Below are 115,343 nucleotides of genomic sequence, written 5' to 3'. Positions count from 1 at the left end.
AAATGTTATAAGACACAAATATAGTAAAATAACCCTTTTGGAATGGTATCTAATGGGAGTTTGTTAACACATTATCCTCGGTTTATTTTATTGTACTTAGCTCTGAACATTTTAGGTGAGGTATATTTGAAATATTGCAGTTGTGCACCTATGTCTGGTAAGTAAACGGTTGTTTTTTTGCTAAAGTACTACAACAGAGAGGTAGCTATGTGTTTATTCCTGTTTTTTCTTAAGTAAAGACTGTTTTTAGTTTGTTAGATAGATCAATCACGTAAGATTAAATATTGATTCATCACGGGGATTTTTGGATAGGTTTTCTCTGTTTTTTGCAAAGTTTCCTGTAATCTTTGTGTTATAGTACAAGTGGTTTTAGTTTTCTGTCAAGCATCCTTTTATTTTTCTATTTTTGAATAAACAGCGAATATTAAAAACCTAAAAGTGCCTTTCTCTACTTAGTAGAGAAAGGCACTTTTAGGTTTATTTCTTCAAGTTATTTTACTGGTTTTAATCCTGTCATTTTTTCTAACGTAGTGAAGAACTGTGTTCTCATCTCTGGAGTCATATTCTTCACACGTGCTTGCCCATGATCCTTCTTAGGAAGTACGTAAGATTTAGAATTGACCTTAGCACTTGGTACTACCATAGAAGCACTCCATGTATCTGTCTCACCATATACATAGATAATGTTATTCGCATCGTTCTCTAACCATGTTTTCACTTTTTGGATTAGTGCATCGTTAAAGTTATTATATGTAGTTCCTTCAGGCATAAAGGTAGCTAATGGGTTAGATGTAAAGCTCACGTATTTCTTGAATGGAGTGATGTCATAGCCATAATAGCCTAATTGCGTTCCAGACTGATAATAGTGAGATTCGTATCGCTTAATCGTTTGATCACTAAAGAAGTCTATATTACTCACACTAAGGAAGTGTTCTGTCAACTCATCAATGTTTTTTGTATTAGGGAATGTAGCACAGGAGTGACCACTTTGCCAGAATCCGAAGCTGTATTCTAATACTGCGTATTCAAAAGCTTTTTCTAAAGAACCTAAATAGCTAAAAGTCAGTTTAGCTCCTTTAGCATACCATTTAAGCTTTTCTATAATCTGTGTTTTATTTTCAAATAGTTTTACCTGGATATTGTAGATTTTGTCTCTGCATGATTTGTCTCCCACATTTGCTAAAAATGGATAGATACGAGGCTCTTCTAATGCTTGGTTAAAAGGAGCTACATAAGGAATCGCTACGTCTACATCATTAGGATAAAAGTATTTATAGTAGATGCTAGTCTGTCCACCTTTGCTAATACCTGTACTGATCCATTTATTGTTTGTATAGATTTCTTTAAACAGTTGGTTGATCTCATGTAAGTCAGCTGTTACTTGTTCCATAGTAAGATACTGCCATGGTTTGCCTTCAGGGATAGACTCTCCGAAGAATCTGTGTTCTATATTTAGATAGTTACTTTCTAAGTAACCTACCATTTCGCTAGCTCTAACGTATAGGTCATAACCGTTAGTCTCCATAATCATAGGGTGGTCAAAATCCCTATGATAAAAGTGTACTTTCTGATCAAAGTATCCTTTAGAGGGATCTGTGTGATCTACTTGTTGTCTTACTCTAAGTTCATACAATAGATAAGAGTCATCTTTAGATTCCAGTTGTTTAAAGGTTACATTCTTTAAATTGTAGAGTGCTTGCTCTATTTTCTTTTGGTCTGGATGAGCTACTGCTACCATTGTAATAAGTAGCAACAATAGTGTAATTAATTTTTTAAACATCATAAATGGTTTGGTTGATTCCTCAAATATATCATTGTTAATCAATAGGTGAAAATATAGAGGAATAAAAGATTCGAATTAAGCTTGACAAGAGTGATATTTAGACGAAGAAAGGCAATATAAAAGTATAGTAATAAGTGCTTGGTTAAGGTTCGTGTCGTTTTTTAATACTATTGTCTAAGGTAGAGTTTTATGAAAGTGAGTTTCTATTAGAGCATAATACCACAATTAACTTGAGGAGTAGACAAGGAAAGTGGTTAATAAAATATATAACAATTTCAGTTGATAGGAAAATGCAGTAGCGTATATCGAATTTCGAATCGTCCAGATAACTGCTCTTTACAAGGGATTATGAAAGGGATTAGACAGCTGTAACTACTTTGTTTTTGTAAAAATTGTACCGTTGATAAGACTGTGGTAAATAAAATAAAATTAGCTGTTTGATTTTTCAAATTAATTTGTACATTTGCAATCTGAAATAAAAATAATTTTTTACAAACAGTTATAGTACGTTTATATCTTTCTTGAAAAATAGAAAGCCGCAAAATAGTAGGTAACTCACAATTTTAAAATCGATTTATCATGAAAAAAGGTATTCACCCAGAAAATTACAGATTAGTAGCGTTTAAAGATATGTCTAACGAAGACGTATTCATCACGAAATCAACAGTAGAAACAAAAGAAACTATTGAAGTTGATGGAGTAGAATACCCAGTGTTCAAAATGGAGATTTCTCGTACATCTCACCCATTCTACACAGGTAAATCTAAACTTATCGATACTGCAGGACGTATTGATAAATTCAAAACTAAATACGCTAAATTCAAAAAATAATTTGAATTTATATTATACTATAAAAGGGGCTTTTGCTATTGCAGAAGCCTCTTTTTTTTGTCCTTGTCACAATTGTAAAGGGGGCTAAAACTTCAGTTTAACCATTCTACTCTCTCTTTGACCTTTGCAATATTCCATTTTAGAGCCCTTCTATTGGTGTTAGGAGAATCTCTATTTGATGTAAAAATTAGAAATCTTCACAATAAGTTTAGCTAATTAGGAAGAGAAAAACCTTCTTACCTCTATCATACTTACTTGTTTAAAGTTGTTGTATTTAAAGATTCAGTAGCAACATTTGCGCTTCTGTGTATAAGGGTAGGAAAAATATTGTTATAGTTTACCTTGAAGATTATTAGAGAGGTATGAAAGTGTATCGATGATTTTTTATCAAGACCCTTGCTTTGATGTGTAAGTTTAGGTACGTCTATCTCGTTGTTAATCTTTTGTTTGTGTATCTATTTGTAAATGGGACAGTCTGTAGGCGTGTGTTCAATATACAGATCTTCCTTAAATAGGGGTTTATTTCTTTCATGTTGATTGTACAAATTTTGAACTGCCCATATGTTTGAAATAGTCATGCTTTTTTGGGACTTTCTTGCGGTTTTCTTCGACTATCCTTGGGGTTTTGCTCGCAAAAAGGGGTGTTTCTCGAAGAAAACCCCTAGCATCCCCCAAGAAACCCCTAAGAAAGTAGCAACAATAATTCATTGATTAAAAAAAATAGAGCATAGCAAAATCTCTTTGCTCTTGTTGTTTAAACTGTAGATCGGATTGTCTTAATTTGCTTAGGAGGTAGTTGAGTATATTTTCTTACATTTTAGATCTAACTTTATTATTGACCTGCTATCTTTTGTAGTACAGTCTTTTCTTTTACTTTTCCATTCTTCTTTTTCATTTGAATTTTACCGAGAATCTAATGCTTGTGATTCTTGCTGCATTTTAGGTTGATTTGTTAAAATATTTTCAAGTTTAACTTGTTTTGAGTGTTTGTTAGTTGTTTTTGTTGTGTAAATTGGTGTTTTTTAAGTCAAATTGTGATTATTATTTTTATAATAGCCTTAATTATTCTCATAATACATGGCTAAGGCCGAATATATTTTGCGTAAGAATGATTATAAATGATTTTTTTGGTTAATTTTAAGCTTTGGTGCGGTGATTGAATGTTGTTTTTTTATAATTAAAGTAAGTTTACTTTAAAAATTAGTAAATTTAATGTGATATAATTAAGTGTGACCCCTTGTCTATACAGGGTTTTGTAGCTTTTTAGCGCAGTAGTTAACAGATGAAATTTTTGACTAATGATAATTTATAAACTGGTAGTAATAGTAAAAAAGTGATAGTATGAAAAAAAAGTGGATTGTATTAGGTGCATTGTTAATCGCCAATGGCGGGTTTGCTCAAGTAGGAATAGGAACGCTTAAACCACATAAATCTGCAATTTTACATTTAGAAGTAATGGATGGAAAGAGTCAAGGGTTATTGATTCCGAGAGTTGCTTTGAAAGGGAGTAAGGATTCCTCTATTATTAACAATGGGGATATTGCTGAGAGCTTATTGGTTTATAATACTACGAATGCAACTGATTTAAGTGCGGGATTTTACTATTGGACTGGTAAGCAGTGGGATAGAATTATTAGTAAAGTTGACTTTGATGCAAATAAAGATCTTATTCCGAAGAATAAGAAGTTAGCTGTAGATCAAGTTAAAGAGAAATTGTATCTCGAGGATTCTAATCAACATACTGTAAGTGTCGCATTAAGTGATATTAATATAGTTACTTCAATTATAGATAACAAAGACGGTACATATACCTATACGAACGAGGCTGGAGTTACCCAGACTATCGATATAAGTGGAAGTGTGATAAATAATATCACAACTATTCTTCAAGACGAAACTGTCATCAATGAAATTTACAATAACGTTGCTGCAAAAGGTAAAGAGCTAAAAACAGCTGATAGTTCTATCTTAGTAGAAGGTGGATTAAAGGCCGTTTTAAATGAAACGAAGATATCGGTAGCTAATAAGGGAATTACAACAGCTAAGCTGTCACCTGGTGGTAATAAACAATTACTTATAACTGATGCAACAGGACAAGTGAAATGGGTAAGTGCATCAGATGAGGTAATTAAAGAAGCGATTAAGCTAAATGAAAAAGTTACCATTTTACAAAATAATCAGGATGGTACATTTGTGTACTATAACGAGATTGGAATAGATGAAAATGGTGGTTTAATAGAGGATAAGGGAGTATTCTTCGATGCTAATACACTGAGAATAGAGGAGAGAAAAGGGCAAAAAGGTAAAGGAATCTATGATTTCTACGATGGTAAAACAACCAAGGACAATCCTTTAATGACAATTAGCACACGTGCAAATGCTATTTTCTTTGAGAATAACTCGACGATTATTGAAGGGGATAATCTACAAGACGTTATCGATAATATCTTTAAGAAAATTGAAGAAGCGAAAGGTAAGGCTGCAGATTTAAAAGGGAAAGGGATTTTAGTTAACGGAGGTTCTGTATTATCAGGAGCGGTATTAAAAGAAGTTTTATTGACTATTGCTGATGGTGCTGTATCCGAATCTAAACTTGTCGATGGTGCTGTTACCTCTTATAAGTTAAGAGATGGTGCTGTTATACCTGAAAAAATTGCGCCAGGAAAGGATAAGTATATCTTAGTAACTAAAAATAAAAAGGTAGAGTGGGTACCTGCTACTGATCAAATTATTCAAGATGTTGTTAAACAGAATGAAACGGTTACGGTATTAAATGTTAACACTGATGGGACATTTACTTACCAAAATGAAGATGATATTAAAAAGGGTAACCCAGGAGTAGAATTTGATGCAAATACACTTTCTATCAGTGATGATGGTAAAGGAAAGTATGTGTTTACTGATGGTAAAGGTCCCTTAGCTACCATAGATATTAAGGGAACGGTGATTACTAATATTGATGAGATACTCAATAATACAACGGTTCAAAACACAATTTTTAAAACGGTAGCAGCTAATGGTCAAAAATTAGAGGCAGAAGATACTTCTATCCAGATTACTGGTGGAGATAAGGCTGTCTTGGCAAACACAAAGATTTCGGTTGCTCCAAAGGGGATTAGTACAGATAAAATAGAACCAGGTACTGATAAGTATTTATTGGTTACTAAAGACGGAGAGGTAGAGTGGGTACCTGCTACTGATTCAATTATTCAAGATGTTGTCAAACAGAATGAAACGGTTACGGTATTAGATGTTAACCTTGATGGGACATTTACTTATCGAAATGAAGATGATATTAAAAATGGGGGTGCTGGCGTAGTGTTTAACGCGAATACACTAAAAATAGAGGAACAGAATGGAAAGAAAGGAGTTTATGTTTTCTATGATGGACAGACTTCTCTGACTGCACCTTTGATGACTATTGATGTCGCTGGAACAGTAATCGAGAATATCAATGAGATATTAAATGACACTACGGTACAGAATAATATTTATAATACAGTAGCTGCTAAGGGAAAAGCAGTGACTTCACCAAGTACCTCGATAGCTATAGGGAAACAGGGAGATAAAGCTGTACTCAATGAGATGACCTTAGATATCGCTGTAGATGGGGTAAGTACTGAAATGATTCAGAATAAAGCAGTGACTCCTGCCAAACTACAAGGGGGTACTGTAGGACAGCTTTTGGTAACGAATGTAAACAATGAGGCTAAGTGGGTTGATGCGACAGATGAAGTAATCAAAGAATTCTTGAAAGGGAATCAAGCGATTACAGAATTAGTCGACTTGGGTACTGGTCAGTTTACTTATTTTAATGAAGCTGACTACGATGCAGATGGCAATCGAAAACCAGGAGCTACGGGAATTACCTTTGATGCGAATACACTGAGAATTGAGGAAATTCCGGGGACTAATGGAAAGGGAAATGGGGTTTATAACTTCTACGATAAATCAAAAGATACGCCTATAGGAACGGTCAATGTAACGCAAAACGTTATTGATAATATCACTACTATTTTTAATAGTAATGAGGTTAAAAATGAAGTAATCGCAACGATTAATTCAAGTGCTAAAAGTGTTACAAGTACCGATCAGTCGATTGCGGTAACGGGAGGAGACAAAGCTACTCTGCAAAATGTAATTGTTACTATCGCTGAAAAAGGAGTGAAAACAAAGCATATCGCAGATGGACAAGTAACAAGTGCTAAGATCAGTTCGGAAGGAGCTGTAAAAGGAACAGTCTTGACTGCTGATGGATTAGGAAAGGCGAGCTTTGCAACGGCTACAGAAACTGTAGCGCCAGCTATGAGAGGAAATTTAGTAGGTGAGGAAGAAGTAATCAAGGTAGAAGGCGGAAACAAAGTCTTATATGGTGATGACAACAAAAATGTAAAGGTTTCTATTGTTGCTGGAGGAATTACAAGTGCGCATATCAAGAATGAGACGATAGAAAATAATGATATCAAAAATAAAACGATTCAGGCTGGTAAATTAGACGCTACAGGAGCAACACAAGGAGCTGTGGCAACTGTAAATGCGGATGGCACAGTGTCTTATTTACCTGTTACGTCAGCTACTATTTCGAATAAAGGTGATATAGCTACTACTGATGGTATTAGTGTAGACGATGGAACTGGAAAGGTTTTAGGTAATGTGACTATAGGATTGGCTGATGGGCAGGTGGCACCGACTAAATTAACCCCTGGGAAAGACAATAGTCTATTGGTGACCAAAGCGGGAAAAGCACACTGGGTAGAAGCTACTGACGATATCATCAAAGATATAGTGAATAGTAAGGAGACTATAACAGTCTTGAAAAATGAAGGGAAGGGGATTTATACTTATTTTAATGAGGAGGCTGTAAAGAATAATACGGCAGGTGTAACTATTGATGTAAATTCACTTTCTATCGATAGTAGTAATCCGGGCGTATATGTCTTTAAAGATCTGTCTTCAGATAACCCTTTAGCTACTATAAATATTGCTACAGATGTTATTAATTCAATTGTAACTATTCTTGGTGACACTAATGTAAAGACTGAGGTTTACAATATAATAGCAGCACAAGGAAAAGCGATAACTTCTACAGATGGTTCATTGGCTATTCCAGTTGGTAATAAAGCTGGTTTAGAAGGACTAAATATTGGAATTGCCACTGATGGAGTTAAAACAACTCATATTGCTGATAAACAAATAACAGCTGCTAAATTAGTAGCTGATGGAACTAATCAAGAAGGATTTGTGGCAACAGTGAATGGGGATGGCACAGTAAGTTATAAATCAGTAATAGATACCGATGTATCGAGTAAAGCCGCTGCACTTAAAACGGATAATATCATTTGAATCTGGTGGAGAGGATTTGTATGTAGGTGATGCATTAGAATTTACTGTTGGTGACGGATTGAATACAGTATTAGTTGAAACAAAGATTGATGTAAAAGAGGGTGGTATTCACACCGAAAAGTTAGCAGAAGGAGCTGTTACGGTAACGAAAATATCTTCTAAGGGAGCTGATAACAATACAGTTTTAACCGCGGATGGAGAAGGGAATGTAGCGTATAAAAAACTTACAGATAGTGCCTTTGAAGGAAAAGGAAAAGACTTGAAAGGAGATAATTCAATTACTGTTACTGCAAATAATAAAGCCCTTTTGAACGATGCTACAATTAGTATTGCAGAGTCTGGAGTACAGAATGAACATATTGCAGGAAGAGCAGTTACAGCAGATAAGATAGGTGCAGAAGGAACAAGTAATGGTTTGGTATTGGTAACTAAAGATGGAGGTGCGGAATTTTCTCCTATATCGGATGCAATTGTTGAAGCTGGAAAAGAAATTAAAGGAGGCAGTGCTATTGAGGTAACAAAAGGAAATAAAGCTGCATTACAAGATGTAAGTATTGATGTTGCTAATCTTGGGATTACGAATGCAAAAATAGCAGAGCGAACAATTGAAGCCTCTAAATTTAATGCAAAAGGTTTTGATAAAGGAACAGTATTGACTTCTTTAGGAGATGGAGAGGCCAAATATGTAGAAATGAATGAATATGGTAAAGAATTAAAAAGTGATTCTTCTATTGAAGTATCTTCTAATAAAGCCTTACTTGAAGGGGTAACTATTAAAGTAAAGGATCTAGGGATAGGTACCGATCACTTAGGAGCTAAAGTCGTAACAGCAAATAAGATAGGAGCTGATAAAGATAAAGCAGGATATGTATTAACTGCTAATAGTGATGGAGGTGCTACCTGGGAGGCAGTATCTGGAGGTAGTGAAGTAAATAAGGCTAATATTAAAGAAAGTAGTACAATTACCGCAACTGAAGGTAGTATAGGATCAGTTTTACAAGATGTTGCATTGGAAGTGAAGGGGTTGTCTATAGAAGGTCAGCACATTAAAGATAATGCTATTTCTCCTGCTAAGATTAATGCAAAGGCTGTAACAACAGAGAAGATAGATGTAAATGCTGTAACAACAGAGAAGATAGCTAATAAGTCAGTAACAATCGCAAAGATTGATTCAGAATCAGCGAAGAAAGGACAAGTGCTTACTGCCCAGGGAGATGGTACTGTTAAGTATACTAAAATGTCTGATAATGGTAGTTACTTAAAAACAGACCAAGATGGGCCGATATCAATTAAGGCACCAGATCATGGACGCATACTTTTAGCTGAAGCAACAATTGATATTAAAGAGAAATCTATTAATACTAAATATATAGCAAATGATGCTGTTGGTTATACCCAATTACAAAAAAATGCTGTTTACGGATCTGTTATTAAAGAAAAAGCAATAACACAAGATAAAATAGCAGATAAAGCAGTAGATTATGAACAAATCGAGGATTTAGCTGTTGCAATTGATAAGATTTATTCAGGACCTAATGTACCTCAAGGTTATGTATTGACAGCTGGTGCTGATGACGGAGCAAGCTGGGAGAAGTTGTCTGTAGATAGTGGTTCTGGAGATTTTGAAGAGAGCGATACAATTGAAATAGAAGGAGAAGGAGATGGAGCATTCTTTAAAGATTTAAAGTTTAATGTTAAAGAGGGATCTATTAAAAACATACATATAGCAGATAATGCTGTTGGTTATTTAGAATTACAGAATGGATCTGTAAAAGAAAGTATTATAGATGAAAAAGCAGTAACAAAAGAGAAAATTAGTTCTCACGGAGCTAATAAATACAAAGTTTTAATGTCTGATGGAGTAGGGGGAGCAAGCTGGGAATATGTGTCTGAAGATAGTGGTTCTGGAGATTTTGAAGAAAGTGATACAATTGAAATAGATGGAGAAGAAGATGGAAAAGGAGCATTCTTTAAAGATTTAAAGTTTAATGTTAAAGAGGAATCTATTGAAAACAAACATATTGTAAATGAGTCAATCAGAGTAGAGAAGATTAGTTCTCACGGAGCAAATGAATTCGAAGTTTTAATGTCTGATGGTGATGGAGGAGCTCGTTGGGAATATGTGTCTGTAGATAGTGGTTCTGGAGATTTTGAAGAAAGTGATACAATTGAAATAGATGGAGATGAAGATGGAGAAGGAGCATTCTTTAAAGATTTAAAGTTTAATGTTAAAGAGGAATCTATTGAAAATAAACATATTGTAAATGAGTCAATCAGAGTAGAGAAAATAAGTTCTCATGGAGCAAATGAATTCGAAGTTTTAATGTCTGATGGTGATGGAGGAGCTCGTTGGGAGAAAGTATCTGGAGGTGGAAGTAATATTGCATCACCGAAGTTCTTTTACTTACCAGCTATTTATGTGGAAATGGTATCTGGTCAAAGTAATTCTATAGAGTTATACAATGTATATGAAGAACAATTTGGTTCACCAATGTTATCAAGTAATGGGAATTCTACTTTACCAGTATACGATAAGTATGAGTTAAACTATTATGTAACTTACTATGACAAAAATGTGTTTGAGGATGTGAATTTAGATAGTAATGGAAAGTTGAGTTATACAGTAAAACAAGGAGCTAAACCAACAGGTAGAACCTTCTTTAATATTGTGTTAGAAGTGAAATAATAATCTATATCCCAAAGAAGAAGTAATCTTCTTTGGGGTTTAAAAAATGACGTATGAAAAAGTATTATTATTTATTGATAGCGTTTTTAACTCTGCTGACTGTAAAGGCACAGACTACACATGAGTATCCTTTAACTGACCTTGACTATAATAATTTACCTTCTTGGATAGCAAATGATTTTGGGAAAGGAAGTTTGTCAGGACCTACTGAGCAGTCAAGATATACTTCTGAAGGAATTGTATTAACCATAAAAAGAGCAACAACAAGTGCTTTTGCTATTACTGATTTAAATCTTGATTTGCGCAAAGGAGCAAAGTTTGAGTTTGAGTATGCCATGGCTATAGTAAATCCAAATGATGCTCAAGGTGTTGGGTTTGGAGGAGGAGGTATGACCTTTTTTATTTATGAGGCAGGTCAATCACTTAGTATGGGATATCTTGGAAGTGCCTTAGGATATTCTTTTAATGGATCAACAGCAAGTGGGTCAACAGCAATCAAAACAGGACTTAATGGTGCTTATTTAGGTATAGGTTTTGATTTAGATGGGAACAACAAAGAGAGAAGAGGTTTCGAAATGGGAAGTTACGAAACCCGTGAAGGACTTACTGCTCAACGATATGTAGATGCAGGGTTTGATATTAATGATGTAAAGTATGACTATGGCCGTAATGTTTTTGGAAGCTATTACAAAAATCACATTACATTAAGAGGAGCGGGACAAGGTAACAGTTATAAAGGAAATCCTTTGTTGTTGACCAAATATTTTGGAGGTCAAAATGCAGCAAATGAAGTTGCGATGGCAACTCTGGATTACAATACTGGTGATTATAATTTTAGTGGAAGTTATGAAGGAGATGACTTTAATATAGCTGATGGAGGATTCGATTATAGCCCTAAATTTCAAAAGATTGAAGTGGAAGTAAGACCAGATGGAGAAGACGGAATATATGTGACAATAAAAGGTAATGGCAATGTGTTAATCGATAATTTTTACTACAAACATTCGTTTAAAACCTATGGAGATGGTAAAGTAGTAAACAATGAATATGAAGATTATCAATACAATTATAATTCAAGTATTCCAGATAGAGTTAATATTGGTTTTGCTGCTACTACAATGAATAATCATACTCAAAAAACCATTATTAGAAATGTAAAAGTATCGCCTATAGATGATAAGGAAGATGGAGATGAAGAATTTACATTGCAAGAGAGTAATGAGGAGATGTGTGTGAGTGATTCTGAAAACAGTGATGGAGCAAGAATAGAATTTGAATTGGCAGATAGTAAAGATTATGATTTAGAGAACGATACTTTTGAATTTACAGACGAGTCTGGTAATTATTTAGGAGATTCATCTTATCATCAGTCAGATGTCGGTAAATGGGAATACAATTCTTATTATAACGAAGTTACTTTAACTATATCTAACAAGTATTTCAAACCAGGAGAGGAGGCTAAAGTGTACTATACCGTAGAAGGGGATAATAAAAGCAATGGAAAGAGAGGAAAGTCCCGTCCTACAGCTATCACAGTAAGCGGTATAGCTTGTGGAGCAATAGCTAATCCGCATATTAGAGCGAAGAATGAAAATGAAGAGTATTTGCCTTAAATGACAATGGAGTAAGATAGAAAGGAAGCTTTTAAGCTTCCTTTTTTTATATAGTTATGCTTGCTGATATAGAAAATGTATTGATTTTACTAGGTTATAATCTACTTTTATTTGGCTTGAAATATTGTTTTTACAAGAGAATACTTAACTTTGGAATCAACTTGAAATTTTAAAGAATAGGTATTATGAATTATATATTATTTGATGGCGAAGTAAGAGGGAATTTATTGCCTTTTACATATACTCGTCCAGTAGCTGATATCCGAGTTGGTATTTTGACAATTCGCGAAAAATGGGAGAAGTTCTTAGGATATACCACTACAACTATTACAGAGGATTATTTAGCTGATAAATATCCTATGGTTGAGGTTGAGAATAATATAATGATTAATGCAGCATACCTACCTAATGAGGTAATCGTTGAAATGATTAAGAATCTCGAGCCCAAACAAGCGATTGTTTTAGAGGAGGATATTATTGCTTTCTATACACAAGATTCTCAAGAAGATGTAGATTTTGATGAATATGAGATTATTCCTTTTGAATCTGACCTACTGAAGATAGAGCATAAGTGGGATATCTTTTTAAAGAATGACGAGGCTATACGTGCTGATTTTGAGTTGTTGACGGAAGATAGAATATCAGAGGTAATTCCTAAATCTGTAAATGTAATTGCTCCTGAAAATATTTTCATAGAAGAAGGTGCGAAATTGGAGTTTGTAACTTTGAATGCATCCACTGGTCCTATTTATATCGGAAAAGATACGGAGATTATGGAAGGGTCTATTATTCGAGGACCTTTTGCATTGTGTGAAGGAGCACAGGTAAAGATGGGAGCAAAGATATATGGAGCTACTACGGTTGGACCACAATGTAGAGTAGGGGGAGAAGTAAGTAATTCTGTGATGTTCGGTTATTCTAATAAAGGGCATGACGGTTTCCTTGGTAACTCTGTTTTAGGAGAATGGTGTAATTTAGGTGCAGATACGAATAACTCAAATCTAAAGAATAACTACGCTCCTGTAAAATTGTGGAATATCGAAGAAGGAGCTTATGAGAATACAGGGCTTCAGTTTTGTGGTCTAATGATGGGAGATCACAGCAAAAGTGGAATTAACACCATGTTTAATACCGGTACAGTAGTAGGTGTTTCAAGTAGTATTTTTGGCGGAGGATTTCCAAAAACGTACTTGCCAAACTTTACTTGGGGAGGTGTTGAACACAGTGAACTTTACGATGTAGACAAAGCGATTGGCACCATGAAAATAGTTATGGAAAGAAGACATATTGAGTTAACAGCAGTGGATGAAGAAATAATTAGACATATTTTTAATGAAACTCAATTAGACAGGTTTGAGCATCATTTAAAAAAGTAATACTATCTAAAAGCTAATCTTTACCGGTTAGCTTTTTTTTGTCCTTCTTAACTGTTATTCAGGGCGGTAGTAATATAGAAGTATTGAGATAGAAATTGCCTTAACCAAGAGAATTAGAAGGAAGGCATTTCTAACGATCGCAACTTAAACTATTGATACTTTTTCTAAAGTAGATATGAAAAAACGCAATTTAAATATAAGCTTTAATTAATAGTAAGAGACAGGTCTTGGTCTGTCGTAATTAAAGTTTGGCAAATCTAAGTTGTACTGTCTCGAATTAGCAAAGAATACTGGTTTACCAGAATCAGGCATCGTAGGGTAATAAACTAACGAAAGGGCAATACTACTGAATACCAAATAGTCGTTATTGGCAACTAAACCAATACTAATACGCGAATAAAATTTAGGATCTAAGAATCTCTCTTTTTCATACCCCATAAAAGCACCTTCGAAATTTAAGAAAGGGTTTATACGAAATCCCTTCCATTCATAAGGAGCATAAGATTGCCATTGATATCCGAGAGATAGCCTTCTCGTTCCCAGTATTTTTTGAGCCCTGATACCTTGAATGACATCTTCAAGTTTTAATCGATCTCCTGTGTGATCTATACGGTGATATCCCATGACAAATTGAGGCATGATAAAATGCCTAAAACGCCAATTGCCCCACACAAATAATTTAGTGAAATAGGAAGCGTCAATACGTAAAGCTCCTTGTTCTCCCCGACTACCATGGAAGTAACTACCCCATTCTAAATTTGTGGCAAAATACCCTAAGTTGGTATATCCTCCAATTGCAAATTTAGCACCGAAATAGGATCGTCTCTTTTGGTACTGATCTTTCATCCCTGCGGTTAAAGCAAATGTTTTCCCTACTTGAACGTCTTCAATCCGGTCATAGCTAAAGATAAACCTATCTTGTACGTAATTAATTGAACTCAAACTTATGGAAGCCAAATAGGTGCGCTGATCTCCATAAAAACCTAAGGGATCATAGACGTAATCTGGTGTTTTCAGAAAGTGTTGTTGGATAAATCGAACAGATGTTCGTAAATTCGTAATTACAGGCTTGTCTTTGTAGCTTTTGAAAAGCGGAATCGAATAACCTGCCCAATAGTCAAATGTATTGGACTTGACAGATTCAAGCTTGTATTTCATATCCATGTCTGGTAGAGAATCTCTCCTAAATATTTGAGAGACAGTTACCCCTCCTGCCCATTTCGTATAAGGCGAATAAAATGGTCGATCTACAGCAAGTACTTTTACATAATTTCCCCATAAATCGGAATCATATAAAATATTTGCTCTTACGAATGTATTCTGAATATTGTTAACTCTATAATTAAAATAGAAAGCGTCTTTATCTTCTTTTAGTCTTGTTTTATACTGTAAACTTACATCGTGACCAAAACCTCCAAAGTTTCGATCTGTTACCTTAAATCTTGCGGTAGAAGTAGATATAGAACCAGAAGGGTAAATACTCCAAGAATCTAATTCCCTTACTAATACATCAACAGAATCAGGAGAACTTGTTGGGATTGGATAAATTGTCACTGCCCTTACAAATCGCTGCGTACGAAGTAAACGCTCACTCTCGCGAACTTTTAGAGAATCGAATACCTCGCCCTCTTTAAACATCAGGAAGTTGTTAATGGTAAAGCGCTTTGTTTTTAAGTGCATTTTATTTCCAAAGTGCTCTAAGTTTGAGGTTGGTTTCTTTGCTGTATCAGTTGTAGAATAGCCAAAAGGATCTAATGATGTAATTCGGATGTTTCGAATGACTTTTCCATGCCCGAGTTCCAAGTGTTGGTTTGTCTTAATTTCGGGTGCTCTTGAGGTCAGTCTTTTGTTGTTTTTATAGATTAACTTATTGATAAACCTTCCAAATTTTGTCTTTTTATTATTTGTCTCAAGATTTGGAAATATTCGAGTTGTATCTGGAACAAAGGCATGACTATCTAATTCTTTAGGATAGAATATCTTAATTGACTTAATACTATCTTTTTCTGCTATACTCTTTTCTTGGGCAAAAGAGGTAACAGTCAGTGATAGTAAAAAAAATATAATTAGATAGTTGCGCATTTATACTAATAGTAAAATCAAGGTTAATACATAAACGTTAAAATTAAGTGTTTATTTCCAAATCTTTGATATAATCTTCGTGTTCATAAAAGAAGATTTCAAATTGAGTCATATTATTTGAAAAGAAATCAAAGATTTGATCCCAAGTATTCTTATTGTTAATTGACACCCCGTGCAATTCAACCCAAATGCGGCTAATTAGTTTGCCATTTTCCAAATAAAAGTTTCTTTCAAAAATAGCTTCTGGAAGGTAGTCTTCTAATAGAATAGTCTTCAAAGACTCTATTTTTTCATAGTATATTTTGCGTTTTTCTTCATCTTTATTTTCTATATCCAGTAGAACAAATGCTTTTTTGTTGTCACAGTAGAACTTAAAAGAAAAGTCTTTAATCTTCGTGTTGTGCAATAGCCATTTTCTCGGATAAGTTTCTGCAAATTGTATCCAGAATTCTCTTTTGATTCTTTGTGCTTCTTCTTTACTAAACATAAATAAAAATTGTAATTTTAAATATTGAAATATTGTTAGGAGCAAACTTATGACATTTGATTCTTTTTTGCATAAAATACAGGAAATTAAAAACACTTTACCTTTAGGTGTAGAAGCACAAGCACTAATGGTACCCAAAGAAAGGATACCTTATCTGTATGCTGAAGACTTTTTAGAACATCATCCTAAGCGTTCAGCAGTGATGATGTTGTTGTTTCCTAAAGGGGAAGAGATTTCTCTTTTGTTAATTGAACGTGCAACATATAAAGGGGTTCACTCTGGTCAAGTTGCTTTTCCTGGAGGTAAATATGAGGACAGCGATTTAAACCTTGAGCGTACAGCTCTTAGGGAAACGATGGAAGAGGTGGGGATTTTACCTAAAGATATTGAAGTCATCAAGCCTTTTACAACTGTCTATATCCCTCCAAGTAATTTTATTGTTCAACCCTATCTGGGGATTGTCAAGGATACTCCAAGAATTATTCCTTCTGTCGATGAGGTAGCCAATACTATAGCTATACCTTTGCACGCACTATTAGATGATACTCTGATCCAACAAGTACCGATGACTACCAGTTATGCTCAATCTATTTCAGTACCTGCTTATGTGTATGAAGGATATCAAATTTGGGGTGCTACAGCTATGATGATTAGTGAGCTAAAGGAAACGCTTAAATTGGTGTTTTAGCCATTTATTACTTATTTAAGAAAAGAAAGTGAAAGTTTTTAGTATTTATGTGGTAAATTTGTCACTTGCTTTAATGAGAGTGTAATATGGGATTATTTAAAAGAAATCCATTTGGACATATATTGTTCTTAAAGAAATGGATTATTAGAGTTTTTGGTTTTGCAACACATCAGCGTTTTAGAGGATTTAATGATTTGCAAATCGAAGGGTCTGAAATATTGCGAAACTTACCTAATCGTCAGGTTTTATTTATATCTAATCACCAAACGTATTTTGCGGATGTAGTAGCAATGTTTCACGTATTCAATGCCAGCTTAAAAGGTAGAGAGAACTCGATTAAGAATATCATGTATATCTGGAAGCCCAAGTTAAACTTGTATTATGTAGCGGCATCAGAGACGATGAAGGCGGGTCTTCTACCTCGTATAATGGCTTATGTAGGGGCAATTACGGTAGATAGAACTTGGAGAAGTCAAGGAGTAGAATTAGAAGAGAAAAGAGCGGTTAATCAAGATCAAGTTGAAAATATTAAAGTAGCGTTAGACGATGGATGGGTAATTACCTTTCCACAAGGGACTACCAAATCTTTTAAACCTATTCGCAAAGGAACTGCTCATATTATTAAGAATTATAAGCCCATTGTAGTACCTATTGTCATAGACGGTTTTAGACGTTCTTTTGACAAAAAGGGATTACACCTTAAGAAAAAAGGTATTCTTCAATCTATGGTGATTAAAGAACCTCTTGAGGTGGATTACGAAAACGATTCAATTGAGGATATCGTTGAAAAAATCGAAATGGCAATTGAACAACACCCGTCTTTTCTTAAAGTTATTCCAGAGGAGTTTATTGAAGCTGAAAGGGAACTAAACAAAAAGCGTACTTACGATTATTATAACAAAAAGGATGAACAGTAGTTCATCCTTTTTTTTGTTTATCTGCATTATAATTTGATAACTGCTTTCATGAATTTTTCAACTTCTTCGGAGTCATAATCTACTCCGCCAACTATGCGTTGTACTAAGTTTCCTTTTTTGTCGAAAATTAATGTCGTTGGTACTGAATTGCCCAAATAGTTTGGCGAAACAGCTCCTCCTGGGATGTAAACGGGTAAGTTATACTGTTTTCTATCCATAAAGGACTGTGCTTTATTGTGGTCCCCATCTACGTCAATCATGATAAAAGCAATGTCTTCTTTTTTGAATTTCTCTTTTAATGATTGTATAGAAGGCATTTCTTTGATGCATGGAGGGCACCAAGTCGCCCAAAAATTTACAAATAATACTTTGCCCTTAAGTGAGCTCAACTTGATTTTATTCCCATCAGCATCTACAATTGTAATGTCTGTTGTTGCAGTATTTAAAGGTGTTGTGTCTTTTGGATTGTTGGCAATTGCAAGAGTTGATAGCAATAAAAATGCTGTTGCAATGGCTAATTTACTTGTGTTTTTTAAGAACTCTTTCATGAGATTTTACTTTATATTTTAGTTTGTAATGGATGCTTTGGCATTCTACCAAAGTAATTTTTGCTTAAAATAAAGTGAAATCAAAGTCTGAAATTCTGTAGTCGTATGTATATCGAAGTTTTATACTTAGTTGTATTTCGGTTTAGGTATTTGCTGGTAAATGCCTTGAAGAACTTGAAAGGAAGTGTACTACTAAAGTAATCATTCTCGTTGTCTAAAATCGCAACGGGAATAGCAATCTTTAGTTTTGCTATAGAAATGATGTTCTTCTCTACGCTTTGGTTTTGGCATTCCTGCCCCAGGGTCGTTTTACAATTGCTATTTAACTTGTGTTTATTTGGTTTAGCCGTTTGTTCAATATTTGAGTTATGCTTGTCAAATATTGAATTTATAGTGGCTTGAATGCTGCATGAAGACAATAGCGTTAACAATAGGATAAGCGTAGTTATACTATTTTTCCAAAATGAAGGGATACTATTTTTTTTCTTTGCCATCATAACAGAACAAACTTAATAGTTTTTGTGGTAGGTTCAAATCTTGTTGTGAAAATTATTAGAAACTAATTCTATTGGATAGTCCTGTTTTGTTAGGATGTTTCTTTACATCATATAAGATTAGCCATGTGAAGTTTGTTAATCAAAAAGAGAGACAGATATTGACATATAAAAGAAAAATAATATCTTTATAAAGTTAAAGTAAAGGTTATTAATAATTAGTTTTTTGAAAGTGGAATAGATTTTGAGAATTTATATAAACAATTAAAACAAAACTAATTATGCGAAAAGGTTTTTTATTAGCTATCAGTATCGTAGGGTTGCTTACCTTACAAAGCTGTAACAATGACGATGTGAATGTAGAACCTATTCCTGTAGGTATATTAACTACAGTAAATGGCTATACGGATTCTAATAACGTGAAGTTTCACGTTGATGGAAGGTATATACAAGATATTTATAATCCGGTATTGGAATATAAGATGTTTAGTTATGCGAACTTGTTCCCAGGGGATAGAAAAATTGGCGTAAGCGAGGCTAAAGGTGAAATAGCAAGTGAAACTCACTTGATTGAAAAGTTTAGATTCTATACCTCGTTTGTTGGAGGAACGAAAGAACAACCTGTATTCTTTACAGCCAATGACCGTATAGATGGACTTACTGAGGCTGATGTGGAAGGAAAGAGTGGTGTGCGCTTTTTTAATTTAAGTGCTGATGATTTGACTATCTCTTTACAATTTGACGATAACGCGATTGCAGATGAATTTAAAGATAGAAAAACGGATTCAAAGGAAACTGTTGGAACCTATCAAAAATTCAGTTTGGTAGAGGCAAAAAAATACTCATTAAAAGTACTTAATAAGTCTAATGAGGTTTTGGCTCAAAGAGATAATATTACTTTAAACAATAAAGGTTTCTATTCAATAGTTTTTATTGGAAATGAAGCAAACACTGCTAAACCTTACTATATTGGAGTAGTAAGTCAGAATGTAAATTAAGCAATAACAGTAATTGTAAATAAAACAAAGGAGAAACTTCGAGAGGAGTTTCTCCTTTGTTTTATAGCAATTTTAAAAGATTGAATTTTTATAATTGTAGTATCTTTAGCCCTATAATTAATTTAGAAAAAGTTACTTAGTTTTTTATGGGGCAAAAGGAGAATAGGTTAGATGATGTTAAGGCTTTATACGATCAGTTGAAATTCACTGAGGAAATAAATGAGGCAAAAGAGGAAGACCGCGTTGAAATTTACAATAAAAATCAAGAGTTATCTGAACATATAGTGAATATCTTAGAAGAAGTTTTGAATGAGGAACCACTTGATAAGGATGCATTGTTTTGGAAGATAAAGATTTATAATGGACCACACTTCGAAGATACTTCCTTAATGCTTTCTATTTGTGAAGAGATTGTAGAGAAGTTGAAAGAGGACAAGAAAGCTGTGATGTCTGCTTATGATTGGATGGCGTGGATCTACGACAATAAATTAGAACTAAAAGAAAAAGCAATTGAAGTACTACACGATAAGTTGATCGAAGTTTCTTTGATTGAGGATGATTATTCGTTGAGAGATAGAGAGTTTGGTGAGACTTACTATATGATAGCATTTCTATATCGAGAGTTAGAAGATTTTGACACTGCTATATCATTTTATAAATTATCACATGAGCATTTTCCCGATCACTATTATGCAAGTTATCAAGGTGGAAGGCTGCTATTGGAAAGAGAGTGTTTTGATGAAGCATTTCCTTTCTTAAAGGCCTATACCGATTTTCACGGCAATGAATACACGGTTACCTATGCGAAAGAAATAGAAGCATTTCACAATGAGGGAAAATTAGCAAACCATTGGAATCTCATTCTATTAATGTATAGCATTGGATTATCTCGACCTACAGAGTTCGGAGCAAAGAACGTGAAGGAGTATGGGATGAAGTATTTACCTCTGATAGAGGAGGAACTTGAAAAGAATAGCTCTAATAATTTTGCAATGCGCATGAAAGCATTGCACTATATTTATGTAGAAAAGAATACCAAGAAAGCATTTGAGTCCTTGGAGCATAATTATAAGTCATTACAAGCTATTAAAGGACCTTTGTACTTTACATTTTACGAACTGGGAGCAAAGTTAGATATTGATGTAGAAAAGTTTGATTATCCATTTGAGTTGAATGGTTTTTATGGGTATAACTTGATGACGCGATTTTTAGAACAAGCAGGAGAGTATCGAGGAGAAGGAGAAAAAGAGAAGGCCTTGAAATACTATCAAATCGCCCAAAAAATTGGTTTGAATATATACGATCAGGTCGAGGATTATTTTACTAAAGGAATAGGAGATAAGGCTAATAATAATGCACATGGTTTTGCTATGATATGCAATAATCTGGGAATTGTTATTCGCAATGTAGGTGAGTTGTCTGATGAACAAGACTATACAAAAGATATTTATAAAAAGGCAATCGAGCTCCACAAGAAAGGTTATGAGTATTCTCCCTTTTGGGAAAATATGGAAAGTGGTATTCGCATGGCAACTTTAGTAAAGGATTATGAATCTGTTGATTTCTTTGCAAAAGAGCTCTTAACGTTTCACAGTCCTTATTCAGAAGGTTGGATGTCGGTTAAAGGGACGATGATGAAGAATTTGATTCTCGCTAATGAATATGAAAAAGCCTTAGAGTTCTATTCTGAAATAAAAGATGACTTTGAAAAGCAAAAAATAGAGGATGAAGACATAGTAGGGGAAATGATCTATTTGGCTGCAGAGTTTTTTACTTACATTAGATTTAAGCGAGAAGATTATTTAAGTACAATCGCTTTTACAGAAGACTTTTTTAGCAATCCAGTTTATTTTGAATTGAGAGAGGATTTAGCTAATATTAACTATTGGTTTAGTTTAGCTTGGTGTTATCATGGTTTGGAAAATAGGGATGAAGCTGCAAAGTATTTTACACTTATGATTGACAACTTTGAGGGGGGAGAATATCAATCGTCTATCGATGAAATTCCTAATGAGTATAGATTGGGTAAGATAGAGCGAAACGCCTTTGAAAGGTTAGATTGCTTTTGGAAGCGAGATTGCAATTCTACGGATGAATACCCTCTAAAGGATTACAGGGAGGATTATATCACTTATTTCGAGCGTATTCGCGAAGAAATAATGCAAGGGCAGCATATTACAGTCGAAAAATGGATTAGTGACAATATTCATTTGAAAGTTGAAGGAAGGCACCAAAGAGAAAATTCGTCAGAGATTATATTTGAGAGCTTGTTTGATTTTTACTTTCAAGAGCAAAATATAACTATTCGCTTTAATCTCGATGAACGAGAGGAAGTGATTCGTTCTTTCTTCGGTTTAAAGTCCAAGAAGGAATGGACAAAATTGTTTGAGGTATATTTTTATCATTATTCAGAAGGTGAAAGCACCTCAAACGACGCCATAGCTTATCACAAAGAGAAGAAAGAGTTTCAACTCTTAGCACAAGAACTTTGGAACGATATGGTTCGCAAGATTTCTAATTAATTTTTAATAGACAAAGGTTTTGTAAGTATTTCGCTACAAAACCTTTTTTTGTGTCTAAAAATATCATCTCTTGTCTTCTCAAATTTTTCTTAGCCTGCTGTTAATGTCTATAAGGCAGTGTATATTACTTTTTCTAAGTTGACTGAAAAAATTAGCACATGAGAGAATAACTCGAATATGCAACTTGCTCTGTGGCAACTCATTTTTCGATGTAGGTAAGTGCTATATGAGAAAAGAATAAAAGAAATGGGATTAATGCTCTTAAAGCATTCATATATACCTATCTAAAGTACACTACTCCTTTATTATCACTTAACTGAACTTCTGAACTCGATGGCAAAGTAGGTAGATTTTTAAAAGCAAATCTGAATGTCTTATTAGAGGGCTTTTCTTGCACTTCTTAGGGGGTTGCTGGACGTTTTCTTGGGGTTTCCTTGCCCAAAAGCGTGCTTTTGTCGAAGAAAGGTGCAAGAAAGGTGCAAGAAAACCTTAAGCAACACCCTATTAGTTTGATACAAAACTACAGTTGTATTGTTTCTCAATTTTGTGATGCGATTGTTTTTTGAAGTCCTTATAGCGGAGGATAAAAACGTCAGTAGATTACTTTCTATTCGTTTATGCAATTTACCTCAGGGAGTATATTTGTTAAACTATTTGACTTTTGCTGTACCTGTAACAGGATTAAAAGTAATTTGTTGTATCATTTTATTGGTTGAAACATTAATTCTTATGCATAGTAGATCTATAAATATTCTGTTAGAAAAAAAATTTATACAGAAAAGATACTTTTTGCTAAAACTTTAGTTTTATTGTTAAAAGTAAGTTTTATGAGATGTTTTTTGTGTAATATGATTCCATAAGTTATTTAAAAGGCTTAAATAGTTGTTTGTAGATATGCTCAAAACGAGATTTTTTAAATAGAATTGAATCTCTTTTTGTGACTCTTTTTACGGTTCTTTGTCTTAATAGTAACAATATCATAGCGAGTATTAGATAAAATATTTATTGGTAAAAATGATTTTTGTCATGTTTTGTTATTATACTTGATAAAATATGACGTTTTAAAGGGTTGTAAATCTTATGGAATCATCTTTTTAATGTTAAATAGTGTGATTTGAGGTTTTGAAAAGGAAGTAATGTTGTAATTTCTTTAAATTATTTTTATAAATTATATAATTTAAGTGTTTATTGTATGACTTTATGTGTTGATATGTTTTTTTAATGTAAAAATTAGTTATCGGTATTAAATTGTCTTTCAAAATAGAATATAAGTAATAATTTTGCAATGCTTTAGAATAAAATAGAAATATGCGAATATTTTTATTTTTTGTCCCCACAATAATAGAGCAAACTTCATACAGCAATTCTGCTGCGTTTGGTTACGTAATTTATTTACGGTGGGTTGATATGCTTCTAAGGCAAAGTATTAATCACTAACGGGCGCATGGATTTAATTCATAAAATAGAGGTATTATTGGTTAAGCTGTTTAGCTTTAAGAACGTAGTCCATATTTTGGCTATAGGATCGTTGATTCAATTAATGTGTTCTTTCATAAGTATTGAAATTAATGTAGTTTACATCTTATTGCCAATTTTGTTTTTATACGTTAAGTATGAAAAAGCTGCTTTGTTTGATAATCCAAAGGAGATTGTATTGCATTTTGTAGGTGCAGTATCTATTTTATGCGGACAGTTCTTATTTGAAACACTTTTTATTAATCTGTTAGAACTGGTATATGTGACTATTTATATGTACTGGATTTACGTAAACTCGAACAAGTATCAAAGTGAATTCAAATATCATGTTGAGGTCAATTTTATTGCTATCTATGCCTTGTTTTTAACAATGAATGCTTTGGTATCAAGTGTTTATGCTATATCAAAGTTCTTTCAGTATAAATTGTACTTTCAAGAGTCATTTATTTTGATAGGGATTTCTTTTTTTGCTTCTGTATTTTGTATTGTGACGCTTTTTATACATGAAAAAGACAATGTTCATACATCTGAAATATCGTCTTGGAATGATTGTTGCTTAGAGGAAGAAGCTGTAAAAGTTGAGTACAAACAAAGTGAATTAGAAAAGAGAATCCGCATTGAAAATTTTTTTGATCACAATAATGGGTATTTAGATGCAAAATTTTCATTAGAAGATTTGGCTAAGTCACTCGATATGACAAAGAATGAGGTCTCGGATTTTTTAAATCAATATATGCAAGTTAGTTTTTATCAGTTAGTAGCCAAGTATCGCGTGGAATATGCAAAAGAGTTGCTGATTGATACCAATAATTTGACTATTGAAGCGATTGTTGAAGCATCTGGCTTCAACTCAAAATCGTCTTTCAATAAATATTTTAAATTTTTTGTGGGATGTACACCTTCAGCATATAGAAACTTATTAATGGATTAATAAATAATAATTGGATACAGTTCTTTACATATTTGTGCTTTCAGTAGCAGTTATTTTTGCATCTATCTCTTATTTTATCAATAGTAGATTAGTAACTAAAACTGCATCGCAAGCTGTATTAAGAGTTTTTCTATTGTTTTTTATTTTTCACTGTAGTTATATTGCTATTAGTAAGTTTTTTTTTTCTGATAATACATTCTTGAGCTTAGGTTCACCCTTTATGGTTTTTTATGGTCCTTTTTTCCATATAACTCTGAATGCATTAAAAACGCAGGTTGACGGGTATAAAAAAAGAAATACGTTCATTATAATTCACTTTATACCAGCCTTGGTTTTTTCCTTTTTGTATATATATATACTGAATATAGGAGAGAGCAATATAGATATAAGCTTTTTGATTCATTATTATTTGGTCATGTATGTCTCTACTGGAGTGATTGTTTCTGGTTATGCTGTATATGGTTACATTGTGATTAATCAACTTAGTTTATCCTATAGATTTCGAGTGTTGATTATTCAGGTGATCTGGGTAATGCTCTTTATGTCTATTATGTTAGTGGGCTTGGTGACTTATAACGCTATTCCTAATAATGATTATGATATCGTTTATTTTGGAATGTTGTTTTTAGCTTTCTTTATTTTCCGATTTTATACTAAAAGGGTAAATAGTACAAGTAATAATGATGAAGTGTTTGTTGGCCAGATTAATCGAGATGTAATTCAGCATACTGATTCAGATGTATCTCCTTTAGTGGATGAAGGAAGTAAGTATGAAAAGTCTAAAGTGCCTGATGAGTTGCTTAATCAGTATCGCTCAAAGGTAGAAAAGGTATTAGTTGAAGATAAGATGTTTTTGGAAAGTGATTTTTCTATTGAAAGGTTAGAAGAAGAGACAGGAGTCAGTAAACATCACTTATCGCAGCTGTTTACTTTAAAGTATAACTCAAATTTCAAACCTTACCTGAATAAGTTGAGAATCAGTTATGCTATTGAGATTATTGCAAATACTAAAGAAGATATCAATATATCGGAACTGGGAGAGCAGTGTGGATTTAATTCAAGGACTTCTTTCTTTCGATCATTTAAAAAGAATACTGGTGTTTCACCATCAGATTATATAGATCAACATAAACAACAACAAAAGTAATTTTAATTTGAAACTTATAAGCCAATAGGTTTCTAAACCACATTCGAGCCACAGTACAGAGCCAAAGTACTGTGGCTTTTTTTATTGGTATTATGTGTACATACTATATTCTATTTTAGATATTCCAATTAGTAGTTTTAGGTATAATAAGAATATTTGTTAAAAGGATGTGTATACAAGGGGTCTTTTTTGGATAGGTTCTGTTAAGTAGTGTTTAAGTTGTTGTTATATAGTGTTTTATATGTGTTTCATTATGTTGGGAAGTATGTTTTTTAGGCATTTTGAAACCAAAAGTTAGTTTTTAAGGTAGATTTTTGTTGAGGTAATTAAGTACGAGTATTGTTTTGAAGAGGTCCTTGTACTTTATGCAATTAATAATTGAAAATAGATTATGAATAGAAAACTACTTATTAAAGTATTGATGCTTTTGGTGCTCTTCCTGGGGATGGGGAGTAGTACGTATGCTCAGTTTAAAGTGGAAGAAGATTTTAAAGGGAGTACTACTAAAAGACAGAATGTTGTTTTTAAAGGTAAAGCTTATTTAACAGCTTCTGAAAAGAATACAAGTGAATTTAAAGATATAGATGGTGATGGATGGCTTCGTTTAACAGAAGATGGAGGAAGTCAACATGGAGGAGTTATTATAGATGAAGCATTTGCTTCTAATAAAGGCGTTGTTCTTGACTTTGAATATAAAACTTGGAGAACCGTACCAGGAGATGATAAACCACCACATGGATGGGCATCACGTGGAGGTGATGGATTTACAGTATTCTTAATTAATGGTGCTATTTTAGGTGATAATGTAACATTAGGAGGTACAGGTCATCATTTAGGATATGGAGGAGATAATTCAGGACAATATGCTACTCCTTCTATTACAAGTGGATATTTAGGTTTAGGATTAGATGAGTATGGGAACTATATTTTTTCTGGAACTAATGGGTATTATAGTACAAATGGTATAAAGAATGGACAATGGATAACAGGTGATGCCATGGAGGAGATGCGTTATACTTTGAAAAATTCAGTAGGATTACGTGGAATGTCAAATCCGAATAATAATACTCCATTAATTGGCTTTACAACATTAAAGAAGAAAGGTTATGAAGTAGGATATCCATCTATATTAACTGATAGACCATCAGATGCAGTATTTTATCGTAGAGTGCAGATGGAGTTGTATAAATATGGTAACGGATATAGAGTAGAAGTTAGATGGATGCGTGAGAAAGGTGGAGCTTTTGAGCACCTATTTACTTCTGACTATACAGAAGCACCATTTGAAACACTTAAGATTGGTTTTGCAGCTTCTACAGGAAGTGCTGTAAACTATCATGAGATTAGAGGACTTTCTGTTTTTGTACCAGAGGGTGTAAAAGTAGAAAAAAGAGTAAATAAAGAAACTGTTGCTGTAGGAGATGACTTGGAGTATACTGTAGAGGTGAGAAACTTATCTCAGAGTGTATATAAAGGAATCGTATTGAATGATATTCTTGATAATTTAAAACCTTACTTTGAAATAGAGAGCATTACTTTTAAAAGCGAGTTAGGTTTAGCAGAAACTAAAGCAACGAACTTTACTACTTCATTAAAGAATCTAAAAGATATTAATATCAATTTGGGTAGTAGAGATGCAGCTGTATTTACTATTAAAGGTAAAGTAAAACAATTGCCGACTTCAGGTAAATTAAATAATACAGCTACTATTAATGTAGATGCATTAAACTTTACATCTGCTGAGGCTAAAGATCCAAGTAGATTAACTAGCTCTGTAGAAACTATGATTACTCCAGAGATCCCATGTGGATGTCCTGTAGGTGCTATAGAGTTAAAAAGTTCCAGTACAGCTCAATTATTAAATGCAGGAAGTATTTATTGTGTAAATGGATTTGTTTCTATAAAAGGAGGTTTAACTATAAAAGAAGGTGTAAAATTATATATTCAATCGGGAGCAAAATTATATGTTGATGGGCCATTTGTTCAAGAAGGTGGTGTAGTTTCGATATGTCCTTATGGAGGAATAGAAGTGAAAGGATCTGCTGATATAGGTAAGAATGCTAAAAAAGAAACAAAGTTTATTTTAAAGGATTATAGTTACTTCACAATGACAGGTTCTCTTACACAATATGAACCAGTGAGTGGACAAACAAATTTTGAGTTAGGAAATAGTTCTATTATTGAAATTTGTGGTACATATAAACAAGATGCAAAAGATTATCCTGTTCTAAAATATAATGGTGATTATAAGAACGCATACTTTATAGTAAAAGGAGATGCACAAGGTATTGATAATAATAGTAAGCTACGTAACTCGGATAACATTAATGTTGTTGCGATGTGGACGATGTCTAAGTTAGGATTAGATAAGAATAGTGCAAATTATTCTGGAGAAAAAGCTGATGGAAATAATAAGTATTTACCTAAAGGATATGATAATTCTAAATGTGGAGATTTAAGTTATATCAATAAATCGGAAGTTAAGTTTAAAAAAGAAGGTAAATATGTACAAGGAGATAGAAGTATGTATAATGAGAATTCTCAAGAGTACAAAGAAGCTTCTATGATAGGTGATATGATTAACTACACATTTACAGTGAAGAATACAGGTAATGTGGCTCTACACGATGTAAAAGTGAGTGATCCTAAATTACTAAATGTTACTCCTATCTTTAAATCAGGAGATATTAATAACAATAAGTTATTAGATGAAGGAGAGGAGTGGGTATACGAAGCTGTTTATTTTATCACACAAGAAGATATTGATAATGCAGAGAAAGTAAATCAGGCTACTGTTACGGCTTTGACAGATAGTAATAAAGTGATTAGTAAAATATCAGGAACAGATTATACAAATGAGAATCCTACAATAGTACCACTACCATTTGGAGCAGTAGATGATAACTTCTGTGATAATGAAGGAGATCAGTTTATTTCAGGATTCCATACAACTATTGTAAAAACTAAGTATGGTTTTGAGATTTTTGGAGAGAGAGGTATGCCTAATGGGACAAATCATGTATACAGTCCTTTAAGAATATTACCTAAGAACGGTTATGATTTTAAAGGTTCCCCTATGCTCGCAACAATGGGGACGTATAGTAACACAAAAACTCAAATGTTCTTATTAACCTCTAAAGGTCTATATGTATGGGGTACAGAAGGGACAGTAATTTCAACTGCTCTAACTAAGAATACTAGTTTTGGAGAAATTTCTTTACCTGCTAATGTAAAACCTAGAGATGTGGTTTATATGACAGCATCATATAATATACTTGTACTTAAGACTAAACAAGGAAAGTTATATACGATGGGAGCAGATTATCAGATGTATGGTGATGGAAGTTTAAGAGCAGATAATGAATGGCATATTGTTAAAAGAACAAATGGTTCTGAGTTAACAGATGTAAAGTTAGTACGTGTTCATAGTTATGGTGGTTTTGCTTTATTAAATGATGATTCATTCATTGCTTGGGGTAAGGAGAAATATGATGGACAGAATCCTGTTATCAAAAATAATAGCAATGCCATAAATGTAAAATCTCCATATAGTAATGGAGAGAAACCTAAAATGATTGCTGTTACAGGTAATGATAAACAGGCACCTAATTCAGTTAGTTATTTAGTATTAGGAAATAACGGAAAAGTATACTCAATAGGAGGAAATAATAACGGGCAGTTAGGAATAGGCGAATCAGGTAAGAGTAAGTTTAAAAATACTTGGCAAGTAGTTAAGAGTGATGCTAAAACTGAATTGTCAGACATAATCTTCATCACAGGAGCAGATAACTCATCACATGAAACAGCAGCAGGGGCTATTGATAGATATGGGAAGTTATACCTATGGGGGAAAAACGGAAGTAGTATGTTAGGTCAACCAGGAGATAGTGATGTGGTTTATGCATCTGTTCCTCAAGGGTTTTTAGATAAGAATGGTAAATTAGTTAATAAAGCTATCTATGTAGAGATAGGGGGGCATACTTCTATGTATATGGGAGAGAATTATAAGTTCTGTTATATAGGTCATAAGACAAATGGAAGTATGGGAGATGGTACTAGAAATAATAGTGCTGTAAGTAAATTCGATTGTGAGAATACTCCTCATATCTCTGAGATGTGTGCAAAGTTAACGATCGAACCAGAACCAGGATTATCTATTATTAAAGATGGAGAATATATTGGTAAAGGAACTGATAAAGCTATCAAACCAGGAGGAGTAATCAGATACACAATTAAAGTAACTAATACAGGAAATACCCTTCTAACAAATATAGAAGTAACAGATCCTAAGTTACCTGATTTTAAAGCTACAATAGCTTCTTTATTGCCTGGAGAACTAAAAGAGTTTAGTGTGAATACAGATTATGTAATAACGCAAGCAGATATTGAGAGAGGTGGAGTATTTAATCAAGCTGTTGGTAAAGGTAATATTCCTACAGGGCCAGTAACAGGTAAGTCGAAACCTACTATACCTGTTGATAAAGAAGATCCAAATTACCCTTTAGAAGATCCAGCTTATAAAGATTGTGAAACTTGTACAGTAACCATCTTAGAACAACAACCTTCTATCACATTAGTAAAAGTAGGAGTAGTAGATGAGGATGCTGATACATCAAAAGGGAATGGAGTAATCAACTATACGTTTACAATCACAAATACAGGTAACGTATCCTTGACTTTAAAAGATTTTAAAGATTCTAAGATACCAAAATTTACTCCAGTATTTACAGAAGGGCAAGGAACAGGAAGTTTAGAAGTTGGGAAAACTTGGACAGCAACTGCTACTTATACGATTACAGACACAGATGTAGATGCTGAGAAAGTTGAGAATAGAGCAGAAGTAACAGGAACAGCTCCAAAAGGAAAAACAACAACAGCGGAGTCAAAAGATGATAAAGGTTTTGATAAACCAACAATCACTCCAGTTGAAGGCGGTGGTCCATTAATGACAAATCCACACATTTATCACAAAGTACAATAATTAGACGTTAAAGACACAAAATATACAATTATGAAAAAAAGATTATTATCAGTTGCATTATTGATGGGAACTATGGCTGCTAATGCACAAGTAGGTATTGGTACTGCTATTCCAAATAAATCAGCAGAATTATTAATCCAATCTTCAAATAGAGGTTTGTTAATCCCTAATGTGGCATTGACTGACACTAAAGATAAGACTACTATTACAAACGGTAACGTACAGAGTTTATTAGTGTATGCTACTAAAGAACAAAAAGACATTACACCAGGTTATTACTATTGGGATGTAAACGTATGGAAACGTTTAACTGCAGATGCGGATATTCCTCAAATTGTAGTGAATGAGTTTGCAAAGATTCTAAAAATGGATGGTGATAAGGTAGCGAACTTAATTATCGATTTAGTAAAGAACAATGAGACATTGACTGTATTAGCTTTTGATAAAGCTACAGGTGCTTTAACGTATTCTGATGAGAAGAAAGCAGTTACTACTATAGATATTAAAGGAGCTGTTAAGTCATTTGAAACAGTAACAAGTATTACAAACAATGTAGATGCTGGGACACTTACATTCAAAGATGAAGCAGGTACAGAAAATGTGGTAAGTATTAAGGATCTTGTGAAGAAACATGAGACGATTACTACTTTAGTTCGTGAAGAGGCTGGTAAATATACATATACTAATGAAGCTGGTAAGGAATCTAAGATTACTGTTATTGGTGATATTACTGAGGTAATCAAAGGGAAAACAGATCAGGATCTATATAACGTATTAAAACAATTAGTAAACGTAGAACAAACGTTAACGAAATTGGTTTACAATGCTACGAGTAAAGAATTGGTTTACACTGATGAGCAAAACGCTACACATAATATAGATGTAGATGCATTAGTAAAAGAAAATCAGACATTAACTACTTTAAAAGGTGGAAATAATATTAAAGTTACAGAAGTTAAAGGTGCTAACTCTATTTCTTATACATTAGACGTACCTACAGCTACTGAAGATGTAGCTGGGGTTGTAAAACCAGGTAGTGGCTTAGATGTAGATGCAGACGGTAACTTAACAGTTAACTTAGAAACAGCATTAAACGGAAAAGACCTTACAGGTAATGATATTATCGTTGTTACTGATGGTAAAGGGGCTGTATTGAAAACAACTGCTTTAAGCGTTAACGAAAAAGCAATTAAGTTAGGAAACTTAGGAGGTACATTAAATATTTCACAACTTCAAAAAGGTAATGCAGGTGATGTTTTAGTAATAAATAAAGAGGGTAATGTAGTGTGGTCTGCTAAAGATGCTATTACTACGAATAGTTTAGTATTAAAGGGTACAGAGTTAACTTCTACAGTTAATGGAGTACCTGCTACACAAACATTAAAAGATAAATTAACTACTGAAATGCTTCAAAATGGTTCAGTTACAGCTGATAAATTAGGAGCAGATAAGAAAGACGAAGGTAAAGTACCTGTGGTGCAAGCTGATGGAACAGTAGTTTACCAAAATATTTCGTCTACTAATGTAGATGGTAAAGCATTAACGTCAGCTAATAACTTAATGACTGTATCTAATACAGCAGGAGTAGTATTAAAAGATGTTGTGTTGACAATTGACCAAACGAAGTTTGAGTTAAACAAAATTGGTGGTACACTTCAGTTGACTCAAATTGAAAAAGGTGAATCGGGTTCAGTATTAGTTACTGATAAAGATGGTACTGTGAAGTGGGTTAAAGAAGATGCTGCTATTATTAAAGATTTAGTAAAAGCTAACGAAACTGTTACTACTATCTTTGATAATGGTGATGGAACATTTACTTACTATAACGAATCTGACTATGGAAAAGATGGTAAGTTAAAGCCAGGCGCTAAAGGAGTTCCATTTAATGCTAATACGTTAAATGTTACTTCTATTGATGGTGTTTACACTTTTACTGATAAATCAGGGACAGAGTTAGCGAAGATAGATACTAATGCAGGAGCTATTACATTTAATGATAATACAACTCAATTAGGGGTAACAAATGTTCAAGGTGCGATAGAGAAGTTATTAGAAAAAATAACAACAGTAGAAGGAACTAAAGGAACATTAAGCTCTACAGATATTGTAGTAACTGAAGGAAAAGACGCTTTATTAAAGGATGTTACTTTAGAGATTGCAAAAGGAGCAGTTACAACTGAGAAGTTAGCGCCAGGTGCAGTAACACAAGATAAGTTATACGCAGGTACTAAAGATGCTGATGGAAAAGGTACACCTGCAGCGGAAGGAACTGTACCAGTAGCAAATGCAGATGGGACAGTGACATATCAGCAAGTTTCAGGCAAAGTTTTAAATGGTAAAGCACTTACTTCTGGATCGATTAAAGTATTTGGTGGAAGTCAAGCTTTGTTAGATGGTACAGTGATTGAAGTACAAGGTGGTACTGAAGATGGTCAAGTTTTAGTTACTAAAACAAAAGATATTGTAGTTGGTAAAGATGCTAATGGTGATAATATCATAGAAAAACATCAAGTTACAGAATGGGTTAATCCTAAGGATTTTGTATCAGGGACTGTAACAGCAAAGAATGGTGTTACTGTAGTAAATGATACAGAGGGAAATAGTGAGTTTAAATTAGGAGGTGCTTTAACAGAAAAAACAACTTTAACTACAGGAGTAGGAAGTGAACTTGCAATTCAAGGTTTAGAAGATGTTAAGAACAATCCAACTACTAATAATATTGTATTAACTGATCCTGCTACAGGAGAATTAAAACAAACTTCTGCTAAAAACTTGTTGGAAGATACGATTGCTAAAGGTGGTTCTACTGACGAGTTAAAAGCAAAATCATTAAGAGGAGAGGGAATCACTGTAACAGCAGGAGATACAGTAGGTAATTCATTAGAAGTAGTAAACGCTTTATTGAAAGATGTAATCTTAGGTATAGCAGATGGTGCTGTAACAACTGATAAATTAGGTGCTGGAGCAGTTACAACTGAAAAAATTGCAGCAGGTAAAGATGGTGAAGTTTTAGTAACCGTAAAAGAAGGTGATAGAATGATCACTAAATGGGTAAGTAAAACAGAAGCTACAACAAATAAATTAGAAGTTGTAGGTAATGAGTTAGTTTCTACAGTAAATGGGAAAGAAGCTAAAACAGATTTAACTCAAGCTATCACAACTCCAATGTTGAAAGATGGTGCTGTTACTTCTGAGAAATTAAATGCAGGGAAAGGTGACGATAATAGAGTAGCTGTTGCTGACAAAGATGGTAATGTTTCGTACAAAACTCAAAAAGAAGTAGTAGAAGGAAATACTTCTAATGAATTAACATTATCAGGAAATAGTTTAACAAGTACAGTAAATGGAAAATCATCAACTGTTACTTTAACAGATGCAAGTATTGTTTCTTCTAAAGGAATTAAAGGTACAGGTATTACTGTTGATGGGGGAGAAAACTCTACATTAAAAGATGTTACTCTTGCTATAACTCCTGGTACTGCAGGACAAGTAATGGTTACTGGAGATGATAATAAAACAACTTGGGTTAATCAAAACGATATCGTTAAGAATAATACTTCGAATGAGTTAACGTCAAAAGATAACACTATGACATCTAATGTTAATGGTGTTTCTAAAACAGCAACTATTATTAACTCTGTAGAGAATAAACTAAACAGAGATAATCAATTGATTACTGTAGTTAACGGAGTAGAAGGAGATGCACTTGATTTAACACCAGCTATCGAAGCTGGACAAAAAACAACATCAGTTAAAAATGGTTCTGATAAAGTAACAGTTGTTACAACAGGAGCTGGTACAAAAGATAAAAATACAGAGTATACTGTTGATGTTGATGAGGCTAAATTAAGCTTACAAAATATAGGAGGACAGGTTACTAATAACCAAATCCAAGGAGGAAATGAAGGAGATGTATTAGTAAGTACAACTGATGATAAAGGTAATCCTATTACTAAATGGGTAACTCAAAAGTCTATCGTTGATACAAATGAGAGTTTAACTGTATTAGGGTATGATATACCAACAAACGCTTTAAAGTACAAAGACGAAGAAGGTAAAGAGCATACTATCTCTTTAAATAACGGGAAGTTAGATTATGAAGCAGGGAAGAATGAATTAACTTACGTTAATACAAAAGGAGAAAGCAATACTTTAAAATTAAATAATACTGATTTATCTCTTAGTGCAGATAAGAAGACGTTGACTTATACTAATTCTCAAGGAGGCAAGCAGACAATTAATCTTGATACAGTAGTTACAGAGAATACTTCAAATACATTAAAATTAGAGGGTAATAAGTTAACAAGTACGGTTAATGGAAAGGATTCATTTGTAGAATTAACAGCTGATAATGTAGCTTCGACTAAAGGAATTACAGGTACAGGAATCACTGTAACAGGTGGAGCTAATGCTACATTAAAAGATGTGACTCTTGCAATTACTCCTGGTAAAGAAAATCAAGTAATGGTCACATCTAAAGAAGGTAAGGCTACTTGGGTTGATCAGAGTGCACTTACTAATATTACTTTAGGAGGTGATGTAACAGGTAATGCTGATAATACAACAATTTCTAAATTACAAGGAAAAGACTTAGTAACAGCTAATGTTGCTGAAGGAAATGTATTGGTATTCGAAGGTGGTCAATGGGTTACTAAAACACCAGCTGTAGATGCTTCAAATGTTGGAAACGGTAAGGCTTTATCTTCTACTGAGAACACAATTACAATCTCTGCTAATGGAGCAACATCATTGTTAAAAGATGTTCAGATTGACGTTGCAGATAATGCAATTACTTCTGCTAAAATTAAAGATGGAGCTGTAACAACGGATAAGATTACAGGAGGTAATAATGGACAAGTTCTTACAACAACTGTATCTACAGAAGGTAAGAAAACTGTAGAATGGAAAACTCCAGTAGTTGATATTACGAAAAAAGGGGATTTAACTTCTGAATCTAACCTATTAACTGTAGATAAAGGAAATGGAGTAGTTCTTCAAAATGTTTCTTTAACAGTGAATCAAGGTAACTTTGAGTTAAACCAAATAGGCGGTTCTCTAAATGTAAACCAAATTACAGCTGGTAACGACAACCAAGTATTGACAACTGTTGGTACAGGAAACAATGCAACTGTAGTTTGGAAAGACAAAGAAAAACCAGTAACTGTTACAGGTGGTAAAACGGAAACAGGTGATGTAGTGGTTAAGCCAGGAACAAATCCTAACGAATATGTAGTAGATGTAAAATCTGCAATGCCAAAAGTATTCTATATGCCTCCTGTAATGTTTGATACATCTAAAAAGCATAATGAAATACAAACAAGAAACTTATACGATGAGTATGTAGCTATGTTTGGTGGTACAGGAGCAGTAGTTGATACACCTATTTCAGGAGATAGACCTCCTATGGTTCAGTCTGATGCTAATGCAACTATTCCTGTATATAAGAAAGAAGATTTAAATTTCTTTGTACCATATTATGATCCAGCAGTGTTTTCTGATGTGAATGTAGATGCTAATGGTGTTTTAACTTACAAAGTAATCAAGAAAGCAAAATATGGAGCTTTCATGACAGTGGTATTTGTAGTAAAATAATAAACTTAAATAGCTGTGTTAGTTCTGTACTAACACAGTATTTAAAAACTGAAAACTATGCAATCAAAAAAAATATATAAATCAGTTGCCTTATTCGGTTTGGTATTGCCTGCTACAGTAGTAGCACAGCAGACTAAAGAGAAAGAAGTCTTCGTAAATAATGGAGTGATTTCAGTTGCGAATGGCGGGGTGATGTCAACACTGTATGATTTCGATAATACAGTGAATGGCAACATGAAGAATGATGGTATTGTTTATTATTATCAAAGTTTTAATAACGATAATTTATATCATCACAGTGAGAAGGAAAACAGTTCAACAGCTGTGTTTACTAAATTAGAAGGTAGTGGTAAACAAATCATCTCGGGAAGCAAGCCATCAGATTTCTATCATATTGTCTTAAATAACCCTGAGAAACAGGTTGCTTTTGATTTAAAGAATGAAGCGAATGTATACGGCTCAGTGGATTTTCAAGACGGGATAGTAAAAGTTGACTCCTTGCAAGGTATGCTTACTTTTCACCAAGGTGCTCAAGCGCTACAACCAAGTGATAAAAGTCACGCAGAGGGATTTGTAGAGAAGATCGGAAACGAAGAGTTTCAGTATCCAAAAGGAGACAAAGGCATGTACCGCTATGCGCGTATAAGTGCTCCAGAGGGAGAGAAGGATTCTTACCAAGGAAAATACAATACAGAGGATCACAACTTTTTCCGCGTTCGCTCTAACACCTCAGGGGTGATAAACTTGTTGAATAAGAATGAGTATTGGACGGTTGAAAGAGCCAAGGACAACCTAAAAGGGGATGTAATGCTAACGCTAAGTTGGGATGAGCGCACAACTCCGAAAGAATTACTTGTCAATCCCCAAGAAGAGCTGCACATTGTTCGCTGGGATAGCAAACAGCAGATCTGGGTTGACCAAGGTGGAGTGGTTGATTTAGACAAGAAAGAAATCACTACCCCGACAAGTGTGAAAGGCTATGGATTTTTTACTCTTGCTACGGTTAAAACAGATTGGTTATTAGACGGAGATGTGGTTATCTACAACCTTGTTTCTCCAAACGGAGATGGTAAGAATGATTACTTTATCATTGACAATATCGAGCGTTTTCCAAACAATACGGTTGAGATTTTCAACCGTTGGGGAGTACGCGTTTACGAAACGAGTAATTACAACTCACGAGGCAATGTGTTTAATGGTTACTCAGATGGCCGGGTGACAGTTGACAAAAGTGAGCTATTACCAACGGGAACATATTACTACATTGTCACTTATGAGTACAAGGATAAGTCTGGTTCTCGCATGATCAAAAAATCAGGATACCTACACTTAGAGACCAATTAATTAGTTAGATTACATGAATTTACATAAAACAATACAAGCAGTTGGAATCGGCCTAATGACATTAGGCTGTGTTTCTACAGCTAATGCACAACAGGACCCACAGTACACGCAGTACATGTACAATACAGGAGCTATAAATCCGGCTTATGTTGGATCTAAATCAAATTTATCCATCTTTGGTCTTTACCGCACGCAGTGGGTAGGAATGGAAGGAGCACCTAAGACAGCACATGTATCGGTGTCTACGCCACTTGGCGAGTCAGGTCTTGGTCTTGGAGTAAACTTTGTCAACGACCGATTAGGAGCGATGGATGAGAATAATATCTCTGTGGATCTATCTTATACAATTGACCTTAGTTATGACTATAAATTGGCCTTTGGATTAAAGGGAACGGCTAATTTATTGAGTGTAGACTATCAGAAGCTTCGCATTTTTGATCCATCAGACGGGGTATCTCAAGAGAATATCAACAACAAGTTTAATCCCAACATAGGAGCAGGGGTATACGTGTACTCCGACAAAGCTTATTTTGGATTGTCTGTTCCCAAGTTTTTACAAGTGGATAGATACAACGACAACTACGATAATCAAGAGGTCGTGACTATGCGCGAGAAGATGCACTTTTACCTTATGGGGGGATATGTGTTTGACTTGTCAGATAACTTGAAGTTCAAACCCGCTTTCTTGGCCAAGGCAATACAAGGATCTCCTTTACAAGTAGACGTATCGGCAAACTTTTTAATAGCAGAGAAGTTCACCTTAGGAGCGGCTTACCGTTGGGATGCAGCCCTTAGCGCTTTGGCGGGATTCCAAGTAAACGACAATTTATTTGTGGGTTATAGCTACGATGCAGAGACAACCGCTTTGCGTCACTATAACTCAGGATCACACGAGATTGTGCTTCGCTTTGATATTTTTAGCAGAACAGGACGCATCAACGCCCCTCGTTTCTTCTAAGAGTTAACAGTCAATCTAACACAAGACACAGATGATAAGAAAGATAAAAAAGATAAGCTTTTTAGTGTGTTTGATGCTCGTAGGAAGTATGAGCATTCACGCACAACAAGTAAAGCAAAAGAAAGCCGATAAGGAGTTTGAAAAACTAGCTTATATCGATGCAATCAAAGTTTATGAAACCATAGCAGATAAAGGCTATGTGAATCAGTCCATTTTGCAAAAGTTAGGGGATTCGTATTACTTTAACGCAAAACTGATAGAGGCCAACAAGTGGTATACTCAGCTTTTCGAATCTGATTATGAGGATAAAGACTTATCTGCATTGGGCTCGGAGTACTACTACCGCTATGCGCAGAGTTTGCGCGCGGTGGAAAACTACGACAAGGCTGACCAGGTAATGCAGGAGTTCTCTAAAATGGAAGGAGATGATGCCAGAGCGCAACTCTACTCAGCCAACAAAGCCTATAGAGAGCGCATAGCTGAGATGCCAGAGCGATACCAGTTGAAGAACTTGGAGATCAACTCGGAGTATTCCGATTATGGAGCAACGCTTTTAGACAACAAACTTGTGTTTACATCAGCCAGAGAAACTCAAGATACAAGAGAGAGTAAAAGACATCAATGGACAAACGAGAGTTACACAAGTTTGTATGCAAGTGAGATCAATCCCGATGGTAGCTTTTCAGAGCCAGTGAAGTTATCCAAAGCATTGGACTCAAAGGTAAACGACGCTACAGCGGTGTTTACTCAAGATGGAAAGACGATGTACTTTACGCGCAATAACTCAAAGAAAAGCGGAAAGAAAAAGAGAAATAAACAAGACGATACGCTATTGAAGATTTACAAAGCGAGTCTAAACGATCAGGGAGAGTGGGATAATGTAGTGGAGTTGCCTTTCAACTCGGATGACTTTAACACCGCTCACCCAGCACTTACTCCAGATGAGAAGTGGTTGTATTTCTCCTCGGATAGAGAAGGTACAAAAGGCGCTTCGGATATCTTTCGAGTGAGTATCTCAAGTCAAGGAGAGTATGGAGAGGTTCAAAACATAGGAGAAGGAGTAAATACTCCAGCCAGAGAGACTTTTCCGTTTATATCTTCGGACAACTTGCTTTTCTTTAGCTCGGATGGACATCCAGGCCTTGGGGGATTAGATGTGTTTGTAGCCAGAATCTACTCCGATGGAACTGTATCAGAGGTAACCAATCTTGGTATGCCAATAAACAGTAGTTTAGACGACTTTGGCTTTTACCTAAACACAAACTCCGGCAAGGGATTTGTGAGCTCGAATCGCCAAGGCGGCAAGGGATCCGATGATATTTACTTTGTCAGCGAGAAAGCTTGTCAACAGCAAATAGAGGGAACAGTTTATGACATCAAAACTGAAAAGGTACTCTCTAATGCAATGGTGATTATCTCCGATGCCATGTATCAACAAGTAGATACGCTATATACAGATGAGAAAGGATACTATATCTCAGAGCTTAAATCGTGTGGTAAGAAATACCGCCTTCAAGCCTCAAAACAAGAGTATAGTACAGTGGAGCTTGTTTTAGAAGCAGATCGCACTTTTGGCAAGCGAACAGTTAATGTAGGTCTTGACAAGGCAACAGAAGAAGTAACGGTTAATGATGACTTGTTTAAGAAGTTGAAATTACAGCCAATTTACTTTGACTTTGACAAGTCAAATATTCGCCCAGATGCAGCTATAGAGTTAATGAAGGTGGTAGAGGTGATGAAACTGTATCCAAATATGAAAGTAGATGTTCGCTCTCATACAGATAGTAGAGGAAATGACAACTACAATATGAGCTTGTCGGATCGCCGAGCAAAATCAACTGTGAAGTGGATGATTGAGCAAGGAATCGACAAGAGTAGATTAACTGGTAAAGGATATGGAGAGAGTCAGTTGATAAATAAATGTAGTAACGGAGTACCGTGCTCGATTGAGGAACACCAACTCAATAGAAGAAGTGAATTTATTGTAATAGAATTATAATAGAAACAAGTGTGCTGTGCACAAACAACAAAACAATTTTTTTTCGACCATCCTGCTGTAGGATATAAAACTAACAGTACTTAGCCTTGAAAGAGGCTGTCTAAAAAGCCTAAAAAACAAAACCCCGTCTAAAAAAGGCGGGGTTTTTTCATTGTTTGTCCTCAAAAATAATTATCTTCAAGGTGCAACCAAACAATAAGAAAGACAAATATAATGTTCAAATCTGAAAGTTTAAAATCGCCGAGTCTATTTCCTGAAGATATTTTTTCTAAAATTCCTCTAGACCATCCTGTTCGTCTTATCAATGCTGTTGTTGATGAGTTAGATATTAGTTCTATTTTAAGTCAATACAAAGGAGGAGGGACCACCAGTTATCATCCCCGTATGATGATAAAAGTCTTATTCTACGCCTATTTCAATAATATTTATTCATCGCGTAAGATTGAACGGGCTTTGACGGAGAACATTTATTTTATGTGGTTATCTGGTAATAGCTTGCCTGATCATCGCACGATTAATTATTTTCGCGCTAAGCGATTGAAAGGTCAAATCCATCAGCTTTTTGCAGATGTGGTTCGTCTGTTACAAGAATTACAATATGTTAGTTTACAAGTTCAATATATTGATGGAACAAAAATTGAATCTAGCTCTAACCGATACACCTTTGTATGGCGTGGTTCAGTGGAGAAAAACAAGGCTAAATTAGAAACAAAAATTCAAGATGTTCTCACAGAAATAGAGGGTCAAATCAAACAGGATCAAAGTGAACTCGCAAAAGAACACTGTTCCAAAAATATTGATAGTTTAGAGCTTAAAGAAAAAGTGACTCAGTTAAATAAACATAGGGCAGACCTACCCAAACCTACAGCTAAACAGCTCAAACAGTTAGAAGACGAGCATTTACCTCGCTTGCAAAAATACGAACAACAACTAGAAACTTTAGGTACTCGAAATAGTTATAGTAAAACAGATCCAGATGCTACTTTTATGCGAATGAAAGAAGATCACATGAAAAACGGGCAACTTAAACCTGCCTACAATACTCAAATAAGTACTGAAAATCAATTTATTACACATTATACTATTGCACAAAAATCAACTGACACCACTACCTTAATCAATCATCTAGAGACTTTTGAACAAACCTATGCACAACAAAGTAAAGAAGTTGTAGCAGATGCTGGGTATGGTAGCGAAGAGAATTATCTGTATTTACTTGAAAGAGAAATAACGCCCTATGTGAAATTTAATTATTTTCATATGGAACAGAAAAGAGCTTGGAAGAACAACCCTTTTCTACAACACAATCTTTACTACAATAAATTGTTTGATTACATCTTATGTCCAAATGGAGAAAAGCTACCTAATATTGGAAGTAGTACTAAATACACCACCACTGGTTTTGCGTCAAAAATACATCTGTATCAAGCTTCTAACTGCTTGAAATGCTCGTTAAAAGAGCTATGTAATAAAGCAGCAGAAAACAGAACAGTCTCTATGAATCATAGATTGGTTCAAATAAAACAACATATTAGAGAATTACTCAACTCTGAACGCGGTAAATATCATAGAAGTAAAAGACCTGTAGAAGTAGAAGCTGTTTTTGGACAACTAAAAAGCAACAACAAATTTACTAGGTTTACTCTAAGAGGATTAGAAATGGTCGAAATTGAATTTGGACTGATGGCTCTTGCACATAATTTAAGAAAACTTACTAAGAATAGAGAAAAATCGACTTTAAACAACAATTTTCATCCTAAAAAAGAGACTGATAAACGAAAAATGACAAATTATAAGTCTAAAACTCGTTTTAATTGCAAGAACTTTTAATCTAAGAGAAAAGTAACGTTTTATATAATACAAAAGAGGGTGACCTTTTGGGACACCCTCTTTTTTATGCAATAATGTATGATAGTGATGAAGAATGAATAAAAGAGTCATATCAAAATTTGTAGTCTATGTGAAAAGATTAGTTAACCTCTAAGGAAAAACACAAGAAGTATTGGGGCTTTCTTGGTCTTTGTTTTATCATGGTGCTTTATCTTTTATTGGAGAGAAGAGTGTTTTCCTAAGTAAACTACAAGAATATCCCAGTAAATAGCAATTATAAGGAGTTGAATTTTTAAGTAATGTTACAGGAGAAAAACTCTATGTTTAAATCAAAATTTACTTCTAAGCTCATTAGCAGTTTGAATAGAAGATTGTGTAAAGGTTATTATTTGAGTTTTTTCTTGTCTTGATTTGCTTTGAGGGAGTACCAGGATAGGTATAGCTTAATATTTTATTTTAACTTCTAATATTATGGGGTGTTACTTTATGTCTTTATTTACTTAAGTAAATATTTATAGTTATGTATTTTTTGTTTTTAAATGAAATTTTAATATTTTTTTAAGTATATTTATAATTGAGTTTAAATATAAATGTTTTGACGTATGTGGATCAGTGAAATTTAGATTTAGGCCAAGTAATTTTTAATGAAATTGGAAGTGAAATAATACAGTAAGATGATTTAAGTAGTGTATATTATAAAATAATTAAGAGTTTTAGGAAAAAAAAGGGTAGTTTCTTTGATGTAAAAAACAAGGTTTTTAAAATGATTGTTTTTGTGTTTTTAGCTAATATTCTATTTTAAATGTTTGTAATATGCTAAATAATATTTCTTTTGTTGTGTTTTTGGTTGTTATTATGTTTTTTTTTGTTATTATTTTTTTTTGTTAATGTGGTCTAAAATTGAGTTTAATTTTTATTAATGTGTTTATTTTTGATTATATGATAATAAATTAAATTAATTATTAATGTTGTTGTAATAGTATATATTAAAATAAATTGAATTATTTATTTTGTCTACATTTGTACGAGTGCAATGTATTATAAAGTGGTGTTAATATAAAGAGCTTATGAAAAAGAAATATTTTTTTAAAAAAATGACATTTCTGTTGTGTTTAACAACAGGAGTGGTTTATTCTCAAACTGGAGAAAAGGTTTTCTCAAATAAAGGAAATATCAAGATTGAGGAGGGAACAGAGGTTTATATCTACCTTGATGTTTACAATGAACAAGGAGATTACATTTCAAAAGATAAGTATATCGGTTTAGAAAATGATGGTACGATGTATTTGTTTAATAATCTTACTAATAATGGATTGTTTGGATATGATCAAAAGGATAAAGGAGGTACTGTAATATTTGATAAAGAAACTGGTAAAGTTGTATTAGCGGGATCAGAGCAAACTTCTTTCAATAATGTGGTATTCAATTCAAAAGAGGGAATTGATCTGCAGAATGAGATAAGTATTTATGGTAAAAGTGTGTTCCAAAGAGGGCACGTGGTTGTTAACGCACCTTTACAAGGAGCGATGACTTATTTTGATGGGGCTGTAATTGAAGGTGTGGGAAATGATAGTCACGTTGTAGGTACTGTTGATAGACAAGGAAAAGAAGATAGAATGTTCCCAGTTGGAAATGGGGAGTATTATCGCCCAATAGAATTGCGTGCTAGTAAAACTGTTAATGATATGTTTAACGTTCAATACGTATCAGAAAATCCATTAACAACAAGACCACATAATGTATTGAGAAGCCCAATTGTTGAAGTTGATAATACAGAATATTGGGAGGTTAAGAACTCAGCAACTGATGCTAATGTAATTCTTTCTCTAAGTTGGAGCGAAGGAACAACTCCAAGAGCGTTTCACAAAGATAAAGTGGAAGGACAAAGTGTTCATGTACTGCGTTGGGATGAAACTGAAAAAGTTTGGGTTGATGAAGGAGGTATGATTGAAGGTGAGAATTTTGTTACTACTCCTTTAGAAGTTAATGCTAAGGGGATATTTACTTTAGGGTTGGTAGATGAAGCATATAGCGACGAGGTAAAAATCTGGAATGCTGTTACTCCAAATGGAGATGGTCAAAACGATTACTTCTTAGTTGAAAATATTAATAAATTTCCAAATAACAGTGTGGAAATCGTAAATAGATGGGGTAGTAAAGTGTTTAGTGCTACAGGATATGACAGAAAAGGAGATGGTAGTGAAAACGTATTTATTGGTGAAGCTGATGGAAAAGGTGTAATAAATAAAGGTAAAAAATTACCTTCTGGAACATACTACTATATTGTAAAATATGAATATACAGATGCTAATGGTAGTAGATGGATTAAGAAAGCAGGTTATTTGAATTTAGAGAATAATTAAAAAAAGTGGTTGAGATGAAAATAGAAAATAAAATAAAAATTGCAGCGTTAATGGCTGTGCTTTCATTAGGAAGTGTGTCTGAAGTTCAGGCACAACAAGATCCACAGTTTACACAGTATATGTATAATCCTTCAAATATTAACCCTGCTTATACTGGTTCTCGTGGGAATCTAAGTGTATTTGGTCAATATAGAGCACAGTGGGTTGGTTTAGATGGAGCTCCTAAAACTGCTAATATTTCAGTAGAGACTCCAATTGAAGGAAGTAGAGTTGGTTTAGGTATTAACTTTATGAATGATCGCATTGGTGCTATTGACGAGAATAGAATTGCATTAAACTTCTCTTATACTATCGATGTTAATGACGATTGGAAATTGGCATTTGGTCTTAAAGGAACTGTTAATCTCTTGAGTTTTGATCCGACTAAATTAGACTGGTATGATCCTGACGTAAATTACAATCAAAAAGTAAATAATAAATTTACTCCGAATATTGGTGCTGGTATGTTCTTGTATTCTGAAAAAGGATATTTAGGGTTTTCTGTACCAATGATGCTTTCTACTGATAGTGGAGAGGATGATGGAGCTAAGTTAATGAAACAAAAAATGCATTATTATTTAACGGGAGGGTATGTGTTTGAGCTTAGTCCAAGTGTTAAATTTAAACCAGCTTTCTTAGCGAAAGCAGTAGACGGTGCTCCATTCCAATTGGACTTAACAGCTAACTTCTTGTTAGTAGATAAGTTTACTGTAGGTGCTGCGTATAGAGTAGATGCAGGAGTGAGTGGTTTAGCTGGATTCCAAGTGAATGATAATTTGTTTATTGGATATTCATATGATGCAGATACTTCTAAGTTAAATAAGTATAACGATGGTTCACACGAAGTGTTCTTGAGATTTGATTTATTTAACAGATATAGAAAAGTAAGTACAACTCGTTTCTTCTAGAAATCTATAATAACCACTACCATTATGAAAATAGAGAAAAGAATTGTATTGTTACTTTCAGTTCTTTGTTCGCTCGTCTCTTTTGGACAGGGATCAAAGAATAAGGCGGATAGAGAGTTTTCTAATTTAGCGTATTCAGATGCAATAGCATATTATGAAGATGCACTTCGTCATGACGGTAAAAATGTTGAGTTGCTTTTGAGCTTAGGAGATGCATACTATTTTAATGGTCTGTATAGTCAAGCTCTTAAATCTTATCAAGAAGCAATGAGAGATGAATCTAGAGTGTTTTCTGCTGATGCTTATTTCAAGTATGTTCAAACTTTGAAGAGTGCTAAGAATTATGCTGAGGCTGATCGTATTATGGATTTGATGTCTACTAAATTTGCTGGAGATAATCGAGTAGTAATGTATAAAGCTAATAAAGGTTATCTCAAGAATATAGAGTCAAATTTAGGGGCTTTTTCTGCGACTTTGATGGATAAGGTAAATACACCTTACTCGGAATATGGAGCAGCAATGTATAAAGGACATATTATATTTGCATCGTCACAAGAAAGAAATAGTTTTTATCAGCGAATACATTCGTGGACTAACGATCCATTTACAAAGTTATACGCTGCTCCTGTTTACATTGATGGTTATGTTGGGGAGTCAAAACTGTTTAGTAAAAAATTAGATAGTAGATTTAACGAGTCTACACCTACTTTTTCTGCTGATGGACAAACAATGTATTTCTCTAGTAATGACAGGTCAGCTTTGAAGAAGGGTGAGACTGTTTTAGGTAGTTTGTATAGAGCAAAGTTGGTTGATAATAAATGGACTAATATTGAAAAGTTACCTTTTAATCAACCAAATACAAATACAGCACATCCTGCTTTAAGTACAGATGAAAAATGGTTGTATTTCGTATCAGATAAAGCTGGAGGTTTAGGGCAGAGTGATATTTATCGTGTAGAAATTTTATCTAACGGAGGTTTTGGTAGTCCTGAGAATTTGGGGGCTAAGATTAATACAGAAGGTAGAGAGAGTTTTCCCTTTATAAGTACTGATAATGTATTGTATTTTGCATCAGATGGACATCCTGGACTTGGAGGGTTTGATATCTATGCTGTTAAAATAAATGATGACAACAGTTTTGGAGATGCGGTAAATTTAGGAAGTTCTATTAATAGTGAGTATGATGATTTTGCTTTTTATTTGGACCCTAATTGTAAGTATGGCTTCATGACTTCAAATAGACCAGGGGGGATTGGTAAAGATGATTTGTATTTTGTACGTGAGATTACTGGTGTTGATTTAGAGTTTTACCAAAGTTTAAGGGGGAAAGTTTATAATATAGTTACGAATGAGGTGATTACGGATGCACCTGTATCTTTGTATGATCATCATCACAACTTAATCGAAACTGTAAATACAGATAAAGAAGGCCAGTATATTTTTAAAGATAAACTATGTTATATAGGTTATACTATAGGTGTAGATGTTGAGGGTTATAACTCAATCGATTTAGGATTGCCAAAGATTGATAAAAATAATGAAGCAGTTCTTGATTTTGGGTTAGATGGAGAAGGAGTCAAGCCTAAACAAAAAGTTGATGATGGTGAAATTCGAAGAGGAGATGACCTTACAAAACTCCTTCGATTAGAACCTATCTATTTTGATTTTGATAGAGCGGATATTCGCTATGATGCGGAAGTAGAGTTGTATAAGGTTTTAGAAGTGATGAAGCTATATCCAAGTATGCGTGTGGATGTTCGTGCACATACAGATAATATTGGAGAGGAATTTTATAATTTTAAACTTTCGCAGCGAAGAGCAGAGAATACAATGAATTGGTTAATTGCAAGAGGAATTAGTAGAAATAGACTAACCAGTCGTGGATTTGGTGGAGCTGTTCCAGTGAATAATTGTGTTAGTGGTGTACCTTGCTCTGGTGAAGAACATCAAGCAAATCGCAGAAGTGAATTTATTGTAGAAGATATTTAAAATAAAGGTCATCATTAGATGGCCTTTATTTTTTTGTATGATTATTGAATTTATTATATAATAGTTTAATTGTTAATTTTAATTAGTTAATTAGTTGTGTAATTGTTATATTTGTATCCGATAAATGTTAATTAGTGCTATTAATTGGTTTTATTGGTCGCAGACTGTAGTTAAAACTATGCACTTTAGTGCATTTAGCTTTCAGCTTCTAAAAATGTTTACCTTTGATATATGGAATATCAACGAACCGGAGGACATAGTGTATCACGTTTAACCGCCCATATAGTATGGGTGACTAAATATCGTTATCCAGTATTGGAAGGAGATATTCAGATACGTTGTCGTAGTCTGATCATTCAGATTTGTGAAGCAGAAGATATTCAAATTTTAAAAGGTGTAGTATCAAAGGATCATGTTCATCTTCATATAGAATATCGACCATCTCAAAACATAAGTAATATTGTCAAACTCTTCAAGGGTCGTACCTCAAGGAAACTCCAAATAGAATTTCCTGAGTTGAAGCACAGATACTGGGGACGTCACTTTTGGGCAATAGGCTTTGGTTGTTGGAGTACAGGAAATATTACTGATGAAATGCTAAATCAATATCTTGAACACCATCGTAAACCAAATGATAACGGAGGTAACTTTATACTTGAGTAAGTAGCTCCACCCAGGCAGACTTTAGTCTGCTTTAACAAACTATGGACTTTCAGTCCATAGTGGTTTATTTTAAGATTAATTAAGGACTGGTAAAGGTTGACCTTAAATAGAGTATTTTTGATTCGAAAGTAATTTTTTACTTGTTTGGAATTGAAAAGGTTGTATTTTAGCTACCTCAAATGAAGAATACATAATTGTTTTTAATAGAAAATAGTTATAAATAAATACGTTTTTTACTGAATAGTGTAATAATTATGTTTTAATTATTCTCTTTTTTTGTATAATTTTGTGTCAAATAGATTAAAGGAATTTTAATTACAAGTTGAGTATAATATCAAAAGCCAATTAATAACTATTGGTTCGCTTTAATAAATAAAAGTTATGAAGAAAAGTATCTTTAAGATTGGAATATTTACCATGCTTATGCTTTCTGTTAATACTACTTTCGGGCAGTCTAAGAAAGAATTAGCCAGAGTGAATAAGCAAATTGAGAGATTAGCCTTTGCTGATGCTATCGATTCTTATGAAAAGTTAGTAAAAAAAGGTAAAGCCTCTCAAGAAGTTGTATTGGGTTTAGCAAATGCATATTACGAAAATGGTTTATATATTGAAGCTAATCACTGGTTTGAAGAAGCATTTGGTAAGATAGAATCTTCTCAAGAGATTGAAGATTTGAATAATTACTATCGCTATGTGCAAACAGTTAGAACTTTAGGAGATTATACTGTAGCAAATGCAAAAATGGATTTATTGGCAGATAAGTTTCCAGAAGATGGTCGTATTAAAAAATACTTAGCGGATCCTAACTATATTACTGAAGTAAATAGCAATAGAGAAGGGTATAAAGTTAAGTTATTGAATAGTGTTAATACAGAATTTTCTGAATACGGATCAGCTTTGTATAAAGGAGAAATTGTTTATGCATCTTCTCAAAAAAGTAAATTCAGAAAAGATAAGATACACAGTTGGACAAATGATCCTTATACTAAATTATTTTCTGCTCCAGTTCGTATAGATGGATACATTGGTGAAGTAAAGCCATTTGCTAAGAAGCTTGATGGTAATTTTAACGAGGCAAACGCAGTATTTAGTGCTGATCAACGTGCTATGTATTTTTCAAGTAATACACGTGGTGATAAGAATACTCGTTATTCAGATGGAACTATGTTAGTAAGTTTGTATAGAGCTTATTCATTTGGTCAAGGTAAATGGGGGGATGTTGAGAAGTTATCTATTAACGTACCTCATGCTAACTCATCTCAACCAGCATTAAGTCCTGATCAAGATTGGTTATACTTTTCTTCAGATAGACCTGGAGGATATGGTCAGTCTGATTTATATAGAGTTAAGCTATATCGTGATGGTACATTCGGGGTTCCTGAGAATTTAGGAGATAAGATTAATACGGAAGGTAGAGAGAGTTTCCCATTTGTAAGCTCTGATAATGTTTTGTATTTCGCTTCTGACGGTCATCCTGGTTTAGGAGGATTGGATTTGTATGGAGTACAAATTTATGAAGATGGTACTTTTGGAGAGGTTGTTAACTTAGGTAACTCTATCAATAGTTCTCACGATGATTTCGCAATGTATTTAGATCCTGAGTCTAAATTTGGATTTATTACTTCAAATAGACCTAATGGTGAAGGAAAAGATGATTTGTATTTTGTTCGTATGAAGTTAGGTACAGAATTAAATGTTGCCCAAGAAATCAGAGGTAAAGTTGTTGATCAGGCTACTGATAAACCAATTTGGGATGCCTTCGTATTCTTATATGATGAAAAACACAGATTGATTGATCAAATTGAAGTTGATAAGAGAGGTGAATATAAATTCACAGATGTGAAGATTAACCGTGAATACTCTATTGCTGCTAAAGCTCCAGGTTATAATTCTGCTGAAACTGCAATTGATCCTGTTACTAAGAATGTAGACATTGTTGTTGATTTTGCTTTAAATAGAAGTAAAGAGCTTGTAATCCCAGGATATGAATATGGTGGAACTACAGGTTATGGTGATGATGTAAGAGTAAAAGAAGGTGATGATTTAACTAAGGTGTTAAACTTGCAACCAATTTATTTTGACCTTGATAAGTTTAATATTAGATTAGATGCTCAAATAGAATTATCTAAAGTAGCTTCATTAATGTTAAATTACCCTCAATTAAAATTAGAAGTTAGATCTCATACAGATGCAACAGGACCTGATGCTTATAATATGAGATTATCTGAAAGAAGAGCGATATCAACTGTAGATTGGTTAGTAAAACAAGGTATTAGCCGTAACAGAATTAAAGGTATTGGAATGGGTGAGAGCCAAATCATGAATCACTGTAAGAACAATGTTCCATGTAGTGAGCGTGAGCATCAAAAAAATAGACGTAGTGAGTTTATTGTAATTGGATTATAAAATTAAGTTTTATATAAAGAGAAGGAGTTCCATTGGAACTCCTTTTTTTATTCCTATATTTTATAAAACCTTTATGTGCATTGTTCACAGAAATTATGTAATTTGCACTTTGGAATTAATTCATTTAGTAGAAATAAATTTATAATGATTATACAACCTAGAACACGTGGATTTATTTGCTTAACTTCTCATCCTGAAGGATGTGCTGAAAATGTTAGAAAGCAAATCGAATATGTTAAGTCAAAAGGACTGATTAATAATGGACCAAAAAAAGTTTTAGTAATAGGGGCTTCTACTGGTTTTGGATTAGCTTCTCGTATCTCTGCTGCTTTTGGTTCGAATGCTGCTACTATTGGAGTGTTTTTCGAGAAACCTGGTACAGAAGGACGTCCTGGAACTGCTGGATGGTATAACTCTGCTGCGTTTGAGAAAGAAGCTCATGCTGCTGGATTATATGCAAAAAGTATTAATGGAGATGCTTTCTCTGATGAAATCAAGAAAGAGGCTATTGAGCTAATTAAGAAAGATTTAGGACAAATTGATTTAGTAGTTTATAGCTTGGCCTCTCCAAGAAGGACTCATCCAAAGAGTGGAGAGAATTTTGCTTCTGTTTTGAAACCAATAGGTGAACCATTCTCTAACAAAACTGTAGATTTTCACACTGGTGTAGTTTCTGATATTACTATTAATCCTGTTACTGAGCAATCTGATATAGACAATACAATTGCTGTAATGGGAGGTGAAGATTGGAAGTTTTGGATTGAAGATTTAAAAGCTGCGGGTGTTTTAGCTCAAGGGTGTAAAACAGTTGCTTATTCTTATATTGGACCTGAATTGACTTATCCAATTTATAGAAATGGTACTATTGGTATGGCTAAGAATGATTTAGAAGGTACTGTTCCATATCTGAATGAACTACTTGGTGACTTGAATGGAGTTTCTTATGTATCAGTTAATAAGGCTTTGGTTACTCAATCTAGTTCTGCTATCCCTGTTGTTCCATTGTATATTTCTTTGTTATATAAAGTAATGAAAGAAAAGGGGATTCACGAAGGTTGTGTGGAGCAAATGCAAAGATTATTTGCAGACCGCTTGTATGCTGATAACGTAGTTTTAGATAGCGAAGGGCGTATTCGTGTAGATGATTTAGAAATGCGTGAAGATGTACAGGCTGAAGTAGCTGAATTATGGAATAAAGTGACTACAGAGAATATTGAAAGTATTTCTGACTTAGCTGGTTATAGAAGAGATTTCTTTAATTTATTCGGTTTTGAGTTTGATAATATTGACTATAACGCTGAATCAGATGAACTAACTTCTGTTGAAAGTATTAAATAATATAGATTATTGTTTTAAATAGAAAAGAGAGCTATTAGCTCTCTTTTTTTGTTTAGTGAATATGTTCTGTTTGGATTAAATCGATTATAAATGTGATTTGCTGTTTCAAATTTTGAATATCAGTATCAAGTGCTTCTTTAGTGTTATAAGCTTTAGATTTATCTTCTATAGCCTCTAAGAGAGGGATTATCTTCTTGATCTCTAATTGTCTAAACATTGGAAGCATCTTATGAGCTATATTGCTCAAAGTATCTATATCCATTTCTTCAGCGGCATAGTCAAGGTCTAATAAGTTTTCGTGTGTACTTTCTATAAATATGACAAGTAGGTTTTTTAGAGCTTCTACGTCATCTCCTATGAATTGTTTAAGTGTATTTGTATTGTAAGGTTTGTTGTTTTTCTCCTTTTCAAATGTAGTTGTTGGAGTTTCAACACTAACTTGAAAAGTGGTATTTGGATAAAATATCTTTGCAATTAGCTTTAATAATTCATTTAAATCTAAAGGCTTAGGGTGCGAACCAGTAAATCCAGCATTGGTGAAGTCTTCATTTGAAAGGTTTCTTTTTCCAGATAGTGCTATTACGGGTATGTCCTTTGTAATGTTATTCTGTTGAATTTGATTTAATAATTCAAAACCATCCATTTTCGGCATTTGTATATCTGACAAAATTAGATCTATTGTATTATTTTGTAGGTATGAAATTACTTCTGTAGGATCATTTTTCAAGACAACACTTTTAAAGATAGGGCTAAGTATTTCTTCCATTAATTGCAATTGTATCTTATCATCATCAATCACAAGTATTGAAAGGTCACTTAGAATATTTGTTTCCTTTAAACTTGATGAATTTGTTTGTTCGCTTTGTTCTCCTTCAATAGCTTCAATGTACGGAATAACTATTTCAAATGCTGACCCTAATCCTAATTTGCTATCAACTGTAATTGTTCCATCGAGCAAATTAATTAATCGCTGCGATATGTTTAACCCTAATCCAGTACCACCAAATTTCTTTTCGATTCCGTCATGGGCTTGTCTAAATTCTTGAAAGATATTCTTGACATTATCTTTGTGGATCCCAATGCCAGTGTCTTCAACTTTTATACTGATAGAATCCTCTTTCTTTAATGCGCTAACTTTTACGTGTCCTACCTGTGTAAATTTGATTGCATTTGAGATCAGATTTGTCAGTATTTGTTTTATTCTATATGGGTCAGTTACGATGTTTAAATTAAGAACAGGATCTATATCCCAAAGTAATTCTATTTTCTTATTGTCTGCATTTGGTTGTAACAATAAGCAAGTATTCTGAATTAGTTCAGTTAAATTTGTTGGTTGAGTTTGTATAGTTAACTTGTTATTCTCTAGTTTAGAAAAATCGGTAAGATCATTTACTAAGTTGCGTATATACTGAGAGGAAGTTTTTATGTTTTTGACGTATTGATTTTGTTTGTCATCAAGAGATGTTTGGTTAAGTAAATCAGTGAAGCCAATTAAGCCACCTAAAGGAGTTTGTAAATCGTGAGTAACCGTTGCAAACAACATTGTTTTGCTTCGCAATAATTCTTCTTTTTCTTTGTTTAGCTTTTCTAAGGCAACTCTGTATTCTTGCGTTTGATTTACGTCCTTGATTATAATAAAACCTAAAATAATAATCACTAAAAGTGCTGAACCACCTATATACGCAATATTGGTGGAGGCTGTGCTTATGTGTGATTTAGATTCGTTAATCTTTTGATAAGAAAGTGAGATGATATTTTTCTCTACATTTTGCAATATATCTCTTAATTGATCAGTAATGTGTTTATTCTCAACGAGTAGTTGCTGCTCTTGTTGGAAAAGGGCTTTTTGTTTTTGATCAATTTTATTTTGTGTACTCAAGACTATTTTTTCCATAGCGGATATCAGAGAGTCAGAGATGCTTGGGTAATTAATAGTTGTGGTAATAGTATCCGTGTTGTCACCTTTAAAAAGCCTTGCCCATGCACTTCTTTTCTGTTTATCTCTACTTTGAATAATTATTGGTTGAATATTTTGTTCAATTTCTTCTCTTAAGTTATAAATTTCATCAAAAGCTTCTTTGTAGTCACCTGATTCGTTGATTGCTTTTCTGGCTTTAACTAACTCTGCAACACTTTTCTTTTTCTTTGCTAAAAGGTCATTTACAGTATTCAATTTATCATACGTTACTGGATCCTTTACATCTTTTTGTATTTGACTGATATGACTGACAATTGTATCAAGTTGGGCAAAGTAAGTTTGTATATCTTTTTGATTTCCAGTTAAAATAGCATTTCTACCATATGCTTCGGAATTGTAGAGATCATTTATAGTACTGCTAACCAAAAAGATTTTGTTATTTTCATTTACCATGTGAAGTTCTGGTACAGTAAATTTTTTAGCTTCTTTGTAAATATATATTCCCGAAGCTATTACTGCTGTAAAAAGTATTAAGTATAGAACTGCTATTTTGAGTTTAATGGAAAAGGAGTTTTTCATATTTGATTGGCTAATATCATTCACTAACGAGCAAAATTACAAAGAAGTAAGCTTGAATTGTAATTAAAAGTGAATAATCCAGTTTAATCTTAGGTAGGTTTTGTTTTATAAAAATTAAATCATATGAAATAGTTTGATTATTTAAGAATTAATGTGATAATAGTGTTTTTATTTAACTTTTTATTGTATATTTGAGTATGTGGTTCCTACTAAAGAGAGAAAATCTATACAATATATTGTAAAAAGGAATTCATCAATGTTTAATGTGTTTTTTGAAAAAGACCTATTCGCTTTGAATAGGTCTTTTTTTATCAGCTTTTTACTATCGTTGTTAGAATCTATTCTTTTGTCAAAATTTAAAGTCGTTTTAATGCTGTACTGTGTTTATCAAAGCGTTTTTTATTCATTAGATGAAAAGAAAAAAGGCTATTAACACAAGTCGTTAATAGCCTCTATATTTAAAATAAATAGTTTCTATTTAGAGATAGCTCGAGATATTACTATTTTTTGTATTTCTGAAGTACCTTCATAAATTTGAGTAATCTTAGCATCGCGCATCATTCTCTCAACGTGGTATTCGCGAACGTATCCATTTCCTCCGTGGATTTGAACAGCTTCGATTGTCGTATCCATCGCTGTTTTTGATGCAAATAATTTAGCCATAGCTCCAGATAAAGAGATGTCCTCTCCTGCATCTTTTTCAGTAGCCGCTTTGAAACAAAGCATTCTTGCAGCACTGATTTGAGTGGCCATATCTGCTAATTTAAATGCTACAGCTTGATGATTGATGATTTCTGTACCAAAAGCCTTGCGTTCTTTTGAGTACTTTAAAGCAAGTTCATACGCTCCTTGAGCAATACCTAAAGCTTGTGATGCAATACCTATACGCCCACCATTAAGTACATTCATTGCAAAAGCAAAACCAAACCCATCTTCACCTATACGGTTTTCTTTTGGTACTTTTACGTCTGTAAACATTAATGAGTGCGTGTCAGAACCGCGAATTCCCATTTTTTGTTCTTTAGCTCCAATTTCAAAGCCAGCCCAACCTTTCTCTACAATAAAAGCATTAATTCCCTTGTGCTTTTTCTCAGGATTAGTATGAGCAATTACAATATAGTAATCAGCAGTACTTCCATTTGTTATCCAGTTTTTAGTACCGTTAAGCAAATAGTAATCTCCCATATCAACAGCGGTTGTTTTTTGAGATGTAGCATCTGATCCTGCTTCTGGTTCTGATAAACAGAATGCTCCTATTACCTGTCCTGAAGCTAAAGGTTTTAAATATTTCTCTTTTTGTTCTTCACTTGCATATTTCTCAAGTCCAGCACAAACTAAAGAGTTATTCACTGACATTACAACAGCAGCTGAAGCATCCACCTTAGCTATTTCTTCCATTGCCAATACATAGGAAACGCTGTCAAGTCCACTTCCTCCATATTTTGGGTCAACCATCATCCCTAAGAACCCAAGTTCTCCTAATTTCTTTACTTGTTCTGTAGGGAAGATTTGATGTTCATCTCTTTCAATTACACCTGGTAATAGTTCTGTTTGTGCGAAATCACGAGCAGCTTGTTGAATCATCAACTGCTCTTCTGTTAATTTAAAATCCATCTATAGTTCTTTAATTTTTAGTCCTTAAGTTTTTGTAGTTCTCAAATATATGTGAATTAAATTAATTATTCAATCTACATTATGTAATTTTATCCTATGAAAAGACATCAATACAATATTTTGGGCGTTATGTCAGGTACTTCATTAGATGGAATAGACCTCGCATTTATTCAATTTGACTATGATGTTGACAGACAATGGAAATTCAAAATTTTAGTTGCTGATACAATACCATATTCACAGTCATGGAAGGGTCGTTTGAGCCAAGCAATTAGCATGAATCAAATGGATATTGAGAAATTAGATGAGCGTTATACTGTTTATTTGGCAAGTGTCATTAGTGGTTTTATAGAGCGCAATAATCTTCAGCATATTGACTTGATCTGTTCTCATGGTCATACCATTTTTCATAAACCAGAATTAGGTTATACGCTGCAAATAGGAAACTTACCTATTTTATCTGATTATGTAGGACATGATGTAGTGTGCGATTTCAGAGTACAGGATGTATTGCTTGGAGGGCAAGGGGCACCTTTGGTTCCGATTGGTGATCGCTTATTGTTTTCTGATTTCCAGGCATGTTTGAATTTAGGAGGGTTTGCCAATGTCTCTTTTGAGAATAATCTCAAGTATCGAATCGCTTATGATATATGTCCTGTAAATACAGTATTGAATGACTTAGTAAAATCTTTGGGTAAAGAGTATGACTGTAATGGTGATATAGCTCGACAAGGATCAAGCAATAGTGATTTGTTGAGTGAATTGAACTCAATTGATTTTTATAATCAAGCGCCTCCAAAGTCACTTGGAGTTGAGTTTTTGAAGACTTATGTCAATCCGATAATCAAAAAGTATAATCATTTGAGTATCTCTGATTTATTAGCTACTTACGTCGAACATATTGCTGAACAAATTGTAAAGGGAATTCCCTTATCTGAAGGCGAACGCGTTTTAGTAACAGGTGGTGGAGCTCATAATGCTTTTTTACTTGAGAGAATAAGAGAAAAATCACCCTTGGCTTTTGAGGTTCCTGCCAAAGAGATTGTGGACTATAAAGAAGCTATTATTTTTGGTTTATTAGGTGTGCTCAAATGGAGAGATGACGTAAATGTATTAGCAAGTGTAACGGGGGCTAAGTACGATCATTCGTCAGGGAAAGTATATCGTTTCTTTTCCCAACTCGAATAGACGGCAATAGAAGTAAGCTTTGTTGCGTGTAGGTAAGGTGCAATATGTAAAGGGAATGTATAGAAATAGGTTGTTTAGTTGTTTTATTTACAGTTAAGTAAGGGGGACTAACTTTTTTATCCTAAATCTTATATACATAACGAACAAAACATTATATATTTGAACCCTTTTAGAAATGAGTAAATTTGTTAATAATATGTTGTTTTTTGTGATGATTCATATTAAAAAACGCATTAATGCGTTCTATATGAATAACCCAAGCAATAGGTTGTTATAAAAAATTCATAGGAAAGAGTAAACGTAGTTAAATTAAACTTTAATAATTATATGATTCATTTTTTACAAGTGGACACAACTGTAGTGAGTCAAGCTGCTACAGATTTAGTTGAGCAAGGAAGTGAAGTGGCTAAGAAAGAATTAGCACTAAGTGAAATAATATTTAGTGGAGGTATTATAGGTCAATCTATTATGGTCGTGATCTTCATTATGTTATTCATGGCTTTGTATTTATATCTTGAGCGTTTTTTTGCAATTCGCAAGTCAGCTAAAGTGGATGAAGGGTTTATGACTCAAATAAAGTCTTATTTATCACAAGGAAAAATAAATCAAGCAAAATCACTCTGTGCAAATACTGATACACCAGTTGCTCGTTTAGTAGGTAAAGGGTTGTCTCGTATCGGAAGACCTTTACAAGATATTAATACAGCTATAGAGAATACTGGGAAATTAGAAGTGTATAAAATGGAGAAGAATATTAATCTGTTAGCAACATTATCTGGTGCAGGTCCTATGACAGGGTTCTTAGGTACTGTAGTGGGAATGGTAATGGCTTTCCATGAAATGTCAGATAATGGGTCAGCTCGCATCGATATGAGTGTATTGGCAGAAGGGATATACACGGCTATGATGACTACCGTTTTTGGTCTAATCGTAGGTTTAGTTGCTTATATCGGATATAATCACTTAGTGAGTAAGATTGATAAAATAGTTCATCAGTTGGAAGCAAATGCTGTTGAGTTTTTAGATTTATTAAACGAGCCAGCATAATGAATATTAGAGGGAGAAATAAAGTATCTGCAGAGTTCAATATGTCGTCAATGACCGATATTGTCTTTCTATTATTGATTTTTTTTATGGTAGCAATTACCACTATGACTACGACTAATGCGCTTGATTTAGTATTACCTAATTCTGATGGAAAGTCTGATTCTGTTGAAACTGTAGCTGTAAGTGTAGATGAGCAGTCTAATTACTTCATTGATCAGGACAAAGTAGCCTTAGAGCAGTTGGAAGAAGGATTGAAGAACAAGCTTTCGAATCAGGAAGATCCTAATATTGTTTTACACGTAGCTAAGGGGGTACCAGTTGAAGATGCAGTATATGTAATGGATATTGCTTACCGCAATAATTATAAAATTGTATTGGCTGTAGAACCAAAATAGTATGAAAATTTTACAAACAGAAAGTGAGAAAAAAGCTTTTGCAATTACATCAACTGTATTTGTGTTGTTATTGCTTTTGTTTTTCTTTTATAAAATAACGAAACCTACACCAGAACCATATTTGTTAGGAGGAGAGATTGCAATTAATTTTGGCAATAGCGACAAGGGTAGAGGAAATGAACAGCCGAAAGAGGTAATTGAAATGCAGCCTGAAGTAACTCCTGTGGAAGTAACAGAAGTGGAGGTTTCAGAACCCATCGTTGTGCAAAATACTGTTGAGACTCCTATAGTGAAGAAAGTAGACGAAACTCCTGTTAAGGAAGTTAAAAAAGAAGTGAAGCCGGAGAAAGTACAAGAACCCAAAAAGGAACAAAAACCAAGTCAAACGACTACAGATGCGTTAGCAAGTCTTATAAATGGTCCTAAAACATCAGGAGAAAAGTCTGAGGGGAACGGAACTACAGATCAAAGTGGGGCTCAAGGAAGTTTGGATGGAGATATCTATGCAAATTCTTTTTATGGTAGTGGAAAGGGACAAGGTTCGGGTGGAGGAACAAGTTGGGGACTCAATGGTCGTAGCTTAGCATCAAAAGGGCAAGTAGTGCCAGATTGTAATGAAGTTGGGACAGTAGTTGTCGAGATTCGAGTAGATAAAACTGGGAATGTGGTAGCTGCTAAGTATGCACAGGGAACTACCAATTCTGCTAAGTGTTTGACAGATGCTGCCATAGCAACTGCTAAGACATTTCGTTGGAAGCCGGATGATAAAGCACCTAATATTCAAGTAGGATTTATAGTAATTAATTTCAGAGTAGGGTCTTAGATCCTATTTTTTTATTTTGTTTATGACATATACTGAAACTTTAGAATGGATGTATGTGCAATTGCCAATGTATCAACAAAAGGGAGCAGTTGCTTATAAAGCAGATTTATCAAATACAATTAAGTTGGTCAATCACTTAGGTAATCCACAAGAAAACATTAAAACGATCCACATTGCTGGAACTAATGGAAAGGGGTCTACATCTTCTATGATCGCTTCTATTTTACAAGAGGCAGGATTTAAGGTAGGATTATATACATCTCCTCATTTAAAAGATTTTCGTGAGCGCATTAAAATTAATGGACAAGAAATCACTGAGTCTTTCGTTGTAGATTTTATTGCGCGTAATAAAGTGTTTTTTGAGGAAAATGCTTTAAGCTTTTTTGAAATGACTGTAGGTATGTGCTTCGAATATTTTAAACAAGAGCAAGTTGACGTGGCTGTGATCGAAGTTGGAATGGGAGGTAGGTTGGATTCTACCAATATTATTTCGCCATTGGTGTCTGTGATCACGAATATAGGCAAAGACCATACTGCTTTTTTAGGAAATACTTTGCAAGAGATAGCAAGGGAAAAAGCGGGAATTATAAAATATCATACTCCCGTAGTTATAGGTGAATATACTGATCAGACTAAACCTGTATTTATAGCCAAAGCACAAGAGGAGGAAGCTGAGATATTCTTTGCACAAGATACTTTTGAGGATAATACGTTGGTGTCAGATTTGAAAGGAGATTATCAAAAAGCAAATATTCGTACAGTTAGACAAACTATAGCTTTATTGAGAAAGAGTTTTAATATAACTCATGACAATGAAGAGCAAGGTTTACTACAGGTAGTTAGAAATACAAATTTATTAGGTCGTTGGCAGATTATTTCAGAAGCTCCCAAAGTAATTGCAGATACTGCACATAACGCCCATGGGTTAAATATTGTTATGAATCAGTTGAAACACGAAGAATACGAGAATTTATTTATTGTTTTTGGAGTGGTAAATGATAAAGATTTGTCTTCAGTACTGCCATTATTGCCAAAAACAGCTAAATACTTTTTTGCAAAGCCAAATATTTCACGTGGATTAAATGCTGACGAATTAAAGGAGCAAGCAAAGGAATATGGTTTGAATGGTGTTGTTTGTAGTTCAGTATTAGATGCTTATGTGAAAGCTAAGATCGAAGCTACTTTGAAGGACTTGATATATGTGGGAGGAAGTACTTTTGTAGTGGCTGAAATTTTGTAAAAAAAAATACAAAAAGCTTGCAAACTAAAAATCACGTCGTATATTTGCACCCGTAATCAACAAAAGGTTACACGTTCTTAAAAAGAAGAAAAATGGGCGATTAGCTCAGCTGGTTCAGAGCACCTCGTTTACACCGAGGGGGTCGGGGGTTCGAATCCCTCATCGCCCACCATTTTTTTTAGACTTATTGGAACACCAAATTATTTAATAATATTTTGGGCGATTAGCTCAGCTGGTTCAGAGCACCTCGTTTACACCGAGGGGGTCGGGGGTTCGAATCCCTCATCGCCCACTATTTTACCGTACAGTAAAAGACCTTAGTTTAAATAACTTTGGGCGATTAGCTCAGTTGGTTCAGAGCACCTCGTTTACACCGAGGGGGTCGGGGGTTCGAATCCCTCATCGCCCACTATTTTACCATACAGTAAAAGACCTTAGTTTAAATAACTTTGGGCGATTAGCTCAGTTGGTTCAGAGCACCTCGTTTACACCGAGGGGGTCGGGGGTTCGAATCCCTCATCGCCCACTATTTTACCGTACAGTAAAAGACCTTAGTTTAAATAACTTTGGGCGATTAGCTCAGCTGGTTCAGAGCACCTCGTTTACACCGAGGGGGTCGGGGGTTCGAATCCCTCATCGCCCACTATTTTACCATACAGTAAAAGACCTTAGTTTAAATAACTTTGGGCGATTAGCTCAGTTGGTTCAGAGCACCTCGTTTACACCGAGGGGGTCGGGGGTTCGAATCCCTCATTGCCCACAGATAAAAGCCGTAGATCAAGTGATCTACGGCTTTTTTTGTTCGTGCATACTTCATTTTGATTTTCTGCATTTTTATCGTGATTTCTCAGGGACAATTTTACAGGTTTGGAATCAGAAACAAAGTTTGGTTATTACTACTTTTTAAACACATTGTAGACCTCTGTTTCTATTTGTGTTTTGTGGATTATATATAATCCTGTTTTGCCTTTAGGTATAAGTGAAGTCAAATCAAACCTTCTTTTTCTTTATTGTGAAATTTGTACATAGCCTATTAGTATACTGAGAACAAAAAAAGGGTGCGTTTTCTTAGGACTTCCTTGCACCTTTCTAGGGGTATTCTTGCACTTTTCCTGGTAAAAAGGCGTGTTTCAGCAAGGAAACCCCTACCAAGCCCCTAGAATCCCCCAAGAAAGTGCGAGCAATATAGCATTGATTTTGGTTGTATTGAAAAGTCGTTGATGTTTAGCAGACTGTAGAATGTTCTATATGTGAGTGATTTCAAAGGATGCTTTTTTACGCAATTGTTCTCTTTCTAATCTGACTATGGGCTTTTTTATCTAAATCTTTATTCTCAATTCACTTATTGTTGTTTAGGGGAGATAAGGGAGTTTGGACTTTTTATTTTAATGGGTGATTGTTGATTTATGGTTAAATTTTTTTATTTTTGGTTGTTAAATTGCTAAAATGGTGTGTTGTTATTTGTTTTTGTGTTTTGGGAATTAGTAATTTGATATTGTGTTGAATTGTAGAGTAACATGTAGATAGGTATAGGATATGAGAAGAAAGACTTAATAGTGATTTATTGATATTGTGAAATAAAAAGTAAAACTATTAAAACAGTAGTTTTACAGGTAATAGTTTATGGTTTAAAATTATATTTTCCTTAGCAACTCTTATCAATATGAGCGAAATTAAATTATCTTTGCTTCTTTAAAAAAAAATAATCAAAATGACATTAAATCAGATTTTAACTCCGCAGATAGAGAAGGCTATTCAACAATTGTACGGTGCAACTGTAGATAAAGTTGAATACCAAGCGACAAGAAAAGAGTTTGAAGGAGATATTACTGTAGTTATTTTTCCTTTTTTAAGACAAATAAAGGGAAATCCAGTAGAAATTGGGACGAAGATAGGTGAGTACTTAGTAGAAAATACATCTGTAATAGAACGGTTTAATGTAGTTAAAGGTTTTTTAAATTTAGTAGTTTCAGATAGTTATTATATTGAGTTTTTTAATGCTATACGCAACGCGGAACACTTCGGTTTTGTAACACCTACTCTTGGTGATAAAGCGGTATTAGTAGAATACTCATCTCCAAACACAAATAAACCTTTGCATTTAGGTCATGTTAGAAATAACTTACTTGGATTTTCTGTAGCAGAGATATTGAAAGCTTCGGGAAAAAAGGTTTATAAAACTCAAATTATCAATGACAGAGGTATCCATATTTGTAAGTCAATGTTGGCTTGGCAAAAATATGGAAACGGGGATACACCAGAATCTACTGGTTTGAAAGGTGATAAGTTAGTAGGTAATTACTATGTGAAGTTTGATGTTGAATACAAGAGTCAAATCAAAGAGTTGATGGCTCAAGGTATGTCTGAGGACGATGCTAAGAAAGAGGCTCCTATCATTAAAGAGGCTAAGCAAATGCTTGTTGATTGGGAGAATGGAGTACCTGAAGTGATAGAGTTGTGGAAAACAATGAATCAATGGGTATATGATGGTTTCGCTGTATCGTATAAAAACTTAGGTGTAGATTTTGACAAGGTGTACTACGAGAGTAATACTTATTTGCTTGGAAAAGATGAAGTAGAGAAAGGATTAGAACAAGGCGTTTTCTTTAGAAAAGAGGATAATTCAGTTTGGATTGATTTATCAGATGAAGGTTTAGATGAGAAGTTAGTATTACGTGGAGATGGAACTTCAGTGTACATGACGCAAGATATTGGTACAGCTATACAACGTGTAAATGATTTCGGAGATGTAGGAGGTATGGTTTACACTGTTGGTAATGAGCAAGACTACCACTTTAAAGTATTGTTTTTGATTCTTAAAAAGCTTGGCTTTGATTGGGCTGAGAGTTTATATCATTTATCTTATGGAATGGTAGAACTACCTTCTGGAAAGATGAAAAGTAGAGAGGGAACAGTAGTAGATGCTGATGACTTGATGCAGGAGATGACTGATACGGCTAAGAGTATCTCTGAGGAATTAGGTAAACTTGAAGGATATTCAGATGAAGAGCGTTCTCAGTTGTTTACGACTATAGGTTTAGGTGCTTTAAAGTACTTTATTTTAAAAGTAGATCCACGTAAAGGGATGATGTTTAATCCTAAAGAATCAGTTGATTTTGCAGGAAATACAGGTCCATTTATCCAATATACTTACGCGCGTATTCAATCGATCTTAAGAAAGGCTGATTTCGATTACACGACGGAGATATCTGGTATCACTTTAGATGTAAAAGAGAAAGAACTATTGAAATTACTTGAGGATTTCCCTGTTGTAATTCAAGATGCTGCACGTACACATAGCCCTGCATTAGTAGCTAATTACGTTTATGAACTGGTAAGAGAGTATAACTCTTTTTACCAAACTGTATCTATCTTAGGAGAAGAAGATACTGTATTAAGAATTTTTAGAGTACAATTATCTCATAAAGTAGGTGAAGTAATTAAAGATGCCTTTGCATTACTTGGGATTGTCGTACCTGAACGAATGTAATTATACATTTTTGTGAAAAAAGAAAAATCTTATATTATACAGTCATTTGCCATTCTAGTAATGGCAAGTGGCTTTTTTTTGTTTTTTAAGGGGAATTTACCTTCAAAGATATTTTCTGAAGCTGCTCCTAAAACTGGAAATGTCGTAATTGATAGTTTGCTTTTAGAAGCATTTGAACAAGCCAAGGAAAGTAGTAAGAAAGGGTTAGTTGATGAAGCATTAGAGGAGAAGGAAAACAGTTCTAAAGACACGTTAACATCTGCTATAGGAGATGGGAATATTACCCTCATTGAAGAAGGTGATCTTTTGTCATTAGAATCAGAGGATAACTTTAAGGGGATGTTGTATTTAGAGCCCTTCTTTGAAAGACTATATGAATTAGAGCACAACAAAGGCAAGCGCGTTCGTATTGCATATTATGGCGATTCTATGACAGACGGGGATTTGATTGTTCAAGATTTGCGTAAGACCTACCAAGATACTTATGGTGGAGCTGGAGTTGGCTATATTCCCATTAATGTTGAGTCTGCTAAATCAAGGGGATCTATTGTTCATAGATATTCAGCAAACTGGAAAGTTCAATCATTTCTTAATGTAAAAAGACCAATGAGACCCTTCGGTGTCTCTGGACAAGTATTCTTTATAAAAGACACTGTAAAAGACACTTGGATTAGTTTGCAAGCTGGAAATATTAGAAATATGACCAGTTTGAATTCTCCAACTCTTTATTATGGGGCCTCGAATAATAAAAAGGGTAAAGTTAAAGTTATAATAGATAGAGATACTGTTGTAAAAGACTTAGCTATTAATGGTGAGTTGAATAGTTTGAAACTTTCAAATAGAAGTTTAAGACAGATCAAGTTGATGTTTCAATCGGCAGATTCAATTCCAATTTACGGTATAGATGTAAGTGCTTATAATGGTGTTCAAGTAGATAATTTTTCAAGTAGAGGAAACTCAGGTTTGCCATTGTCTTTATTTCGAGTGAGTTTGATGCAGAAGTTTCAACGTAGTTTAGATTATAATCTTATTATACTTCACTATGGAACTAATGTGCTTAATTATGGTTCGCTTGATTACAGATGGTATACTAAGCAAATGGGAGTTGTGGTAAATCACTTGAAACAGTGTTTTCCAAATGCGGCTATTTTAGTAATATCGACTGCAGATAAGTCAAGCAAGAAGGACATGAAGATGCAAACTGACCCAGCAGTTGTACCGTTGGTAAAAGCACAGCGTAAGTATGCAATGGAGAACCATGCAGGTTTTTTAAATCTATATGAAGCAATGGGAGGAGATGGTTCAATGGTTAAATGGGTAGAGGAGTCTCCTAATCGTGCAAACAAGGACTATACTCACTTCAATCATCGTGGAGCACAAGATATAGCTAAGTTGATTTATCAACAGTTAGATGAAGGGTATAAAGAGTATAGGACTAAACGCCACAAGAAAGAAGGAATAAAAGAAGAAAGTAGTGTTGATTCATTACAACAAAAAGAAAAAGAAGAAAATACAACTGTAGTAGACACTGTTGAGAATGGTAAAAAGTAAAATTGCTCTTGTTCTGAGTAGCATTTTTTGGGGAACTTGTGCTTTTGCACAAGAAAATTTAATTAAGTATCAAGTTAATTCAGATTCAGATCTTGATAGCATAAGTGCTGTTGACCAGGAAGAGGGAAACCGTATATATTATGATGACCGATTATATGAGTTTTTTCAGAAACTATATGAGCTTGATTCTTTAAAGGAAGGTAAGGTCAATATTGTACATATTGGCGATTCACATATTCAAGCTGATTTTTTTACAGGAAAAATGAGAAAACTATTGCAATCCCGTTTTGGAAATGGTGGGTTGGGATTTGTTTTTCCTTATAGATTGGCAAAGACGAATGGTAACTCTATCGTGCGTTATACATCAAATGTAGACTGGGAAAGTAGAAGAAATATTTATCCTGTTAACGGTGCTAACGTTGGTTTAAGTGGGATTGCACTTTCGACTAATAATAAAAACTTAGTTATCGAAATGAATATTCGCGATAACGAATATAGTTTTTCGCGCATGAAAGTTTTTACTCCGACTGAAGATCAATTGTTTAATTTAGGTAGTACTGATAAACAATTGAGTTTAGAGTCTGGTGTTCCTAAGAAAGTAAATCACATTATCAAGAGTGGAGAATCTCTGTCGAGTATTGCCAGAAGATATGGAACCTCTGTGATTGATTTGAAACGCATTAATAAGTTAAAAACCAGTACCATTCACCCAGGTAGAAGTTTATCTATACCTACTCCAGAAAGAGAGCCTGTAGTGGTTAATCCTGAGGTTTTTAATAGAGTAGATGCTACTCAAGCAGAAGGTTATTACGACTTCACATTTGATAGAGAGCAAAATCGCATCTATTTTTATTCAAATGAGGAGAAGGAGTTATACGATTTGAACGGAATTGTTTTAGAGAACGATAGAGCGGGACTGCTATATCACAGTATAGGAGTAAATGGCGCTCGATATTCAGATTACGGAAAGTATCCTCTGTTCTTTGAACAGTTAAAGGGATTAGAACCAGATTTGCTGGTTTTATCAATGGGTACTAATGAGGCATTTGACAAAATGAGTCCAGCTGATTTTCAAAATCAGGTAAATATTTTTCTTAAGAAAGTAAAAGAACACTTACCAAAAGTAAATGTTCTAATAACAACCCCACCTCCGAGTTATTTTTCTAAAGGGAATGTCAATACGGTAGCAACTGAGTTATCAAATGAATTAACCATTAACGGCCTGGAAAATAACTATGCTGTATGGGATTTGTACTTTAATTTGGGAGGAAATTTAGGTCTGCAAGAGTTGCAAGATCAGGGAATGTTAGCTCGTGATTTAGTACATTATTCAGTGAAGGGATATGAGTATTCTGCTGATTTATTCTTTGATGCTTTAATCGAGGCATATCAAAAATTTTGTGAGAAAAAGAAATAATGTTGTTCATGAGTTTATTTAATATAGAAATACCTTCGGTTTCATGGGATGATGTTATCCATTGGTTTACATTTAATCCAAAGGAGCCTTTGCTGTTTAATTCAGCTTTGTTTTTGGGGTTATTTATCGTTTTTTATCTATTCTATATTTTAATGAGGAAGACTTTCCATGTGCGATTATTGTATGTGGTACTGTTTTCTATATTTTTCTATTACAAGTCGAGCGGTATGTATTTTTTAATACTGGTCGGTTCTTCTTTAATGGACTATTATTTTGCGAAAATAATTAATGATACTTTAAACGAGACGAAGAAGAGAACTTTGTTGACGGTTAGTATTATCGTTAACTTGGGAATGTTAGGGTATTTTAAATACACGAACTTCTTCTTAGATGGTGTTAATTTCTTTGCTGAAACTGGTTTTCATATCGATGATATAATCTTGCCTGTAGGTATTTCGTTTTTTACTTTTCAATCGATCAGTTATATAATAGAAATTTACCGCAAGGAAATCGAACCAACGAAGAACTTTTTAGACTACTTGTTCTTTATATCGTTCTTTCCTCAATTGGTTGCAGGACCAATTGTACGAGCAAAAGATTTTATTCCTCAGATTTATGAAAATATAAAGGTTACACGTGATAATGTAAATGAAGGATTATTATTGATTGTCGGAGGATTACTCAAAAAGGCTGTTATCTCTGATTACATCTCTATTAACTTTGTTGACCGTGTATTTGATTCGCCGAATAGTTATACTGCTTTTGAGAACTTAATGGCATCTTATGGGTATGCGATTCAGATTTATTGTGATTTCTCTGGATATTCAGATATGGCTATCGGTATTGCATTATTGTTAGGGTATCGTTTGCCAATGAACTTTAATGTACCATATCAATCTACGTCAATTACTGAGTTTTGGAGACGTTGGCACATATCACTTTCTACTTGGTTAAAGGATTTCTTGTATATCACAGTAGGGGGGAATAGAAATGGTAGTTTTGGAGGATTCTTCTTTCCCTCTCTTTTCTTTGTAGGGGTTTTAGGTTGGGGAATTTACTATTATAAGACCAGCGCTATTCCGTTGTTAATAGCCATAGGATCAATAATTGTATTTGGTGTTACTATTTTGTTTTCAAAAGAGAGAAAGAAAAGCTTGTTTACCAATTTCAACTTGTTGACTACCATGTTACTTGGTGGATTATGGCACGGAGCAAGTTTGCGATTCATCGTTTGGGGAGCACTTCACGGTATAGCATTAGCTGTACATAAGATTTTTATGGAGTTGTTTCCAAGAGCAAAAGGTAAAGAACCTTCGTTTGTATGGAAAGTTATGTCTATAGTGATAACTTTTCATTTTGTTACATTTTGTTGGATCTTCTTTAGAGCGAGATCATTTGATACGGCATTAGATATTATTTATAATATCGGTAAAATAGATTGGGATTTACATGCTTGGATGGTGATAATAGATGGATATAAAAACGCCTTCTTGTTAATCTTAATAGCATTTGTATGGCATTTTATACCAAAGAAATGGATGGAAATTCCACATCAGTTGTTTAATACAGCTCCAGTATTTGTGAAGTCTGTGTTTTTAAGCTTTATATTTTGGGTTGTTTACGCGACAGCTACTGCAGGTCCACAACCATTTATTTACTTCCAGTTTTAAAGAGTTTGAATCAAAATATAGTCGAACCTATAATACAAAAAGAGGCTGTCTAAAAAGCCTAAAAAACAAAACCCCGTCTAAAAAAGGCGGGGTTTTTTCATTGTTTGTCCTCAAAAATAATTATCTTCAAGGTGCAACCAAACAATAAGAAAGACAAATATAATGTTCAAATCTGAAAGTTTAAAATCGCCGAGTCTATTTCCTGAAGATATTTTTTCTAAAATTCCTCTAGACCATCCTGTTCGTCTTATCAATGCTGTTGTTGATGAGTTAGATATTAGTTCTATTTTAAGTCAATACAAAGGAGGAGGGACCACCAGTTATCATCCCCGTATGATGATAAAAGTCTTATTCTACGCCTATTTCAATAATATTTATTCATCGCGTAAGATTGAACGGGCTTTGACGGAGAACATTTATTTTATGTGGTTATCTGGTAATAGCTTGCCTGATCATCGCACGATTAATTATTTTCGCGCTAAGCGATTGAAAGGTCAAATCCATCAGCTTTTTGCAGATGTGGTTCGTCTGTTACAAGAATTACAATATGTTAGTTTACAAGTTCAATATATTGATGGAACAAAAATTGAATCTAGCTCTAACCGATACACCTTTGTATGGCGTGGTTCAGTGGAGAAAAACAAGGCTAAATTAGAAACAAAAATTCAAGATGTTCTCACAGAAATAGAGGGTCAAATCAAACAGGATCAAAGTGAACTCGCAAAAGAACACTGTTCCAAAAATATTGATAGTTTAGAGCTTAAAGAAAAAGTGACTCAGTTAAATAAACATAGGGCAGACCTACCCAAACCTACAGCTAAACAGCTCAAACAGTTAGAAGACGAGCATTTACCTCGCTTGCAAAAATACGAACAACAACTAGAAACTTTAGGTACTCGAAATAGTTATAGTAAAACAGATCCAGATGCTACTTTTATGCGAATGAAAGAAGATCACATGAAAAACGGGCAACTTAAACCTGCCTACAATACTCAAATAAGTACTGAAAATCAATTTATTACACATTATACTATTGCACAAAAATCAACTGACACCACTACCTTAATCAATCATCTAGAGACTTTTGAACAAACCTATGCACAACAAAGTAAAGAAGTTGTAGCAGATGCTGGGTATGGTAGCGAAGAGAATTATCTGTATTTACTTGAAAGAGAAATAACGCCCTATGTGAAATTTAATTATTTTCATATGGAACAGAAAAGAGCTTGGAAGAACAACCCTTTTCTACAACACAATCTTTACTACAATAAATTGTTTGATTACATCTTATGTCCAAATGGAGAAAAGCTACCTAATATTGGAAGTAGTACTAAATACACCACCACTGGTTTTGCGTCAAAAATACATCTGTATCAAGCTTCTAACTGCTTGAAATGCTCGTTAAAAGAGCTATGTAATAAAGCAGCAGAAAACAGAACAGTCTCTATGAATCATAGATTGGTTCAAATAAAACAACATATTAGAGAATTACTCAACTCTGAACGCGGTAAATATCATAGAAGTAAAAGACCTGTAGAAGTAGAAGCTGTTTTTGGACAACTAAAAAGCAACAACAAATTTACTAGGTTTACTCTAAGAGGATTAGAAATGGTCGAAATTGAATTTGGACTGATGGCTCTTGCACATAATTTAAGAAAACTTACTAAGAATAGAGAAAAATCGACTTTAAACAACAATTTTCATCCTAAAAAAGAGACTGATAAACGAAAAATGACAAATTATAAGTCTAAAACTCGTTTTAATTGCAAGAACTTTTAATCTAAGAGAAAAGTAACGTTTTATATAATACAAAAGAGGGTGACCTTTTGGGACACCCTCTTTTTGTATTATTTTGTGCGTAAATCAGCTTGGTGTTTAGGCGATAACATCGGTTCAGCAAATGAGATGACCTCTTCTTCTTCTAATGCACTTAAAATGGCATATACGTTTTTATAATTTGTTTGAAGAGGAATGCTAATTACAAAGTAATAATCATCTACTAATTCTATTTCTGTATTAGCATATAGGATTTCATTGTATAGATCTTCTCGATTGTATTTCTCTTTTTGGACAATGACTTGAACAGTACTATTGCCCGAATAACTTTCTATATGTTGTATTACCAACCTTTTGTCGTCATCTTGTATTGAAGCATAAACCACATCTTCACATGAAAGTTCTGGTCCATAATAGGGAATATTATCTATTTTATATAAACCTTTGCTGGCATCAATTACAACTCCCCAAAGTACTTCTTCCGTATTTTTTTCTAATACTTCACTATAATACTTTACTACTACTTGTTCTAACTGTTCTTTCATTTCAGAATAATATTCGGATTATTTATTTATAAGAGTAGGTATGTAACCTAATTCAGTTGCAAAGATAAAAGGTAAAAGGGATTTAGTATAATGCGATTTCACAATAAATAAAAAAGTTATTAACCCTTTTGATAGCAATAGAGAGCGTGTAGAACAGAAAGTGCCTTTATCTGTTTAGTTTAATTTCTTCTGTATATTCGAAGATGCCATAGACTAATAAGTCAATTTCATAGTGATTCGCATACGATTTGCCATACTCAATCAGTGTAGTATAGATATTATTTTCTGAAGATTGGATTAATTGATAGGCATAATCAATCATTCCTTCTATATAATTGGCCTGTATATTTAGTGTACGCAATTTTCTCTTTGCCAGTGTATTTATATCTTCAATTGGCATTCTTTGCGTTGTTGATAAGCCTAAACTGTATCCATAGTAAACCATACCAAAAACGACAATCATTGTTTCACTTTTGTCATCCCATAAGGGACTGTTGACAACTTGATGGAACAAAAAATCTGTTTTTTGACGGAATTTACTTTTCATGGCTACTACATATAGTTGAATTCACAGGCGTATATACTGACAATAGATGCCTATCTAATAACCCCTAAAACCTAATGTTGATACGTGTTTGAGTTGTGTAGAATGACAAAAAGTCTATTTGTTTTTTATAAACTGTATAATTATCTGTTAAAGATACTTTTAATTTTTCGAAGTAAGTAATAATGTTAATTTTTTAATTTAGAATATTAAGTTTTTTTTTGATTAAATAGAATGTATTCTGAAGGAGTTTTATTAAAATGCAATCATTCTTTTGGTAACTAAAGACATACTTTATTTGTTTATTGTTATTCTTGGGATTAATTAACTTGTTAATTATTAGATATATAGGTTTTTTATGGCTAAATTTATAGAACAACTATAAAACCAAATATCATGGAAAAAGCTTTAAAAATCATAGTAGCTGTATTATTGATATTTACAGTATTCTCTTTACCTCCAGACTTGTACCGTTTTGTAAGCCTAATTGTAATGGTGTCTTTGGGTATTTTAGCTTACAATTCTCATGTGAACAAGAAGCTAATAGAAGTTTTAACGTATATCGTATTAATTGTTATTTTTCAACCTTTTTATACTGTTACCATTTCACCTATACTTTGGAAATCGATTACCATTTTAGCAGTACTTTATCTGATTGGCAGTAGTTTTTTCAATTTGAATAAAGTGGAAAAACAGTAAGCGTACGCGTTTCATCGCTCTATTTATACCTAAAAGGTATAGAAGTGCTTTGTTTTAGCCTATTGTGATTTCATCAAATTATTAATAATATACGCTATGTATTGTGAAATATTAGTGTGTTTTGAATAGTATGGTTAAATAATATTTGTGATTACTATTTTTTTAATTAAATAAAGGCAAAATTATTCAATGCTTGTTAAAATTGTTATATAAATTGTATATTGCAGTAAGCTATTTGTAGAAAGAATAAAAATCCTACTGTGTATTTGGGATAGAAAGTAGAGTGGGGACATATTTTCTATCGTTAACTAGATATGACAAGGTAAAGGTCACTTGTACAAGTGACCTTTTTTGTTGCTTTATGCTATATAAAAAGCCATTAATAATCTATTAATGGCTTTTTAATTTTATGCAAACGAAACTGTGATTTACAGCTTTAGACCCTTTAGTCTTAGTGAGTTTGTAATTACTGAGACAGAACTAAAACTCATTGCTAAAGCGGCTATCATCGGTGATAAAACGATTCCAAAAACAGGATATAGTACTCCTGCTGCAATTGGAATACCAACCGAATTGTATATAAAGGCAAAGAATAAGTTTTGCTTAATATTTCGCATTACTCCATGACTTAGGTTAATAGCTTTAGGGATACCAATTAGATCTCCTTTTAGCAGTGTGATTTCTGCACTTTCAATAGCCACATCAGTTCCTGTACCCATAGAGATACCTACGTTGGCCTGTGCTAAAGCTGGGGCGTCGTTAATACCGTCACCTGCCATAGCTACAACTTTACCTAATTCTTGCAATTTTTTGATTTCGTTCAATTTATCCTCCGGCATTGCTTCGGCTAAGAAGTGTTTGATATTTAACTCATCTGCTACAGCTTTGGCTGTATTGGGATTATCTCCAGTAATCATAATTACCTCGATACCTTTACTTTGCAAGTCTTGAACAGCCTTTTTACTTGATTCCTTGATTTTATCATATAGTACAGCATAACCAATAATATTGTTGTCTTCTGCAATATAAGATACTGTTTTACCCAAGTTTTGTTCTGCTCTTACTTTAAGTTCTAACTCACTACTTACCTCAGCTTGTACAGTTTCCATTAAAGCTTTGTTCCCCAATGAGATTCTTTTCTTGTCTACAACTCCTTGTATTCCTTTACCTGTCACGTTGTTAAACATTTTAATGGAACTTAAGGACAATCCCTTTTCTTTTGCTTTATTGGTAAAAGAAGTTGCAAGTGCGTGTTCACTATTTTGATTTAATGAAGCTGTTAGATGCAATAAGTCATTTTCAGAATAACCTTCTACTATGGATACAATTTTCTCTACTGATGGCTTACCTTCAGTTAAAGTACCTGTTTTATCAGTAATTAAGACATTTACTTTATTGGCTGTTTCAAGTGCTTCTGCATTTTTGATAAGGATACCATTTTGAGCTCCTTTACCTATACCTACCATTATAGACATTGGTGTTGCCAATCCTAATGCACATGGACACGCAATAATTAAAACAGCTAAAGCATTGACAAAAGCGTATGCAAGTTTTGGTTCTGGTCCAAGTGTTTTCCACAAGATGAACGTGATGATAGAGATCAACACTACAGTAGGCACAAAATACTTAGCTACTTTATCTGCTAATTTTTGGATCGGTGCTCGAGAACGGCTTGCGTTATTAACCATTTCGATGATTTGCGATAAGAGTGTTTCATCTCCTACTTTCTCTGCAATCATTAGGAATGAACTATTGCCATTTATTGTTCCTGCAACTACTTTATCTCCTTTAGTTTTATGAACAGGGATAGGTTCTCCAGAAATCATTGATTCATCAATACTACTGTCTCCTTCAAATATAGAACCATCAACTGGTATTTTTTCTCCTGGTTTTACACGTAATTTATTTCCTTTGACAATTTTTTCAAGAGCGATTACTTCTTCTCCCGATTCTGTCACTAAGGTCGCATCAGTAGGAGATAGCTTAAGTAATTCTTTTATTGCCGAATTTGTTCTACTATGAGCTTTAGCTTCCATTACTTGTCCTACAAGAACTAAAGTTAAAATAACAGCAACAGACTCGAAGTATAAGTGTATTCCGTGTTCTCCTTTAAAGTCTTCAGGGAATAGGTTTGGGAAGAATAAGGCTACAACGCTAAATAATAGTCCTGCAGCTGATCCTAATCCAATTAAACTAAACATGTTTAGATTCCACGTTTTAAAAGAGCCCCATGCTCTGGTAAAGAACATCCAACAAGCGTATACTACTGGTAAAGTAAGTAGCAATTGTAGGTAGTTATTTATGTGATGAGGAACAACTTTACCTATTGGATCTCCTGGTATCATAGACCCCATGGCTAAAATAAAGACAGGTATTGTAAAAAGAACTGATATTCTCAGTTTCTTAAGCATATCTGTGTATGTAGTATCCTCTGGTTCTATGCTAATTGTTTTGGCAACTAATGCCATACCACATTTAGGACAATCTCCTGGTTCGTCATAGGTTTTGTCTCCTTCACAAAGCATTGGACAGTAATAAACTGTTTTCTCGATTTTAGCAGCAGGTATCTGCTCTAAATTCATACCACAAACAGGACATCCTACGTTAGTGTCATATACTTTATCTCCTTCACATAGCATTGGGCAGAAGTATTTACCTGCTTTATCAGCCATGTTATCGGGAATTTCTTGTTGGTATTTATCCTCCTCACTGATTTCGATAGCAGGTAGGATTTCTTGTGTACCATCTTCTTTTGTAACTATTTCTTGCAAGATATAGTTACCTTTTTGTAACAATGCCTTTTGTAGAGTTTTCGTATCTATGTCGTGATGTAACTCTAAGTCTGCTTGTGCATCTTCTAATGAAACGTGAGCGTGTACGCCGTGAACTGTGTTTAGTGTTTCTTCCACCTTAGTCCTACAGCCATTACAAGTCATCCCACTTACTTTATATTGCTTTTTCATATCTAAAAACTAATAATCTTAATTTATACATACAAAATTCGTTTAAATTGATTAATTCCTGTTATACAATTATGGAAATTGGTTATATATTTTTATTATTAGTCATTGGATAGGTATTGTAGATCAGTGAATAAGCAATTGAGCTGCCTTTTAGAATTGAGTACAAAGGATATTTTGTACTTTCGTACTTATTAAAAGAGAAAGCGTATGAAAAAGAGGATTAGTCTTGTGCTTATTATCGCTGTAGTGTGTATAGGTTGTAAGCAAAGTAAAAAACCTACTGAGATTTATGGTAAGGTGAAACCTGAGATAAAGAAAGAGGCCTTCTCGGAGGGATTACTTACTTATGAATTAAGCATAAGTGATTCTATAGTAGATACCTTTATCAAAGACAAAGTTGCTCAAGCACCCACGAACATAAAAGCTCTATTGGATAAATACAAAGGAAAGCCCGAGGATAAGAAATACATTGAGAATTTCTTTGAGAATAATCCTGACTTTTTAAAGCGCTATGGTAAATTACCTTTTATAAAAAATACAGTAAGCATAGCAGGATATAACGTAAATAGTTATAGAGAAGGGTTAACTTATTTGTATGAATTGGAAATGAATGAGTTGCAAGGTCAAGGAAGTGGGTTTATTGGGCGAAATAGGAGTATGTTATCTCCAGAACAGGGCGTAAACTTTTCGATTAGAAAAGAGCAAGTGGAGCAAATAGACCGTCACTTCTTAATAGTTATCGATGAAAACAACTATACAAGAGAGGAACGAGAAACGGATATGAAAGTAGCAGGGTATGAAGTAAAAGAGGTACTTTATCAACTCAAAGAAGAGTTGCGTCATACTGCTGATTTGTGTACTCCTTTAGAGCTAACTGTATATACAAGTAAGGGTGTAAGTGCTTTGGTTAATTCTGCTCTACCTGTACAATTGCCTCGTGAAGGTTATGGGGTTTTGAAGGCAGAGGTTCGCTTTAGAGATTCTTCTGTTGATCCTTTTTATTTTGTGATAGAAGCTAAGGCTGTCGTGGTAAGGGAGCTGTTGATGGGGGAAAAGTCAATAGTGAATTATTCCAAGGAGTTTACAGCATTAGATGAGTCTAATAGCAATGAATTGTATAAAGCGGTTTTTGAAAAGTATATCATCGAACCTACGATGAATTCAAAGTAAACAACTCTGGTGAATACTGCTGTAATTGTATTTTAAAATTGGTAGAAGTAAAATTCCAATAGTTGATTGTTTCGGCTCTCTTTGAATCTTTATTTCATTTAGGTTGATAGGTTGGTTTATCAGATGAGATTTTTACTAATTTTGATAACAATAAGTGCGATGTTTGATATTAATGAAATAATCAAAGCCTAATATTTGCTGTCATACCTTAATGTTTTTTTGAATAGGTCAATCGCGCAAAGGACTAATTAGAGAAGTCTCTTTTAGTGATTCTTGTGATTAAGAAGTCTTTTTTAAAGTGAGATTAGCCAAAGGGCATGATTTTAACTCGAGTGAAATAATAATTGACAAACGTCACTGTATTATTCATTTTAGTCGTCTTGTTCAAAGTTTACTTCTTCTTATTTTTGTATTAAATAACAGATTCAAATGAATGTATATTTTATCATTATCATCATACTACTTTTAGTTATTATCGGTATTTTACTTTACTTATTAATTCGCTCTAATCGTTCAAGAGTGTATTTCGAAAAGGAGCAAGATCTCCTAAATAGCAAGTTAAAGTATTTTCAGTTGGAATCTTTAGAGTCAAGATTGGACCCACATTTGTTTAAGAATATCTTGAATTCGGTACAATCCCTTGCATACCAAACCTATTATGCATTAGATAAGATGGCAGGAGTTATGGATTACATTATGTACGATAGCCAAAAGAAGTTTGTATCACTTAGAGAAGAGCACGATTTTGCAATTAAATTAATTGATATCAATAAGATTAAACTGAATCCTTTGTTTCGATTGGATGTTCGTTCGGTGATACAAGAAGGAGAACTCTTATATGATGAGGACTTGGTTGCTCCTTTGATCTGTGTGGAGTTAATCGAGAATGCTTTTAAACACGCAGATTTACAAAGTTCAGATTCTTTTATCTCAGTATTGTTCAAAATGAAGAAAGGACAGTTTGATTTGATTGTTTCCAATAAAGCATCAAGTAAAAAGGGATTAGAAAAAGAACATGGGGGATTTGGTCTTAGTGCCTTACAGCAGCGACTTGAGTTAATTTACGGCTCTTATTTTAAATTAGAAAAATCATTTGATTCACAAGTATATACAATGCACCTAAAACTTAACTTATATGACTTCAAAGATAAAATGCATACTCTTAGATGATGAACTTTTAGGATTAAAGTATTTAAAGATGCTTTGTGAACAAATTCAAGAATTAGAAATTGTAGCAGTCTTTGATAATCCGCTTGTGTTTTTAGAACAACAAAAACAGTTGAATTATCAATTGTTGATTTTAGATATTAATATGCCTCAAATAGATGGTTTGTCAGTAGCTCAGCTTGTTCCAACAAAGGGAATAATATTTACTACAGCCTATAAAGAATATGCAGTTGAAGCCTTTGAAATAGATGCTATTGATTATTTGACAAAACCCTTGCGAAAAGATCGATTGCTAAAAGCTGTACACAAAGCTATGCGAAATATAGAAAAAGAGGAGAAACCATTATTTATTACTTCCAATACCAATAAAGGAAAAGCAGTAATTTACTTTGAAGATATATTATTGATAACTACCTCAGAAGACGATCCTCGAGATAAGGAAGTATTATTAATTAATGATGGGCGTATTACCCTGAAGAATATTTCACTGGATAAGTTATTAGAAGTTCTGCCCCACGGGTTATTTGTCAGAGTTAATAAGCGAGAGATAATTGCTTATAAAGCTGTGCAATTCTTTAGTTATGATGAAATCACTACTACTATTTTTGACGTTAATAACAAGCCTTTATTAGTTACTATTGGAGCTGCTTTCAAATCAGATTTTTTAGCAAATATGTAACTTGTTACACATTTTTCTACTTTCATTACAAAACTATAGTTTATCACTACATTGTATAAGAAATACAAGGATAAATGGTAGATGTTTGCTTGAATTAAAACAACTACTAAAATGGAGAAATATAGAAATTCGCTATTGTATTTAGGATTAATAGGAGGGGGATTAGGCTCAATGTATTGGGTGGTAAATAAAGGCGCTGCATTGGAGCACAATGTTGTTAAGGTTGTATCTGAGTTAGGGCCTTTTGAAAACTTTCTCAATACACTAAAAGATAATCTTCATCATCCATTAGCATTACTATTAGCTCAAATAGTTACAATAGTACTGGTTGCAAGGGCATTTGGTTGGTTTTGTAAGAAAATTGGTCAGCCTTCTGTTATAGGAGAGATTATTGCTGGTATAGCCTTAGGACCTTCCTTTGTGGGAATGTATTTCCCCGAGTTTTCAGCAGTTTTATTTCCAGAGGCTTCTTTGGGAAACCTTAGTTTCTTGAGTCAGATAGGCCTTATTCTCTTTATGTTTGTTATAGGGATGGAATTAGACCTGAAAGTATTAAAGAATAAGGCGCATGATGCTGTACTTATCAGTCATGCAAGTATTATTATCCCCTTTGCTTTGGGAATGATTTTAGCCTATTTTATATTCACTTCTTTTGCTCCAGATGGAGTAGAGTTTTTATCATTTGGATTGTTCTTGGGTATTTCAATGAGTATCACAGCTTTTCCTGTTTTGGCTCGTATTGTACAAGAGAGGGGATTGCACAAGAGTAGAATTGGTACTATTGTTATTACCTGTGCAGCTGCAGACGACATTACAGCTTGGTGTTTATTAGCAGCAGTAATCGCTATTGTACAAGCAGGTAGTTTTGTGAGTTCACTATACATTATTGTATTAGCAGTTGTGTATGTATTTGTTATGCTGCGTTTTGTACGTCCTTTTTTGGCGAAAGTAGGAAAGAATCAAAGCAATGGGAAAGGAATGTCTAAGTCTTTTGTTGCTATCTTTTTATTAACTCTTATTATATCCTCTTATTGTACAGAGGTTATTGGAATACACGCATTGTTTGGCGCTTTTATGACAGGGGCGATTATGCCTGATAATATTCGATTCAGAGAAATGTTTATGGAAAAGGTAGAAGACATAGCTGTTATTCTTTTTTTACCTTTATTCTTTGTCTATACTGGACTTCGTACAGAGATAGGATTATTAAATGAACCTTATTTATGGAAAGTAACGGCCGTTATTATTCTAGTGGCTACTGTAGGGAAGTTCTTAGGAAGTGCGCTGACAGCCAAGTTTGTTGGGATATCTTGGAAAGATAGTTTGACTATAGGTGCACTTATGAATACCAGGGGACTTATGGAATTAATTGTTTTAAATATAGGTTTCGATTTAGGTGTATTGACTGGAGAAATCTTTGCTATGATGGTTATTATGGCTTTGGCAACCACCTTTATGACTGGGCCATTGTTAGATTTAATCAACTTTATCTTTGGTAAGGATAAAGTTGAAAGTGAGGTGTCTATTGTCAATGCAAAGGGGAATTACCAGATTTACATGTTTTTTGATGCCATTAGTAAACCCAAAGATTTGTTGAAATTAGCACATAGTTTTGTAGGTAATAATAAGCTGAGTACAAGTATCACAGCTATGCACTTAATAGATAGTACAGAGGTAAGTGCTTATAGTGCTGGAGCTTATGAGGAGGAAATGTTTGAACCCATTATTCAAGAAGCGCAAGAGCTTAATCAAGAGGTTCATACACTATATAAAGTGTCTACTGATGTTGAAACAGATATTGTCGAAATTATTAATGAAGATACATGCGATTTATTTTTAACAGAGATGGGGTATTCTATTTATCGCGGGACATTATTGGGTAATATCTTAGGATTTACAACTCGAATAATCAATCCGAATGTATTAATAAATAAAGTAACTGGTAGAGAGCGTTTGTTTGAACAATCTATTTTTGATGTTCGCACAGAACAGATTCTAAATAACAGTAAAGTACCTGTAGGGGTTTTTATCAATAAAGATTTCCAAAAAGTAGATCAAGTTATATTGCCAGTCTTTACAAAAGCTGATCTATCCCTATTAAAGTTTGCGCAGAAGTGGATTGCAAATTCTAATGCTCAAGTAACAGTGTTAGATGCAATGGGAGAATTAGATCAATATGTGGACTTTAAAGAGCAAATTAGGCTAATTGAACAGTATAAACCAAACCATATCCGAGTGATCAAAAAAAGAACGATTCGCAAGGATTTTATTGAAGAATACGATATAATGCTTATTGGTTTGGACAGTTGGAAGAAGTTAATTGGTACGAGAAGTCGTTGGTTAAATTACGCTCCTTCAATGTTAATTGTTAAGTCCTAAGCACCTGTATAAAAATAGTGTTATTCCCATTCTTTTTAGGAGAAAATAGTTTACATTAGAAAACTATTAATAATCTAAATGTATCTTATGAAAGTGAAACCGATCATCGAGCAAGACGAGCTTTTCATGTTAATACAAAAACAATCCTCAAATCTAATTATTGTAGATGCGAGTAATCACAAGCAAGCTAGAGAAAACTATGAAAAGCAACATATTCAAGGGGCTATATTTGTTGATGCAAATGAGCAATTGGCAACTATAGGGGATGTTGCAGCAATGGGAGGTAGACATCCTTTACCCAGTGTTGAAAAGTTTGCCAAAGTGTTACAAGAGTTAGGAATATCGAAGCGCAGTCATGTTGTTATCTATGATGATAAGTATGGCGGTAATTCAGCTGCTCGCTTTTGGTGGATGTTAAAAGCTGTAGGACATGACAATGTACAGGTATTAAATGGAGGGTATCAATCAGCTGTATTGAGTAAATTACCTATGAGTAATCAAGTTACCGTACACAAACCTACTGAGGAATACGCTGTGACTTCATGGGAATTGCCAATTGCAGAAATAAAGGAACTGGTTGGCAATTCACAGAGTGAGGACTATTTAGTTATAGATGTTAGGGAACCTAATCGCTACAAAGGCATTAGTGAACCAATAGATGAGGTAGCTGGACATATCCCAGGCGCTGTTAATATTCCTTTTATGTCAAACCTCGATGAGAATGGTTGTTTTTTACCTTCTGATATGCTTAAGGCTAAGTACAAAGAATTACTAGAGAATTTTGATACGGATAAAACTATAGTGCATTGTGGTTCTGGAATAACAGCATGTCATACACTATTGGCTATTGCGTCAGCAGGTCTGCCTATACCAAAGTTATATGTAGGGTCATGGAGTGAATGGTCAAGAAGTGAAAACCCTATAGCAACTGATAAATAAGGGTGAGTTTACTTATAGTGTATTTTGAATCTCATTGCAAATAAAGATTTGTTCAAGCACAAAGGGAGTATTTATAGGAAGCTGCTTAGAGGTCGACTAAGCAGCTTTTTATATATAAACGAAATTAGGTTACTATCAATCTGTGTGAATTACAGTAAGCTTAAAGAGTATTGGAGGCGTCTTGTAAGAGTGCACTCATAGACTATTGATAAGTTTCATATCGATGGGAGTACACTTTATTATAGACTCCTATCGTGTAGGAGCATCTAAATATTAACTAAATAACGTCTAAATTACTACATTTACAAGAAAAAGAGAATGAAAGAAAATAAAGAAGTTGTTATTCCGCTTAGCAAGCAAAAGATTGTTTTATTGATATTGATAGGTGCTGTATTTGTTGGGTTGGGGATTTGGTTCGTTGCATTTCCTCCTCCAGGAAATCACATGCTACTTAGCAATCCCTACTTATTGGGTATTGTGGGTGCAATGTCTATTGTATTTGGAAGCTTAGTAATGTTTTTTCTAATTAAGAAAATGTTAGATACAAAACCAGGTATGGTAATTAATAGGGAGGGAGTCTTCGATAATGCGACTGCTGTTTCAGCGGGATTAATTCCTTGGGAAGACATTGTAGGTATAGAAGAAGTAAGAGTTTTCTCGGAGACTTTTATTCTAATTATGGTGCGCAATCCTGAGCAATATATAGAAAAGGTAGCTAATGTTTGGAAGCGTAGAATGGTAGCGTCTAATTGTAAACACCACGGCACTCCAATCAGTATTTCTACAAATGCATTAAAGATAACGAGGAGTAAACTATTAGCTTTGCTTTTAGAAGAATTTGACAGATATAAATGCACACAAAGTTAAAAGGCTTTTCATCAGTGAAAAGCCTTTTGTTTTATTTAGGTTCTATATTGTTCCATATTACTTCATCAGGAGTAGGAGCTACTATTGTAAGTGTCTCTTTGGTCACTGGATGAATAAAGGTAAGTTGGCGTGCATGTAAGTGTATTCCTCCATCGGGATTACTGCGATCAGCACCGTATTTTAAATCTCCCTTGATAGGGCATCCAATAGCTGCTAATTGACAGCGTATTTGATGATGGCGACCAGTGTGTAGATCAATTTCTAAAGTAGAATAAGTTTTTAATTGATGAAACATCTTATAGGTCAACTTCGCTTTCTTGCTATTAGGTACTTCTTTCTTATGTGCCTTAGAAGTGTTGTTCTTCGAGTTTCGCACTAAGAAGTGTTCTAAAGTATCCTCTATTTTTGGAGGAGCATCTTTGACTACAGCCCAATAGGTCTTTTGTGTTTCTCTGTTTTTGAAAGACTCATTTAAGCGAGTTAGAGCTTTCGAAGTTTTGGCAAATAACACAATACCAGAAGTAGGTCTATCTAAGCGATGTACTACACCTAAATACACCTCTCCTGGCTTATTGTATTTTTTCTTTAAATACAATTTTACAATTTCACTTAAAGGCATGTCTCCGGTTTGATCTCCTTGAACAATATCTCCTACGCGTTTATTTATGACAATAATGTGATTGTCTTCGTGTAGTACTTGTAAGTTATCAGGGGTAGAAACAATTTTCATCTGTAATATTTTTAAACAAAAATATCCTTTTAATTTTAAAAAGGATATTTAAGTTATGATAATGCGTTATTTTTAATAATTAGTACTGTTCGTTTTCATTAGGGAAATCTACAGCTTTGACATCATCTACGTATTGAGCAACTGCTTCTTTCATTTGCTCATAGATATTTAGATAACGACGCAAGAATTTAGGATTAAACTCATGAGTAAGACCTATCATGTCGTGAATTACAAGTACTTGACCATCTACACCGTTTCCAGCTCCAATACCAATTACTGGAATTGAAATACTTTCAGCCACTTTTTTAGCTAATGCTGCTGGTATTTTTTCAAGTACAACTGCAAAACAGCCAATTTCTTCAAGCATTTTAGCATCTTTAATTAATTGCTCTGCTTCTTGTTCTTCTTTCGCTCGTACAGTGTACGTTCCGAATTTATAGATCGATTGAGGAGTAAGACCTAAATGTCCCATCACTGGAATACCAGCATCAAGGATGCGTTTAATTCCTTCTTTTATTTCTTCTCCACCTTCCATTTTTACAGCATGTGCTCCACTTTCTTTCATGATGCGGATAGCAGATCGCAAGGCTTCTTTGGGATCTGATTGATAAGAACCAAATGGTAAATCCACTACGATTAACGCCCTATCTGCTCCTCTTACTACTGATTGAGCGTGATAGATCATCTGATCAAGAGTGATAGGCAATGTTGTTTCGTGTCCAGCCATTACATTACTTGCTGAGTCACCTACTAACATCACATCTACTCCACCTGCTTCTAATACTTTAGCCATTGAATAATCATAGCAAGTCAACATTGAAATTTTCTCTCCGTTGGCTTTCATATCAATAAGTGATTTTGTTGTCACTTTTTTATAATCTTTTTTTGCTACTGACATTTTGTTGCGTTTATTGTGATTTGTAAAGGTAAATAAAATACAATAACATCAAATTTATTTTACTCTAAACCCTTTTATAATAAATAGATTTAACAAGATATAAAAGATTCTACTTTGAATAACTTGTTATTTTTGAATTGAAACTTGTAAGACATTCCTATTCGCTCAATAAGATATGTCTGCTCGACAGGATTATATGACGTGATTAATCCTTTGCCAATCTGTAAGAAATCCCCTTCAGAGGTATTTTCGTTTAAGAGAGAATGATTAATTTTAAACTGATTAGCATTGATCATGGACAATTCTCTTACTTTGTGTTTCTCATTGTAGTCATTGACAATAAATACGGCTGAATTAAAATTTGATAGACTCTCATAATCACCTAATGTGTAATCTTCTAAATCGTCAAAGGAATCTAAGGAGTATCCAATAGTAGCATGCACAAATTCTTTGTCAAAGCCTTCTTGAGGCTCTATTGCTCCTTGGATGACAAAACCAAAGTCTTTATTCTTATACAGTTTTTCAACGATCTTGGTTTCCCCTTTTTTGGGTATGGCTTTGTGCATTTCTAATAGTAGTTTAGATTGATTGGCTAAACTGGTCAATTCATTTGTTTCAGCATATTCAATAAATATTTCCAAAGCTTTTATGATATCCTTTGTTGAACTATTCCATGCTAATTCTAAAATGCGCTCAGCATATTTCTTTTGCTCATCAGTTGTATTGACAGCGTTGTATTGTGAAATCAATTGGTCAAGATTAGGTCTATTACCGATAAAAGAAGCGGGAATAAAGCCTTTCTCTCCCAAGTAATTAATTTCTACATACTCGTTTTCATCTTTTGGGAAATAAGATAGTACAATAGGAGTACCATTTAATACAGTGCCTAATACTTTCGCTGTCTGTTGAGGATACTCTCTTACTTTTAGACCTGCCACTACAGTATATAAGTGAGGACCGTTTAAGTACTCATCTTTATCTATAATCGGAGCAGGAGAAGGTATTCTTTTGGAGTTATAGGTCAGTTGTATATTATTGCTTTTTTCTACGTAAACAGGAGGTACGTAATCTCTATATATTTTATAGTACTTATCTGTTTCCTCATAGGAAGCTATAGTACTACCATCGAGAAATACACCTGCTTCAACTGTCAATTCAGTATCTTTAAAGGCAATAGAGGGCGCATTGACATACAACTTTTCTTGTGCCATTATATAGTTCACTGTCATTAACAATGACGCTAAAATATATCTTTTCATCTATTAACAGTCCGATAAGTTTACTGCTACAGCAAGTCCACCTTCTGAGGTTTCTTTGTATTTTGTATTCATATCCTTTGCCGTTTCCCACATTGTATTTACTACTTTATCCAAGGGAACTTTAGCATTTTTGGGGTCAGTATCTAAGGCAAGTTCAGCCGCATTAATAGCTTTGATAGCACCCATTGTATTTCTTTCAATACAAGGTACTTGTACTAATCCTCCAATAGGGTCACAAGTTAGTCCCAAATGGTGTTCCATAGCGATTTCGGCAGCAATCATTACTTGCTCAGGAGTTCCTCCCATTAATTCACATAAGGCTCCAGCTGCCATAGCACTTGATACACCTATCTCAGCTTGACATCCTCCCATAGCCGCAGAGATTGTAGCACCTTTTTTGAAAATACTCCCAATTTCTCCAGCAACCATCAAGAACTGTTTAATTTCTTTATCACTTGCTTTGTGATTCTCAATAACTAAGTAATACATCAGTACTGCGGGGATAACACCTGAACTACCATTTGTAGGGGCGGTAACTACTCTCCCTAAAGAAGCGTTCACCTCGTTAACAGCAAGAGCAAAACAGCTCACCCACTTTAATATTTGTCTGAAGTATACCTTCGTTTTTCTTATGGTTCCAAGCCATTCAACAGGTGTATTATATGGTAATTCACCTTTGAGTTTTACGTGCATATCATATGCTCTACGGCGAACATTTAATCCTCCAGGTAATACACCTTCCGTATGACATCCAATATACATGCACTCCAACATGGTGTTCCATACTCGGAGTAATTCATTGTGAATTTCTTCTTCTGTGCGCAATGACTTTTCATTCTCATAGACAATCTCCGAAATTGACTTTTCTTCTTGTTTGCAGTAGGCTAATAATTCAGTAGCTTTTTCTATAGGAAATGGGAAGCTTGACTTAATCTCATCGTTTTCTGGATTATGTGCCGATTCTTCTTTTACAACAAATCCTCCACCAATAGAGTAAAAAGTAGATTCATATGAATCTCCTCCTTCATATTCTACTGTAAATGTCATTCCATTCGCGTGGAAAGGCAAGAAGTTTTTATTGAAAACAATATCTGTTTCAGGGATGAAGTTAATATACATTTCTCCTCCCAAATGTAGCGTTTGAGATTCTTTAATTCGAGTGATAATATTGCTTATATCCTCAACAGGTACATATTCTGGATCAGCGCCACTTAAACCTAACATAACTGCTAAGTCAGTTGCGTGTCCTACGCCTGTGAGAGATAAAGATCCGTAAAGATCAATTCTTAAGTGATAAACTTTGTTGAATATTAAGCGTTCACGCAGTTCTTTTAAGAATTGTTCTGCTGCTCTCCAAGGACCAAGGGTGTGTGAGCTCGATGGTCCAACACCTATTTTGAGCATGTCAAATACAGAAATACATTCCATAAAGTTGTTTAGTTTTAGTATTACGAAGATAGCCAAATTCTAAGCAGCCGCAACTTTTTCTAACGCTATTTAACTTCGCAAATTGAGGCAATAGAATATGCGGATTTTATGCATTTAAAAATACTGTATCAAGGTATGTCATTTTACTTGAATGTTAAAAAATAACAGTGCGTAATTTTAAGATTTATGGATCGGACGCAGTGTTTATAGAATTCCTTTATCAGGGTCAGGAGAAAGTCGAGGGTTTACCTCTTATACTACTTTGCTTACTCTAAAGAAAGGGGATAAGGTTTATCCAATGGTCTTTTTGAATAATCCATATGGAAATGGAAATGTATTTTTAGAGGGAGTTCAAGAAGGGTCAGCAGGAAAAGGTGTATTGACTAACCTAAGTGTTACGAAGTATTAAATGATATAGGTAAAGGATAAGAAAGAGGCTGTCTAAAAAGCCTAAAAAACAAAACCCCGTCTAAAAAAGGCGGGGTTTTTTCATTGTTTGTCCTCAAAAATAATTATCTTCAAGGTGCAACCAAACAATAAGAAAGACAAATATAATGTTCAAATCTGAAAGTTTAAAATCGCCGAGTCTATTTCCTGAAGATATTTTTTCTAAAATTCCTCTAGACCATCCTGTTCGTCTTATCAATGCTGTTGTTGATGAGTTAGATATTAGTTCTATTTTAAGTCAATACAAAGGAGGAGGGACCACCAGTTATCATCCCCGTATGATGATAAAAGTCTTATTCTACGCCTATTTCAATAATATTTATTCATCGCGTAAGATTGAACGGGCTTTGACGGAGAACATTTATTTTATGTGGTTATCTGGTAATAGCTTGCCTGATCATCGCACGATTAATTATTTTCGCGCTAAGCGATTGAAAGGTCAAATCCATCAGCTTTTTGCAGATGTGGTTCGTCTGTTACAAGAATTACAATATGTTAGTTTACAAGTTCAATATATTGATGGAACAAAAATTGAATCTAGCTCTAACCGATACACCTTTGTATGGCGTGGTTCAGTGGAGAAAAACAAGGCTAAATTAGAAACAAAAATTCAAGATGTTCTCACAGAAATAGAGGGTCAAATCAAACAGGATCAAAGTGAACTCGCAAAAGAACACTGTTCCAAAAATATTGATAGTTTAGAGCTTAAAGAAAAAGTGACTCAGTTAAATAAACATAGGGCAGACCTACCCAAACCTACAGCTAAACAGCTCAAACAGTTAGAAGACGAGCATTTACCTCGCTTGCAAAAATACGAACAACAACTAGAAACTTTAGGTACTCGAAATAGTTATAGTAAAACAGATCCAGATGCTACTTTTATGCGAATGAAAGAAGATCACATGAAAAACGGGCAACTTAAACCTGCCTACAATACTCAAATAAGTACTGAAAATCAATTTATTACACATTATACTATTGCACAAAAATCAACTGACACCACTACCTTAATCAATCATCTAGAGACTTTTGAACAAACCTATGCACAACAAAGTAAAGAAGTTGTAGCAGATGCTGGGTATGGTAGCGAAGAGAATTATCTGTATTTACTTGAAAGAGAAATAACGCCCTATGTGAAATTTAATTATTTTCATATGGAACAGAAAAGAGCTTGGAAGAACAACCCTTTTCTACAACACAATCTTTACTACAATAAATTGTTTGATTACATCTTATGTCCAAATGGAGAAAAGCTACCTAATATTGGAAGTAGTACTAAATACACCACCACTGGTTTTGCGTCAAAAATACATCTGTATCAAGCTTCTAACTGCTTGAAATGCTCGTTAAAAGAGCTATGTAATAAAGCAGCAGAAAACAGAACAGTCTCTATGAATCATAGATTGGTTCAAATAAAACAACATATTAGAGAATTACTCAACTCTGAACGCGGTAAATATCATAGAAGTAAAAGACCTGTAGAAGTAGAAGCTGTTTTTGGACAACTAAAAAGCAACAACAAATTTACTAGGTTTACTCTAAGAGGATTAGAAATGGTCGAAATTGAATTTGGACTGATGGCTCTTGCACATAATTTAAGAAAACTTACTAAGAATAGAGAAAAATCGACTTTAAACAACAATTTTCATCCTAAAAAAGAGACTGATAAACGAAAAATGACAAATTATAAGTCTAAAACTCGTTTTAATTGCAAGAACTTTTAATCTAAGAGAAAAGTAACGTTTTATATAATACAAAAGAGGGTGACCTTTTGGGACACCCTCTTTTTTATGTCAGTAAATTACTGACGAAATAGGATTGATTTAGTCGATGAGTAAATGAAGTAGTGACATTATGGCATTATGAAATGGTTAAAACTGACTAAAAACCGACAAATAGTTCTTTTTTTTCTGTTGGCACAAAGATTGTCTAATCAGTAAGCGAGTTGCAAACTCATTAAAAGAATTGTAAAAAATAAACTATAAAAGATATTATGAGTAAAATAATTGGTATTGACTTAGGGACTACGAACTCATGTGTTTCAGTAATGGAAGGTAATGAACCAGTAGTAATTTCAAATGCAGAAGGAAAAAGAACTACACCTTCAGTTGTAGCATTTGTAGAAGGAGGAGAAATAAAAGTTGGAGATCCTGCAAAACGTCAGGCAGTAACTAACCCAACTAAGACTGTTGCTTCTATTAAGAGATTTATGGGAGAAAAATTCAGTTCAGCTGGTAAGGAAGTTGATGCTGTACCATACAATGTAGTGAAAGGAGATAATGATACACCACGTGTAGATATCGATGGTCGTTTATATACTCCACAAGAGATTTCTGCAATGACTCTTCAAAAAATGAAGAAAACAGCAGAAGATTTCTTAGGACAAGAAGTTTCAGAAGCTGTAATTACAGTACCAGCATATTTTAATGATGCACAACGTCAAGCGACTAAAGAAGCTGGTGAAATTGCAGGATTAAAAGTAAGACGTATTATTAACGAGCCTACTGCGGCTGCGTTAGCATACGGATTAGATAAAAAAGGAACAGACCAAAAAGTAGTAGTATATGACTTAGGTGGTGGTACATTCGATATCTCTATCCTTGAGTTAGGAGACGGTGTATTCGAAGTATTATCTACTAATGGAGATACTCACTTAGGAGGAGATGACTTTGACAACGTAATCATCAATTGGTTAGCAGACGAGTTTAACGCTGCTGAAGGAGTAGATTTACGTAAAGATGCTATGGCATTACAACGTTTAAAAGAAGCTGCTGAGAAAGCAAAAGTTGAGTTGTCATCTGCTACACAGACAGAGATTAACTTACCTTATGTTACAGCTACGGCTTCAGGACCAAAACACTTGGTACAAACATTGACAAGAGCTAAATTTGAGCAATTATCAGATGATTTAGTACGTCGTTCTATGATTCCTTGTGAGAAAGCTTTAAAAGATGCAGGTTTATCTAAATCTGATATCGATGAGGTAATCTTAGTAGGAGGATCTACGCGTATCCCAAGAATCCAAGAAGAAGTAGAAAAATTCTTCGGTAAAAAACCACACAAAGGAGTTAACCCAGACGAGGTTGTAGCTATTGGTGCTGCTATCCAAGGAGGTGTATTAACAGGAGATGTAAAAGACGTATTATTATTAGACGTTACACCACTTTCATTAGGTATCGAAACTATGGGAGGTGTATTCACTAAATTGATTGAGTCTAACACAACGATTCCTACTAAGAAATCTCAAGTGTTCTCTACTGCTGCAGATAACCAACCATCGGTTGAAATCCACGTATTACAAGGAGAAAGACCAATGGCTAACGATAACAAGACAATCGGTCGTTTCCACTTAGATGGTATTCCACCAGCACAAAGAGGGGTGCCTCAAATCGAAGTAACTTTCGATATTGATGCTAACGGTATTATCAAAGTATCTGCTACAGATAAAGGAACTGGTAAATCTCACGATATTCGTATCGAAGCTTCATCTGGATTAACTGAAGAAGAAATCCAAAGAATGAAAAAAGAGGCAGAAGCAAATGCTGATGCTGATAAAAAAGCGAAAGAAACAGTAGATAAAATCAACGAAGCTGATGGTATGATTTTCCAAACAGAAAAACAACTAAAAGAATTCGGAGATAAGTTATCTGAAGGAAATAAATCTAATATCGAAGGTGCTTTAGAGGAGTTGAAAAAAGCGTACGAAACAAAAGATATCGACACTATTCAACCAGCTTTAGACAAAATCAATGAGGCTTGGAAAGCAGCTTCTGAAGAAATGTACAAAGCACAAGCTGAAGGACAACAAGCAGGTCCTCAACAAGGACAGCCAAACCAAGGAGGTGACAACAATGCTTCTGATGGTGCACAAGATGTAGATTACGAAGAGGTAAAATAAGAACCCTTAAGTTATTTATAGTTATAATTGAGAAACCGAGTCTATATAGACTCGGTTTTTTTGTTTGTACTTGAAATATGGAAGTTGATTCTGAGCGTAATAAACTTTTTAGTGATTACTATATTGTCTTCTCATAACAATTAAATACCCCTTTTCTAAACTGAACTGTACCTACTAATTGATATCCTTTTTTAGTGTAAACCGCATTAGCAGTAGTATTTAGTGTATATGCATCAAAGCGAATAGATGCATAGTTGTTGTCTTTGGCGTATTGTTCTGCGAATAAAATCATCTTAGTGGATATTCCTTTACCTTGTGCCTTAGGACTGACAAATAATCGGTGGATAACAATAAATGGAACAGGGCTGGTCCAATGTAAGTCGTTATATTCTACATCATATTCTTCGTTTAAGACCATATAGGCTAAGATCTGTTCGTTTTCTGTATAGATATAAGCTTGCTTCTTTTGAATGTCATTAGAGATAATATCTTTATTAGGATAGGATTCATCCCATTGATCAATACCTTGGCTGAGCATAGATTGTTTTACTTCTTCTAATACTTGTAAAGTCTGGGGTAAGTCGGTACTATCAATTGGTTTTATCATCGCTATTTTGTTTGTAGTAAAATGTCTTTTATCTCCTTGTCGTAATAATTAGGAGTACTTATTAGAAATGCACTAGGTAAGTCAACATCATACAAATTATCAAAAACGAAGGAAAAGTCTATATAAGGAGGTGTGACTAAAGTGACCACTTCATAGCTGATAACAGTATAATCCTCATTGATATTGGTTGTGCCTTCTAAGATTGTAATTCCTCTATCATTAAAAGCATTTGTAATCGTCAAAACAATATCATCCCATAGTTCTTCTAAGTAGTCAAAACTATTGTGTATATCCACGATAGCATAGTCAAACTGTATAGATAGTGCTACTTTTTGCGGATAAGGAATAAGTAAGTTTTGTTGAGTTATAATTGGCATAAGGTTACAATGAAGACCTAAAGGTAAACATTTCGCTTTTTATTTGCTTATTTTTGTAGATAGGATATTTTATAACTTATTATGTTTGACATACTCATTCAACACATTCAAGAGAAAGTACAGTTAACTGCAGATGAGGCAGTGCGATTACAAGACTATTTTACTTCTAAAAAATTGCGCAAAAGACAGTATTTGCTACAAGAAGGAGAGGTGTGCAAGTATATGACTTTTGTAGTGCAAGGAGTACTGAAGTCTTATGTGATAGATGAAAGAGGAATAGAAAACATCAACTTTATTGGTTGGGAAGGCTGGTGGATGGCGGATTCCTATAGTTTCTTTACAGGTGAAAAAGGTGTACTAAATATTGATGCGATCGAAGATGTAGAGCTTTTGTTAATTTCAAAAGAGCAATATGATCAGTTAATGATAGATATGCCAGTAATGAGTAACTACTTCAGAATACTGTATGAACGTAGCTTAGCTAATAAAGATAGGCGTATATTGAGTAATATAGCCTATAATGCAGAGGAAAAATATGCTCAGATTATTACTTGTTATCCAGATTTAGTCAATCGTATTCCTCAACACCTCTTAGCCTCATATCTTGGACTGACTCCAGAAACGGTTAGCCGCATAAAGAAAAAAATGAAGTAAACTACTTGATTTAGATCAATAGAAAGCCTTGTTTTAGGTCAATGCACAGCTGTTTTACTTGCTTTAGCTTTGTTATTCAAAGAAATAAAATATGAAGAACATAGCATTAGTAGTTGGCGTTAGTGGTATCGCTGGTAGTAACTTGGCAAAGGAGCTTATCGCTCAAAATTGGACAGTATATGGATTGGCGCGAAATCCAAAAGGCGTAGTAGATGGAGTCATTCCCATTGCTGCGGATTTATTAGATAAAGAAGGTTTAGCTATAGCTTTACAAGATATAGTCCCTACTCATGTTTACTTTACCACATGGATGCGTATGGATACAGAGGCTGAGAATATCATGGTCAATGCTACTTTAGTTAGGAACTTATTAGAGTTGTTATCTCCTAAACAGAGCGTAAAGCACGTAGCCTTAGTGACTGGATTAAAACATTATTTAGGCCCTTTTGAATCTTATGTGAAGTCTGGTATATTGCCCATTACCCCTGTTAGAGAAGAACACCCTCGTTTAGATTTAGAGAATTTCTATTACGCTCAAGAAGATGAAGTGTATAAAGCATCTGAGCGAGATAGTTTTACTTGGAGTGTGCATAGACCTCATACACTAATAGGTCATGCAGTAGGTAATCTGATGAATATGGGGATTACACTTGCTGTGTATGCGAGTATATGTAAGGAAGAAGGGCTTCCTATGGTGTGGCCAGGATCAGAAGCACAGTGGAATGGGGTATCAGATGTAACAGATGTAAGTGTATTAGCAAAACAGTTGGTATGGGCATCCACTACTGATATAGCTAAGAATCAAGCCTTCAATGTTACCAATGGAGATGTGTTTAGATGGAAGTGGTTATGGGAAGAGATCGCTAATTATTTTGACATACCTTTTGAAGGGTATAAGGATACGATCAGACCATTAGAAGCAACTTTGTTACAGAAGAGTGAGGTATGGCAGACTATTATAGCGAAGCATAAACTGCAAGCTTTGGATTTAGATACCTTAGTTTCTCCTTGGCATACGGATGCTGATTTAGGTCGTCCAATAGAAGTAATTACTGATATGTCTAAGAGTAGAAAGTTAGGTTTTACTGCTTTTAAACCGACAAAAGACTCTTTCATAGCATTATTTGAACAGTTAAAAGCAGAACGCCTTATACCATAAGATAGAATCAAGCAGACTACAGTCTGTTTTTTTTATCTACAATGTTTGATTTTTTAAATATTATGTTAATTTAGCAGTTAAATTTATTTTGTTATGATAAGAGGTGTTTTTTTGTTTTTTTTTATGTTAATGAATTCACTGATGTTTGCTCAGATAGGTGTAGAAGTAGAGGTTCCTACAGAGATGGTGGATGTAAATGGTACGATGTGTATTAGAAATACAGATTATTTGAATGATGAAAGTTTAAAGCCTTTGTTTATAAATAATGAAGGGGTTTTAGGGATAAAAGTATTTAAAGAAGTACAATCTCAAGTTTTTTCAGCGCAAGGATTGAATAATGCTCCCCCATTAGGAGGAAGTGTTGAGTTTAATTCTAGAAAAAGAATTCATGTTCCTATAAATGTAAATGATGTTATTGTAAATAATCTTGGGCTAAGTCATGTCGGTGATGCGTTAAAAATAAATACTCCTGGGTTTTATAATTATAAAACATCAGTAAATATACGTAGCAAAGTTAATACAGAGAAGGATGGAGTATGGGTATTTACTGGTTTAGAAACAAGTAGTGATAATGGACAAAATTGGGAAACAAGGTCTCTTAGTTTACATAAAATCAAGAAAATAAATCAGTCATCTACTGGTTCTTCATATAATGGAGAGATTAGAAATTTGGTGATACCTTCTATTGTTTATGAACATAAAAAAGGTGATTTAGTTCGAATATTTATTGTTAGATCTGCTAGTGGTAGTGGTAGTGGTTTGCCACAAGGTGATGAAGTGACTGCTTTTGAGCTTTTTAATGATAATGGGTTAAAAACTTATAATTTGATAATTAGTAAAATGTAACAAAATTAAAATATTAAGAAGCATGAGGTATATAGGCGTTTTATTAACTTTCTTTTTTTCAATACCCATAATCTACTCACAAAAAATGGGAGTAGGTTTAGATGTACCAACAGAAATGTTAGATGTACAGGGGAAAATTAGATTGAGAGATGTTAAAGAGAGCAAAGCAGAAGGATTACGATCGTTGTATATTAGACAAGATGGTTTAATAGGAAAAAAAGAAGATGCAGTATTAATGACACAAGTTTATACTAATGTAGCTAGACAATCATTGCCAGTGAATACTTTAGGTAGTGAATATAATTCTGGAAAGGATATTATTATTCCTATTGATTTTGCTAAGACAGAGAATAATAATCTGGGGATAACACAACCTGAAAATACGTATAATTTAAGGATTGCTACTGAAGGATATTATGAGTATAATGCATTTCTTAATTTATATATGCAACCAATATCGTCAACAACGAATCCTTTTTTTGATATTATTGCAAAAATAGAAGTAAGTCAAGATAATGGAACAAGCTGGAATGTTGTTTCTGGTATACATTTTTCAAAAATGCTTGTTGCAGGTGTTTTTAGAAATGCAGTTATTCTTTTGCCTAGTGGCATTGTAAAACATAACGCAGGTGATCTTGTACGTATGAAATTAGCAAGAGTAAAAGATAATAATGGAAATTTAACAGGATTTTCAACAATGGAGTCATTTACTTTAGGGGCTACAAATAAGATTAGCCCATATACTATTATAATATTAAAACTATAGCTATGAAAGATAAAATATTAATAGTTTACTTGTTTTTTTTTAGTTTAGTTGGTTATACGCAAAATCTTGGAATAGGTACTGAGTTGCCACTAGAAAAACTCGATGTAAATGGTAAAGTAAAAATGAGGGAGATTAGTGAATTTGATAATGTTGGTGAGCGTAAATTATATATTGATGATAAGGGAACAGTTTTTACAAAAACGGAAGAAGCAATTGAAACAGAGGTTTTTATAGTAAGGAAATCAGAAGCATTCTATATCCCAAATGGGATAGCTGATTATAATACTTTAAAAACTGTAGTTCTTCCAATAAATATTAAGGATGCAACAGTTAATAACCTTGGTATTGAGCAGGGGAATCTTCCGAATACATTTAGGATTAAATACGATGGATATTATCTGTTTTCAGGATTTGTAAGTATGTTTCTGGCTAGTGATGATAATAAAACTGGAGTTTATTTCGGAATGAGAATTGTGAGTAGTAGTGATAATGGTAATACTTGGAATTTTGTTTCTGGAGGGGATCACAGTGCTGTTTTACCACATATTGATGGGTCATCAGTTCTTATTAATTTTCCATCAGTTGTTTATAGTTGTAAAGCGGGCGATTTGATAAGCATACATTTGAATAGGACACAAAATACAGAGAATAAACCATTTGGAGCTGATCTAAAAGGAACTTCCAGAAACTCTAAGGATATTGAAATTACAAATTGGGATTCATCTATACCATATACATTATTTATTACCAAGAAATAGTTTTACTGCTTTTAAACCGACAAAAGACTCTTTCATAGCATTATTTGAACAGTTAAAAGCAGAACGCCTTATACCATAAGATAGAATCAAGCAGACTATAGTCTGCTTTTTTTATTGGTATTATTTTAACCCAGAATAAGCGTTAGCCAAGTATTACAAAGCAATTCTACTTCATATCTCTTTCATTAGCTCTACAACCATACTATAGTATACTTGTATCACTAATTCAGAGTTGTTTTGTATAATTACTTTTCGTTTATCTATCTATCACTTATTCTGGGTTTAATTAATTTTCTTTAAACTGGACTATGTCGCTTGCTGATTATAGTTGTATTTTTGCAAGAAATAATTTAAGAAGTACAGTTGTATATTCTCCTTGTCTTATAGAAGTAAATAAGCAAGAGTATAGAATTGTTTTCTCATTTCATTATCATGACAAATAATACAATAGAACCTCATATTATATCCATACAGAGTACTGTATCTACAGGGTATGTGGGGAATAACTCAGCCAGTTTTGCTATACAGCTTCACGGAATTAATTGCGTAGCGATGCCTACCATTCTTTTATCAAGTCACACAGACAAGCCTGTTTATTATGGAGAAGCAGTGCCAAAAGAATTATTCGATAAACTGGCACGTGGAGTATTAGAAATTAACACTGCACAGCTTACACAGTATGTTGTAAGTGGATACTTAAAGAGCAAAGAGATAATAGATGCTACGGCAAAGTTCATAAAGCAGCTAAAAGCACAGCATAGTATTACTTATATCTATGATCCTGTATTTGGTGATACACGTACAGATGGGCTGTATATCCCCAAAGAACAGGCAGATTATTCAAAAGAACGATTATTATCGCTAAGTGATATCTTGACACCTAATCACTTTGAATTAGAATACCTTTTAGGAAAGCGTATAACGAATGAGCAAGAACTGATAACAGCTGTACAGGCGGATGAGGTATTATCTTCTAAAATCATTGTTTTGACTACAGCCGAAATGAAAGAGAATGTAAATCACCAAGTAGAAGTCATCTTGATTAATCAAGGTAAGTTGTCTCATTTTTATGCTGATAATATACCTGTAGAAGTAGTGGGAACAGGCGATTTGTTTACGGGAACACTCTCTGCACAGCTAACGAAGGGGCGTACGATAGAAGAAGCTATACAGACAAGCATGAACTTCTTATCAGAAGTATTGCGATATGTTCACCTTCATGGATTGAAAGAGATGAATGCGATGGCTATCTTACAAGCACAAGATGTTCTTGCAGTAAAGTATAAATAAAACAGAAAGGCAGTAAGATAAGTTTTCGTACTGCCTTTTTTATTGAACTCTGAATATTCAGCATTTATGTATGGGATAGTGAAGCTACCATAGTCTTCTGATCAGAGAATAAGTCTATTAGCTCTTTTGTCACCATGAGTGTAATATCGTCATCTTCTTTATATAAGCTATAAGTAGCTTGTTCTGCCTCAGGGCTAAATGCAAAATTGATAGTCTGCGTCTCTGCTGTACAGCATGCATCTATTATTGCATCGAGTTGTTTGACATGGTGATCTCTTTGATAAATAGAATAGATTGTCAGTTCACTTTCTTCTTGTTCATAGATGATGATGGTATCCAATGCTTTGCTGTAATGAATAGCGTTTTTAAAACTGAAGTCGTAGTCTGCATAACAATAAAAGAAAGCTAAGTCTACATTTTTAGTATTCAATCTATTATAGGTATAGCCACTTTTGACATATTCTTTAAATAAAGCAAGCGATGCAGGGTTGTCTAAATCTAATTTCTCTATACTCGATAGAAGAGAATATTTGGTATTCACCTTTAGTGTAGCTTGATACTCTTCAACAGGCACATAACCAAATTTTGGATAGAAGTCCAGTACTGTATCATTTGCAAACAAGAAGTAGCCTGTTACGATATCTCTATATTCTGCTTCTATATATTCTAATAAGAACCTTGACAACCCTTTGTTTTGATAGGTAGAGTCTGTCATCACAGTGCCTAATTGTCCTGCCTTGTACGTTTTATTTTCTTTCGTTATTTCGAATAGGCTTAAAGTTATATGTGCAACTATCTTATCTTCTTGGAATAAAGAAAATAGTATGCACTCCTCTCCCCAGTATCCCGATTGGTAAAAGGCTTCAAAATCAAACTCCCATACTTCCTGACACATTCGATTAAACTCTTTTCGTTTTTGTTTATCATCTTGATAGTTGATATATAGGGTATAAGGAGTTCCTTTTATACTTACTGATTTACTGATCATAATTCTTATTTATTTGGAGCAAAGTTCTGAATAAGACCTTGTTTATCTATTGACAGTATTGTTTTATAAATGTGCAAGAAGTTGTTTTTATTGTTAACTTTGACTTATTAACTACAGCGTGATGAGTCAGCACTTTCCTATTCAGATTATCACATCGGATCGTATTATTCCTTCTTTATTCTCTACTACTACATATAGAGAGAAAGGAATACTGTTGTCTTATTGTATGGAGGGAACTAATGAGCTTAAAGTAAACAATCGAATAGAAGATTTCTCTGCAGGTTCTCTATTGACTGTGTTTCCACAGCGTTTATTCTCTATTCCTACTACAGAAAGCAAGGGGAAGTATCTATGTGTGCTATTTGATCTGGATAGTATAAAGGATCTTATTCTACCAACTAATTATCAGTTTTTAAACGAATTGGTGAGACACCCTATTATTCATCTGGATGCAGGTGATCAGGGCGTGTTCATCGATTACTATCAGTTGTTATTGACTAATTGCAATACAGATACATCTGTGTTTTATCCTGATGCGATGAAGTATTTATTGTATTCTTTAATTGCTCATATCAACCGATTCTATGAACAAGATGAGGTGAATCTGAAGCCAAGTTCTAAGAAAGAAACAACTGTTTTTAGGCTGTATAATTTGGTTCATCAGCATTATTTAGCTGAGCGCACAGTACAGTTTTATGCTGATCAATTAAAGCTCACTCCTAAGTACTTAACGACTTTGGTACGCAGGCAGACGGGTAAGACAGTGTCTGCGATTATAAATGAGTTAGTACTCACTCAAGCCCAGTCTTACCTTATTGCAACGGATAAACCTATCTACACCATAGCGGAAGAGCTTCATTTCTTAGATGCGACAAGCTTCTGTCGTTATTTTAAAAAATCTACAGGTCTATCTCCCTTAGCGTATAGACAAGCACATCTGTAATGTCACATTTTATTTATGTGGTTAGAATTGTAAGGTGTTGTTTATTTGGGTTTTGGTTTATTGGTAGCTCAGTTTATATTGTGTAGATCTACTGCGTATTGATGGCGAAATGATCGGGTATTGATAGGATAGTGGTCGCATAAAAAATGCCCCAAAACATGTGACCACTATGCGACCATTATGCGATCACTATGCGACCACTCCCATTGAGGTTTGTCTCGTCCTAATATAGCTGTACAGTTATTGTTTATAATCCTGCTTTTGACTATACACTTGTTTTATAATCTTATGATGTGTTTTGTGGTTGGCGATTTTAGTTTCGACAATCTGAATTTATTAAATGAAAAACACCTATTATGATCTTGTAACTGTGTTGGTTATTGGGAATTGTTAGAAATTATAGCAAATCATTAACCTAAGCTAACGATCTCTATTCTATTGCAATAAAATATAATATCTTTGAGATATGGGGAGAGAAAAAAGAATACATTCTTTTAAACCTGTTGTTTTTGATGAAGCTAAAGTATTGATATTGGGTACGATGCCGAGTATTAAATCATTGGACTTTCAGGAGTATTACGGCAATAAGCAGAATGTGTTTTGGAAGATGTTATTTAGTGTTTTTAGAGAAGAGTATAGCGATGTGTATAAGGATAAGCTCGATTTGCTTCAGCGAAACAGAATAGTCTTATGGGATGTCTTGCAGTCTTGTGAACGCAAGAGTAGCTTAGACAGTGATATTATCGCAGAAAAAGCTAATGATATCAAAGGGTTATTAATAGAATATCCCCATATCGATACAATCGTATTCTCCAGTCAAAAGGCAAGACAATATTTCGATAAATACATAGGGCAGATAGAGGGAGTATCTTTACTAACTTTACCTTCGCCGAGTGGGGCAAATGCACGGATGAGTTTTGAAGAAAAATTAGCTCATTGGCAAGAATTAAAAAATAAAGTATGAAACAGTTAAAAAAAGAACATATAGACTTCTTAGTGACGTTAAGTCAGAATAATAATAAACCTTGGTTTGCAGATCATAAGCCAGAGTTCGATAAGCTATTCGCTGAGGTGAAGGCTTTCTTTAAAGTAGTGCACGATGAGATGTTACAGCATGATAGTATAGACCTATTACACGTACACCGCATCTATAGAGATGTACGCTTCTCTAAGGACAAGACACCTTATAAGACTTATTTTGGACTGCACTTAGGACGTACCAAGCCAATGCTGAGAGGAGGATATTACGTAAATATAGAGCCAGGACGTAGTTTTGTAGGGGGAGGCTTTTGGGAACCTAATAAAGAAGATTTATTGCGCATCCGCAAGGAGATCGCTATGGATGATAGTGAACTTCGTGAGATTATCGCCGAAGAACAATTTCAGAAGTACTTCGGAGCACTACAAGGGGAGGAGCTAAAGACTGCTCCTAAGGGATTTGACAAGGAGCATCCTGCTATCGACTTATTGCGCAAGAAGCAGTATCTCGTGATGCGTTCTTTTACAGATAAAGAGGTATTAGCGCCTAACTTTAAAGAGGAGGTGATCAAGACATTTCTTGCCATGCGACCACTATTTGACTATATGTCAGATGTACTGACTACTGATGTGAATGGGGTGAGTCTGTATGAGTAGAGGATTTTTGTGAAGGTGTTTTTTTGTGAAACCGTTTAGTCTATCATATTAATCAATAGCATATGACATCTTCTAAGTATATTATATCCGGTGGGTAAGATTGTAAACTGTTAACCAAATAGTGATCTAGAAAGTTATGAATAAAGAGTTTGAACAAGCAGTAAGCTATTGTATAGAAGCTTTGAATATCAAAGATGACAAGAAGCGTGATAAGGAGTGTAATAGTTTATTTGTGGTTTCGGCTTTGAATAAGGCTTTAGAGGCACCTTATCGTGGTAGAGGCTTAGGGATAGGTAGTATTGGTTATAATGCACATAGAGATACTATTGATAATAAGGAAAGAAGTTTTCGTAATAAAGAACTTTATCATGTATTAGATTGGTTAAATGCTCTTTTAACGTTGTTTGATTTGGCGAATTATGAGGATGAAGAGATTCTTAAGTTTGCTAACTGTATTGTGAATGACAATATTGTTTTTAATCATGTTTTAAAGCATATTATTAGTAATTGTATTGTAAAGGGAGATGTAGAACAAGCAGAGCAGTATATTTCGAATTTTAAAACGACTGTTGTTTTTAAAGAGGAAGATAATTTTGATCAGGGATATCTTATTATTCTTCAGTATTATGCCATGCTAGGTGATGAGGTGAATTTCTTTAAATATTTCAAACAGAGTAAACCTGCTATAAATAGATATGAAGTAAATGAAGCAAAAGAATTCTTGGTAACAAACTATTGTTTAAAAAATGGAGTAGAAGCAGGACTTACTTTGTGTAAACATAAGAATTTAGGAGTTAAATTTCATCATAATGCATTAATGGCATTTGCTGAGCAAGGTAAATATCAAGAGTTAAAACAGATGTTTACAGAATATCCTGATTTAAAACAACCTGAAGTACAAAGAGAATTGCATGTATTGACACATGCTTATTGGAAGGCAAAGGAATTTGGGTTAGCTGTTGATGATGACTTTGAAGTGATGTTTGATAGAGCGACGCAGGTAGATAGAAAACTTAAGTGGGGAGCGGCTAAATTACAGGATGTCTTTTTTGTAAATCTCTTTTATGGCAGTCGAGATAATAAAGAACGTGCTGTAAGGTGTAGAAAAGCCGTTAAAAATAGTTCTTTAAAAAGAGAGTTAGAAATTCCGAAGTAAAGAAATAGATAGTATCATAGTACAATAAAAAAATGCTGACCACGGTCAGCATTTTTTGTTATCAGTTTCCAGTTCTCAGTTCCCTAAATTGCCACCACGCCTCCTGGCCCCTTCGCTAAAAATGTCCACTGGACATTTTCTTCACGCTCGGTCCTCCCGTTCCCAGTTCCCAGTTCCCAGTTCTCCGTTCCCTGTTTTCTGTTTCCAGTTTCCCTAAATTATTTAATAATCTGTACTTCGAACATTTTATCCCAGTTTTTACCCGTTAAGAAGAAGGTCTTTGTTTCAGGATTATAAGCAATACCGTTCATAACATCTCTATCCGCATGGTATGTGGTCATATTAAGTAGGTCATTGAAGTTAACCATTCCTTCTATTGCTCCTGTTTGAGGGTCTATAATTACAATGCTGTTATACCCGTATACATTAGCGTATATTTTTCCATTTACCCACTCTAATTCATTGATATGAGGAAGGGCACCTTTAGGACTATAAACGCTTATTGAACTCAATAATTCAAAAGTATCAGGATTTACTTTATATATTTTTTCAGTTCCATCAGACATATAAAGGTGAGTACCGTCATTTGTCAGTCCCCATCCTTCTATATCAGCAAAGTACTTTAATGATTTTTCTCTTTCTAAAGTTTCGATGTTATAGATATAGGCTTCTTTGTTTAAATAAGTCAATTGGTATAGTTTATTATTTAAAATCGTACAACCTTCTCCAAAGATAATATCATCTAACTCATTTATTTGAGTCACTTTTCCGGTTTTGTAATCAACTTTTCGCACACTTGACTTACCTTTTTTTCCCGTACCGCGACCGTCAGTTGTCGTAAATCCACCTTCACCATTTCCCGTACTTTCAAATAGTACACCTTTATAAAACTCCAAGCCTTGTGTGTAAGCCTCTTGATCATGGGAGTAGGTTTTTATTATTTTGTAGTCGTATTCAATAGGATTTATACTTGATATAATCTCTATTTTATAGGTAAACTCTCTTGATTTGTTATCAGCATAAGCAATTGCTTTTACTTCTTTTTTACCTAAGTTTTCTTTTTTAAGGGAATGCGTTAGAATCTCATTGTGTTTACTTGTTCCTATTTTTACATTGTCAAGGAAGTAAGCAACAGAGTCGATTTCTGCATTTTCTACTGTTTTTAAAGTGAATTTTGCATCTTCATTTGCCGAATATACCTGCTTTAGCTGAGTAGTATCAATCGAAATTACATTTTTTTCTAAATTTTTTTTATTAGAACAGCTAATAAAAGAGATTCCTAAGCTTAACGTTATTAGAAAGTTATATCTTTTCATTGGTTGTATTTATTTTTTAGCAAGATACAAATCTAATTAGAATAGTGGAAAAGACTTGGAAAAATAAAAAACCGTTGTATATTTGCAGTGGCAAGTCCTACACGACCAGCTCCCTCTTAATCCTCCAGGGTGGGAACGCAGCAAAGGTATGAGGTTGTAGCGGTGCGATGTAGGTAGCTTGCCATTTTTTTATTACTTCTATTGATCTCCTCCAAGGGGATTTTTTTATTTTAAGCAGTTTGGAAATTCACGTGCTTATTTTAGGGTGATTTGGTTTTGGGGTGCGAAACAGGTATTTGACAAAAACGGATCAATCTCAAAAGGGATCAATCTCAAAAGTTGTGTTTAGGCATAAAGCTTAGTCAATCTGTATAAAAAGAAATCAATATCTCTTACACCTCTAAACTGAGCTCTGAATGCTTTAATTTTTGCATTAAAAGATTCAGCAGAGGCATTGGTACTTCTATTATCAAAATAGTTAAGAATTGTTTTATAATTGATTTGCATTGTATTGATAACAGTGCCGAATTGTTTTAAATTAATCTTCATAACATCATTGTACCAATGAGCCAGTTTAGTATAAGCTACTTCTTTTACTGTGGTTGTGTTATATATTATTCTTAAGTTTTGCGCTACATTATAAGCTTGTTTAATCAAAGGATATTGATTAAATAATATATCTGCTCTTTGCATTTGATTAGTAGTCCATTTACTTGGATCCATAGTTAGTAGATATCTACTTCTTATAAGTAGTTGCTTAGCTGTATCTCCATTATCAAATTCTATTGGAATAAATTGTTTACCTTCTTTTTTAGCTTGTAGGATTAAGTTGTTTTCAATATCTGAAGCATTCCAACGTTCTTGTATTCTAATATCTTGTAATGCTTCATTTACTAGTTTCTGTACATGAAAACGATCTGTTACTTGTGTCGCATTAACAAAGCACTTCGTAACAATTTTTTTCATAGAATTTGCCATATCAAGTGTTATCTCCTTAACTTTAGATCTTGTCTTAGAGGAGATTGTAAGAAGCTTCTCTATAATAGGCTCTACTTTAGTGCCAGAAAAAATTGCTACTATACTCCCTTGCTTTCCTCTACTATATTTGTTTGTAATAATTGTATAGAGCTCACCTTTTGACAAAGCTGTTTCGTCTATTGATAGTTTAGGACCTATGTTTTCAGGAAAAAGAAGATAGTCTTTAGCGTGTTCTTTATGTTCCCAAGCTTGAAAATCACTTAGTGAATCTTTGTATTGGCGTTGTAGTTTTTTACCATCAATATTAAAGAAACCTCCTATTGTATGGCAATCACTTGCCTTAGTATCTATTAATTTCTTTTAAAAAAGAGGCAAACTCATCAGTTAAACGAGTGCCTTTTGCTACTAGATTCCAATCTCTCTGTACTAATTCGCGAGTAGTTTTATCTAACCAACGACGACGCTTGACATGAAGATAAACACTATTTCCTCGTAAAGGAAAATCTTGTATTGTGGTTTCATTATGAAATCCATGACCTATAAGAATACGGTCTTTTGCTTCATCCGGGACTCTATTAAATTCTTCAAAATATAGGTGCATTGTTTCACCTTGTTTTATCGTTTTTACTAAATCAAAATGTTCTACTAAAAACTCAGGTAAAATCATTTTTACAAACTCAATATAGTTTTCCACGGTTATTATTTATTATTACAAAGATCTGTAGTTTTTAATTCACACACAACTTTTGAGATTGATCCACAAAAACACTTCACTCATCTTGTAGGCTTCCCTAAAAATCGGACAGATGTTAATTCGAAATTATTAACTTTAAACAAAACTGTCAAGTATGAAAACAAGTAATTTTAGTGAGAGCCAAATCATTAAAGCTCTCAAAGAAAATGAACAGGGAAGATCAGTAAGTGAAATCTCTCGAGAATTAGGTATTGATAAGAGTACATTCTACTATTGGAGAAAGAAGTATGGTGGAATGGAAAAACAAGAGTTGAAACGTTTAAAAGAACTTGAAGAAGAAAATCGCAAGCTTAAACAGATGTATGCAGATGTAAGTTTAGACAATAAAATGCTCAAAGATATTCTGTCAAAAAAGTTCTAAGCTCAGCAGATAAAATAGAAAGAGCAAAGTATCTGTTAGAGCAATATAAGTTATCCATTGTTCGTATTTGTTTATTAGTTGGATTATGCCGATCAATGTGGTATTATCAAAGTAAAAAAGATGATACACAGGTTATTGATAAACTAAGCGAATTAGCAGAACAATATCCTACTCGCGGCTTTGATGAATACTATCATAAGATACGCAGAGAAGGACTTATATGGAACAGAAAAAGAGTTCTACGCGTTTATCGCTTAATGAAACTAAGTCTAAGAAGAAAACATAAGAAACGTTTAATAACAAGAGTTAAACAGCCTTTAGAAACACCACAAGTACTCAATGAGTGTTGGAGTATGGACTTTATGAGTGACTTACTTACAGATGGCAGAAAAGTACGAGTTTTTAATGTATTAGATGACTGTAATAGAGAAGCAATAGCTATTGAAGCTGGATTAAGTTATCCTGCAAGGGCGGTAATAGAAACATTAGAAAACTTAAAACAAGAAATAGGTACTCCAAAGTACATTAGATGTGATAACGGCCCTGAATTTATCTCTAAAACCTTTGTAAATTGGTGTGAGAATAATTTTATAGAAATTAAATATACCCAGCCTGGTAAACCAATGCAGAATGGATATATAGAACGTTTTAATCGATTTTTTAGAGAGGATATATTAGATGCTTTTTACTTCAATGATATCTACCAGTTACAAAGATTGGCTGATAAATGGAAAGAGGATTACAATTTTAACCATCCTCATAAAGCATTAGGGAATAAATCGCCTAAAGAATATAAGCCCAGATTTGATGAAGAATTTAAATTCTTCATCAAATCTGAACATAATAAGAATTATTTGTCGAATTTAGAGGTGTCCTAAAAAAGGGAAGCCTACAATCTAACCATAAAACAGCATTAAATACGGTAGCGTAAACCTTCTATTGAAGCAAATGTAATTATTCTCTTTTTTCTTATTCTGTTGCTGTTTCTTATAAATAAAATGAAGTGCAAAGTCTATGGTAATTCAAATTGTTTAATTATTTGTTCTAAACCTTGAAATGATATCTACTTGATTTGAAAAAAAGTATGCGTATAATGGTGTACAATAGTTAAAATTATTGAATTGTCTTATACCTTTATGGTTTGGTTTTTGCTATTTTTGAAGAAAAAAGTCAAGTTGAAAAAAATAGCTATCAGAATAAGCAAAATTATAGGTTGGATTGTTGGAATTATTATAGTGTTGTTCCTACTTATTGCCATTGCTATTCAAATTCCCTATGTACAGAATAAAGTAAAGGATTTTGCCATATCTTTCGTGCAAGATAAGATAGGAACGCCAGTTTCTCTTGATAGAATCGAAATCGCTTTTCCAAAGAAAGTAGTCGTAAAGGGATTGTATCTTGAATCTCAACAACAGGATACTTTGTTGTATACAAAATACTTAGGTGTAGATATTAGTTTGTTTAAACTATTGAAGAATACTGTGGAAGTGTCTAATGTCGAATTAGAAGGATTAAAGACCACTGTTAAAAGAGATAGTTTACAACAGTTTAATTTTGATTACATCATAGATGCATTTGCATCTGAAGAAGAAAAGGAAGAACCAGAGTCAACTCCAATGGACATTGCTATAGGTCAAATTGAGTTAAACGATATTACTGTGAAATTTGAGGATCAATATGAAGGACATCATTTAGATTTTCATTTGAATTCATTTGTCACACGCTTCAAAGAGTTTGATTTAGAACTGATGAAATTTGGCATTCCCAAAGTGGGAATAGATGGTGTTTTCGTCAATTATGAAAAAGAACCTTCTAAGGCGATCAAAGATCCCAATGCTATGGTGGAGGCAACTATTGAGAATCCCATAGAAGAAGCGCTTCCTCAAATTGACTTAGGGCAGATTGTGTTTTCTAATTTTGATATTAAGTATAAAGACGAGGATAGCAAGTTACAAGCAGCAATTCTGCTGAATGAATTTCAAGCGGTGTTTAATATGATTGATTTGAACGAACAGAATATTGATATCAAGAATATTAGCCTTGATGATTTCACTGCAACTGTTCGCATGTTAGAGGATAAATCAAAAAACACAATAGAGTCTCAGAGTTCTACTGCTGCTGTTGCACAAGAAGGCGAAGTAGAAGTTTCAGCAGCTATGCCTTGGAAGTTAGCTGTAAAGGACATTGCTTTAAAAGCGATAAACGTTTCATTTGACAATGACAATGAAAAGATACTGACAAAAGGCTTAGATGTAAATCACCTTGCTGTTGCTGATTTAGATTTTAAATTGAAAGACTTTTTATTTTCTGAGAACAATATCAGCGGTAATCTTGAACGCTTTTCTTTTAAAGAGAAAAGTGGTTTTGAGTTGAGTAAGTTCCAAACCTATTTTCTATATAGCGAGCAATCAACTTTAGTTAAAGATTTCGAATTAAAAACAGGACATTCTTCGGTTAAGTCTTCTATCGTTTTAAATTATTTAGATGTTAGCAAATTACAAGAGCAGTTAGGGGATATTTCTGTGGATGCAGTTATATCAGACTCCTACTTTGGACTAGCTGATGTGGAGTTATTAATGCCTGATATACTCAAACAAGCAGATGTATCTCACCTTAAGAATGAAACTATAAAATTTAGTGCTAAAGCGAAGGGAAAAGTAGCAGATTTAGATATCGAAAGATTTAATATCAAAGCGCTAAAAACGACTTATCTTGATGTTTCTGGGAAAGTTAGAGGTTTGCCTGATTTTGATAAGGCTTATGTAAATCTACAAATTAAAGATGTGCTTACATCGTCTCGTGATATACATGCAGTAGCGCCAAAAGATATAATTCCCAACAATATTGAAATACCTTCTTCAATGTCTTTAAAAGGGTTTGTAAGGGGGAGTATGAAAGAAATCCAATCTCATGTCGATTTAAAGACGAGTTTGGGGGCAATAGCCATGGATGTTGATTTTGATCAACGCAAAAAGGGAAAAGAAAAGTACAAATTAGATTTTGGAATTAAAGAGTTAGAAGTTGGTAGGTTGATTAAGAACGATTCAATAGGGGCTATTTCTCTGTACGCCAAAGTAGATGGGAATAGCTTCGATCCTGAGTTAATTCAAGCCAACGCTGTATTTGAAATTGAAAAAGCGGAAGTAAATAATTACAAATACAACCACATTCGCTTAGATGCCAGTGTTGATAAAGGTAAATATGTGGTGACATCTGAGAACGAAGATCCCAATTTAAACTTTGTGTTGGATGCAAGTGGCGTATGGACAGGTAAGAGTTTAAGTTTAGATTTGTTAGCAGACATAAAGAATGTAGATTTCTATCAACTGAAGCTGGATGAGGAACAGAGAAATTTATCTACAGTTATTGATGTTAAAATGGAAAATATTTTACCAGATAGTTTAGTTGGTAAAATGCAAATTAGAGACTTTGGTTTTGATTTAGCTAAGAGAAAGTATAGACTTAAACCTATTGATCTTATTGCCGAGGCTAAGCCTAATTACAGAAAGCTAAGCTTAACTTCTCAGATACTTGATTTTTCACTTGAAGGTGATTATCAATTAACCACCTTGGCCGATGCGCTAACTACAAGTTTGGAGTCTTATTTTAAGCGCAGTGAAGAAGATGAAGAAGTAGAAAATGCTAAGGTAGCTAAGCCTCAGTTTTTTTCATATGATTTAAAAGTAAAGTACGATAATGTGTACAAGGATATGCTACCTGATTTAAAAGAGTTAGAGCCTATTCATATTTTTGGTCGATATGATAAAAAAACAGATTTTATTAGCCTAAAAGGGGGAATCTCTAATTTAGAGTATGGAGAGAATAAGATTGAGGGAATTAATTGGATTATCGAGCCAAAACAAGATGCTCTAACTTACAGTTTCGGTGTTAATAGTATTTCTAATGCCAGCGTTCGCTTGCGTAGATTAAACCTTCATGGTGCAGCGTATAATAATATTTTGACCTACGATTTTAATTTAAAGGATAGAGAGGGAAGGGATTGTTATGTCATTGCTGGAAATTTGGAGGCGAAGAACAATGCTTTAATTATGAAATTAGAGCAAGACGGCTTTATGTTAGATTATAATCCATGGAAAGTAAATGCAGAGAATAGAGTTGTCTTGGATAAGGATGGAGTTTATGTAAAAGATTTTTCACTTGAATATAAAAACAGTGGAATATACATTGCTTCTCAAGAAGCAGAAGCTAATAGTCCTTTAAATTTGACTTTTAAAAACTTCAGCATTGAGACTTTAACTAAATTAGTTAAAAAGGATAAATTATTGGCAAGTGGTTTTATTGATGGATCATTAGACTTGACAGAATTATCTACTGATTTTAGATTTGTTTCAGATATCAATATTAGGGAGCTTCATGCTTTTGAAATCTTACTTGGGAATCTATATGTAGGAGTGAAGAATGAATCATTGAGCACTTATTTGGCAAAAGTTGTATTAGAGGGGGGGCCAAATCGAGTAGAAGTAAAAGGGATTGCCGATGTTGAACAAGAAGATTTGAAATTGAAAGTATTAGTAGATAAGTTGCAAATGAGTGCATTTGAACGATTTACTACAGGAATGCTTTCGGAGGCAGAAGGATATTTTTCGGGAGATATAAATGTAACTGGAAAATTTACTGAACCCAAAGTATTAGGAAACTTTAAGTTTAACGATATTGGATTTCACTTAGATCAATTAAACGCAGATTTTAGAAAGATTAATGAAACAATTTCCTTTACAGAGAAGGGAATTGAGCTCGATAAATTTAGCATAACTGATGTTGATGGTAATTTGTTAGTTGTTTCTGGAGCTGTATTAACTAAGAGTTATCAAGATTTTGCTTTTGATTTGGGTATTAAGGCGGTAGACTTTAAAGCGATTAATTCAACGTCAAAAGATAACGATATGTTTTATGGAGCACTTATTTTTGACTCCGATATCCGCATTAAAGGGAATATGGATAAGCCTATTGTCAATGGTAAGATTGAGGTTGGCAAGAAAACAAATTTCACTGTGATAATGCCACAAGAAGATCCTTCTATTGCAGATAGAGAAGGTATTGTTGAGTTTATTGATCAGGAGAGTTTACAGGCTGCTGAGTTGAAAAAATTACAAGATGAATTCAATAGTTCTCAGATAAAGGGATTAGATGTTGCTTTGGCTATTAAAGTGAATAAGGAAGCTACTTTTACCATGATTATGGATAAGCAAAGTGGGGATAAACTGATTTTGAAAGGAGAAGGTGAGATCATGGGAGGTATTGACCCTTCAGGTAAAATATCTTTAACAGGGCGATATGAATTTAACGAGGGGTCTTATGATCTATCGTTTAATATGATAAAGAGAAAATTTGAAGTACAAAAAGGTAGTTCTATTGTATTTGCAGGGGAGCCAACCGATGCTATATTAAACTTGACAGCAATCTATGAAGCAAATACGGCGCCTATAGACTTGCTTCAAAATCAGTTAAGCACATTATCGCCAACACAGCAAAATCAGTATAAGCAAAAAATTCCTTTCCAAGCTTTATTAAAGATGAAAGGTGAGCTGTTAGAGCCAGAAATCTCATTTGATATTCAATTAAAAGAGGGAGTTACTTCTGTATCAGGAGAAGTACTTAACAATACTAAGAATAAACTGACGCAGTTGAGAGCGAATGAATCAGAAATGAATAAACAAGTCTTTGCCTTGTTGTTGTTAAATAGATTTATCGGAGAGAATCCTTTTGAAAGTAGTGCGGGTGGAATGACTGCAGGTACTATCGCAAGGCAAAGTGTGAATCGCCTATTGTCAGATCAATTAAATAATTTGGCAGGAAGTTTAATCAAAGGGGTTGAGCTTAACTTTAATTTAGAATCAAGCGAAGATTTTTCAAGTGGTTCAAGAGAGAATAGAACTGATTTGAATATCGCCGTTTCTAAGCGATTGTTCTCAGACCGATTGAAAGTAACTGTAGGAAGTAGTTTTGAAGTAGAAGGTAATCAACGACAAAATGAACAGGCAAGTAATATTGCAGGGGATATCGAGTTGGAGTATACTTTGTCTAAAGATGGTAGATATCTGATGCGAGTGTATAGAAAAAATCAGTATGAAGTAGCCCTACAGGGACAAATAGTAGAAACAGGAGTAGGTTTTATCATTACGATGAGTTATGAGCGATTCAAAGAATTATTCGAACGTTCTAAGGATAAAAGAGAATTAAAAAGACAATTAAGAGATGAGAGTAAACAAGAGTAAAAGTATAAAGTATTTTATCGCAGTAGGATCAATCGTTCTGATGTTGGGTTCTTGTGGCAGTACTCGTCATCTAAAAGAAGGAGAGTTTTTATATACAGGAGGAACGATTGAAATTGATAGTGATTCACTGTCAAAAAGCCAGAAAAAGGAAATGGCGGAAGGATTAGCAGATCTTCTAAGACCAATACCGAATGGTAAGATCCTTGGGATGCGACCGAAGTTAGGACTTTATAATATGGCTGGAGATCCTGATAAATCGAGCAAGTTTCGAAATTGGATGAGAAAGAAATTAGGTGAACCACCTGTTTTATTTGAAGAGGTAGATCTTGATTATAATAGTGCTATTTTGAGTAATAGACTTGAAAATGTAGGTTTTTTTAATGTAGAAGTAGAAAGTGATACTCTCGAGGTAACAGATAAGAAAAAGGGAGCTCGTTATAAGGTAACTCCTGGAATACAGTATAAAATAAATGAAGTTACTTTTTTGAATGACTCTACTCCACTACAACAGTTAATTTACGATGCTAAAAGATGGTCAAAGTTAAGAGAAGGTAAGCCTTATAATCTTGATCAAATAAAGGATGAACGCGTTCGATTTGATAATTATGTCAAGAATAAAGGATATTATTATTTTAGTCCGAATAACTTGCTAATTCAAGTAGATAGTAGTGTAGGGAATCATAAAGTGGATTTATTTGTCAAAGTAAAAGACGATACTCCCAAGCCTGCTTTGAAATCTTATACTATTGATAAAATTTATGTTTTTGCGGATTATGAGATTTCCGATAGTGAGTATTTGAGCAAATTAGATTCAGCTTACCAACATAAGGATTTGACAATTGTGGATCCTACAGGTAAGTTTAAGCCTACAATTTATGACCGAGCAATCTATTTAGAAAAAGGAGAAACCTATAATCGAAATGACCATAATTTATCATTGAATAGATTAGTCAACTTAGGGGTGTTTAAGTTTGTAAAGAACTCCTTTGAAATATCGGATAGTATAAATAATAAGTTAGATGCCTATTACTTTTTGACACCAGATAACCCAAAGGCAATTCGATTAGAATTATTAGGGAAAACCAATTCAGCAAGTTACAATGGTGCTGAGTTAAATCTGAACTGGAGTAATAAGAATTTCTTTAGAGGAGCTGAACTATTCTCTGTTTCAACATATGGTGGGGCTGACTTCCAATCTTCTTCTAAGAATAATGGATATAACGTATATAAAGCGGGTATTGAGGCGAGTTTAACTTGGCCTAAACTGATTGCTCCAATTGATTTTAATCCTTCAACAGGTTTTGTACCGAAGACCAGAGCAACTGTGGGTTATGAATTTTTACAAAGAAGTAAGTTGTATTCTTTAAATTCTTTTAAAGCCTCTTGGGGATATTTGTGGAAACAAAGTAGTACAATCGAACACCAGTTTAATGTATTAGAAACAAATTATGTTAGTCCCAATAATGTCACTGATTTATACAGAGAGTATGCAGCAGGTAATCCTTCACTTGAAAGGATATTGGACAAACAGTTAATATTTGGACCTACATATACATTTACTTATACTAATACCATGAAACAGTATAAGAAAAATACTTTTTACTATAGAGGATCTTTAGATTTTTCAGGTAATATTCCTGGATTGTTAATGGGGGCAGATGTAGATAGTGATAAAGAAAAGACCATTTTAGGGGTTCCTTTTAGTCAGTATGTTAAAACAGAACACGACTTTAGACATTATTTAAAGTTGGGTAAGAATTCTCAATTCGTAAGCCGTATTCACGCTGGAGTTGGAGTAGCTTATGGTAACTCTAAGAATATGCCTTATACAAAACAGTTCTATGTAGGTGGATCTAATAGTATTCGCGCGTTTAGAGCTCGTACACTTGGACCAGGAAGTTTTGACCCCCATACTATTGATTCAAAGTTCATACCTGATCAATCTGGGGATATGATTATTGAAATGAATTTTGAGTACAGAAAAAAGCTTTTTAGTATTTTACATGGAGCGCTTTTTGTAGATGCAGGGAATATTTGGAATTTGAATGATGTATCGGACAGACCAGGTGGAAAAATAGGATCAGACTTTTATAAAGAATTTGCAATTGGTGCAGGAGCAGGATTGCGATTTGATATTACATTTTTAGTGGTGCGATTCGACTTTGCCTTTCCATTGCGTATTCCGTATAATCAATCAGGAGAGCGTTGGGTAATTGACGACATTCGATTTGGTGACAAACAATGGCGCAAGGATAACTTGATGTTTAACTTCGCAATTGGGTATCCTTTCTAAAAATTGTGGAATTATTACACAAGATGAGTTGTGGAAAATGGAGTGTTTGTAGATAGTATACTTTTTGTAAAAAAAATAATTAAAGTATAATATGTTGATAATCTATTGTATAAGTGGTAAAGTCGTGGTTTTTGTAAATTTGGCATGATATTTACTACTTTATTTAGTATAAGGTGTTATAAAAATGAGATGAAAGTCTCGCTAAGAAAAAGAAAATTAAGTGTTTGTTTAAAGAAATTATGCTACTTAATTAAGTAGCAAGTAGATCGTTAGTAAGGTGAAGAAGAGAAATCTTCAGGTAAGTAGGGAGCAATAGCTCCCTTTTACCGTTTATAGGGGTTATTTTTAAATGTAGTTAGTTTCTCAATAAGAAAAACATTAAATTTGCGTTTAGCACTTAAAAAGATATATATAATATGAGTCACAAGATTCTTGTAATAGATGATGATGTTCCATTTTGCGAAATGCTAAAAACTTTCTTAAGTAAAAAAGGATATATAGTAGCCAATGCATTTAATAGCGTGGAAGCACAACAATTAATAGGTAAAGAATGTTATGATATCGTATTAACGGA

The 115,343-nt window shown here is 33.9% G+C and carries 78 protein-coding genes, 6 tRNA genes and 1 other RNA gene (1 of these 85 only partly in view); 65 read left to right on the top strand and 20 right to left on the bottom strand.

What is annotated here, in order from left to right; all coding sequences use genetic code 11:
• Positions 1 to 490 precede the first annotated feature (490 nt).
• The gene (locus NWE55_RS02870) at positions 491 to 1,783 is read right to left on the bottom strand and encodes a S28 family serine protease (protein ID WP_243731278.1); all 1,293 of its coding nucleotides are present in this window, start codon (positions 1,781 to 1,783) and stop codon (positions 491 to 493) included.
• Positions 1,784 to 2,362: 579 nt separating this feature from the next.
• On the opposite strand from NWE55_RS02870, the gene NWE55_RS02865 reads away from it, so the two are divergent.
• The 5 genes from NWE55_RS02865 to NWE55_RS02845 all read left to right on the top strand — a co-directional run bounded on the left by NWE55_RS02865 (position 2,363) and on the right by NWE55_RS02845 (position 13,632).
• Positions 2,363 to 2,614 (top strand): type B 50S ribosomal protein L31, encoded by a 252-nt coding sequence (locus NWE55_RS02865; protein WP_155091990.1) that lies wholly within the window; start codon positions 2,363 to 2,365, stop codon positions 2,612 to 2,614.
• 1,341 nt (positions 2,615 to 3,955) lie between these two features.
• Entirely contained in the window at positions 3,956 to 7,957 is a 4,002-nt protein-coding gene (locus NWE55_RS02860) for a phage tail-like protein (RefSeq protein ID WP_160340039.1), read from the top strand.
• The gene (locus NWE55_RS02855) at positions 7,911 to 10,643 is read left to right on the top strand and encodes a hypothetical protein (RefSeq protein ID WP_160340038.1); all 2,733 of its coding nucleotides are present in this window, start codon (positions 7,911 to 7,913) and stop codon (positions 10,641 to 10,643) included. The genes NWE55_RS02860 and NWE55_RS02855 overlap by 47 nt, the downstream gene beginning before the upstream one ends.
• A 53-nt stretch (positions 10,644 to 10,696) precedes the next feature.
• On the top strand, positions 10,697 to 12,256 hold the full coding sequence (locus tag NWE55_RS02850; protein WP_258204600.1) for a hypothetical protein: 1,560 nt from the start codon (positions 10,697 to 10,699) through the stop codon (positions 12,254 to 12,256).
• 185 nt (positions 12,257 to 12,441) lie between these two features.
• Positions 12,442 to 13,632, top strand: coding sequence for a GlmU family protein (locus tag NWE55_RS02845; RefSeq protein WP_155092986.1), 1,191 nt, complete (start codon positions 12,442 to 12,444; stop codon positions 13,630 to 13,632).
• A 207-nt stretch (positions 13,633 to 13,839) separates the two neighbouring features.
• On the opposite strand, the gene NWE55_RS02840 is transcribed toward NWE55_RS02845, so the two are convergent.
• Positions 13,840 to 15,714: a BamA/TamA family outer membrane protein gene (locus NWE55_RS02840; protein WP_155092985.1), complete on the bottom strand. Its 1,875-nt coding sequence runs from the start codon at positions 15,712 to 15,714 to the stop codon at positions 13,840 to 13,842.
• A 43-nt stretch (positions 15,715 to 15,757) separates the two neighbouring features.
• Entirely contained in the window at positions 15,758 to 16,201 is a 444-nt protein-coding gene (locus NWE55_RS02835) for a DUF4268 domain-containing protein (protein WP_155092984.1), read from the bottom strand.
• A 49-nt stretch (positions 16,202 to 16,250) separates the two neighbouring features.
• Between NWE55_RS02835 and NWE55_RS02830 the strand changes: the two genes are divergently transcribed.
• Together NWE55_RS02830 and NWE55_RS02825 are read left to right on the top strand one after the other, a co-directional pair.
• Complete coding sequence (locus NWE55_RS02830) at positions 16,251 to 16,889, top strand: NUDIX hydrolase (RefSeq protein WP_155092983.1); 639 nt, start codon at positions 16,251 to 16,253, stop codon at positions 16,887 to 16,889.
• An 86-nt stretch (positions 16,890 to 16,975) separates the two neighbouring features.
• Positions 16,976 to 17,806, top strand: coding sequence for a lysophospholipid acyltransferase family protein (locus NWE55_RS02825; protein ID WP_155092982.1), 831 nt, complete (start codon positions 16,976 to 16,978; stop codon positions 17,804 to 17,806).
• 26 nt (positions 17,807 to 17,832) lie between these two features.
• Here NWE55_RS02825 and NWE55_RS02820 read toward each other — a convergent pair whose 3' ends face one another.
• Entirely contained in the window at positions 17,833 to 18,354 is a 522-nt protein-coding gene (locus tag NWE55_RS02820; protein ID WP_155092981.1) for a TlpA family protein disulfide reductase, read from the bottom strand.
• 80 nt (positions 18,355 to 18,434) lie between these two features.
• Positions 18,435 to 18,851 carry a hypothetical protein gene (locus NWE55_RS02815; RefSeq protein ID WP_155092980.1) on the bottom strand — a complete coding sequence of 139 codons (417 nt, stop codon included), beginning with the start codon at positions 18,849 to 18,851 and terminating at the stop codon, positions 18,435 to 18,437.
• 278 nt (positions 18,852 to 19,129) lie between these two features.
• Between NWE55_RS02815 and NWE55_RS02810 the strand changes: the two genes are divergently transcribed.
• The 16 genes from NWE55_RS02810 to fabV all read left to right on the top strand — a co-directional run bounded on the left by NWE55_RS02810 (position 19,130) and on the right by fabV (position 52,332).
• Positions 19,130 to 19,846: a DUF4397 domain-containing protein gene (locus tag NWE55_RS02810; RefSeq protein ID WP_155092979.1), complete on the top strand. Its 717-nt coding sequence runs from the start codon at positions 19,130 to 19,132 to the stop codon at positions 19,844 to 19,846.
• Positions 19,847 to 19,992: 146 nt separating this feature from the next.
• On the top strand, positions 19,993 to 22,368 hold the full coding sequence (locus NWE55_RS02805; RefSeq protein WP_155092978.1) for a tetratricopeptide repeat protein: 2,376 nt from the start codon (positions 19,993 to 19,995) through the stop codon (positions 22,366 to 22,368).
• Positions 22,369 to 23,812: 1,444 nt separating this feature from the next.
• Positions 23,813 to 24,775 (top strand): helix-turn-helix domain-containing protein, encoded by a 963-nt coding sequence (locus tag NWE55_RS02800; protein WP_155092977.1) that lies wholly within the window; start codon positions 23,813 to 23,815, stop codon positions 24,773 to 24,775.
• Positions 24,776 to 25,169: 394 nt separating this feature from the next.
• Complete coding sequence (locus tag NWE55_RS02795) at positions 25,170 to 25,922, top strand: helix-turn-helix domain-containing protein (protein WP_258204599.1); 753 nt, start codon at positions 25,170 to 25,172, stop codon at positions 25,920 to 25,922.
• A gap of 391 nt (positions 25,923 to 26,313) precedes the next feature.
• Positions 26,314 to 30,903, top strand: a complete 4,590-nt coding sequence (locus NWE55_RS02790) for a CLIPPER-2 domain-containing protein (RefSeq protein WP_258204598.1) — start codon at positions 26,314 to 26,316, stop codon at positions 30,901 to 30,903.
• A 30-nt stretch (positions 30,904 to 30,933) separates the two neighbouring features.
• Complete coding sequence (locus NWE55_RS02785; protein WP_155092973.1) at positions 30,934 to 36,495, top strand: beta strand repeat-containing protein; 5,562 nt, start codon at positions 30,934 to 30,936, stop codon at positions 36,493 to 36,495.
• A gap of 57 nt (positions 36,496 to 36,552) precedes the next feature.
• Positions 36,553 to 37,839 carry a T9SS type B sorting domain-containing protein gene (locus tag NWE55_RS02780; protein ID WP_258204597.1) on the top strand — a complete coding sequence of 429 codons (1,287 nt, stop codon included), beginning with the start codon at positions 36,553 to 36,555 and terminating at the stop codon, positions 37,837 to 37,839.
• 13 nt (positions 37,840 to 37,852) lie between these two features.
• Entirely contained in the window at positions 37,853 to 38,797 is a 945-nt protein-coding gene (locus tag NWE55_RS02775) for a PorP/SprF family type IX secretion system membrane protein (protein WP_258204596.1), read from the top strand.
• Between the two features lie 31 nt (positions 38,798 to 38,828).
• Positions 38,829 to 40,796: an OmpA family protein gene (locus tag NWE55_RS02770; RefSeq protein ID WP_258204595.1), complete on the top strand. Its 1,968-nt coding sequence runs from the start codon at positions 38,829 to 38,831 to the stop codon at positions 40,794 to 40,796.
• 213 nt (positions 40,797 to 41,009) lie between these two features.
• On the top strand, positions 41,010 to 42,626 hold the full coding sequence (locus tag NWE55_RS02765; RefSeq protein WP_258204053.1) for an IS1182 family transposase: 1,617 nt from the start codon (positions 41,010 to 41,012) through the stop codon (positions 42,624 to 42,626).
• 1,067 nt (positions 42,627 to 43,693) lie between these two features.
• Complete coding sequence (locus tag NWE55_RS02760; protein WP_155093308.1) at positions 43,694 to 44,989, top strand: T9SS type B sorting domain-containing protein; 1,296 nt, start codon at positions 43,694 to 43,696, stop codon at positions 44,987 to 44,989.
• 14 nt (positions 44,990 to 45,003) lie between these two features.
• Complete coding sequence (locus NWE55_RS02755) at positions 45,004 to 45,936, top strand: PorP/SprF family type IX secretion system membrane protein (protein ID WP_155093309.1); 933 nt, start codon at positions 45,004 to 45,006, stop codon at positions 45,934 to 45,936.
• A gap of 24 nt (positions 45,937 to 45,960) precedes the next feature.
• Positions 45,961 to 47,925, top strand: a complete 1,965-nt coding sequence (locus NWE55_RS02750) for an OmpA family protein (protein WP_155093310.1) — start codon at positions 45,961 to 45,963, stop codon at positions 47,923 to 47,925.
• A 231-nt stretch (positions 47,926 to 48,156) separates the two neighbouring features.
• Positions 48,157 to 48,588, top strand: a complete 432-nt coding sequence (tnpA, locus tag NWE55_RS02745) for an IS200/IS605 family transposase (RefSeq protein ID WP_155093506.1) — start codon at positions 48,157 to 48,159, stop codon at positions 48,586 to 48,588.
• Positions 48,589 to 48,969: 381 nt separating this feature from the next.
• On the top strand, positions 48,970 to 50,994 hold the full coding sequence (locus tag NWE55_RS02740) for an OmpA family protein (protein WP_155093311.1): 2,025 nt from the start codon (positions 48,970 to 48,972) through the stop codon (positions 50,992 to 50,994).
• Positions 50,995 to 51,138: 144 nt separating this feature from the next.
• Positions 51,139 to 52,332 (top strand): enoyl-ACP reductase FabV, encoded by a 1,194-nt coding sequence (gene fabV / locus NWE55_RS02735; protein ID WP_155093312.1) that lies wholly within the window; start codon positions 51,139 to 51,141, stop codon positions 52,330 to 52,332.
• A gap of 52 nt (positions 52,333 to 52,384) precedes the next feature.
• On the opposite strand, the gene NWE55_RS02730 is transcribed toward fabV, so the two are convergent.
• Positions 52,385 to 54,829, bottom strand: coding sequence for an ATP-binding protein (locus tag NWE55_RS02730; RefSeq protein ID WP_155093165.1), 2,445 nt, complete (start codon positions 54,827 to 54,829; stop codon positions 52,385 to 52,387).
• A 474-nt stretch (positions 54,830 to 55,303) separates the two neighbouring features.
• Entirely contained in the window at positions 55,304 to 56,443 is a 1,140-nt protein-coding gene (locus NWE55_RS02725; protein WP_155093164.1) for an acyl-CoA dehydrogenase family protein, read from the bottom strand.
• Positions 56,444 to 56,539: 96 nt separating this feature from the next.
• On the opposite strand from NWE55_RS02725, the gene NWE55_RS02720 reads away from it, so the two are divergent.
• The 16 genes from NWE55_RS02720 (at position 56,540) to NWE55_RS02645 (ending at position 71,043) form a co-directional block, all read left to right on the top strand.
• Positions 56,540 to 57,631, top strand: a complete 1,092-nt coding sequence (locus NWE55_RS02720) for an anhydro-N-acetylmuramic acid kinase (RefSeq protein WP_155093163.1) — start codon at positions 56,540 to 56,542, stop codon at positions 57,629 to 57,631.
• A gap of 327 nt (positions 57,632 to 57,958) precedes the next feature.
• A complete protein-coding gene (locus NWE55_RS02715) occupies positions 57,959 to 58,678 on the top strand; it encodes a MotA/TolQ/ExbB proton channel family protein (RefSeq protein ID WP_258204594.1) in 720 nt (239 codons plus the stop codon).
• Positions 58,678 to 59,073 carry an ExbD/TolR family protein gene (locus tag NWE55_RS02710; RefSeq protein ID WP_155093161.1) on the top strand — a complete coding sequence of 132 codons (396 nt, stop codon included), beginning with the start codon at positions 58,678 to 58,680 and terminating at the stop codon, positions 59,071 to 59,073. The genes NWE55_RS02715 and NWE55_RS02710 overlap by 1 nt, the downstream gene beginning before the upstream one ends.
• Position 59,074: 1 nt before the next feature.
• Positions 59,075 to 59,896 (top strand): energy transducer TonB, encoded by an 822-nt coding sequence (locus NWE55_RS02705; protein ID WP_155093160.1) that lies wholly within the window; start codon positions 59,075 to 59,077, stop codon positions 59,894 to 59,896.
• A gap of 22 nt (positions 59,897 to 59,918) precedes the next feature.
• Positions 59,919 to 61,136, top strand: a complete 1,218-nt coding sequence (locus tag NWE55_RS02700; protein WP_155093159.1) for a bifunctional folylpolyglutamate synthase/dihydrofolate synthase — start codon at positions 59,919 to 59,921, stop codon at positions 61,134 to 61,136.
• Positions 61,137 to 61,230: 94 nt separating this feature from the next.
• Positions 61,231 to 61,308: transfer RNA gene (locus NWE55_RS02695), tRNA-Val, on the top strand.
• Between the two features lie 45 nt (positions 61,309 to 61,353).
• Positions 61,354 to 61,428, top strand: a tRNA-Val gene (locus NWE55_RS02690).
• A gap of 42 nt (positions 61,429 to 61,470) precedes the next feature.
• Positions 61,471 to 61,545: transfer RNA gene (locus NWE55_RS02685), tRNA-Val, on the top strand.
• Between the two features lie 42 nt (positions 61,546 to 61,587).
• Positions 61,588 to 61,662 (top strand) — tRNA-Val (locus tag NWE55_RS02680).
• A gap of 42 nt (positions 61,663 to 61,704) precedes the next feature.
• Positions 61,705 to 61,779, top strand: a tRNA-Val gene (locus tag NWE55_RS02675).
• 42 nt (positions 61,780 to 61,821) lie between these two features.
• A tRNA-Val gene (locus NWE55_RS02670) sits at positions 61,822 to 61,896 on the top strand.
• Between the two features lie 951 nt (positions 61,897 to 62,847).
• Complete coding sequence (argS, locus tag NWE55_RS02665) at positions 62,848 to 64,626, top strand: arginine--tRNA ligase (RefSeq protein WP_155093158.1); 1,779 nt, start codon at positions 62,848 to 62,850, stop codon at positions 64,624 to 64,626.
• A 60-nt stretch (positions 64,627 to 64,686) separates the two neighbouring features.
• The gene (locus NWE55_RS02660; protein WP_155093166.1) at positions 64,687 to 66,177 is read left to right on the top strand and encodes an SGNH/GDSL hydrolase family protein; all 1,491 of its coding nucleotides are present in this window, start codon (positions 64,687 to 64,689) and stop codon (positions 66,175 to 66,177) included.
• Positions 66,164 to 67,594: a LysM peptidoglycan-binding domain-containing protein gene (locus NWE55_RS02655; RefSeq protein ID WP_155093157.1), complete on the top strand. Its 1,431-nt coding sequence runs from the start codon at positions 66,164 to 66,166 to the stop codon at positions 67,592 to 67,594. Before NWE55_RS02660 ends, NWE55_RS02655 begins: the two co-directional genes overlap by 14 nt.
• 8 nt (positions 67,595 to 67,602) lie before the next feature.
• On the top strand, positions 67,603 to 69,264 hold the full coding sequence (locus NWE55_RS02650; protein WP_155093156.1) for an MBOAT family O-acyltransferase: 1,662 nt from the start codon (positions 67,603 to 67,605) through the stop codon (positions 69,262 to 69,264).
• 162 nt (positions 69,265 to 69,426) lie between these two features.
• The gene (locus tag NWE55_RS02645; protein ID WP_258204053.1) at positions 69,427 to 71,043 is read left to right on the top strand and encodes an IS1182 family transposase; all 1,617 of its coding nucleotides are present in this window, start codon (positions 69,427 to 69,429) and stop codon (positions 71,041 to 71,043) included.
• Positions 71,044 to 71,111: 68 nt separating this feature from the next.
• Here NWE55_RS02645 and NWE55_RS02640 read toward each other — a convergent pair whose 3' ends face one another.
• Positions 71,112 to 71,585, bottom strand: a complete 474-nt coding sequence (locus NWE55_RS02640; protein ID WP_155093181.1) for a DUF4265 domain-containing protein — start codon at positions 71,583 to 71,585, stop codon at positions 71,112 to 71,114.
• A 166-nt stretch (positions 71,586 to 71,751) separates the two neighbouring features.
• The gene (locus NWE55_RS02635; RefSeq protein ID WP_155093180.1) at positions 71,752 to 72,132 is read right to left on the bottom strand and encodes a hypothetical protein; all 381 of its coding nucleotides are present in this window, start codon (positions 72,130 to 72,132) and stop codon (positions 71,752 to 71,754) included.
• Between the two features lie 393 nt (positions 72,133 to 72,525).
• On the opposite strand from NWE55_RS02635, the gene NWE55_RS02630 reads away from it, so the two are divergent.
• Complete coding sequence (locus NWE55_RS02630) at positions 72,526 to 72,828, top strand: DUF6804 family protein (protein ID WP_155093179.1); 303 nt, start codon at positions 72,526 to 72,528, stop codon at positions 72,826 to 72,828.
• A gap of 428 nt (positions 72,829 to 73,256) precedes the next feature.
• Here the strand turns inward: NWE55_RS02630 and NWE55_RS02625 are convergent, their stop codons facing one another.
• Entirely contained in the window at positions 73,257 to 75,791 is a 2,535-nt protein-coding gene (locus NWE55_RS02625) for a heavy metal translocating P-type ATPase (RefSeq protein ID WP_155093178.1), read from the bottom strand.
• A 207-nt stretch (positions 75,792 to 75,998) separates the two neighbouring features.
• On the opposite strand from NWE55_RS02625, the gene NWE55_RS02620 reads away from it, so the two are divergent.
• The 6 genes from NWE55_RS02620 to NWE55_RS02595 all read left to right on the top strand — a co-directional run bounded on the left by NWE55_RS02620 (position 75,999) and on the right by NWE55_RS02595 (position 82,992).
• On the top strand, positions 75,999 to 76,961 hold the full coding sequence (locus NWE55_RS02620; protein WP_155093177.1) for a hypothetical protein: 963 nt from the start codon (positions 75,999 to 76,001) through the stop codon (positions 76,959 to 76,961).
• A 429-nt stretch (positions 76,962 to 77,390) separates the two neighbouring features.
• Positions 77,391 to 78,131, top strand: coding sequence for a sensor histidine kinase (locus NWE55_RS02615; RefSeq protein ID WP_155093176.1), 741 nt, complete (start codon positions 77,391 to 77,393; stop codon positions 78,129 to 78,131).
• A complete protein-coding gene (locus tag NWE55_RS02610) occupies positions 78,097 to 78,807 on the top strand; it encodes a LytR/AlgR family response regulator transcription factor (RefSeq protein ID WP_155093175.1) in 711 nt (236 codons plus the stop codon). The genes NWE55_RS02615 and NWE55_RS02610 overlap by 35 nt, the downstream gene beginning before the upstream one ends.
• Positions 78,808 to 78,918: 111 nt before the next feature.
• Positions 78,919 to 81,186, top strand: coding sequence for a cation:proton antiporter (locus tag NWE55_RS02605; RefSeq protein ID WP_155093174.1), 2,268 nt, complete (start codon positions 78,919 to 78,921; stop codon positions 81,184 to 81,186).
• A gap of 93 nt (positions 81,187 to 81,279) precedes the next feature.
• Complete coding sequence (locus NWE55_RS02600) at positions 81,280 to 82,125, top strand: sulfurtransferase (protein WP_258204717.1); 846 nt, start codon at positions 81,280 to 81,282, stop codon at positions 82,123 to 82,125.
• A 318-nt stretch (positions 82,126 to 82,443) separates the two neighbouring features.
• Positions 82,444 to 82,992 carry an STM3941 family protein gene (locus tag NWE55_RS02595; RefSeq protein WP_155093172.1) on the top strand — a complete coding sequence of 183 codons (549 nt, stop codon included), beginning with the start codon at positions 82,444 to 82,446 and terminating at the stop codon, positions 82,990 to 82,992.
• 31 nt (positions 82,993 to 83,023) lie between these two features.
• Here NWE55_RS02595 and NWE55_RS02590 read toward each other — a convergent pair whose 3' ends face one another.
• From NWE55_RS02590 to NWE55_RS02575, 4 genes are all read right to left on the bottom strand, one after another.
• The gene (locus NWE55_RS02590) at positions 83,024 to 83,722 is read right to left on the bottom strand and encodes an RluA family pseudouridine synthase (RefSeq protein WP_155093171.1); all 699 of its coding nucleotides are present in this window, start codon (positions 83,720 to 83,722) and stop codon (positions 83,024 to 83,026) included.
• Positions 83,723 to 83,801: 79 nt separating this feature from the next.
• Positions 83,802 to 84,620, bottom strand: a complete 819-nt coding sequence (panB, locus tag NWE55_RS02585) for a 3-methyl-2-oxobutanoate hydroxymethyltransferase (RefSeq protein WP_155093170.1) — start codon at positions 84,618 to 84,620, stop codon at positions 83,802 to 83,804.
• An 89-nt stretch (positions 84,621 to 84,709) separates the two neighbouring features.
• Positions 84,710 to 85,879 (bottom strand): SH3 domain-containing protein, encoded by a 1,170-nt coding sequence (locus NWE55_RS02580; RefSeq protein WP_155093169.1) that lies wholly within the window; start codon positions 85,877 to 85,879, stop codon positions 84,710 to 84,712.
• A gap of 3 nt (positions 85,880 to 85,882) precedes the next feature.
• On the bottom strand, positions 85,883 to 87,307 hold the full coding sequence (locus NWE55_RS02575) for an L-serine ammonia-lyase (protein WP_155093168.1): 1,425 nt from the start codon (positions 87,305 to 87,307) through the stop codon (positions 85,883 to 85,885).
• Between the two features lie 262 nt (positions 87,308 to 87,569).
• Between NWE55_RS02575 and NWE55_RS02570 the strand changes: the two genes are divergently transcribed.
• The 3 genes from NWE55_RS02570 to dnaK all read left to right on the top strand — a co-directional run bounded on the left by NWE55_RS02570 (position 87,570) and on the right by dnaK (position 91,652).
• On the top strand, positions 87,570 to 87,716 hold the full coding sequence (locus NWE55_RS02570; protein WP_155093167.1) for a hypothetical protein: 147 nt from the start codon (positions 87,570 to 87,572) through the stop codon (positions 87,714 to 87,716).
• Between the two features lie 145 nt (positions 87,717 to 87,861).
• Complete coding sequence (locus NWE55_RS02565) at positions 87,862 to 89,478, top strand: IS1182 family transposase (protein ID WP_258204053.1); 1,617 nt, start codon at positions 87,862 to 87,864, stop codon at positions 89,476 to 89,478.
• A 269-nt stretch (positions 89,479 to 89,747) separates the two neighbouring features.
• Complete coding sequence (gene dnaK / locus NWE55_RS02560) at positions 89,748 to 91,652, top strand: molecular chaperone DnaK (protein WP_155093474.1); 1,905 nt, start codon at positions 89,748 to 89,750, stop codon at positions 91,650 to 91,652.
• Positions 91,653 to 91,770: 118 nt separating this feature from the next.
• Here the strand turns inward: dnaK and NWE55_RS02555 are convergent, their stop codons facing one another.
• Positions 91,771 to 92,259 carry a GNAT family N-acetyltransferase gene (locus tag NWE55_RS02555; RefSeq protein WP_155093460.1) on the bottom strand — a complete coding sequence of 163 codons (489 nt, stop codon included), beginning with the start codon at positions 92,257 to 92,259 and terminating at the stop codon, positions 91,771 to 91,773.
• A 2-nt stretch (positions 92,260 to 92,261) separates the two neighbouring features.
• Positions 92,262 to 92,636, bottom strand: a complete 375-nt coding sequence (locus NWE55_RS02550) for a hypothetical protein (protein ID WP_155093461.1) — start codon at positions 92,634 to 92,636, stop codon at positions 92,262 to 92,264.
• 81 nt (positions 92,637 to 92,717) lie between these two features.
• Between NWE55_RS02550 and NWE55_RS02545 the strand changes: the two genes are divergently transcribed.
• From NWE55_RS02545 to pdxY, 6 genes are all read left to right on the top strand, one after another.
• Positions 92,718 to 93,290 (top strand): Crp/Fnr family transcriptional regulator, encoded by a 573-nt coding sequence (locus NWE55_RS02545; protein WP_155093462.1) that lies wholly within the window; start codon positions 92,718 to 92,720, stop codon positions 93,288 to 93,290.
• Between the two features lie 91 nt (positions 93,291 to 93,381).
• On the top strand, positions 93,382 to 94,449 hold the full coding sequence (locus NWE55_RS02540) for an SDR family oxidoreductase (protein WP_258204592.1): 1,068 nt from the start codon (positions 93,382 to 93,384) through the stop codon (positions 94,447 to 94,449).
• Positions 94,450 to 94,542: 93 nt separating this feature from the next.
• Positions 94,543 to 95,295 carry a hypothetical protein gene (locus NWE55_RS02535; RefSeq protein WP_258204591.1) on the top strand — a complete coding sequence of 251 codons (753 nt, stop codon included), beginning with the start codon at positions 94,543 to 94,545 and terminating at the stop codon, positions 95,293 to 95,295.
• Positions 95,296 to 95,380: 85 nt separating this feature from the next.
• Positions 95,381 to 96,061, top strand: a complete 681-nt coding sequence (locus tag NWE55_RS02530) for a hypothetical protein (protein ID WP_155093471.1) — start codon at positions 95,381 to 95,383, stop codon at positions 96,059 to 96,061.
• A gap of 2 nt (positions 96,062 to 96,063) precedes the next feature.
• Positions 96,064 to 96,819 carry a hypothetical protein gene (locus NWE55_RS02525; RefSeq protein WP_155093472.1) on the top strand — a complete coding sequence of 252 codons (756 nt, stop codon included), beginning with the start codon at positions 96,064 to 96,066 and terminating at the stop codon, positions 96,817 to 96,819.
• Positions 96,820 to 97,251: 432 nt separating this feature from the next.
• Positions 97,252 to 98,109, top strand: coding sequence for a pyridoxal kinase (gene pdxY, locus NWE55_RS02520; RefSeq protein WP_155093373.1), 858 nt, complete (start codon positions 97,252 to 97,254; stop codon positions 98,107 to 98,109).
• Positions 98,110 to 98,173: 64 nt separating this feature from the next.
• On the opposite strand, the gene NWE55_RS02515 is transcribed toward pdxY, so the two are convergent.
• Positions 98,174 to 99,097: a GNAT family N-acetyltransferase gene (locus NWE55_RS02515; RefSeq protein ID WP_155093372.1), complete on the bottom strand. Its 924-nt coding sequence runs from the start codon at positions 99,095 to 99,097 to the stop codon at positions 98,174 to 98,176.
• Positions 99,098 to 99,218: 121 nt separating this feature from the next.
• Between NWE55_RS02515 and NWE55_RS02510 the strand changes: the two genes are divergently transcribed.
• The 4 genes from NWE55_RS02510 (at position 99,219) to NWE55_RS02495 (ending at position 102,831) form a co-directional block, all read left to right on the top strand.
• Positions 99,219 to 100,040 carry a helix-turn-helix domain-containing protein gene (locus NWE55_RS02510; protein ID WP_155093371.1) on the top strand — a complete coding sequence of 274 codons (822 nt, stop codon included), beginning with the start codon at positions 99,219 to 99,221 and terminating at the stop codon, positions 100,038 to 100,040.
• A gap of 466 nt (positions 100,041 to 100,506) precedes the next feature.
• Positions 100,507 to 101,004 carry a DNA-deoxyinosine glycosylase gene (locus NWE55_RS02505; protein WP_155093370.1) on the top strand — a complete coding sequence of 166 codons (498 nt, stop codon included), beginning with the start codon at positions 100,507 to 100,509 and terminating at the stop codon, positions 101,002 to 101,004.
• Entirely contained in the window at positions 101,001 to 101,675 is a 675-nt protein-coding gene (locus NWE55_RS02500; RefSeq protein ID WP_155093369.1) for a DUF2461 domain-containing protein, read from the top strand. The genes NWE55_RS02505 and NWE55_RS02500 overlap by 4 nt, the downstream gene beginning before the upstream one ends.
• A 136-nt stretch (positions 101,676 to 101,811) precedes the next feature.
• Positions 101,812 to 102,831 (top strand): hypothetical protein, encoded by a 1,020-nt coding sequence (locus NWE55_RS02495; protein ID WP_155093368.1) that lies wholly within the window; start codon positions 101,812 to 101,814, stop codon positions 102,829 to 102,831.
• A gap of 218 nt (positions 102,832 to 103,049) precedes the next feature.
• On the opposite strand, the gene NWE55_RS02490 is transcribed toward NWE55_RS02495, so the two are convergent.
• Positions 103,050 to 104,147 carry a glutaminyl-peptide cyclotransferase gene (locus tag NWE55_RS02490; RefSeq protein ID WP_155093367.1) on the bottom strand — a complete coding sequence of 366 codons (1,098 nt, stop codon included), beginning with the start codon at positions 104,145 to 104,147 and terminating at the stop codon, positions 103,050 to 103,052.
• Positions 104,148 to 104,235: 88 nt separating this feature from the next.
• Between NWE55_RS02490 and ffs the strand changes: the two genes are divergently transcribed.
• An RNA gene (gene ffs / locus NWE55_RS02485) (signal recognition particle sRNA small type) lies at positions 104,236 to 104,334 on the top strand.
• Between the two features lie 158 nt (positions 104,335 to 104,492).
• Here ffs and NWE55_RS02480 read toward each other — a convergent pair.
• Both NWE55_RS02480 and NWE55_RS02475 read right to left on the bottom strand, forming a co-directional pair.
• The gene (locus NWE55_RS02480; RefSeq protein ID WP_258204716.1) at positions 104,493 to 105,428 is read right to left on the bottom strand and encodes an ISAon1 family transposase; all 936 of its coding nucleotides are present in this window, start codon (positions 105,426 to 105,428) and stop codon (positions 104,493 to 104,495) included.
• Between the two features lie 37 nt (positions 105,429 to 105,465).
• Positions 105,466 to 105,819: an ISAon1 family transposase N-terminal region protein gene (locus NWE55_RS02475; protein ID WP_160339156.1), complete on the bottom strand. Its 354-nt coding sequence runs from the start codon at positions 105,817 to 105,819 to the stop codon at positions 105,466 to 105,468.
• Between the two features lie 154 nt (positions 105,820 to 105,973).
• Between NWE55_RS02475 and NWE55_RS02470 the strand changes: the two genes are divergently transcribed.
• The 5 genes from NWE55_RS02470 to NWE55_RS02450 all read left to right on the top strand — a co-directional run.
• Positions 105,974 to 106,240, top strand: coding sequence for a transposase (locus NWE55_RS02470; RefSeq protein ID WP_006261795.1), 267 nt, complete (start codon positions 105,974 to 105,976; stop codon positions 106,238 to 106,240).
• 14 nt (positions 106,241 to 106,254) lie between these two features.
• Positions 106,255 to 107,118 (top strand): IS3 family transposase, encoded by an 864-nt coding sequence (locus NWE55_RS02465; RefSeq protein ID WP_308860668.1) that lies wholly within the window; start codon positions 106,255 to 106,257, stop codon positions 107,116 to 107,118.
• 297 nt (positions 107,119 to 107,415) lie between these two features.
• Complete coding sequence (locus NWE55_RS02460) at positions 107,416 to 112,476, top strand: translocation/assembly module TamB domain-containing protein (RefSeq protein WP_155093104.1); 5,061 nt, start codon at positions 107,416 to 107,418, stop codon at positions 112,474 to 112,476.
• Positions 112,457 to 114,769 carry a translocation and assembly module lipoprotein TamL gene (tamL, locus tag NWE55_RS02455; RefSeq protein WP_258204590.1) on the top strand — a complete coding sequence of 771 codons (2,313 nt, stop codon included), beginning with the start codon at positions 112,457 to 112,459 and terminating at the stop codon, positions 114,767 to 114,769. The genes NWE55_RS02460 and tamL overlap by 20 nt, the downstream gene beginning before the upstream one ends.
• Before the next feature lie 416 nt (positions 114,770 to 115,185).
• On the top strand, positions 115,186 to 115,343 hold the 5' portion of the coding sequence (locus NWE55_RS02450) for a sigma-54-dependent transcriptional regulator (protein WP_155093102.1). It continues 1,237 nt past the right edge of the window; the window shows 158 of its 1,395 coding nt (coding positions 1–158); its start codon is at positions 115,186 to 115,188; its stop codon lies off the right edge, out of view.

It is taken from the genome of Myroides albus (assembly GCF_024722315.1).
GTDB classification, from domain to species: Bacteria; Bacteroidota; Bacteroidia; order Flavobacteriales; family Flavobacteriaceae; genus Flavobacterium; species Flavobacterium album_A.
This window is presented reverse-complemented; position numbering and strand designations above follow the sequence as displayed.

What these genes read in the sequence shown, in the direction of transcription:
- NWE55_RS02655 (WP_155093157.1), top strand. Translation starts at nt 66,164, where the DNA reads ATGGTAAAAAGTAAAATTGCTCTTGTTCTGAGTAGCATTTTTTGGGGA.
- NWE55_RS02725 (WP_155093164.1), bottom strand. Translation starts at nt 56,443, where the DNA reads ATGGATTTTAAATTAACAGAAGAGCAGTTGATGATTCAACAAGCTGCT.
- NWE55_RS02700 (WP_155093159.1), top strand. Translation starts at nt 59,919, where the DNA reads ATGACATATACTGAAACTTTAGAATGGATGTATGTGCAATTGCCAATG.
- NWE55_RS02650 (WP_155093156.1), top strand. Translation starts at nt 67,603, where the DNA reads ATGAGTTTATTTAATATAGAAATACCTTCGGTTTCATGGGATGATGTT.
- NWE55_RS02645 (WP_258204053.1), top strand. Translation starts at nt 69,427, where the DNA reads ATGTTCAAATCTGAAAGTTTAAAATCGCCGAGTCTATTTCCTGAAGAT.
- NWE55_RS02750 (WP_155093310.1), top strand. Translation starts at nt 45,961, where the DNA reads ATGAAAATAGAGAAAAGAATTGTATTGTTACTTTCAGTTCTTTGTTCG.
- NWE55_RS02840 (WP_155092985.1), bottom strand. Translation starts at nt 15,714, where the DNA reads ATGCGCAACTATCTAATTATATTTTTTTTACTATCACTGACTGTTACC.
- tnpA (WP_155093506.1), top strand. Translation starts at nt 48,157, where the DNA reads ATGGAATATCAACGAACCGGAGGACATAGTGTATCACGTTTAACCGCC.
- NWE55_RS02760 (WP_155093308.1), top strand. Translation starts at nt 43,694, where the DNA reads ATGAAAAAGAAATATTTTTTTAAAAAAATGACATTTCTGTTGTGTTTA.
- NWE55_RS02815 (WP_155092980.1), bottom strand. Translation starts at nt 18,851, where the DNA reads ATGATGGCAAAGAAAAAAAATAGTATCCCTTCATTTTGGAAAAATAGT.
- NWE55_RS02640 (WP_155093181.1), bottom strand. Translation starts at nt 71,585, where the DNA reads ATGAAAGAACAGTTAGAACAAGTAGTAGTAAAGTATTATAGTGAAGTA.
- NWE55_RS02625 (WP_155093178.1), bottom strand. Translation starts at nt 75,791, where the DNA reads ATGAAAAAGCAATATAAAGTAAGTGGGATGACTTGTAATGGCTGTAGG.
- NWE55_RS02845 (WP_155092986.1), top strand. Translation starts at nt 12,442, where the DNA reads ATGAATTATATATTATTTGATGGCGAAGTAAGAGGGAATTTATTGCCT.
- NWE55_RS02530 (WP_155093471.1), top strand. Translation starts at nt 95,381, where the DNA reads ATGGGAGTAGGTTTAGATGTACCAACAGAAATGTTAGATGTACAGGGG.
- NWE55_RS02635 (WP_155093180.1), bottom strand. Translation starts at nt 72,132, where the DNA reads ATGAAAAGTAAATTCCGTCAAAAAACAGATTTTTTGTTCCATCAAGTT.
- NWE55_RS02545 (WP_155093462.1), top strand. Translation starts at nt 92,718, where the DNA reads ATGTTTGACATACTCATTCAACACATTCAAGAGAAAGTACAGTTAACT.
- panB (WP_155093170.1), bottom strand. Translation starts at nt 84,620, where the DNA reads ATGTCAGTAGCAAAAAAAGATTATAAAAAAGTGACAACAAAATCACTT.
- NWE55_RS02590 (WP_155093171.1), bottom strand. Translation starts at nt 83,722, where the DNA reads ATGAAAATTGTTTCTACCCCTGATAACTTACAAGTACTACACGAAGAC.
- NWE55_RS02510 (WP_155093371.1), top strand. Translation starts at nt 99,219, where the DNA reads ATGAGTCAGCACTTTCCTATTCAGATTATCACATCGGATCGTATTATT.
- NWE55_RS02540 (WP_258204592.1), top strand. Translation starts at nt 93,382, where the DNA reads ATGAAGAACATAGCATTAGTAGTTGGCGTTAGTGGTATCGCTGGTAGT.
- NWE55_RS02610 (WP_155093175.1), top strand. Translation starts at nt 78,097, where the DNA reads ATGACTTCAAAGATAAAATGCATACTCTTAGATGATGAACTTTTAGGA.
- NWE55_RS02730 (WP_155093165.1), bottom strand. Translation starts at nt 54,829, where the DNA reads ATGAAAAACTCCTTTTCCATTAAACTCAAAATAGCAGTTCTATACTTA.
- fabV (WP_155093312.1), top strand. Translation starts at nt 51,139, where the DNA reads ATGATTATACAACCTAGAACACGTGGATTTATTTGCTTAACTTCTCAT.
- NWE55_RS02810 (WP_155092979.1), top strand. Translation starts at nt 19,130, where the DNA reads ATGCGAAAAGGTTTTTTATTAGCTATCAGTATCGTAGGGTTGCTTACC.
- NWE55_RS02555 (WP_155093460.1), bottom strand. Translation starts at nt 92,259, where the DNA reads ATGATAAAACCAATTGATAGTACCGACTTACCCCAGACTTTACAAGTA.
- NWE55_RS02835 (WP_155092984.1), bottom strand. Translation starts at nt 16,201, where the DNA reads ATGTTTAGTAAAGAAGAAGCACAAAGAATCAAAAGAGAATTCTGGATA.
- NWE55_RS02490 (WP_155093367.1), bottom strand. Translation starts at nt 104,147, where the DNA reads ATGAAAAGATATAACTTTCTAATAACGTTAAGCTTAGGAATCTCTTTT.
- NWE55_RS02525 (WP_155093472.1), top strand. Translation starts at nt 96,064, where the DNA reads ATGAAAGATAAAATATTAATAGTTTACTTGTTTTTTTTTAGTTTAGTT.
- NWE55_RS02720 (WP_155093163.1), top strand. Translation starts at nt 56,540, where the DNA reads ATGAAAAGACATCAATACAATATTTTGGGCGTTATGTCAGGTACTTCA.
- NWE55_RS02800 (WP_155092977.1), top strand. Translation starts at nt 23,813, where the DNA reads ATGGATTTAATTCATAAAATAGAGGTATTATTGGTTAAGCTGTTTAGC.
- NWE55_RS02805 (WP_155092978.1), top strand. Translation starts at nt 19,993, where the DNA reads ATGGGGCAAAAGGAGAATAGGTTAGATGATGTTAAGGCTTTATACGAT.
- NWE55_RS02870 (WP_243731278.1), bottom strand. Translation starts at nt 1,783, where the DNA reads ATGATGTTTAAAAAATTAATTACACTATTGTTGCTACTTATTACAATG.
- NWE55_RS02565 (WP_258204053.1), top strand. Translation starts at nt 87,862, where the DNA reads ATGTTCAAATCTGAAAGTTTAAAATCGCCGAGTCTATTTCCTGAAGAT.
- NWE55_RS02515 (WP_155093372.1), bottom strand. Translation starts at nt 99,097, where the DNA reads ATGATCAGTAAATCAGTAAGTATAAAAGGAACTCCTTATACCCTATAT.
- NWE55_RS02615 (WP_155093176.1), top strand. Translation starts at nt 77,391, where the DNA reads ATGAATGTATATTTTATCATTATCATCATACTACTTTTAGTTATTATC.
- NWE55_RS02495 (WP_155093368.1), top strand. Translation starts at nt 101,812, where the DNA reads ATGAATAAAGAGTTTGAACAAGCAGTAAGCTATTGTATAGAAGCTTTG.
- NWE55_RS02865 (WP_155091990.1), top strand. Translation starts at nt 2,363, where the DNA reads ATGAAAAAAGGTATTCACCCAGAAAATTACAGATTAGTAGCGTTTAAA.
- NWE55_RS02500 (WP_155093369.1), top strand. Translation starts at nt 101,001, where the DNA reads ATGAAACAGTTAAAAAAAGAACATATAGACTTCTTAGTGACGTTAAGT.
- NWE55_RS02755 (WP_155093309.1), top strand. Translation starts at nt 45,004, where the DNA reads ATGAAAATAGAAAATAAAATAAAAATTGCAGCGTTAATGGCTGTGCTT.
- dnaK (WP_155093474.1), top strand. Translation starts at nt 89,748, where the DNA reads ATGAGTAAAATAATTGGTATTGACTTAGGGACTACGAACTCATGTGTT.
- NWE55_RS02775 (WP_258204596.1), top strand. Translation starts at nt 37,853, where the DNA reads ATGAATTTACATAAAACAATACAAGCAGTTGGAATCGGCCTAATGACA.
- NWE55_RS02790 (WP_258204598.1), top strand. Translation starts at nt 26,314, where the DNA reads ATGAATAGAAAACTACTTATTAAAGTATTGATGCTTTTGGTGCTCTTC.
- NWE55_RS02780 (WP_258204597.1), top strand. Translation starts at nt 36,553, where the DNA reads ATGCAATCAAAAAAAATATATAAATCAGTTGCCTTATTCGGTTTGGTA.
- NWE55_RS02535 (WP_258204591.1), top strand. Translation starts at nt 94,543, where the DNA reads ATGATAAGAGGTGTTTTTTTGTTTTTTTTTATGTTAATGAATTCACTG.
- NWE55_RS02470 (WP_006261795.1), top strand. Translation starts at nt 105,974, where the DNA reads ATGAAAACAAGTAATTTTAGTGAGAGCCAAATCATTAAAGCTCTCAAA.
- NWE55_RS02825 (WP_155092982.1), top strand. Translation starts at nt 16,976, where the DNA reads ATGGGATTATTTAAAAGAAATCCATTTGGACATATATTGTTCTTAAAG.
- NWE55_RS02605 (WP_155093174.1), top strand. Translation starts at nt 78,919, where the DNA reads ATGGAGAAATATAGAAATTCGCTATTGTATTTAGGATTAATAGGAGGG.
- NWE55_RS02820 (WP_155092981.1), bottom strand. Translation starts at nt 18,354, where the DNA reads ATGAAAGAGTTCTTAAAAAACACAAGTAAATTAGCCATTGCAACAGCA.
- NWE55_RS02660 (WP_155093166.1), top strand. Translation starts at nt 64,687, where the DNA reads ATGGCAAGTGGCTTTTTTTTGTTTTTTAAGGGGAATTTACCTTCAAAG.
- NWE55_RS02765 (WP_258204053.1), top strand. Translation starts at nt 41,010, where the DNA reads ATGTTCAAATCTGAAAGTTTAAAATCGCCGAGTCTATTTCCTGAAGAT.
- NWE55_RS02770 (WP_258204595.1), top strand. Translation starts at nt 38,829, where the DNA reads ATGATAAGAAAGATAAAAAAGATAAGCTTTTTAGTGTGTTTGATGCTC.
- NWE55_RS02595 (WP_155093172.1), top strand. Translation starts at nt 82,444, where the DNA reads ATGAAAGAAAATAAAGAAGTTGTTATTCCGCTTAGCAAGCAAAAGATT.
- NWE55_RS02705 (WP_155093160.1), top strand. Translation starts at nt 59,075, where the DNA reads ATGAAAATTTTACAAACAGAAAGTGAGAAAAAAGCTTTTGCAATTACA.
- NWE55_RS02850 (WP_258204600.1), top strand. Translation starts at nt 10,697, where the DNA reads ATGAAAAAGTATTATTATTTATTGATAGCGTTTTTAACTCTGCTGACT.
- NWE55_RS02550 (WP_155093461.1), bottom strand. Translation starts at nt 92,636, where the DNA reads ATGCCAATTATAACTCAACAAAACTTACTTATTCCTTATCCGCAAAAA.
- NWE55_RS02575 (WP_155093168.1), bottom strand. Translation starts at nt 87,307, where the DNA reads ATGGAATGTATTTCTGTATTTGACATGCTCAAAATAGGTGTTGGACCA.
- NWE55_RS02630 (WP_155093179.1), top strand. Translation starts at nt 72,526, where the DNA reads ATGGAAAAAGCTTTAAAAATCATAGTAGCTGTATTATTGATATTTACA.
- argS (WP_155093158.1), top strand. Translation starts at nt 62,848, where the DNA reads ATGACATTAAATCAGATTTTAACTCCGCAGATAGAGAAGGCTATTCAA.
- pdxY (WP_155093373.1), top strand. Translation starts at nt 97,252, where the DNA reads ATGACAAATAATACAATAGAACCTCATATTATATCCATACAGAGTACT.
- NWE55_RS02505 (WP_155093370.1), top strand. Translation starts at nt 100,507, where the DNA reads ATGGGGAGAGAAAAAAGAATACATTCTTTTAAACCTGTTGTTTTTGAT.
- NWE55_RS02740 (WP_155093311.1), top strand. Translation starts at nt 48,970, where the DNA reads ATGAAGAAAAGTATCTTTAAGATTGGAATATTTACCATGCTTATGCTT.
- tamL (WP_258204590.1), top strand. Translation starts at nt 112,457, where the DNA reads ATGAGAGTAAACAAGAGTAAAAGTATAAAGTATTTTATCGCAGTAGGA.
- NWE55_RS02710 (WP_155093161.1), top strand. Translation starts at nt 58,678, where the DNA reads ATGAATATTAGAGGGAGAAATAAAGTATCTGCAGAGTTCAATATGTCG.
- NWE55_RS02860 (WP_160340039.1), top strand. Translation starts at nt 3,956, where the DNA reads ATGAAAAAAAAGTGGATTGTATTAGGTGCATTGTTAATCGCCAATGGC.
- NWE55_RS02830 (WP_155092983.1), top strand. Translation starts at nt 16,251, where the DNA reads ATGACATTTGATTCTTTTTTGCATAAAATACAGGAAATTAAAAACACT.
- NWE55_RS02580 (WP_155093169.1), bottom strand. Translation starts at nt 85,879, where the DNA reads ATGAAAAGATATATTTTAGCGTCATTGTTAATGACAGTGAACTATATA.
- NWE55_RS02785 (WP_155092973.1), top strand. Translation starts at nt 30,934, where the DNA reads ATGAAAAAAAGATTATTATCAGTTGCATTATTGATGGGAACTATGGCT.
- NWE55_RS02855 (WP_160340038.1), top strand. Translation starts at nt 7,911, where the DNA reads ATGTATCGAGTAAAGCCGCTGCACTTAAAACGGATAATATCATTTGAA.
- NWE55_RS02620 (WP_155093177.1), top strand. Translation starts at nt 75,999, where the DNA reads ATGAAAAAGAGGATTAGTCTTGTGCTTATTATCGCTGTAGTGTGTATA.
- NWE55_RS02715 (WP_258204594.1), top strand. Translation starts at nt 57,959, where the DNA reads ATGATTCATTTTTTACAAGTGGACACAACTGTAGTGAGTCAAGCTGCT.